The organism is Phytohabitans maris (genome assembly GCF_031085175.1).
GTDB lineage: Bacteria > Actinomycetota > Actinomycetes > Mycobacteriales > Micromonosporaceae > Phytohabitans > Phytohabitans maris.
The window spans coordinates 57,672-172,701 of the sequence record NZ_JAVHUY010000015.1 but is presented as its reverse complement, the minus strand read 5'-3'; the positions used below and the strand labels follow the sequence as shown (position 1 = coordinate 172,701).

Genomic DNA, 115,030 nt, shown 5'->3' with positions numbered 1-115,030 from the left:
TGGGACGAGATGGCCGAGCTGACCCGGGGCATCGAGGCGCTGATCGAGGAGCTGCCGCCCGGCGCCGACCAGGCCCGCGCGATGACCGCCGTGGCCCAGTCCTCGATGCTCCGCGACGACCTGCCGGCCACGCTGCGCTGGACCGAGCGGGCGATGGCCCTCGCCGACGAGTTCGACCTGCCGAGCGTGCGGCTCGCCGCGCTGGTGGAAAAGGGTTCCGCGCTTGTCGAGGTGCCGTCCCGGGCGGCCGAGGGGCGGGCGATCCTCTCCGGCCTGGTCGACGAGGCGGAGAAGGCCGGCGAGTGGGTGCTCGCCGCCCGGGCGCTGAGCAACCTCGTGCAGGGCGAGCCGCCCGAGTCGCCGGCCGAGTTCGCGGAGGTGCTGGAGCGGATGCGCACCGACGCCGAGCGGGCCGGCTTCGAGTCGGTCGCCGTCGCCGGGTACTTCCAGGGCCGGGCCCGCCTCGCCATGCGCGCCGGCGACCTCAAGGCCGGCATCGAGGCCCTGGAGGAGGGGCGCGAGCAGGACCGCGGTTTTCTGCGCCGGGGCCGGTGGGCCGACTACCACGGCGTCTTCCTCGCCGGGCTGCTCCTGGAGGCCGGCGAGCTGGACAGCGTCGAGCGGGTGGTCGCCGAGCTGGCCACCGTGCCGGGCCTGCCGCGGACCTCGATGCTCGGCCTCACGTTCCACCTGGCCTGCCGGCGCGGCGACCGGGCCACCGCCGAGTCCACTCTGGACGCGCTGCTGGCCGAGATGGCCACGCAGGGCTGGCGCAACGGCGCCCAGGCGCACGACCTGGTCTCCGCCGCGCTGGAGCTGGGGCTGCCCCTGGAGCGGCTGGACCAGATGGCCGCCGGGCTGACCGACCGCACGAGCTGGGAGGCCTACCGCACGCTGGTCGACGCGCAGGTCGCCGAGGCGCGGGGCCGGCACGCCGAGGCGCTCGCCTGGTATCTGTCCATCGTGGACGCGGACATCCTGCCGCCGCCGACCCGCGGCACGGTACGGCTCGGCGCGGCACGGTGCCTGCTCGCCACCGACCGCCGCGAGGAGGCCACCGCCCAGGTCGACGCAGCCGCGACCCTGCTCGCCGGGTGGGGCGGCTGGCGGGTCGCCCAGCTGGAGCAGGCGCGGGCGGTGCTCGGCCTCGCCCCGGCCGACGCGGCACCGGCGGTCACCGGGCCGGCCGCGCTGACCCCGCGCGAGCGGGAGGTGGCGCTGCTGATCAGCGACGGGCTGACCAACACCGAGCTGGCCCGCCGGCTGTACATCTCACCGAAGACCGCCGCCGTGCACGTCTCCAACATCCTCCGCAAGCTTGGCGTGTCGTCCCGGACGGAGGTCGCCGGCGCCGTCGGCCGGGGCTAGCCACTCGTCGCTGGTCACGTCCATGCCACGGCGGCGGCGCGGCGTGGGCGCGGTGGGCGGCGCCGGCTTGGGCCGGCGAGCCTGACGGGGGCGGCGGGTGGCGGCGAACGCGGCGAGCGCCGTCGTGATCGGCACCGCCGCGATCAGCCCCATCGTGCCGACGACGCTGCGGACGATCTCCTGGGCGAGCATCTGCGAGGTGAGCGCCTCGCCGAGCCGGGCGTTGCCGGCGGCGAGCAGGATCAGCAGCGGCAGCGAGGCGCCCGCGTACGCCAGCACGAGCGTGTTGATCACCGAGGTGATGTGCGCCCGGCCGACCCGGGCCGCCGACCGGTAGAGCCGGATCGCGGAGAGCGCCGGGTTGGCGTGGGCGAGCTCGCTGACCGTGGCCGCCTGGGTGACCGCCACGTCGTCGAGTACGCCCAGCGACCCGATCAGGATGCCGGCCAGCAGCAGGCCCTGCATGTTGACGTCGGAGTACGTGATGGTGAGGAAGTTGGTCTCCTCGGTGCCGACCCCGGTCAGGTGCAGCGCGGCGGTGGACGCGGCGGCGAGCAGGCCGGTCAGCGTGAGGCTGGTGAGCGTGCCGAGCACCGCCACGGTCGTCGGCACCGTGAAGCCGTGCGTCAGGTAGAGCACCGACAGCATGATCGCGGCGGAGCCGACGACCGCCACCAGCAGCGGGGAACGCCCGTCCAGGATCGCCGGCACGATGAAGAAGAGCAGCACCCCGAACGTGATCGCCAGACCGCCCAGCGCGGCCAGCCCGCGCAGCCGGCCGAACGCGACGACCGCGAGCGCGAACGCGACGCCGAGCACCCACAGCCCGGTGCCCCGCTGGTGGTCGAGGATCTGGTAGTCGACGCCGCTGGCCGTACCCTCGGTGTGGACCAGCGTGAGGCGGTCGCCCAGGCTGATCTGCGGCGCGCCGGGGCCGCGGGGCAGGTCGGTCTCGATCTGCTTCCCCTCGTCCGGGCCGGAGGTGATCTTGACAGTGACCGTGCCGCACTCCTGCGGGCCGCCGGAGGGCACGACCTGCGGGGTGTCCGGCGACTGCGGGCACGGCGCGGTCGTGACCGCCACCACGTCACCGGTGGCCTGCGCCTCGTCGCGGGGCTGGTCGCCGCCGACGTCGCCGCGCGGCCAGAGCAGCGCCATCGCCGCGATCGTCACCGCGGCCGCGCAGGCGAGCACGATCAGCGCGACGCGCCCGGCCCGCTGGTGGTGCGGCCGGTCGGGGCCGTGCGAGTGACCGTGGCCGCTGGGTGCGAGGTCAGCCATCGCGCCAAACTACCGTCTCGGCCTGGATGCGGTCCCGCTGGCGGGTGCACCGGCGGGTGACCCGGGGCTCACCGCCCGTACTCCATCGATCCGCATCGCCCCGTGCGGCCCGCGGGTCGCGTAGCATCTGCCGGCGTGACCCAGCCACCGAGCCAGTTCACCGACGAGGCGCAGACCGTCCAGTTCGCGCGGGTCGGCCGCCCGGCGGAGCCGGACGTTCCGGAGCCCGCGCCGCGGCACGGGCGAAAGCGGATCTTCCTCGCGGGCGGGATCACCGCGGCCGTCCTCGTCGCCGTCGGTGGTTCCGCCGCCTACGGGTACGCCGGTGAGGTGCCCCGCGGCACGACGGTCCTCGGGGTCGAGCTGGGCGCCAAGAGCGAGGCGGACGCCGCGACCGCGCTCCGCGCCGGCCTTTCGGGCCAGGCCGAGCGGCTCTCGGCGGCGCTGCCGGTGCGGCTCGGTGAGCGGGTGGTCGAGATCGACCCCGCCGACGTGGGGCTGGCGGTCGACGTCGACGCCACGGTGGCCGCCGCGGCGGCGAGCGGCGGTGGCCCGTTCAGCCGGATCTTCGGTTCGCGGCAGGTGGCGCCGGTGGTGACCGTCGACGCGGCCAAGGCCGAGGAGGTGCTGCGCGGCGCGCTCGGCAAGGACGCGCAGGCGATGAAGATGCCGGCCGTGACGTTCTCCGGCACGACGCCGAAGGCGGTCCATCCCAAGCCCGGCAAGGGCATCGACGCGGAAAAGTCGGCCCAGGCCCTGCGCGACGGCTGGCTCGGCATCCACCCGGTGCCGGTGCCGCTGGTGGAGGTGCACCCGGCGACCTCGGCGGAGCAGGTCGACAAGCTCGTCGCCGACCTGGCCCGGCCGGCCGTCGCCGCCCCGGTCACGGTGACCACCGAGCGGGGCACGGTCACCGTGCCGCCCGCCGCGATCGCGAAGAGCCTGGTGCTCACCGCCGACAAGACCGGCCGGATCAACCCCCGGGTGGACGAGAAGAAGCTGCGCGCCGCGCTCGCCGGCCCGCTCGGCACGGTCGAGGTCGCGGCCAAGGACGCGACGATGGCGCTCAAGGCCGGCAAGCCCACCGTCGTACCCGGCGTCGACGGTCACCGCCTCGACACCGGCAAGCTCAGCACCGACCTGCTCGCCGTGCTGCCGAAGGCGGACGGGCGTACCGTCGCCGGCACCATGACCACCGCGAAGCCGAAGGTGACCGCGGAGGCCGTCGCCAAGCTCGGGGTCAAGGAGAAGGTCTCGACCTTCACCACCCAGTTCTCCGGCGGCCTCTCCTCGGCCCGCAGCCAAAACATCGTGCTGGTGTCGAAGGAGGCCAAGGGGGCGTTCGTGATGCCGGGCGCGACCTTCTCGCTCAACACGCACACCGGCGAGCGCAGCTACCCGCAGGGGTACAAGGACGCGCCGACGATCGTGGGCGGCAAGCTGGTGCCGGGCGCGGGCGGCGGGGTGTCGCAGTTCGTGACGACGCTCTTCAACGCCACGTACTACGCCGGCCTGGAGGACGTCGAGCACAAGCCGCACTCGTACTACTTCAGCCGCTACCCGGCGGTCATCGAGTCCACGATCTACCCGCCGCACCTGGACTTCCGGTTCCGCAACAACACGCCGTACGGGGTGCTCATCGACACCTCGTACACGTCGAGCTCGATCACCGTGTCGATCTGGAGCACGAAGATCTACGACAGCGTGAAGACCGAGTGGGGGCCGCGGCGCAACGTCACCCAGCCGCAGACGAAGTACCTGGAGCCCGGCCCGGACTGCCTCGAGACCAGCGGCCTGCCCGGCTTCAGCCAGGACGCGTGGCGGATCTTCCGCAAGGACGGCAAGGAGACCAAGCGGGAGAAGTTCAGCTGGACGTACCAGGCGGAGCCGCGCTTCATCTGCGCCAAGCCGCCAGCCTGAAGCCGCGCGACGAAACGCTGGGCGGCAACAGCAATTCGGACATGTCGTGAAATAGGATCCCGCACCGTGACGGTCCACACCGTCCGGTACCCGAAGGGGGATCCATGGCCCGCAGCCGCGCCCTCGCAGCCGCCGCCACCGCGCTGCTCCTTTCGCTCGCCGTGCTCCCCGCGTCGGCGGCGCCGTCCGAACCCGGGCCGGCGCCCGGACCGGCGGACGACGTCCGGGAGCTGACCCGCGCGGACCTCACGCTCGACGGCCGGCCGCTCGACCGGCCCGAGCGGTACCGTCCCGGCGCCCGCGCCGGCGCCCGGGAGGCCGCCCAGACGCCGCCGGTCGGCACGCGGCGGCAGTGGCTCGGCCTCGACGACGTCGCGGGCGAGGTCTACCGCAAGGACTACACGCTGCGCGGCGTCGGCCGGCACGTCGAGGTGTGGGTCGCCGACGACCTCGCCTTCCCGGACGGCGACTGCCGGGCCCGAAACCCCGGCAGCACCGAGGTCACCGGCGCGCAGGTCGCCGACCTGATCGACGAGTTCGACACCACCATCTACCCGAAGGAGACCGCGGCCTTCAGCACCCCGCCGGAGCGGGACGGCACGAACGCGCGGCTCGGCCCGGACGCCGATGGCGCGGGCGGCGTCTACACCGGCGCCGGCGACCGCACCGTCACGCTGGTCGACAACGTGCGGGACGACAACTTCCACGACTTCCCGGCCCACCCCACGTACCTCGCCGGGTTCTTCTCGGCGCAGCTCAACGAGCTCTTCGACCGCAACGTGATGACGATCGACGCGTTCGACTGGGCGCACCGCACCGGCGCCAACCCGCCGGACGCCCCCACCGGCGACCTCTGCACCAGCCGGCCGGCCCGCCCCCACCTGTACGAGGGGACGTTCGCGCACGAGTGGCAGCACCTGCTCCAGTACTACGCCGACCCGGACGAGACGGTCTGGGTCAACGAGGGGCTCTCCGACTTCGCGCAGACGCTCACCGGGTACGTGGACGCGCGCGCCACCGTCCACGAGCGCGGCGCGGACAGCCACATCTTCTGCTTCCAGGGCTTCGGCACGGTACGCACGGACGTCAACCCGAACCCGCGCGAGTGCGGCGGCCCGGAGAACTCGCTCAACCTGTGGGAGGAGAGCCCGAACCCGAACGCGACGCTCGCCGACTACGGCAACGCGTACTCGTTCATGCTCTTCCTGCACGACCGGTACGGCACCGGCTTCATCGCCCGCCTGCACCGGGACGGCAAGCGCCAGGGGCTGGCGAGCGTGGCCGCGGCGCTGAAGGCCGAGGGCGTGCGCGACCTGTACCGGGTGATCCACGACTACCAGTCGGCGGTGCTGCTCGACCGGCTCGCCTCGTCCCGCGGCGCCCGCGTCTACGGCGTCCCGAAGGGCCGGGTCACCACCCGCGGCCTCGACTCGACCGTCAACCTGGCCAACCCGGCGGTCAACGCCACACCCGGCGCGGCCCCGAACGGCGCCGACTACGTGCCGCTCACGGTCGAGGGGCGGGACCTGCGCTCGATCCGCTTCGACGGCGCCCGTACGCTGCCGCCGCTCCCGCTCGCCTGGAGCACCGTCCGCGACGACCCGGACCGGCCGGGCGACCCGGTGCTCTGGTCCGGCGACGGCAACGGCCTCGACAGCACCGCGGTCACCCGGGTCACCGTCCCGGCCGGCGGGGCCACGCTGCGGCTGCTGGCCAAGTACGGCGCCGAGGAGGGCTACGACTACGGGTACGTGACGGTCTCCACCGACGGCGGGAAGACGTACACGCCGGTGGCCGGGGACCGGACCGTCGAGGGTCCGCTCGGGCCGGCGCTCAACGGCACGACCGACGGCTTCGAGCCGCATACCTTCGACCTGTCCCGGTACGCGGGCAGGAGCGTGCTGCTCGGCTTCCGGTACGTCAGCGACGCCGGCGTCGACGAGGGCGGCCTGCGCATCGACGACGTCCGGCTCGGCGGCGCGCTGGTCAGCGACGGCTCGAGCCTGGCCCGGTTCGACTCGCCGACGCGGATCCGGGCGACCGGGGTGCACAACTGGAACCTGCGCCTCGTCGGCCTGGACGGGAAGCGGAAGGTGGCACTCCAGCTGGAGTTCGACGGCCGCCGCACGGTGCGGCTCGACCCCGGGCGGCTGGCCGCGCTGCGCCCCTTCCCGACGGTGGTCGCGATCGTCGCGTACGACGAGCCGACCGAGCAGGTCAGCCAGTACGCCCCGTACACGCTGGCGGTGAACGGGAAGCGCCAGCCCGGCGGCGCCGCCCGGTCAGGGTAGGAGCAGCAGCTTGCCGGTGGTGCGCCGGGACTCCAGGTCGGCGTGGGCCTTTGCCGCGTCGGCGAGCGGGTAGCGGCCGCCGACGGTCACCTTGAGGGTGCCGTCGCCGACCCAGCGCAGCCGGTCAGCGTGAGCACCTCGGGCCCGCCGTGCGCGGAAACCTGAATCGCGTCCATGTTCAGGAGCCTAGCCAGCCCCCGACGCCACCGTTCGCGGCGAGCACCCCGACCGAGCTGACCGCCGGCTCGAACTGCGCTCAGCCCTCGGCGGGGCCGGGCGGGCGCATCCCCTCCCAGGGGTCGTAGTCGACCTCCAGCGGCTCCTGCTCGGGCCGCTCCCCCTCCGGTACGTGCTGGAGGTTGACCCGGATCCGGTACCAGATCGAGCTGCGCCCCCGCATCCCGTCGACGAGCACGTCGGCCGGCGCCAGCTTCTCCACTGTGGACGGATGGCGGGCCTTCCACCGGTCCAGCCCGGCCATGGCCTCGTCTCTGGTCTTGGCGCGGGCGATCTCGATCAGCGGCATCGTGGACTGGCGGCGGCCGGTCCCCTTGGGCGGCTTCTCCGCCGGGCCGAGCCGCTTGGCCAGCTCCAGCAGCCCGTCCAGCGGGCCGTACGCGGTGTCCATCCCCCGCCACGGGTCGCCGCCGGCCGCGAAGCGCTCGCGGACCACCGGCAGCGTGAACTCCTCCGGCCGGCAACCCGGCACCTCGTCCCAGGCCAGCGGCGTCGACACGCGGGCCTCCGGGTTGGGGCGCACCGAGTACGCGGAAGCGACGGTGCGGTCCTTCGCGTTCTGGTTGAAGTCGACGAACACGCCCTGCCGCTCCTCCTTCCACCACTTGCTGGTGGCGAGGTCGGGCGCCCGGTTTTCCACCTCGCGGGCGACGGTCTGCGCGGCGAGCCGCACGTCCCGGTACAGCCAGCGGGGCTCGATCCGCACGTAGATGTGGAAGCCGCGCGAGCCGGACGTCTTGGGCCACCCGGTCAGCCCGTGGTCGGCGAGGACCTGCCGGGCCACCATCGCCACGTCGACGATCTGCCCCCACTCCACGCCCGGCACGGGGTCGAGGTCGATCCGCAGCTCGTCGGGGCGGTCGAGGTCCTCGGCGAGTACCGGATGGGGGTTGAGGTCGACGCAGCCGAGGTTGACCACCCAGGCCAGGGCGGCGGCGTCGCGGACCACGACCTCCTCGGCGGAGCGGCCGGAGGCGTACTTGAGCTCGGCCACCTCGATCCAGTCGGGCCGCTTGGCCGGGGCCCGCTTCTGCCACACCGCCTCCTCGTCCAGGCCCTTGACGAAGCGCTTGAGCACCATCGGCCGCCCCCGCACGCCGCGCAGCGCGCCGTCGGCCACCGACAGGTAGTAGTTGACCAGGTCGAGCTTGGTGTGACCGCCGGCCGCGAACACCACCTTGTCGGGGTGGGTGATCGTCACCTCGCGGCCGGCGACCTCGAGGACCGCCGGCTTCGACATGCCCCTACTCTCTCAGAGCGGCTCGCCCGCCAGCGCCCGCTTCCCGCTCAGAGCGGGACCGACGACTTGGCCAGCTCCGTGGTCAGGGTCAGGCCGGAGATCGTCACCTCCTGCTTGACCAGGCCGAAGCCGGGCTTGAGCCAAAACCTCCCGCTCGCCTCGGTCACCCCGGCGAAGCCCTCGCCGAGGTCCAGGTCCAGGCTGATCGCGTACGCCTCGGCCGTGCCCGCCGGCACGGTCACCGTCTCGATCCCGGCGCCCGTCACCGTGTACGTGACCTTGTGCTCGCCCTCCAGCCCGGGGCCGGTGACCTCGACGGACGTGCTCCCGGTCCCCTTCTTGCCGGCGGCCAGGTCGGCGACCGGCGGCACCACCACGTCTTCGCCGGTGCCCCTGACGGTGAGGCCGGCCGCCGAGGCGCCGAACGCCCCGATGTCGACCGCCAGCCCACCGGCCGGCCCGGTCACGAACTCCCGCTCGGCGGCCGCCCCGCTCCCTTTCTCGGTCACGGTCACGACCCGCCCGTCGGCGCCGTCGGTGACCCGGTCGACGGTCACCGCGTTGGTGCCGCTGACCACGCCACCCAGCGCGTACTCCAGCGTGGCGCCCTCGACCGGCGGGTAGAAGTAGAGGCCGGTGTCGCCGGGCACGGCCACGCTCGGTGGCGCGCTGGTCGCGGCCGGCTGGTTGGCCGCCGGGGCCGGGTCGCCGGCCGAGTCACAGGCGGTCACCGGCAGGGCCAGGACCAGCGCGGCCGGCAGGGCCAGCCAGCGCCGTCGGGGCTTGATCACGCCGCATCCTCCGTACGTGAGGGGCTCCGGACCCCCGCCAGGCTACGGGAGGCCCTGCTCCTTCAGCCACGCCAGGACGTAGTCCGCCACTTCCCGCCAGTCACTGTTGATGGTCAGCGAGTGGTCGCGGTCCGGAAACGCCTTCACCGACGTGACCGCCGGCGACCTGCGGTGCAGCTTGGCCGTGTACCGGCTGATCGACTCCGCCACGGTGTGGTCCTGCCCACCGGCGGTGATCAGCAACGGCCCCCGGTCCGGCTTGAGCAGGTCTACCTTGGTCGCCGCGGCCGGGTTGACGTTGGCGAACGCGGCCTGGAAGAGCGGCCGCCCCGGCGACGGCATCGCGCACCGCTCGTACAGCTCGGTGGCCTCCGCCTCGGTACGCGTGTTGGTGAACCCGTACCGCCACTGCTCCGGCGTGAGCGCGACCGTGCCCTTGCGGTTGGCCGGGTTGCGCAGGGCGATCGAGGCGACCCGCAGGGAGGAGACCGGCAGCGGCAGCACACCCTTGATCGGCGCCGGGTCGATCGCCACACCCGCGGCGGCCAGCCCGCGCCCGAGCAGCACCTGCGCGATCAGCCCGCCGAACGAGTGCCCGACCACGACCGGCTTGCCGTCGAGCCCGCCGATCAGCGCGGCGTAGTGGTCGACGACCTCGCCCACGCCGAACCCACCCATCGGCGCCGGGTCGGCCCGCGCCTGCTCGACCGTGTCCGGCTCGCCCGGCCACGGCGGCGCGACCGGGTCGAAGCCGGACTCCCGGAACAGGTCCACCCACGGCTGCCAACTCGTGTGATGCAGCCACAGTCCGTGCACGAAGACGACCGGCGTCATGGTCTCCTCCTCCACTCACCGGTCATCATGCGGCCCGCACGTTGCCTTCGTGTATCGAACGCGCGGACAGAGCTCACCTAGAGCTGGTCGAGGTCGACGGCCTCGGCCAGCGCGCGCATGCCGGCGTCGTTGGGGTGCAGCGCGTCGCCCGCGTCGTACTCGGCGCGCATCCGGTCCGGGTCGGCCGGGTCGGCCAGCGCCCGGTCGAAGTCGAACACCGCGTCGTACTCGCCGCTGGTGCGGATCCAGTGGTTGACCGCGTCCCGCACCGCCTCGCCCCGCGCCGTGTCGTACCCGGGGTAGGGGCAGCCCTTCGACGGCGTGATCGTCGCCCCGATGATCCGGACGCCGCGCCAGTGTGCCGCCCGGATGAGCGCCTGGTGCCCGGCGATCAGCTGCTCAGCGGTGACCGGCGTGCCGACCGCCTCGCCGCCGCCGATGTCGTTGATGCCCTCCAGCACGATCACGGTGCGCACGCCGGGCTGGCCCAGCGCGTCCCGGCGGAAGCGCTCCACCGCGGCCACGCCGAAGCCCGGCCCGCCGCTGAGCACCTTGTTGCCGCCGATGCCCGCGTTGACGACGCCGGTCGGCCGGCCCGCCGCCACGAGCCGCTCGGCGAGCTCGTCCGGGTACCGGTTGTCGGCGTCCACAGTGGTGATCGCACCGTCCGTGATGGAGTCGCCGAACGCCACCACCGTGCCCTGGCCGCCCCGGGTGGTGCCGCTGACGTCCACACCGGACAGGTAGTACAGCGAGGTCGACGTCTCGCCGTAGGCGGCGGCGTCGGTGTCGAAGCGGTGGTCGCCGCTGGCCCGGTAGACGGTGGCGACGGCGAGCGGGTGGAACGTGACCGGCCCGGTCGGCCCGTCGAAGTAGAGCGTCACGGTCAGCCGCTCCAGGGGCGAGACCCGCAGCCGCACCGCGTCGGAGGCGGCCTCCTGGCCCGCCGGCACCACGGTGGAGCGCTGGCCCCGGAACGTCACCGGCCGCACCGTGCCGGCCCGGACGGCCGCGCCCTGCGCCGCACGGCCGATGGTGGCGGCGGTGAGCCGCAGCGGCCCGTCACCGTACACGTTGGACACCCGGATCCGCACGCTGGAGCCGCCGCGACTGACCCGCACGACCTGGCGCACCGAGTGGTTGTCGAAGCCCCCGGACCAGTTGGGCTCCCCGAAGAAGTCCGGGAAGGGCGCGATGAGCGCGCTCCCCCACCCGCCGGTCCAGCGCACCGGATCGCGTCGCTGGTGCGCGGTCACGGGCGACGCGGCCGCGGTCGTGGCCAGGAGGGTCGCGACCGCGGCGACGGGCAGCGCCCGACAGATACCCCGAAGCAGCATGCCGCCCAGATTAACCAACACCACTGTCACCAACCCGTCCTAGGAGGCTAGCCCATCGCCCGGCTACTGGCCCAGCAGGGCGCGGACCTCGGCGCGGCTGGAGATGCCGAGCTTCGCGTACGCCCGGGCCAGGTGGTTGTTGACGGTCTTGACCTCCAGCCCCAGCCGCTGCGCGATGTGCCGGCTGCTGTGGTGGGCGGCGAGCAGCACGACCTCCCGCTCCCGGGCGGTGAGCAGCTCGGCCACCTCGTCGTTCACCAGCATGGGGGTGCGGGCCGACGCGCAGCGCGAGCGCGGGCCGGCGGAGCGTTCGCGTACCAGATGGGCCTGGCCTCTGCGCCCCGCGCGCCGAAACAGGCGGGCGGCGGCCGCGCCCGCCTCGGCGGCCAGCAGGTCCTGGCCGAGGCGCTCGAACGCCTCGGCCGCGCGGGCCAGCGGGCCCCCGTCGGAGCGGTCGAGCCCCTGCCCGGCCAGGGCGAGCGCCTCCGCGAACGGCGTGCCGAGCCGGGCCGCGAGCGCGTCCAGGCGCTTGCGGTCGACGCGGCCGCCGAGCCGGCCGGCGTCGTAGAGGGCGGCGGCCTCCACAGTGGGCAGTCCGGCGGCGCGGGCCAGGTCGGCGGCGCGCCGCGCGGCCGCGACCGCGTCGGCCTGGGCGCCGCGGGACATGGCGACCCAGGCGCCGGCGAGCTCCCGCCACGGCCAGGACACCCGGTCGGGCCCGGTGCCGGCACCGTCCACCTCGGACAGCCAGCGCGCCGCCTCGTCCGGGTCGCCGCCGAGCGCGGTCACCGCGGCGAGGGCGGCGGCGCAGTGCCGGCGGAAGCGGAACGTGTCGTCCCGCTCGAAGCCGTCGACCGCCTCGCCCAGCAGCGCCCCGGCCGCCTCCAGGTGGCCGGCCGCGGCGGCGACCAGGCCGCCGAAGAAGGCCCAGCCGCTGACCGTGGCGGGTGCGCCGGCCGCGACCGCCTGCCGGTAGCCGCGTTCGGCGACCACACCGGCTCGCCGCAGGTCGCCGGCGGCCAGGTGGGCCAGGCAGTCGGCCTCCAGAATCTCGGCGTCCATCGCCGCTCCCTCCCCCAGTCAAGGCACCCATAGTTCGCTGCGAATCCCGGCGCGGATTGGTGCCCGCGCGGGTCGGGAACCGGACTTCACCCTGACTACACCCCGTCTATACATGCCGTGTATAGCTGTGGTGTACAGTGCTCGGCATGTCGATCGGACAGACCTTCCTGGGGCTGCTGGAGTCCAGCCCCCGCCACGGGTACGACCTGAAGCGGGCGTACGACGAGCGGTTCGGCCGCAGCCGCCCGCTGCACTTCGGGCAGGTGTACGCCACGCTCTCCCGCCTGCTCAAGAACGGCCTCGTGGAGGTCGACGGGGTGGAGCCGGGCGGCGGGCCGGAGCGCAAGCGGTACGCGATCACCGACGCCGGCGTGACCGACGTGTCGCGGTGGCTCGCCCAGCCGGAAAAGCCGGAGCCCTACCTGCAGAGCACCCTGTACGCCAAGGTGGTGCTCGCGCTGATGACCGGCCGGCCCGCCGCCGACCTGCTCGACTCCCAGCGGGCCGAGCACCTGCGGCTGATGCGCGAGCTGACCCGGCGCAAGGTCGACGGCGACCTCGCCGAGCAGCTGATCTGCGACCACGCCCTCTTCCACCTGGAGGCCGACCTGCGCTGGCTGGAGCTCACCGCCGCCCGCCTCGACGACCTGGCCAAGGAGGTCACCGCATGAGCGGGAGGGCAGAGCGCGCGCTGCTGGTGGCGGACGACCTGCGCAAGTCGTTCGGGGCGACGCCGGCGCTCGACGGCGCCTCGATGGAGGTCGACGCGGGCGAGGTGGTCGCGGTGATGGGCCCCTCCGGCTCGGGCAAGTCGACACTGCTGCACTGCCTCGCCGGCATCGTCCCACCCGACTCCGGCCGGGTCTGCTACGACGGCCGCGAGGTCTCCCGGATGGGCGACGCCGAGCGGAGCGCGCTGCGCCGTAGCCAGTTCGGGTTCGTGTTCCAGTTCGGGCAGCTCGTCCCGGAGCTGACCTGCCTGGAAAACGTGGCGCTGCCGCTGCGCCTGGAGCGCACCCGGCGCCGGGTCGCGGAGCGGCGGGCCGCCGAGTGGCTGGAGCGCCTGGAGGTCGGCGACGTCGCGGCCAAGCGGCCGGGCGAGGTCTCCGGCGGGCAGGGGCAGCGGGTCGCGGTGGCCCGCGCGCTGGTCACCGCACCCAAGGTGATCTTCGCGGACGAGCCGACGGGAGCGCTCGACTCCCGGGGCGGCGAGCGGGTCATGCGCCTGCTCACGGCGGCCGCCCGGGAGACGCGGGCGGCGGTGGTGCTGGTGACGCACGAGGCGCGGGTCGCCGCGTACTCGGATCGGGAGGTCGTGGTCCGCGACGGCCGCACCCGCGACCTGGCCCGGGCGGCGTCGTGAGGGGCCTGACCGACCTGCTGATGGGTGCCCGGCTGGCGTTCGCGGGCGGGCGCGACGGGTGGACGCGGACGGTGCTCACCGCGATCGGCGTCGGCATCGGGGTGGCCATGCTGCTGCTCGCCGCCGCGGTGCCGGCCGCGCTGGACGCGCGGACCGCGCGCGGCGACGCCCGCGACCCGCGGGGCGGGCAGGAGCTGGCCGCCGGCCCGGCGACGCTGCTGGTCGCCGGGGCCGACACCGAGTTCCGCGGGGTACCGGTGCGGGGCGTCGTCCTGCGCCCGGAGGGCCTGCGGGCGCCGGTGCCGCCGGGGCTGGCCGCGCTCCCCCGCGCCGGCGAGGTGGCCGTCTCCCCGGCCCTGCGCGACGTGCTGGAGTCCGGCGACGGCCCGCTCTTCGCGCCCCGGCTGGGCGGCGCCCGGGTGGTCGGCACGATCGCCGACGAAGGGCTGGCCGGCCCCCGGGAGCTCGCCTTCTACCTGGGCAGCGACACGCTGAGCGGGGAACGGGCGAAACGCGTCGACGGGTTCGGCACGAGCGTGCCGAGCGAGGGCTTCGGTCCGGTCCTCATGCTGCTCGTCGTGATCATCTTCGTAGTGCTCCTGCTGCCCATCGCGGTCTTCCTCGGCGCGGCCGTACGCTTCGGCGGCGAGCGCCGCGACCGGCGGATGGCCGCCTTCCGGCTGGTCGGCGCCGACCGGCGGACGACCCGGCGGATCGCGGCCGGCGAGGCGGCCGCGGCCGCGCTGCTCGGCGTCGCGGTCGGCGGGGTGCTCTTCGCGCTCGGCCGCCAGCTCGTGCCGCTCGTCACGCTCTGGGACCTCAGCGTCTTCGCCGCGGACGTCCGCCCCGGCCGCACCGCCGTGCTGGTCATCACGCTCGCCGTGCCGGCCCTCGCGGTGGTGGTGAGCATGGTCGCGCTGCGCGGCGTGGTGTTCGAGCCGCTCGGCGTGGTCCGCCGCGCGACCGGCGCCCGCCGCCGGCTCTGGTGGCGCCTGATCCTGCCGCTGCTCGGCCTCGCCCTGCTGTTCCCGCTCTTCGGCAACGTGCGCACCGCCACCGCCGACAGCCGCTACCAGGTCGCGGCTGGCGCGGTGCTGCTGCTGATCGGCGCGGTCACCCTCCTGCCGTGGCTGATCGACCTGGTGGTACGCCGCATGCGGGGCGGCGCCGTCCCCTGGCAGCTCGCCGTCCGCCGGCTCCAGGTCGACAGCGCCACCTCCGCCCGCCTGGTCAACGGCATCGCGGTCGCGGTCGCCGGCACGATCGGGCTGCAGATGCTCTTCGCCGGCGTGCAGAACGAGTACCGCCACGACACCGGCGCCGACCCGGGCCGCGCGCGGGCGTACGTGCACGTGCCGCCGGCCGGGGGGATCGACGCGGTGGCCCGCCTCGCCGCCACACCGGGCGTCACCCGCGCCAGCGGCACGCTCCAGGCGGACGCGACGCCGGCCGGCACGCCGGACCGGATCGTCGAGGTCTACATCGGAGACTGCGCCGCGCTCGCCGAGCTGGCCTATGTGGACGGCTGCGGCGACGGTGACGTCTTCGTGAGCAACGAGGAGGTGGCGGTGGGCGACCGGCTCTCGTTCGGCGCCCAGGGCCCACAGTGGACGGTGCCGGTGGCCGCCCGCCGGGTCCAGGTGCGCCTCGACCCGGTCGGCTGGACCCGCCGCGGCGTGCTCGCCACACCCGCCGCGCTCGACGCCGGCCGGCTCGGCCCGCTGACCGCCGGCGTGTACGTGCGGACCGACAGCACCGACCCCGACGCCATCGAACGCGTCCGCAACGCCGCCGCCGCGGTCACCCCGCTCGCGTACGTCAGCGAGGTGTCCGAGACCGAGGAGGCCCGCCGCTTCACCAACATCCGCCGCGGCCTCTACATCGGCGCGGTGGTCACCCTCCTGCTGGTCGGGGCCAGCCTGCTGGTCGGCGTCCTGGAACAGCTCCGGGAACGCCGCCGCCTGCTCGCCATGCTGGTCGCGGTGGGCACCCGCCGCGGCACGCTCGCCTGGTCGGTGGTCTGGCAGACGGTGGTACCGGTGCTGCTCGGCCTGGTCCTGGCGGTCGGGTTCGGGCTGGCGCTCGGCGCGGCGCTGCTGCGCATGGTCAGCGTGACGATCTCGGTCAGCTGGGACGTGGTCGGTCTCTCCGTGGCGCTCGCGGCGGCGGTGATGGCCGCGGTCACGCTGCTCAGCCTCCCCCCGCTGTGGCGCCTCATGCGCCCCGACGGCCTCCGCACCGAGTAGGGCCGGGACGGGTGCCGGATCAGGGTGGCTTCGACCGCTGGCGGTCTCGAGCGGATCCAACCCGTCCGTTCGCCCCGCGGCCCACGCGAACAATGACCAGATCCAGGCCGTCCGCCGAGATCGTGGTACTCCAGTGCCCCGCAGGGGGCACCGGAATACCACGATCACCGTACGCCGACCGGATTCGACGCAGGGCAAGCCGTACGAAACCCTGCCCTCCCACGCCGATCAGGAAAAGGCTTACGGCCCAACAGCCGTGGACAAACTCGGACGACGCGGCCCCTAGAGGATCTATTCCAAGGCATGAGCTACCGCGATGCCCGTCGTGGTCCAGACCGTTGCTCCCGCGGCCGCACCGTCCGCGTCCCGCGGTCTCACCCCGGCCCCCGCGGGGAGCCAGCGCGGCCGTCCAGGGTTCTGCGCGCCACGACACCTCACCCACCGCCGGACGGACGGATGCGTGCGTGCGGGAAGCTCTCGAGCTGCCCCGCCTGTGCGCCCACTTCAAAGATCCGGACAGAAACCAGGTTTCTGCGGTAACCCGCCCATCCCGCGAGCGGCGCGCAGTAGATCAGGCGGGCGGGCCCCCATCCGCTGGTAGCGGTGGAACGGGGTAGGAGGCGCGGAACTCGGAGGGCGAGGTGCCCCGTCTGCGCGGGCAGCTCCAGAGCTCCGCGCACGAACGCCTCGGGTCCGGCGGACAGCGCGCGCAAACCCCGTGCGGAGCCGGCAGCGGAGGCCGGGGATCCCGGCGAGCGCAAGCGAGCCGCCGGCCGCAGCGGTGCCCGCGGGAATGCACCCCAAGAAAACGCTCCGCCGCGCTCCACGTTTCCCCGGGGACCCCGCGCAAACGGTCCGCAGCTGGCGCGGACCGGGGCACATCTGGCTGAGGAAACGTTCGGGCCGTGACCCGCCCCGAAGCGATGTCTAGAGGGAGTGGGTCCAGACCAGCAGGGGTGGGTCGTCGACCGGCGCGGGGTCGTCGGCGGTGAGCTCCAGCTCCGGTGGGACGGCCGACTTCGGGTCGGCCAGGAGGTAGGCCGCGACGATCTGGGTGAGGTCGCCGGTCAGCCGGTAGTCCGCGCCGAACGGGAGGTCGGCCGGCGGGCGCGAGGTGACGCCGCAGCGGAGCTGGCCGGCACGGTCGTCGTGCCAGACGTAGAAGACGGCGGGGCCGTGGACCCGGGCGCGGAGGGCGGCCACCGTCGCGTCGAAGGCGGCGACCACCTCCCGCACCGTCAGGAGGGCGCGCTCGACCGACGGGGCGTCGAGCCAGTGGGTGTTGGCCGCCTCGGCGTGCGGGTCGCCGGGTGCCAGCGTCACCTCGTGGGTGGCGATGTCCGCGATGGCCTCCAGCAGCACGGCCGGCTACCTTACCGGCTCGGCCTGGACGTCGGGCTCGTGCCGCACCGGAAAGTTGACCGAGCTGGCGATGAAGCAGTCGCGGTGGGCGTCCGCGTGCAGGCGTACCGCGGCGTCGACCATGCCGGGCGACGCGACCGTGACCCGCGGGCGGAGGACGACCTCGGTGAAGTGGCCGCCGTTTCCCTCCTGCGCCATCGTGCCGAGCGCGCTGTCGGTGTAGCCGGTGACGACGACGCCGGCCACCGCGCAGTGGTGCAGGTACGCCAGCATGTGGCACTCGGCGAGGGCGGCGACGAGCAGCAGCTCGGGGTTCCAGCGGCTCTTGTCGCCGCGAAACGCGGGGTCGGAGCTGCCCGCGATGCCGGGCCGGCCCTCGGTCTCCACGTCGTGGTCGCGGCCGTAGTCCCGGTATCCGCTGGTGCCGGTGCCGCGGTCGCCGGTCCACCGCACGGCGACCGCGTAGGAGTGCGTCCGTCCCATGGCCAGATGGTAAGGGCGCGGGTCAGCACGACGGCGGCGAGCAGGGCTCCTCGTCCTGGCCGCCGAGGCTGGGGCGGCCGGCCGCCCGCAGGTTGGCCAGCACCGCCTCGGAGATCTCGGCGAGCGCGTCCTGCTGCTCCTTGGTGAGCTGCTGCAGCAGCCACCGGCGCACGTGCTCGGCCCGCTGCGGCGCGGCGCTCTCGATGGCGTCGCGGCCGGCCGCGGTGAGGGCGATCTCGGCGCCGCGCGGGGCGTCCAGGCACGGCTCGCGGGTGACCAGGCCGCGCTCGACCATCCGGGTCAGGTGGTGGTGCAGGCGGCTCTTTTCGAAGTCGGTGACGACGCTGATCTCGAACGGGCGCATCCGGCCGCCGGGTGCGGCGGCGAGCGCGGTGAGCACCGCGTAGTCGGGCTCGGAGAGGCCGGACTCCCGGGCCAGGTGGTGGCCGAGCCGACGCCAGAGCAGCACCTGCATGTCGTGGAACGCCTGCCAGGTGCGCTGCTCTCGGTCGTCGAGCCACTCGGCGGTGCCGGTCATGTGACCAATCCTACGGGGCGGTTGATGCATCAACCCCAGTGTGCGTAGAGTGCGGGTGACACGTCAACCTGACGACATCGAGGACAGGCACATGACCAAGATCGGCATCATCATCGGCAGCACCCGCCCCGGTCGCAAGGCGGAGAGCGTCGCCCGCTGGGTGCACGGGATCGCCAGCCAGCGCACCGACGCCGAGTTCGAGCTGGTCGACCTCAAGGACTTCAACCTCCCGCACCTGGACGAGGAGGTCCCCGCCTCGCGCGGCGTCTACGCGCACGCGCACACCCAGGAGTGGGCGCGCACCGTCGACAGCTTCGACGGGTACATCTTCGTCACGCCCGAGTACAACCACTCGACCTCCGGCGCGCTGAAGAACGCGATCGACTTCGTCTACAACGAGTGGACCAACAAGGCGGCCGGCTTCGTGTCGTACGGGGGCGGGGCCGGTGGCGCGCGGGCCGTCGAGCACCTGCGCCTGGTCGTGGGCGAGCTGCAGATCGCCGACGTACGGGCCCAGGTGTCGCTGAGCCTGTTCACCGACTTCGAGAACTTCACGGTGCTCACCCCGTCGCCGATGCAGGAGCAGCAGCTCGGCGTGATGCTCGACCAGGTCGTGGCCTGGAGCGCCGCCCTGCGGTCGGTACGCGAGGCCGCCGTCCCCGCCTAGCGGCCAGGTCCCGCCGGCACCCGCCACGACCAGGCCACGGTGCTCTCGGTAGCCGGCCTGACTGAGCCTCCCGGCGACGCGTGCGCCCGGCGTCCACAGAGGACGCCGGGCACCACCACGTGGGCCTCGGCTCAGCCGCCGGTCGGGCGGAGCGAGATGCCCTTGAGGAACGCGTCGCCGATCTGCGCCGGGTCCTTGGCGATCAGCACGCCGCCACCGGTCGTCTTGGTGATCTGGTCGAGGTCGCCCCGGCTCACCTTGTCGCCGAGGCCCAGGATGATCACCTGGATCGGCCGCTTCGGGTCCTTGAGCTCCTCCAGCCGGTTGAGCAGCGCCGGCAGCGAGAGGCCGCCGTCGGGGTCGTCGTTGCCGATGCCGTCGGTCAGCATGAGCACGGAGTTGACCCGGCCGGCCTGCCACCCGTCCTGCACCGTCTCGTATGCGGCGGCGAGCGTGTCGTACAGGCCGGTGTCGCCGTTCTGCTTCGGCTGGATCGCCGCGATCTTCTGCTGCAGCTCGGCGCGGGTGCTGGAGAGCGGCCCGATCGGCGCGATCTCGCGCCAGTCCCGCCCACCGCCGAGGTTGGTGGAGAAGACCCACACGCCGACCGCCCAGTCGTCGCCGAAGAGGGCCAGGCCCCGGCGGGCGGCCTCCTTGGTGACCTCCATGCGGGTGGCGCCGCCGGCGGTCGGTACCGGGCCGCGCATCGTGCCGGAGATGTCGAAGACGGCGAGCATCCGGGCCGGCGCGGTCACCGCCGTCCAGGTGGAGAGCGCGGTGTCGACGACCGCTGTGTCGGGCGCCCCGCCCTTGCCCGCCGCGGCCGGCGCCGCGGTCTTGGCGGGACCGCCGGAGGGCACCGAGAAGCCGCTGCCGCCGGCGCCGTCCGGGGAGCGCAGGCCCAGCGCGCCGAGCCGGTCCCGGAACGTGGCGGCGTTGAGGGCCTTGTGCAGCGAGTCGGCCGCCGCGGCCTTGTCCGGGTCGGTGCCGGGCATCACCGCGTACGGGTAGTCCAGCGGAAGCGGCGCCGGGTCGAGGTAGATGGCGGCCAGGGGTACCGGCGGCTTCTTCGCGTTGTAGCGGATCACGTCCTCTTCGGACAGTGCCGCGACGCTCAGCCCGGAGGTGAGCGAGGCCTGGTCGGTGGCTTGCGGGAACTTCGCGGTCAGGTCCTCGCTCACCGCGGAGCGGCCGGCGGCGAGCAGCCGGAGCGCCGCGGTCTGGGTCTGCTGGGCGTCGCCGCCGCTCTGGCGCGCGGCCGCGGCGAGCGCGAGCAGGCCGGCCATCCCGGCCGCGTCGCGGGTCGGCTCGACGATGCCGGCACGCAGCCCGCTGCCGCCGAGGATCTGCTGGAGCAGGGCGGAGAGGCCGGGCTTCTTCTCCGGCCAGCCGAGGCCCTTCGCGATCGGCTCGGGGATCGCCAGCACCACCGGGCTGAGCGCGACCGACGCGCCGTCGGTGGGCGTGAACCCGGGGGCCGCCGCCCGGAGCCGGTGCAGCCAGATCGAGGAGTCGGAGATCCAGACGTCCGGGATCGTGGTGCTGCCGCTCGCCCCGCCCACGCCGGTCAGTGCGACGCCGTGCTTGGCGGCGAGCGCGGCGGCCAGGTCGACCGGGTTGGTGTCGCTCACCTCCACGCCCACGCACACGCCGTTGGCGGAGGCGCCCTCGGCGACCCAGGCATCGGCGGCGGTGCGGACGTCGTCCGCGAGCTCCGGTGGCGCGGCGACGGTCAGCTTCACCTGCCCGCTGCATTTGTCGCCGGAAAGCTCCCGGTATCCGAAGTAGGACCCACCCACGACGACAATGAGCGCCACCGCCGCCGCGATGGCGCCCGCCGCGGGGATACGTTCTCGCATGCGATGACGGCCAGGCACGCGCTCCATCCTGCTGAGCCGAACGGCCCATTGCCACGTCCGTTCGGTGGAACGTTACCGAGAGGAAAGTTTTAACTAAGAATCGGTGACCGTGAGTGGCGAGCGCGCTCCGGCCCGTGTACCAAGATTTGGAGACCGCACGCCCCGGTCGATGTCTGGCCATGTCCCGTTACCCCCTCGCGGTCCGCACCCGGGCCGGCTCCTCGGGTACGGCACCGGAGGTGTCGGTGGTCCGTTCTAGGGTCGCGGCATGAGCCCACCGATGGAGATCTCCGGGGTCGTGCTCGGCGCCCCGGACGCGCGGAGCCTCGCCGCCTTCTACGAGCGGCTGCTGGGCTGGCGCCGCGAGCAGGACGAGCCGGACTGGGTCCGGCTGGTCCCGCCGGGCGGCGGGACCGGGCTGTCGTTTCAGACCGAGGCCGGCTACGAGCCGCCGGTGTGGCCGCACGGCCCCGGCGACCAGCAGATGATGCTCCACCTCGACATCCACGTCGACGACCTGGCGGCCGGCTGCGCGCACGCGGCGGCCTGCGGCGCGACGCTGGCCGGCTTCCAGCCGCAGGCGGACGTCCGGGTCCACCTCGACCCGGCCGGCCACCCCTTCTGCCTCTGGACCGAGCCCGCGTGATCGAAGCTCCCCGCACGTCGGTGGAACGGCGTGCGAGGAGCTTCGATTCACCCCCCGGGCCTCAGAGGTCCAGCCGCACGAACGTCTTGCCGGCGGTGTTCTGGACCTCGATCGCGGCCACGTCGTCGACCGGGACCGCGGCGCTGCCGTCCAGGTTGGTGCCGTTCTGCTCGCCCTGCTCGGAGACGATCCAGCCGCCCGCGATCTCCCGCTCGCCGCCCCTGCCGACCACGATCAGGCGGCAGTTTTCGCCGGCGGGGATGCCGGTGACCGCGGCGTTGAGCCGGACCCAGCCGGCCGCCGGTGCCACGCGGGCGGTCATCCGGACGCCGGTCGACGCATCCACCGTGCTGCCCACGCGGGTGCCGGGCGGCAGGGGCGAGGCGGTCGGCGCCGCGGTCGGCGGCACCTGCGCCACCTGCTCCGGCGCGGTGCCGCGGCCCAGCGCGACGCCGGCGCCCAGCACGCCGGCCAGCAGCACGGCGGCGGCGGCCACGGCCGGCACCCAGCGGCGGCGGGTGGCGCCGGCGACCTCCTCGCGGACCTGGCGCAGCGCGCGCTGCAGCACCAGGTCGGCGTCGGGCGGGCCGTGCAGCAGAGCCTCCGGCGGGATGTCCTCGAGCACGTCCTTCACCGCCTCAAGCTCCACCACTTCGGCCCGGCAGATCTCGCACTCGGCCAGGTGGGCATCGACACCACGCCGCTCGTCGGGGTCCAGCGTCTCCAGGACGTAGGCGCCGAGCATCTGCGCGTCATGCGCCTCGGCACTCATCATGCCGCCCCTTTCAGGGCGGCGGAGCGCCCGACCAGCAGCTGTCGCAGGTTCTTCAACGCGTTGTGGGAACGGGACTTAACCGTTCCGGCCGGGATGCCGAGGTGCTCGGCGGTCTCGGCGACGCTACGTCCCTGGAAGTAGATCTCCACGAGGACGCGGCGGTGCTCTTCGGAGAGATGCTCCAGCGCCTCCAGGGCCACCATCGAGTCGACCACGCGGTCCGCGTGGTCCCGCTCCACCGGGCCGGTGGAGGCGGTCTCGGCGACCTCGATGGGCCGGATCGCCCGGGCGCGGGCCCGGTCGGTCATGACGTTGCGGGCGACGGTGAACATCCAGCCCCGGATCGAGCCGGTCTGCTCGGACAGGGTCTCGGCGTGCCGCCATGCCCGGATGAGGGTCTCCTGGAGCACGTCCTCCGCCAGCGCGCGGTCACCGGTGATGCGGGTGACGTACGCGAGGATAGCCGCACCGTGTTGCTCGTAGAGCGACCGGACCAGCGCCTCGTCGCTGGAAGTCGGTGGCCGTCGCCTCGCCATCCGCCGTCCCGCCCTTCAGTCGGAGAGTCATCACCACTACGGATCCCGCGGCACTCCGGTTCACGCGCATTCCGCGCCGGTGTTGAGGCAGCCCACCACCCGGGCCATGAGCTGCTCGGGCATGAGGTTGACGAAGAACGCGTGGTCGGTCTGCGGGGCGTTGCGCTGCGGCGGGAACGCGTCGATCGCGAACCGGTCACCGTCCGGCCGCGGGTACTCCACGGTGAGCCGCAGCCGGGGTACGGCGAACGTGGCGGCCGGGCACGACCCGTTCGCCGCCGGGAACGTCAGGTGGGCGCGGTGGTTGAGGCTGTCGGCCCGGCGCCCGTCCCAGCAGCTCGGGAAGTCGAAGACCCGCACCACCCGGTCGCCGGGCGGGCAGAGCGGGTAGCGGTCGGTGCGCCGCTCCGGCGTACCCGAGCAGGTCCAGGAGCGGGTGGCCTGCCCGATCGGCGTGGTGGCGGTGTTGGCGTCGCCGACCGTGCCGCGCAGCAGCGGCGGCATCGCGACGACCGGGGAGACCGGGTTGCCGTACGCGGTGAGCGTCACCGCCACCGGCCCCACGATCTCGCCGTGCCGGCTCTCCCCCGCCCGCGCCCCGGTGCGCAGCACCGGCCAGTAGTACGTGGACAGGTCGCCGTTGGGGCAGCTCGTGGTCGCCGCGGCGAGGCTGGCGTCGGTGGAGTCCACATCGGTCGAAAGGTTGCCCACGTACTCGTGGACGTGGTGCGGCGGGCCGGGCACGCCCGGCACGACCACGAGGTTGGCCGTATTGCGGTGGCCCTCCTCGTTGCGCCCGCAGGACCACGTGTACGCCCGGGTCGCCGGGTCCGCCGGCGCGGGCGGCACCGCCGAGATCTCCACGTACCCGGCGCGCGGCGGCGCGGAAGTCCACAGTGGAACGGAGATGGCCGCCGCCGCGAGCGCCAGCTCCACACCGACGATCAGCAAGAAGAAACGGCCGGAGGAAAAGCGGGTGAACCACGTGGCTCCACCGGTCGTATTGGAGCCGACCAACTGAATCACCGCCCCGGCGACAGCCTCACCGAAATGAGCTGTGCCCGGGAAATGCCGCTGCGCTCCTGCCATCTCACAACGCCGCAGCACACAATCCCAGTCGCTCCTGCTGACTATGCCAGGCGCGGCGATCGACCGCAATGCCGTCGTATCTCGCTGAGGAGACAGTCCAATGAGAACCCACCGCTTCCTCGCCGCGCTCGGCGGTGCGCTCGCCGCCGCCAGCCTCTCCGCCTGCGCCCTGTCCGCGCCGAAGGCCGAGCCGGTCTTCCAGGCCCCCGCCGAGCCCACGCCGGCCGCCTCGCCCGAGTCGGGTGCCGCCGCGGGGGCCGAGGCGCCGCCGGCCACGGGTACGCCGCAGGTGCTGAAGATCGCCCAGCTCGACGGCTTCGACCCGCTGCTGGTCAACGGCAAGGGCCGCACGATCTACCGCTTCGACCGCGACTCGAACGACCCGCCGACCACCACGTGCGTGGAGGAGTGCCTGAAGACCTGGCAGCCGGTGCTCGCCCCGAACGGCGTCGAGGTGGACGCGGGCATCGAGGAGGACCTGGTCGGCAGCGTCGAGCGCCCGGACGGCAACCTGCAGCTCACGCTCAACGGCTGGCCGATGTACTACTTCCACAAGGACCTCAGCCTCGGCCAGACGGCGGGGCACGGCACCGGCGGCGCGTGGTTCGCGATCTCACCGTCGGGCGGCCGCGCGGAGAAGATCTCCGACGAGCCGGCGCCGGCCAAGAAGCCGCAGGTGCTGCGGGTCGCCGAGGTCGACGGCCTCGCCCCTGCCATCGTGGTGAACGCGAAGGGGCGCACGATCTACCGGTTCGAGAAGGACGACAACAACCCGCCGCGTACCGCGTGCGTCGGCGACTGCCTCAAGACCTGGCAGCCCGTGCTCGCCCCGAACGGCGTGCAGGTCGGCGACGGGATCGACGAGGACCTGGTCGGCGTCGTCACCCGGCCGGACGGCAGCAAGCAGCTCACGCTCAAGGGCTGGCCGCTGTACTACTTCCACAAGGACCTGAGCCTCGGCCAGATCGCCGGGCACGGGGTGAAGGACCAGTGGTTCGCGATCACCGCCGGGGGCGGCAAGGCGAAGAAGGAGTCGACCTCCTCCGGCGGATCCAACTCCTCGTACTGACCATCGGGGGTGCGCACCGGCCGGCGGCCGTACCCGCCGGCCGGGGCGCGTCGGCGTCTACGGGAGCTCGGACTCCACGACCTTGACCAGCTCCGGGTCGTCGGGCGTGGTGCCCGGGCGGAAGCGGCGCACGACCTCGCCGCCGGGCGAGACGAGAAACTTCTCGAAGTTCCACTGGATGTCGCCGGCCTCGCCCTCGGCGTCCGGCACGGCGGTCAGCAGGCCGTAGAGCGGGTGCCGGCCGGGGCCGTTCACCTCGGTCTTCTCCAGCAGCGGGAAGGTCACCCCGTACGTGGTGGAGCAGAACTCCGCGATCTCCTCGGCGGTGCCCGGCTCCTGGCCGCCGAACTGGTTGCAGGGCACGCCGAGCACGCTGAACCCGCGCCCGGCGTAGGTCTCGTGCAGCCGTTCCAGGGCGGCGTACTGCGGGGTGAGGCCGCACTTGGAGGCGACGTTCACGATGAGCAGCGCGCGGCCCCGGTAGTCGGCGAGCGAGGCCGGCTCCCCGGCCAGGGAGCGGACCGGGATCTCGTAGATCGTCATCTGCCCATCATCACCCCGCCCGCGCCGGCCCGACCGGCCGCCGGGTGTGGCCCCGGTCACTACCGGTGGCGGCCGGCCCGGCGGTCCACGGCGGAGTCCGCGCGGTCACGGGTGAGAGGCACGCGGCCTCCCGGTCGCGCCGCGCGTCGCGCCGGCGCCCGCCAGGGAGCTGGGGGCGTCCGGGTTGGCGCCCTCGTGCACGCCGATGCCGAGCCGGTCGACGAGCTCGCCGCCGAGCCAGGCCGCGCCGCCGCCGACCGCGACCGCGATCACCTCGAGCGTGAACGCGCCGGCGCTGGCCGCGTGGTTCGTGTTGTCCACCCGGACCAGCCAGGAGATGGCGAAGAGCACGAGCATGACCGAGTTGAGCGCGGCGTGGACGCGCCCCACGCGCTTGGCGCGGGTACCGGACGGGATCTTGGTCCAGTCGGCGAACCCGGTGAGCGCGGCGAGCACCGCGCCGATGATGCCGGCCGAGATCATCCAGAAGCCGACCTCGGCGAACGTGCCGTTGTCGCTGGCCAGGTGGATCAGGTCGAAGATGGTGCCGGTGACGAAGAGCGCGAGCGGAAACACCACCAGCATGGGGTGTACCGCGTGTCCGAGGACTCGTATGCGTGCCTGCACTGGTTCCCCCTAGAAGTCGGGTACGGCGATGTGCCGACGACGACCACTGCCATGGGAATTGCTTGCCCGGTACGCCCGGACTTATGCGCCGGCGTCCATCCGGGTGCGGATCCGGACCACGGTGCCGGAGGGACCGCTGTCGATCTCCATGCCGTCGCTCATCTGCCGGGCGATCCACAGCCCCATGCCGCCGTCGCCGGAGGGGGCGGGGCGGTCGCTGCGGTCGACGTACGGCTCGGCGATGAAGCCGGGACCGTGGTCCCGGATCTCGCAGAACAGGTCGCCTTCCAGCCAGATGCGCAGGTCACCGGTGCCGCCGCCGTGCCGGACGACGTTCGCCATCAGCTCGTTGACCGCGGTGACCCAGTCGCTGGCCCGGTCCGGGGACATGCCGCGGTCGCGCGCGATCGCCTCCACCTGCAGGCGCAGGGCCGGCAGCCGCCCGGGGACGACCGCGACGTGGAGCAGTGGCCGCACGTCGGGGGCGAGACGGCGGTCTGCCGAGCGCCCGACCACAGCGTCCACTCCCTTCCCGCCGTCCGTTCACCACGACCCCGCGGTCCGTTCACCACGACGCGGATCACTGCACGCTGGAATGTACCCAGCCCCACGAAACCAAACCCGCCCTTTTGTGACCGGTGGTGTGCACACCCGGCCCCGGTACTACGCTTCTGCCGTGATCGACGGGTCGGGTGCGGGGAGCGACGAGCGGCTGCGCCGCATCGAGGCGCTCACCGACACCTCCCTGTCCCAGCTCGACCCGGACGAGATGCTGGACGAGCTGCTCGACCGGGTGCGCGACGTGCTGCGTGCCGACACCGCCGCGCTCCTGCTGCTCGACCCGCACGCCCAGCAGCTGGTGGCGACCGCGGCGAAAGGGCTGGGGCAGGAGGTCCGGGACGGCTTCCGGCTGTCCGTGGGGCACGGGTTCGCCGGCCGGGTCGCCGCCGAGAAGCAGCCGGTACGGCTCGCCGACGTCCGCCCCGACGACGTGGCCAACCCGCTGCTGCCGGCGGCCGGCATCCGGTCGCTGCTGGGCGTGCCGGTGTTCGCGGCCGGCGAGGTGATCGGCGTACTGCACGTCGGCTCCCTCGAGCCCAGCCGGTTCACCGCGGACGACGTACGGCTGCTCCAGGTCGCCGCCGACCGGGCCAGCGCCGCCTCCCAGGCGCGGGCCAGCAGCATCGACCGCACCGCCGCGCTCGCGCTGCAGCGCAGCCTGCTGCCGACCCGCCTGCCCGAGACGGCCGGCGTGGAGATCGCCGCCCGCTACATACCCGGCCACGACGCCGGCGTCGGCGGCGACTGGTACGACGTCTTCACCCTGCCCAGCGGCTGGCTCGGCGTCGTGATCGGCGACGTCTCCGGGCACGGGCTGCGCTCGGCGGTCGTGATGGGGCGGCTGCGCAGCGCGCTCCGGGCGTACAGCCTGGTCTGCGACGACCCGGCCGAGGCGCTCAGCCTGCTCGACCGCAAGGTGCACCACTTCGAGACCGGCCACCTGGCCACCGTGCTGTACGCGATGATCTCCCCGGACCGGGAGACGGTCCGGATGTCGCTCGCCGGCCACCTCCGCCCGGTCCTCGCGGCCCCCGGCCGGCCGGCGGTGCTGGCCGAGGCGCGGGTCGACCTCCCGCTCGGGCTCGGCGGGCGGCTGGCCAGGCGCCGCAGCACCGACCTGGCGCTTCCGGCCGGTTCGGTGCTGGTCTGCTACACCGACGGCCTGATCGAGCGCCGCGACGAGGTGATCGACGCCGGCCTGGAGCGCCTCCGCACGGCGGTCACGCCCGGCCCCGCCGAGGTCGTCTGCGACACGGTGATGGCCGCCCTCGCCGAGGAACGCCCCGGCGACGACATCGCCCTGCTGGCGATCCGGCGGACCGCCGCGGCCGCCTGAAAGGTCCCGCGCGTCCCGGCCGGTCGGGACCTCTGGCCCTGCACGGCCGGCGCCGCGATGCCGCAGATTTGTCGGATGACCACCCCGGGCTATACCCCCGAGCTCCTGGCGGCGGCCCTCCCGGCCGCCATCCGCGCTCCGTCGATGCACAACAGCCAGCCGTGGCGGTTCCGGCTGCGCGACGGCGGTATCGAGGTCCGGGTGGAACGCGGCCGGCCGCTCCCGGTCGCCGGCCTGGGCGACCTCGGCGACTGGGCCGCGCACCTCGCCTGCGGCGCCGCCGTGTTCAACCTGCGGCTCGCGCTCGTCGCCGAGGGCGCGCCGGCCCGGGTACGGATCCGTCCGTACACGGACGAACCAGACGTCGTCGCCCGCCTGGAGCCGGACGAGCCGGCGCTGGCCACCCCCGCCGAGCGGGCCCTGCTCGCCGCCGTGCCGCGCCGGCACAGCAGCCGGATGCCGTTCTCGCACGAGCCGGTGCCCGGTGCGGTCCGCTGGCGGCTCGTGGAGGCGGCCCGCGCCGAGGGCGGCTGGCTCGACCTGGTGGTCGGCACCGCGGCCGTGGCCGCCTTCGGTGAGCTGGCCCGCGGCGCCAACCGCGTCCTGGAACGCGACCCCGGCTACCGCGCGGAGATCGCCGCCTGGACCCGCCACGGCCCGGCCCCGGACGGCGTGCCCGTACGCGCCGGCGGCCCGGTCGCCGAGCCGTGGGACCTGCTGCCGCAGCGGCCGTTCGGCGACCAGGTCCGGGCGCCCGGACGGGACTTCGAGCCGGAGCCGCTGGTGGCCGTGCTCGGCGCCGCCGGCGACACTCCCGTGGACCGGATCACCGCCGGGCAGGCGCTGCAGCGGGTGCTGCTCACCGCGACCGACGCCGGGCTGGCCGCGTCGATGCTGTCCCAGCCGATCGAGGTCGCCGCCGCCCGGGAGCGCCTGCGCACCGCCCTGAGCCGCTTCGGCAGCCCGCAGATGGTCCTGCGCCTCGGGTACGGGCAGCCCGGCTGGCCGACCCCGCGCCGGCCGGCGGCGGACGTGGTCGACACGCCCATTCACAGCGGGTGACGGCGGCACGCCGATACTCTCAGCGATCCTTCAGGGAGCGGACGTAGCTTCGCTGACGTCGTACGCCGTCCCTGAACGGAGCCCGCCCATGTCGCACGCCGCGCGAACGCGACGAAAACCCCCGCTCTGGGCAAGGCTGGCGGTCGTGGTCGGCGCGGTGCTGATGGTCACGAGCGGCACGGTGATCGTCGGATCGCGGGTGCTGATCTCCCACGTCACCTCCGACATCACCCAGACGACGCTGATCGACGGCGCGGCCGGGGCGGCGGCCCGGGCCAAGGGTAACGACATCGACGGGCCGGTCAACCTGCTGCTGGTCGGCCTCGACGAGCGGGAGGGGAGCGACGAGGAGGGCGCCCGCTCCGACACGATCATCATCCTGCACATCCCGGCCAGCCACGACCAGGCCTACCTGGTCTCCATCCCCCGGGACACCCGGGTGCGGATCCCGGCGTACGCGAAGAACGGCTACGCCGGCGGCACCGCGAAGGTCAACGCGGCCTTCGCCGCCGGGTACGAGGGGCCCGGCACCGAGCTGGAAAAGCGGGCCCGCGGCTTCGACCTGCTGGCCAAGACGATCAACGAGCTCACCGGCATCACGTTCAACGGCGCGGCGATCATCGACTTCGCCGGCTTCGAGTCGGTGGTGGAGGAGCTCGGCGGCGTCGACATGTGCGTCGACACCCGCGCCGAGTCCATCCACATCGGAGTGACGCCGGACGGCAAGCTCGTCCGCGGCTGGTACAAGGAAGGCGTCGGCATCCAGGGGCTGCCGCCGGGCGCCAAGCCGCTCGTGCACGAGAAGGGCTGCCGGCGGATGTCGGCGATCGAGGCGCTGGACTACGCCCGCATCCGCAAGAGCCTGCCGGACGGCGACTACGGCCGCCAGCGCCACCAGCAGCAATTGCTCAAGGCGATCGGCAAGGAGGCGACGAGCACCGGCGTGCTGACCGACCCGGGCAAGCTCAACCGCGTGATCGAGGCGGCGGGCAAGGCGTTCGTGCTGGACACCCAGGGCGTGCCGATCGAAGACTTCCTCTTCACGTTCCGCGGTCTCGCCGCCAACGACCTCATCCTGGTCAAGACCAACGCCGGCGAGTTCGCCTCGGAGACGATCGGCGGGCAGGCGTACGAGGAGCTGACCCCGGACACGATGCGCATGCTCACCTCGGTCCGCGACGGCACGCTGCCCGAGTTCCTGATGAGCAATCCGGCCTTCGTCGCCACCGGCTGAGCCCGGCCGGTCTCAGCCGCGCGCTTTCGCGCTCCCCTCCAGCGTGGCGCCGACGGCCTCGCACGGGTCGGTCGCCGGCTCGATGTCGCGCACGTCGCAGGCGACCCGGCGGAGCAGGTGCCGCAGCGCCCGCCGCTCGGCCGGCTCCAGCGCGCCGAGCAGCGTGTCCTCGGCCTCCCGGACGCGCCGCTCCAGGTCCCGGTACGTCCCCAGACCCCGCGCGGTGGCGACGATCTTGCGCTGGCGGCGGTCGGCCGGGTTGAGCTGGCGCTCGACCAGGCCGGCCTCGACCAGGTCGTCGATCAGGTAGGTCATCACGGTGCGGTCGATGCCCAGGTGGGTGGCGAGCGCGAGCTGGCTCGGCTGGTCGCCGTGGACCACGGCGGCGAGCGTCTGGTAGCCCCGCGGGCCGTGCGGAAAGTCGCCGAGAACCGTGACGACCAGGCTCTGGTAGCCGCTGAGCAGCACCCCCAGGTGCCAGCCGAAGTCGCCGTCGTAGGCGGGGCGCGGGGTCGTCATGACGGGAATCATACCGACCGACGCGCGGTTGCGACTATCATCTGTGATGAATACGATCTGTGCCACCACCTAATTGACCGGCCGGGAGCCCACTGATGAACTACGGTCATCCGCTCGAGTTCGGGACCTTCATCACCCCCACCGGGGAGGACGCCGTCACGCTCGCCCGGCGCAGCGAGGAGCTCGGCTACGACCTGGTGACGTTCCAGGATCGCCCCTTCCAGCCCGACCTCCACGACACCTGGACGCTGATGTCCTGGGTCGCCGGCAGGACCGAGCGGATCCACATCGCGGCAAACGTGCTCAGCGTGCCGCTGCGCCAGCCGGCCGTGCTGGCCCGCGCGGCCGCCAGCCTCGACCTGCTCTCCGGCGGCCGGCTCGACCTGGCGCTGGGCGCGGGCGCCGAGCCGGACGGGACCGCGCCCGACGGGTCCTGGGACGCGATCGAGGCGATGGGCGGCCCGCGGCTGGACCCGGACGGCGCGGTCGACGCCCTCGCCGAGGCCGTCGACGTCGTCCGCGGCATGCTCGACGCCGGCGAGCCCACGCCGCTGTGCTTCGCCGGCGAGCACTACCGGATCGACGCGGTCGGGCGCGGCCCGCTCCCCCGCCACCAGGTCCCGATCTGGCTGGGCGGCCGTGAGCGCCGCGTGCTGCGCCTGATCGGGCGCAAGGCGGACGGCTGGGTGGTCACGCTCGGCCACCTGGGGCCCGGCGACCTCCGCGCCGGTAACAAGATCATCGACGAGGCGGCCGCCGCCGCGGGCCGCGACCCGGCTGAGATCCGCCGCCTGGTCAACATCGCCGGCACCTTCGGCGACGAGCGGCGTGGCTTCCTGCAGGGGCCGCCCCGGGCCTGGGTCGACGACCTGCTCCCGCTCGCCGTCGAGGACGGCGCCGGCACGTTCGTCCTCATCTGCGACGACCCGGAGGCGCTGGAGCGCTTCGCCCGCGAGGTGGTCCCGGCGCTGCGCGCGGCGGTCGACGCCGCGCTGCCGGCGCCGCTGCCCACCGGTCCGGTCCGCGGCGCCGCGGCGCGTGCCAAGCGGCGCACCGGCATCGACTACGACGGCCTGCCGCGCTCGCTCGCGCGGACCGCCGTCGAGCCGGGCGACATCGACTATCCCCGGGTCCGGGCGAACTACATGCGCGGCGGCTCCCCCGGCGTCGTACTGCGCCCCGGCAGCACCGCCGAGGTCGCCGAGGCGCTCGCGTTCGCCCGCCGCCACCCCGACCTGCCGATGGGCGTGCGCAGCGGCGGCCACGGCATCAGCGGCCGCTCCACCAACGACGGCGGGATCGTCATCGACCTCGGCGCGCTCGACGCGGTCGAGGTGCTCGACGAGGCCACCCGGCGGGTCCGGATCGGGCCGGGCGCCCGGTGGAAGCGGGTCGCCGCGGCCCTCTCGCCGTACGGGTGGGCGCTCACCTCCGGCGACTACGGCGGGGTGGGCGTGGGCGGCCTGGCCACCGCCGGCGGCATCGGCTTCCTCGGCCGCAAGCACGGGCTGACCATCGACCACCTGCGCGCGGTCGAGATGGTGCTCGCCGACGGCTCGGTCGTGCGGGCCAGCGACACGGAAAACCCCGACCTCTTCTGGGCCGTACGCGGCGCCGGTGCCAACTTCGGCATCGTCACCTCGTTCGAGTTCGAGGTCGACGAGGTCGGCGCGGTCGGCTGGGCCCAGCTCGGCTTCGTGGCCAGCGACATGGCGGGCTTCCTGCGCCGGTTCGGCGAGGTCGCCTCCACGGCGCCGCGCGACACGACCGCGTTCCTGGTCATGGGGCCGCCCCGGCGCGGCCAGCCGGCGGTCGCCCAGCTGTACGGGATGGTCGACTCCGCCGACCCCGACACGGTGATCGCCCAGCTCCAGCCGTTCGCCCAGATCGCGCCGATGTTTCAGCAGGAGGTGGTGATCGCGCCGTACGCGGAGGTGATGGGCATGGCCCCGGACGCCGAGCACCAGGGGCGCGGTGAGCCGGTCTCCCGTTCGGCGTTCGTCCGCGAGGTGACGCCGGCGTTCGCGCAGGCGGCCGAGCGGCTGCTGACGAGCGGCGTCGTCTACTTCTTCCAGCTGCGTACGGTCGGCGGCGCCGTCGCCGACGTCGACCCGGACGCCACGGCGTACGCGCACCGCGACGCCGGCTTCTCGGTCATCGCGATGGGCGTCGACCGGGAGCGGCTGGACCGGCTCTGGGACGGGCTGAGCGAGCACTTCGACGGCCTGTACCTGAGCTTCGAGACCGACCAGCGGCCGGAGCGGCTCGCCGACGCGTTCCCGCCCGCGACGCTGCGCCGGCTGCGCGAGCTGAAGGGGCGCTACGACCCCGACAACGTCTTCCGCGACAACTTCAACATCCGCCCGATCCCGGGTACGGAGGAAAAACCATGAGAGAGCGAAGCGAACGAATCATTGGGCACAGCGCGCTTGGAGCCTCGTGCCCGCCCGCAGCGAAGCGAGGACGGGCATGAGCGACTACGGCCACGACCTGCTGTTCGGCACGTTCGTCACGCCGACCAACCAGCCCGCCGCGCACGCCGTCGACCTGGCGGTGGCCAGTGACCGGGCCGGGCTCGACCTGGTGACGTTCCAGGACCACCCGTACCAGCCGCGGTTTCACGACACGTGGACCCTGCTGTCGTACGCGGCCTCGCGCACCAGCCGGATCCACCTCAGCGCGAACGTGCTCAACCTGCCGCTGCGCCAGCCGGCCGTGCTCGCCCGCAGCGCCGCCAGCCTCGACCTGCTCAGCGGCGGGCGGCTGGAGCTCGGCCTCGGCGCGGGCGGGTTCTGGGACGCCATCGAGGCGATGGGCGGCCGGCGGCTCTCGGCCGGCCAGGCGGTGGAGGCCCTGGAGGAGGGGATCACCGTGATCCGCGAGATCTGGGCCGCCGACAAGCCCGGTCCGGTACGGGTGGCCGGGAAGTACTACCGCGTGCACGGCGCCAAGCGCGGGCCCAAGCCGGCGCACGACGTCGGCATCTGGGTCGGCGCGTACAAGCCGCGGATGCTGCGCCTGATCGGGCGCGCGGCGGACGGCTGGCTCCCCTCGCTCGGCTACCTGCCCGGCGGGGTCGAGGACCTCGCCGAGCTCAACGCGCACATCGACGGTGCCGCGGTCGCCGCGGGCCGCGAGCCGGGCGCGGTACGGCGGCTGCTCAACGTCTCCGGCCGGTTCGCCCCGACCGGCCGCGCGTTCCTGGACGGCCCCGCCGAGCAGTGGGCCGAGGACCTGGCCGGGCTGACCCTGGAGTACGGGATCACCGGCTTCATCCTCGGCACCGACGACGAGTACACGATCGAGGCTTTCGCCGCGGAGGTCGCGCCCGCCACGCGGGAGCTGGTCGCCGCCGAGCGCGGTGCGGTCGCCGCCGGTCCGGCCTGACCGCCCGCTCGTCGAGGCAACGTTGACAGGCACTCCGCGGGTACATATGTTGACCTAAATATTTACGCAAACTTTCCGATAGCCGCTCCGGAACCTGGCACTCGTGCGGCGCGACCGCCGCGTGTTCGTCGCGGCGGCCGCCCGCACACCTCATGAGGTATCGATCTCCTGCGGGCACCCGCGGGACGACCACGGAGGTAAGCGTGGCAAACAGTTCGATGTCCGGGCTTTCGATGTCCCGGCGGGGCTTCCTCAACCTGGCGGCGGGTGCTGGCGCGGGGATGGCGCTCGCCGCGTGCGGCAGTTCGGGCCCGGGTCAGGGCAGCGGTGGCGGCGGCGAGGCCAGCTACTGGTTCCTGACCGCCCCACCCGCCGAGCAGATCCGGACCAACACCGTCAACCGGTTCAACAAGGCCAACCCCGACACCCAGATCAAGCACACCGCGTTCGAAAACGACGCGTACAAGACGAAGATCCGGACCGCGCTCGGCGCGGGCCAGGCGCCGACGATCATCTGGGGCTGGGGCGGCGGCGGCCTCAAGAGCTGGGTCGAGGCCGGCCAGGTCGACGACCTCACCGACTGGTTCGCGCAGAACGCCGCGGTCAAGGACCGGCTCTTCCCCGCGTCGTTCGGGGCCGCGACGGTGAACGGCAAGATCTACGCGATGCCGTGCGAGACGGTCGAGCCGATCGTGCTCTTCTACGACAAGCGGGCCTTCGACAAGATCGGTGCCCAGCCGCCCCAGTCGTGGGGCGACATCATGGACCTCGTGCCGAAGTTCAACGCCAAGAACATCGCGCCGTTCTCGCTGGCCGGCCAGTCCCGCTGGACCAACATGATGTGGCTGGAGTTCCTCTTCGACCGCATCGGCGGCCCCGAGGTGTTCCAGGCCGTCTTCGACGGCCAGAAGGACGCCTGGTCGCACCCGGCCGCGCTGGACGCGCTCACCAAGATGCAGGAGCTGGTCCGGGCGAACGGCTTCGTCAAGGGCTTCTCCTCGGTCGTGGCCGACGCCAACGCCGACCAGGCGCTGCTCACCACCGGCCGGGCCGCGATGATGCTGCACGGCACCTGGACGTACGGGTCGATGGCCGAGGAGGGTGGCGACTTCGTCTCCGGCGGCCACATCGGCTACATGAACTTCCCGCCCGTCGACGGCGGCAAGGGCGACCCGAGCAACACGGTCGGCAACCCCGCGCAGTACCTGTCGATCTCCGCCAAGGCCACCGCCGAGCAGAAGGAGACCGCGAAGAAGTTCTTCTCCACCGCCGTACTCGACGACACCGAGGTCGGCGAGTGGCTCGACACCGGCGGCGTACCGATCGTCAAGGGCAGCGAAAGCAAGATCGCCAGCTCGAAGGAGCCCGAGTTCCTCGAGTTCGTCTACCAGACGGCGAGCAACGCCAAGGTCTTCGCGCAGTCCTGGGACCAGGCGCTGAGCCCGACGGCCGCGGAGAAGCTCCTCGACAACATCAGCAAGCTCTTCCAGCTCTCGATCACCCCGCAGCAGTACGTGGACAACATGAACCAGGTCATCGGTCAGTGAGCGGGAGTCGGGAGGCAACGGACCTTGACCACAACGGCGGCGAAGCGCCGAGCGACGGAGCGGGGTAGGCAATGACCGGGCTCGCTCCGCCCGCCGTCCGGGTCCGGCCGCCGACCACCCCGGCCGGCGGGCGTGGCGGCTCACTGGCGTGGATGGCGCTGCCGGCGCTCGCCGTCTTCGTCGCGTTCGGCCTGATCCCGCTCTTCGGCGTACTGGCGCTCAGCTTCACCGAGTGGGACGGCATCGGCGACATCCACCCCGCCGGCCTGGACAGCTGGCGGGCGGTGCTGACCGACCCCGGGCTGCCGCACGCGCTGTGGGTGACGTTCCTGGTGATGGCCCTCTCCTGGGCCTTCCAGACGCCGGCGAGCCTGCTCATCGGCGTGTTCCTCGCCGGCCGCCAGCGCTACCGCGAGATCCTGGCCGTGCTGTACTTCATCCCGCTGCTGCTGAGCTCGGCGGCGCTCGCCATCACGTACAAGGCGCTGCTGGACCCCAACTTCGGTATCGGCCCTGGGCTCGGCATCCCGCTGCTGGCGCAGGACTGGCTGGGCAGCGCCAACCTCGCGCTCGGCGTGGTGGTGTTCGTGGTCTCCTGGCAGTTCATCCCGTTCCACGCGCTGATCTACCAGGGTGGCGTCCGGCAGATCCCGGTGGCGCTCTACGAGGCGGCGCAGATCGACGGGGCGGGGCGGCTGCGCCAGTTCTTCAGCATCACGCTCCCCCAGCTCAAGTACACGGTCATCACGTCCTCGACGCTGATGGTGGTCGGCTCGCTGACGTTCTTCGACCTGATCTTCGTGCTCACCGAGGGCGGCCCCGGCGACGCCACCCGGGTGCTCGCCCTCGACATGTACAAGCGCGGCTTCCAGGCCAACCTGATGGGCCCGGCGAGCGCGATCGCGGTCATCCTCGTCCTGGTCGGGCTCGCGCTCGCGCTGCTGCTGCGCCGGCTCGGCGGCCGCGACGCGAGTGCCAGCCAGATGGAAGGTATGTGAGATGTCGACGACGCTGTCGCCGGAGCGCGGCGTGGACCTCGACGCGCCGCCCGAGCAGGGGCCGGGCCGGGGCCGCGGCTCCTGGCGCCACAACTGGCTGGGCGGGCTCGCCGGCTGGCTGTGGCTCGTGGTCGTGGTGGTGCCGATCTACTGGATCGTCGTCACCAGCCTCAAGTCGCGCACCATCTACTACCAGGAAAACCCGTTCGCGCCGCCGACCGAGCCCACGCTGGAGAACTACCAGTCGGTGATCGAGTCGGACTTCGCCCGCTACTTCCTCAACAGCGTGGTGGTCACGCTCGGCGCGGTGCTCCCCGCGGTGCTGGTCTCGTTCATGGCCGCGTACGCCATCGTGCGTGGCGGCGCGGCCAGCCGGTTTCTGCGCGGGGTCAACGTGCTCTTCCTGATGGGGCTGGCGATCCCGCTGCAGGCCGTCATCATCCCGGTGTACCTCATCATCATCCGCCTGCACATGTACGACAGCCTGCTCGCCATCATCCTGCCGTCGATCGCGTTCGCGGTGCCGCTGTCGGTGCTGGTGCTGGCCAACTTCATCCGCGACGTGCCGAAGGAGCTCTTCGAGTCGATGCGGATGGACGGCGCCACCGAGTGGCGCACGCTCTGGTCGCTCGCCTTCCCCCTGACCCGGCCCGCGCTGGTCACCGTATCCATCTACAATGGACTGACCATCTGGAACGGCTTCCTGCTGCCGCTCATCCTCACCCAGAGCCCCGAGCAGCGCACGCTGCCGCTGGCGCTCTGGACCTTCCAGGGCGAGTACGGCGTCAACGTGCCCGCCGTCCTCGCCTCCGTCGTGCTCGCCACCCTCCCGATCGTCGTGCTCTACGCCCTGGGCCGCCGCCAGCTCCTCAGTGGACTGACCGTCGGCTTCGGCCGCTAGCCGCCCCAGCCCCAAACAGAGAAACAAATAGATTCGAGCTACCGCGACGTCCGCGGTGGTCCGGACCGTCGCGCGGGGTCCCCGGGGAAACGTGGAGCGCAGCGGAGCGTTTTCTTGGGGTGCTTTCCCGCGGCCTCACCCTCCGCCGCTGGTCACCCTCCCCCGGCGAGCACCGGGCGCTGAGATCGTGGTATCCAGGTGCCCTCGGAGGGGCACTGAAATACCACGATCGCCGCCGTGGGCTTGCGTCGCGGAGCCGGCAGCGGCCCGAAAGGTCTCCAGATCGCGACGGCCCGGCGCGACGCGGCGGGCAGGGCCCGTCGCCGCTGCCGTCGCGGCCGGCTCGCGGCGGGCCGGCTACGGTTGCGGGCGTGACTGGCGCGGGAAAGGCGTGGGGCGGCCTGCCCACCCGGGGGCTGGCCGGGCTGGTGGCCGCCGTGGCCGCAGCCGGTGCGCTGCTCGCCCAGGCGCCGGTCGGCGCCCGCGTGCCCGAGCCACCGCCGCCGGCCGCCGAGGTGGCGTGGCCGCAGGCCCGGCGCGCGACCGTGCCCGGGGCGCTGCCGGACGGCACCGCCTACAGCCCCGCCTTCTTCCTCGACGAACGCGCCTCGGTCGGCCCCGCCCTCGACCCGCGCGGCGGCGGCGTGCGCCTGGTGCTCCGCTCGGCCGGCGGGGCGGTGCGGGTGCTGCGCCGGCCACCGGACGGGGCCGGCCGGTCGTACGCCGGCTTCGCCCGCGCCGGCACCCAGCTGGTCTGGGCGGAGTCGGTGACCGCTCGGGACGGTTCGCCGCGGACCGAGCTGTGGCGGGCCGGCGTCGCCGGCGGGGCGGCGCGCCGGGTCACCGCGGACACCGGCTGGGCCACCTTCGCCAACTCGGAGCACGACATCGTCTTCGCCGCCGGCCGGCTGTACTGGACCGCCTCCGCTCCCGGCCCCGAGCCGGTCACCGAGGTACGGTCGGTGCCGCTGGAGGGCGGTCCGGTGCGGGTGACCCGGCAGCCCGGCACCTGGGCGCTGGCCGGCTGGCCCTGGCTGGTCAGCAGCGGCGGCGGCCAGCGCGGCCCGGCCCGGATCCGCGACCTGGAGACCGGGCGCACCACCACCGTCGACGGCGAGGACGGCACGCTGGACCGGTGCGGGCCCGCGTGGTGCCGGCTGTTCGTCCTCTCCGGCGACGCCCCGGTGCGCAGCGTCCTGATGCGCCCGGACGGCAGTGACCGCCGGACCGCGTCCGACAGCGGCGCGACCGCCGCGATCGCGGACGTGGCGGTGCTGGACCGGTTCGAGGTGCTCTCCGGCGACTCCGGCACCCTCGCCACCGCGGTCGGCGGCCAGCGGCTGCTGGTCTACGACCTGAAGACCCGCGGGCTGGTCCGGGTCGCCGAGGCGGCGAGCCGCGTGTCGTACCGGGACGGCGTGCTGTGGTGGTCGACCAGCGCCGGCACCAACGTCACCTGGCACACCCTCGACCTGCGCAGCGTGTGAGGGTCAGGCGCGGGCGGAGATCTGTTGCACGCCCCAGGAGTTGCCGTCCGGGTCGCTGAAGAAGACGAAGCCCACGTTGTCCAGCGGGTTGTCGGTCGGGGTCGGGTTCTCCCCCAGTACCTGGATCTCGCTCACCTCGACCCCCCGCTCGACGAGCTGGGCGCGGGCCTTGGGCAGGTCGGCGACGACCAGTTGCAGCCCTTTGAGCGAGCCGGGTGGCATGTCCGGCACCGCGCCCCGGCCGATGACGACCGAGCAGCCGGAGCCGGGCGGGGTCAGCTGCACGATCCGCACGCCGTCGCCGATCGCCGTGTCGTGGTCGACGTGGAAGCCGAGCTGGTCGGCGTAGAACGCCTTCGACCGGTCCACATCGGACACCGGTACGACGACGACCTCAAGAGTCCAGTTCATCGCGGTCCAATCCCTTCGAGTAGTTGGTCGAGGCGGGCGAAGCTCTCGCCCACGCCGCGGGCCATCGGGTAGCGCAGCGCGCGGTCACGCCCCTGCGGGGTCGCGTAGCGCACGGTGGTGGTCAGGTCGGTGCGGCCGGCCCGCTCGGCGAACTCGTGGGTGATCACGGTCTCGCCGGGGTACGACTGGTCGTCGAAGAGCTCGGTGAGCACCAGCCGGGTGGGCGGCTCGACCGCGCGGTAGACGCCGCTCTGCGCCATCCGCTCGCCGCCCGGCCCCTCGGACACGAACCGGTAGGCGCCGCCCACCCGGAGGTCGAGGTCGCAGGAGACCAGGTGCCAGCCGCGCGCGCCGTACCACCTCGTGAGCAGGTCGGGGCGGGTGAAGGCGGCGAAGACCAGCGGCGGCGGCGCCTCGAACGAGCGGGCCAGCACGATCTCCCGGTCGGACGGCGTGCTGACCACGACGCTCATGCCTCACCCTCCCGGGGCGCGGCCTCGCGCAGCGTCGTGAGCAGCGCGTCGAGCCGCTGGTAGCTCTCCTCCCAGTAGTCGCGGTAGCCCTCCAGCCAGTCGACCGCCGCCTTGAGCGGGCGGGCCTCCAGCCGGCACGGCCGCCGCTGGGCGTCCCGGCCGCGGGAGACGAGCCCGGCGCGCTCCAGCACCTTGAGGTGCTTGGAGATCGCCGGCTGGCTCATCCGGAACGGCGCGGCCAGCTCGGTGACCGTCGCCTCCCCGGCGGCCAGGCGGGTCAGGATCGCCCGCCGGGTCGGGTCGGCGAGCGCCGCGAACGTGGTGTCGAGCAGATCGGTACCCATTGATAACCTCTTGGTTTCATAACCTTCTGGTTTTCTACCCGCTGAAAGTGCGCGCGTCAAGTGATCCGGGGCCCACCGGGGCGCGTACTGATCGCGTGAACGGCTCAGCCGTGTACGTCTTCGGGGTGGTGGCGGACGACCACCCCGCCCAGCCGGCCGAGCTGGTCGGGCTCGGCGGGCCGGACGCCGCGGTGTGGCGGGTGCCGGCCGGTTCGACCGCCGGCGTGGTCGCCGCCGCGCCCGGCTGGCTCCGGGCCCGCCCCCGCGACCTGCTCGCGCACCAGCTCGTCCTGGACTGCCTGTGGCAGGGCGGACCGGTGCTGCCGGCGCGGTACGGGACCGTCGCGCCGGACGAGCAGACCCTCCGCGCCGCGCTGCGCGGGTGCGCATCACGCCACCTGGACGCTCTCGCCCAGGTGGCCGGCCGGGTGGAGGTGGATGTGGGGGTCCACCCGGCAACGGGGACCGGTGACGTGTACGAGGCGCTGCGCCCGCTCGCCGTGCGCGCGTCGGACGGGCGGTTCCTGGTCGAAGAGGACACAGTGGACACGTTCCTCTCCCGGGTGGCGGCGCTCGACCACGCGCTGGCGGGCCGCGGCCGCGTACGCGCCACCGGTCCCCTTCCGCCGTACTCCTTCACGGCGCGGATCGACCCGCTCGCCGACAAAGCCAGCGGGAGCGATCCACTGCTCGACCGGTCCGGCTGACGAGCGGTACCGTCGAAGGCGGTGACCGCTATGGATGTACATGACGAGGTGCTCGACCTGATCGGTGCGTGGGCTCTGGACGCCTGTGACCCGGATGAGGCGGCGACGGTGGACGCGCATCTGATCGGCTGCGCCACCTGCGCCGCGGAGGCTCGCCGCCTGCGTTCGGCCGCGAGCTGGCTGGCCGCCGACCGGGTGGTCCCGGCGCCGCCGGCCCTGCGCCACCGCGTGCTCGCGACCGCCCACGCGGCCCGCCCGGCGGCGCTGATGCGCACGCTCGTCGGGGCGTACGCGGGGCAGGCCGCCATGCTCGACCGGCTGCTCGGCGCGGTGCGGGCCGACGACTGGGCCCGCCCCGACCCGCGCCACGAGACGGTCAGCGGCGTGGTCGCCCACCTCGCCGGCAACGACGCGATGCTCGCCGCCGACCTCGGCCTCCCCGTGGTGCCGCTGCCCGCCGGGCCGGCCCGCGAGGTGCACGCCGCCTGGCGGGCGCAGAGCCGGGTGCTCGTCGACGCGCTCACCGGCCGCGACGGCGGCCTCGACCAGCGGGTCCGGCTCGCCCACACCGGCCCGCCCCCGCTGCGGCCGCTGCGCGACGCGCTGGTGCAGCGGGCGTTCGAGACCTGGACCCACCTCGACGACATCGGCGCCGCGGTCGGCCGCGGCACCACCACGCCCCCGCCCGAGCAGGTGCGCCGGATCGTCGACCTCGCCGCCGCCCTCCTGCCCGGCGTGCTGGCCGACGGCTCGACCGGCACCGTCCGCCTCGTGCTGGAGGGCACCGGCGGTGGGGAGTGGACACTCCCCTGTGGACCGGGCGACGACACGACGATCTACGCGGACGCGGTCGAGTTCACCCGCCTGGTGGCCAACCGGCGCGGTGCCGACTCACTCCCCCACACCACCACCGGCAGCCCGGCCGTGTCGACGCGGGTCCTCCACGTCGCCGCGACGCTGGGATGTGACTGAGCGTGCCGCCGGACGAGAGCGACGCGCGGCTGCGGGAGCGGCTCGTCGGCGGCGACGGAGACGCGCTCGCCGAGGCGTACGACCGGTGGTCCGGTCTGATCCACACGCTCGCGTTGCGGATCACCGACGACGCGGCCGCCGCGGAAGACATCACGCAGGACGTCTTCGTGGGGCTGTGGCAGCGGCCGGAGGTGTACGACCCGGAGCGGGGCGCCCTGCGCACCTGGCTCTGCATGCTGGCCCGCAGCCGGGCGCTCGACTGGACCCGGCGGCGGGAGGCGCGGGCCCGCTACCACGCGGTGGCCGGCGCGTCGGAGGCGGCCGCCCCGGCGTTCGCCGACATCGACGAGGCGGTCATCTGGCACACCGAGACCAAGGTCGTACGCGAGGCCGTGCAGGCCCTGCCCGACCTGCAACGGCAGGCGGTGCAGCTGGCGTACTACCGGGGGCACACCTACCGGCAGGTGGCGCTGGAGCTCAACATCCCGGAGGGTACGGCCAAGTCGCGGCTGCGGCTCGCGCTCGCCAACATCGCCGACCGCCTGGCCGCCGAGGGCATCCTCGAGCGCTAGGCGTCCGTGATCAAAGCAATCACGGGTAGCATCGGCACGCGTGTCGATCGTCGAGCGGCTGCGGGCCGCGGGCTGCGTCTTCGCCGAAGACGAGGCGCGGCTGCTCACCGCCGCCGCGGCCGGCCCCGGCGACCTCGCCGCGCTGGTCGCCCGGCGGGTGGCCGGCGAGCCGCTGGAGCACCTGCTGGGCTGGGTGGAGTTCTGCGGGCTGCGGATCGCGCTCGACCCCGGCGTCTTCGTACCGCGCCGGCGCACCGCGCTGCTGGTCCGCGAGGCGGTGGCCCGGCTGGCCGGCCGCCCGGCCCCGCCCACCGTCGTCGACATGTGCTGTGGCTCGGGGGCCGTCGGCGCCGCGGTGGCCAGGGCCGCCGGGCCGGTCACCCTGCACGCCACCGATGTGGACCCCGCCGCGGTACGCTGCGCGCGCCGCAACCTCGCCCCGGCCGGCGGCACGGTGTACCAGGGCGACCTGGACGCCCCGCTCCCCGCGGCCCTGCGCGGCCGGGTCGACGTCCTGGTGGCGAACGTGCCCTACGTCCCGACCGCCGAGCTCGCCCGCATGCCGCCCGAGGCCCGCGACCACGAGCCGCGGATCGCGCTGGACGGCGGCGCGGACGGGCTGGACGTGCTGCGCCGCGTGGCGTCCGCCGCCCCGGTCTGGCTGGCGCCCGGCGGCCACCTGCTGATCGAGACCAGCGACCGCCAGGCCGCCGCGGCGGTGGCCGCCTTCGCCGCCGCCGGGCTCACCGCTCGGGTGGTCACCGACGACGACCTGGCCGCCACCGCCGTGGTCGGCACGCGCGAGCCAGTGATCGAAGCTCCCTTCAAGTCGTTAGAACGACTTGACGGGAGCTTCGATCACCATGACTTCGGAAGCGCCTAGCGCCGGCGAGGCAGCGGCACCTTCGCCCAGTCGGTGTCCGAGGCCAGGTAGAAGCCGGGGTACGAGGGCTGGTTGTAGGTGGTCTGCTGGCGGGCCACCTCCGCGCGGTACTGCGGGTCGTGCATCAGCGTGTAGAGCTTGTGGCTCGTCACCTCGGTGCTCAGGTAGACCCGGATCGCGGTGCTGTCGAGCGTGCGCACCAGCAGCTCCTCGCGCCAGTCGCCGAAGACGTCGGCGACCAGGCCGGGGTTGCCCTTGGTGCCGTTGTTGGAGGTCGTGCCGGTGGCGGTCAGCAGCCGCCCGCGCCGCCAGTCGTCGACGGTGACGTCCGCCGGCGCCTGGCCGTTCACGATCTGGGTAGTCAGGTCGGCCGCCCAGCGGATGCTCATGTTCGTGCCCGGGGTGGTGGGCGCGAGCAGCGTGCCGCCGGCGGAGAAGAGGCCGATGCCGAGGTCCTCCGCGTTCGGCGGCATGGCCGGCCAGGCCTCGATCCCGGGTACGGCCGGGTCGACGTCGCCGATCATCGCCCGCCCGGTGTCCCGGCCGGTGTAGTCGCCGAAGAGCACCTCGCCGGTGGCCGCGTCGCGCATCGCGTGGCCGTACGGGGCGAAGGTGGCGCCCTCGTGCGCGGTGTAGATCTCCAGCCCGGGGCGGGCCGGGTCGATGTCGGTGACGTGCATGGCGTCGCCGTGGCCGAGGCGCACGTTCTGCCCGGCGACCGCGCTCTCCGGCGGCCCCACCGCGAACGAGCTGTACAGCAGCGTGCCGTCGTGGTCGATGGTGGCCGACCCGTACACGATCTCCTGCTTGCCGTCACCGTCCACATCGGACGCGCTCAGCGAGTGGTCGCCTTGCGTGGTGAGCGTCTTGAACTCCGGGTCGGTGCCGTCCCGCCCGTGCGGGCTGTCGTTGAACGGGTTGGTCATCGGCACCCAGCCGCTGTCCACGTACCAGTGCTCGCGCAGGCGCCGCCCGTCCCAGTCGTACGCGACCAGGGTGGAGCGGGTGTAGTAGCCGCGGGCGAAGACCGCCGACGGGTGCCGGCCGTCCAGGTACGCTACGGCGGCGAGGAAGCGGTCGACCCGGTTGCCCGGCTCGATGCGGGACATCGCGTAGTCGCCCCACATGAGACCGTCGTCGTGCCGGCCCGGCTTGTAGTCGACCGTCTGCAGCTCGCGGCCGGTCGCGCCCTCGAAGACGGTCAGGTACTCCGGACCGTCCACGATGAACCCTTCGAAGCTGCGCAGCACGTTGCGGGCGCTGCGGGCCGGGGCGTACACGTCGATGAAGTAGTCGACGAGCGCCGTGGCGTCCACACGGGACAGCGGGTACGGGTACGCGGGCGGGATGCCGAAAGCGGCCTCCAGTGTGGACGGCCACCGCCCGGCGACCACCTCGGGGTGCTTGTCCCAGCCTTGGAAGACGCCGATCAGCCGCTCGCGGTAGTCGGCCGCGCTGAGCCGGTAGTCGTCGGCGTGCGAGTACCCGGCCCGCACGTCCCGCTTCGGCATCGTGACGTACCGGGTGGAGGCGACGGTGCCGTCGCGGTGGTAGCGGGTCACGCGGGTGCCGGGCGCGGTCTTGAACATCATCTCCGCGCGGCCGTCGCCGTCGAAGTCGTACACGAGGAACTGGGTGTAGTGCGCGCCGGCGCGGATGTTGACGCCGAGGTCGATGCGGTGCAGGAGGGTGCCGTCCGCCTCGTACGTGTCGATGTAGACCGGTCCGGTGTAGCCGACCTGGGAGACGTCCTTGGAGTTGGAGGGGTCCCACTTGACCACGTACTCGTACTGGCCGTCGCCGTCCACGTCGCCGACGCTGAGGTCGTTCGCCGAGTAGGTGTACGCCTCGCCGGCCGGGGTCACGCCGTCGGCGGGCTTGCGCAGCGGGATGTCGCGGGAGGCGCCGGCCCACGGCGTGACGGCGGCGCTGACCGCCACCTGCCGGCCGTGCGCGAGCGTGCCGACCCGGTACCGCGAGGTGGCGGTGCCGGCCGGGTCGAGGTAGTTGGTGCTGTCGGTGACGGTGGCGACCGGCACGCCGTCGCGGTACACGCGGAAGTCGGCGCCGGTCAGGCCGGTCGCGGAGTGGCCGGTGGCCTCCTGGGCGAGCAGCCGCCAGCTGAGGAAGACCCCGTCCGGCGTGGTGGCGGCGACCAGGCCGCGGTCGAGGCGTTCGAGCTGGATCGGGCCGCCGGGGCGGCCGTGGCCGGCGCCGGCGGTCGCCGGCGCCGCGCCGAGGGTCAGGAGAGCGATCGTGCAGGCGGACGCGAGAAGCGCGCGGGTACGGGTATTCATCAGCGCCTCCGTGGGTGGGCGGCTGAGCATCGATGGGGAACGGCGATGAAACGTTAAAAGCAGGTAGAAGGCTATGGATTCAGGAAAGCGCTTGTCAAGCCTCTGGCCTGCGTGGTGACATGCCGTTCCGGCGAGCCCGCCGGGCCACGTCAGCGCTGGTACGAACCGGGCGTCCAGCAGCGCGCGGCCACGCCGATCCGGTTCCACGCGTTGATCGTGACGATCGTGGCCAGCAACTGGGCCAGCTCGGCCTCGTCGAACGCCCTGGCCGCGTCCGCCCACACCCCGTCCGGTACGCCGGCGCGGGTGGGCACGGTGACCGCCTCGGTGAGGGCGAGGGCGGCCCGCTCCCGCTCGGTAAAGTACGGCACCTCGCGCCACGCCGGCAGGGCGTACAGCCGCTGCTCGGTCTCGCCCAGCGCGCGGGCGTCCTTGGTGTGCATGTCCACGCAGTACGCACAGCCGTTGATCTGGGAGGCGTGGGTGCGTACCAGCTCGCGCAGCGGCCGGTCGAGCGGGCCGTCGCCGGATGCGGTGTCGAGGCGCCCCATCGCCTTGGCGAACTCGGGGGCGAGCGTGTCGAAGTCCAGTCTCATGGCCCGAACACTATGGCGGTAAGCGCCCCGACCGCTGGGCCAATCGGCGGCCAACCGCGCTGGGCCAATGCCTCATCCGGCGGCGACCGCCCGTCGGCTCTCCCGGAGCTCAGCGAGCGCTGCCCGGAGGTGGTCGGGGGCGGGCGGCGTACCGCCGGCAAGTGCCGCCAACAGCGTCGCGCGCCGGGCCAGCTCGGTGAAGAACGACGCGGTCATGCCGGCCGTGGCGGCGACAACCTCCGCGACCAGCGGCTCGGTCAGGGGCAGCCCGCGCGCGTACAGGCGCAGCAGGGCGGCGCGGCCGGCCTCGTCGGGCAGCGGCAGCTCCACCGCCAGGTCGACCCGGCCGGGGCGCTGGGCGAGGGCGGCCTCCAGCAGGTCGGCGCGGTTGGTGGTGAGCAGGAACGCCACGTCCGCGTCGCCGGCCAGGCCGTCCATCTCGTTGAGCACCTGGAACAGCAGCGGGTTGTCCATACCGGGCCGGGTGTCGCGCGACTCGGCGACCAGGTCGACGTCCTCCAGCACGACCAGGGCGGGCTGCAGCAGCCGGGCCAGTCCGCAGGCGTGCTGGACGAACCGCTGCGCCATCCCGGGCAGCAGCACCACGGTGAACTCGGGCAGCCGCGCCATCAGGTATCGCACGGTGTGGGTCTTGCCGGTACCCGGCGGGCCGAACAGCAGCACGCCCCGCTTGAGCGCGTGGCCGGCGGCACGCAACCGGTCGCGGTGCCGGGCCATGCCGACGATCTGGCGGTCGACGGCGTCGAGCGCGCCCGGCGGCAGGACCACGTCGCCGGCGTCGAGGGCGGGCCGGGCGTGGAAGCGCAGCGGCCCCACTCCACCGTGGACCATGCCGAAGTCGTGGGGCTCGAACGAGACGACCTGGCCGCGGAAGACGTTGTGGATCACCATCAGCTGGCGCAGCTCGGCCAGCATGCCCTGGGCGCCCGCCGGATCGGCGCAGAGCACCTCCAGCTGCACGATCGGCCGGCCGTGCCGCGCGGAGCTGCCGCGCAGCAGGGCGGCGAGCCGCACCGGCCCGTCGCAGATCAGAAAGATGCCGAAGTTGACCACCCGCCGCTCGACCCCGACGCCGGCTGGCGCGGTGGCGTAGTCGACGCCGCCGGGCGCGAACGCGCCGTGCCGCGCGGCCAGCTCCACCATCTCGGCGAGGCTGTGCACGTCGCGCATCCCCTGCCCAGCGATGCCGACAACCTCGGCGGAACGCCCGTCACCGGCCAGGTACGCCTCGATCGCCACCTGTACGTTGGCGTGGTCGAAGGTCTGGTACGACTCGGCGACCACCGGCAGCCCCATCGGCTCCACGCCGAGGTGGTCGGTGAGCCGGGCGATCAGCTCGGACGGCCGGGCGGTGGCCCGATCCAGCGACAGCTGGAGGAACTCCTGGAACAGCCGGCCGAACTCGGCGATCTCGGCACCGTCCGGCATGGACCCACCTCCCTCGTCGGCCGCCGGTTTTTCGGGCGGTTATCCGTACCTTAAGTTTGTTTCTGGTTCCTGGAGGACCGCCGAGCCTGGTGAGCGGGCGCGAACGCGGACAGAACCGCCGAATCCATCCCCGACACCGGCCGCGCATCCTCAAAACCGGCTTAAACACGGGCTTTCGTGCGTTTGACAGGCGCCGGCGCGCCGGCAGTACGCTCCGCGCGCTCCCTGCTCTCCGTACCCTGGAGTCCCGCTCATGGCACCTGAGTCTTCCCCCCGGCGTGTGCGCGTGGCGCTGGCCGCGCTGACCGTCCTCGTCACCGCGCTCGCCGGCTGCGCGGGCCAACCCGGCGAACAGGTCGTCAACGAGCCGCAGGCCGCTGGCGACCCGGCGGTGGCCGCCACGGACGAGCGGTACAGCGAGTCGACTCCCGGCGCGGACCCGACCACGCCGGCCGCGGCCGCGAAGACCGGGAAGACCGGCGAGCCCGGAAGCAAGCCCAACAAGCCGGCCGAGACGGCCGAGCCCGACCCCGGCGGGGCGGACGAGCCCAACCAGCCGGCGACGACGAACCCGGCGCCCCGGCAGGAGCCGCCGCCGGCCGTGAAGCGCGGCACCACCCGGCCGCCGATCACCACCGGCCCGCCGCAGCCCGGCCGCGAAAACAGCGCGACCACCCGGCCACCGGTGACGACCGGACCGCCGCAGCCGCCGGCCACCACCGCGCCCCCGCCGGTGACGACCGGGCCGCCGCAACCCCCCGCGACCACCGCGCCGCCGCCGGCGACGACCGCGCCGCCCGGGTTGGACTTCGGTCCGGACGAGTGCTCCGAGGGGAACGGCCTGCCGCTGCACGACGGCTTCCAGAACGGCGGCCGCTGCGTCGACACGGAGATGGGCGAGGTCGCCGGCGCGGCCGACAACCCGTCGCTGCTGATCACCGAGGCGCCGGAGCGGGTCGGCGTCAACCAGCCCTTCACGATCCGGGTCAGCACCCGCAACCTGGTCCGCGACCGGTTCCTGCCGGCCGGGCAGGGCGGGTACTACGTGGACATGTCGATCCTGACCGCCCAGGGGCTGGTGCGCGGCCACTTCCACACCGCCTGCCGGGTGCTCACCAGCACCGAGGTGGCCCCGGAGCCCGCGCCCGCGCCGGCGTTCTTCGTGGCGACCGAGGACCGGCAGGGCGGCAGCGAGCCGGACGTCATCGAGATCCGGGTGCCGGGCCTGCCGCAGGCCGGTACGTTCCAGTGCTCCGCCTGGGCCGGCGACGCCTCGCACCGGATACCGATGATGCAGCGCGCCAACCAGATCCCGGCCCTGGACTCGGTGCGGGTCGAGGTCGGCTGAGCGGTCAGCCGGCTCCCGCCGCGACGGCCGCCTCCTCCATCGCGCGGGCGCAGGCGACCAGATCCTCACGGGACAGGTACCGGGTGTCCGCCTCGATGGTCAGCTGAAACGTGCCGGGCGCCTCCTCGACCGCGGCGAGCAGCCGCTCGCTCCCCCGCCGGGTCAGCGGCTGGCAGCTCAGCGCGGTCGCCGGCAGCGCGGCGCGCACCTCGGCGGCCCCGGGCGGGTCGGCGACCGGCCCGCCGTCCGGGTCGAGCCGGCGGTCGTTGAAGTAGCAGTGGACGTCGAGTTCCTCGCCCCGTTCGCGGCCGATCCGGTCGACCAGCTCGGCGAGCTGGACCGGGTCGTAGTAGGCGTTCTTGAAGGTGGCGACGACCCGCTGGCCGAGCCGGGCGAGGGCCTCGTCGAAGCTGACGCCGGCGACGTCCACCACGCAGAGGCCGTACTGGGTGACGACCGCGACCGAGTCGGCCAGCCCGCGCCGGAACCGGTTGTTGACGGCCACCCGGGCGACCGCCGGGTTGACGCCGGTGACCCGGGCCAGGGCCACGAGGAAGAGCGTGAGGATCACCTGGGCGCTGCCCGCCCGGGTCCGGCTCCGGATGGCCTGGATCGCCAGGTGGGTGGCGGGTGAGGCGAACTCGATCTTCCAGTGCCGCGGCCCGCCCCGGTCGGCGGGTGCGGGAAACCGCCGGGCCGGCATCTGCCGCAACGCGTGCGCCCAGTGCCGCAGCACTGCCTCGTTGTGCCGCTGGCCGGCCGGCGAGCGCTGCCAGCGGGCCTGTTCGAGGGGCTGCGCCGCGGTGACCGGCCTGGGCAGGACGCCGCCCGAGGCGGCCCGCTCGCGCAGGTCGGCGAGGACGGTGAGGGCGCCGAACGCGTCCCAGACGACGTGGCACACGGTCAGCACCCGGTAGGCGGGCACCCCGTCCCGCACGATCGCGGCCACGAAGATCGGCCACTCCCGGGCGAGGTCGAGGTCGTGCTCGGCGTACTCGACGACGACCCGCTCGGCGACCTCCGCCGGGTCCTCCTCCCCCGCCTCCACCACGTCGAGGGCGACCTCGCCGGCGGCGTACACCTCCTGCTGCGCCGCACCGTCCGCGGGAAACCGGATGCGGGTGCGCAGGACCTGGTACCGGCTCATCAGGAACCGCAGCCAGTCGGCGACGTCGTCCACGGCGGTGCCGGCCGGCAGCGGCGCCACATTGGACAGTGCCAGCCAGCACCCCTGGCGTCGCATGGCGCCGAGGATCTCCAGCTGGCCCCAGCTCAGCTCGGCGACGCCGGAACCCTCGCCCGCGAACCGCACCACCATCCGCCCCATGGCACCCAGACTCGACCCGGCCGGTCGAAGCCTGGCGGAGAACCGATCGACCACGGGCTCGGGGCGCGGCCGGCGTCCGCGCCCCGAGCGGGTCGGTGGCTACCGGGTGAAGGCCTGGAACTCCGACACCCGTACCTGGGCCGCGAACGGGCTGGCCGCCGCGCAGTCGGTCGCTGCCGCCGGGTCGGCGTCCTGCTCGCCGGCGTAGAGCGGGTTGCCGGTGCACTGGCTCGCCACCACCTCCAGGCGCAGGTGGGTGGCGGGCGTCGGGGTGAAGCGGAACTGCCGCAGGTTGAGCGAGGGCGCGGTCGGCCGGAAGGCACCGGACGGGAACGCGTCGCTCGGGCTGCGGTAGACCCGCCGCCAGCCGGCGTCCGTCGCGCAGTCGGCCTTCGTGGCGTCGCAGGCCCACACGGCGAACGAGCGGAGCGCGGAGAACCGGTTCTGGGTGTTGGGGTCGGCGTCGCCGGTGACCGGCGGGCGCAGCAGCGCGCTCACGTTCACCACGCTGACCTTCTGCGGCAGGTCACCGGCGAGGTCGACGGTGAGCGTACGGCCGGCCACGCCGTCCAGCGAGGCCCAGTTCGTACCCTCGGTGTCGTCGACCAGCCGGTCCACGTTGACGCCCGGGCCGCTGACCGTGGCGCCGCCGGCCGCCGAGGCCAGGTTGCGCGGCAGGTTGACCTTCAGCTCCTGGGCGCGGCCGGGCAGGAAGAGCGTGGTGAACTTGCGGTGCCCGTAACCGGGGCCGGCCGCCACCAGGTTGAACTGCTTGCCGCCGACGATCTCGAAGGTGTCCGGCAGGTCGGTCTCCGGGTCGGTGTCGGCGACCGGCGTGGCCCGCGCCTCGTAGTCGCCCACGTACAGCCGGATCGGCGCGCCCTCGGAGTCGCCGAGCGGCCGGAGCGTGACGGTGGCGTTCCGCGCGTACGGCGAGGCGAAGCTCGGCACCGGGTCGGCGTCGCTCGGGCCGCTGGTGGCGTCCCGACCCATGCCGGACGTGGCGAACGCGTCCCACATCAGCTCCTGGTTGGCGCCGCCGAAGCGGACCAGGTCGGCGGCGAGCATGTTGTCGCGCATGTCCAGCATGCTGAACTGGCTGCCCGCCTGGAGCAGGAACGAGTCGAACAGCAGCTGCGCCCATCGCCGGTTGCCCGGGCAGGAGGTGACCTCGACGAGCCCGTCGGCGCAGCGGGCCTGCAGCGACGGGGTGCCGTTGCCGTACCGGGCGAGGAGCGCGGCGCGCACCCGCACCTGGGTGGCGCTCCAGATCTCGCCGTCCGCGTGCACCTGCTGGCCGACCATGTCGTACGCCACGTCGGAGTAGTTGAGCGGGCTGCGGGTGGAGTCGTAGTTGCGGATGCCGTTGGCGGTGTTGCCGGTGACGTACGCGCCGGTGACGAACGGGCTGTCGCCCGGCGCCCGCAGGCCGTACTCGTACAGGTACTCGGCGGCGATCAGGTCGCTCCACGACTCGCCCATCGCGCCGCCCTGCGCCGAGCCGATGCCGGTGTCCGGGCCGGCGATCATGCGGTTGGTGATCGCGTGCGTGTACTCGTGGCCGATCACCGTCATGTCGTAGTCGCCGTCGACGCAGGGCGGGTACGCCCCGCCGGCCTGCGGCTGCCACAGGAACATGTTGGTCACCGGCGGGACGCCGTCGCGGCCGGTGCTCTGGTTGGCGTTGTTGCGGCTGCCGCCGAGCGCGTTCGACTGGGCCCGGCCGAGCTCCGGGTCGGCGCCGAGCCCCTCACCGGAGACGTTGACCACCTGCATGTTCCAGGCCGACTCGGTGAAGCCGAGGTTGAACGCGAAGTCGTGCATGCGGTTGTGCATCGCGAAGAGGTTGGCGATGGCCGCGTCCGCGTCGTTGCGCTGGGCCGAGGTGAACGACGCCGGGTTGCACCGGGACTGCCGCCACTGGTCGGTGAACGGGTAGACGTACTCGCGGTTTGGGCTCGCCGTCGCCGGTACGGCCGGGTTGCCGGCGCCGAGGCTGAGCGTGTTGTCGGCGGAGTTGCCGCGCGAGGTGAACGTGGGCAGGCCGGTGGCGACGTCGACGTCCCAGGCCTGGCCGGTGTTCGGGTCGCGGACCGCGCGCACGCACCGGCCGGACTGCTCCAGGCACCACAGCACCCGCGGGTCGCGGCCGGCGACGACGCCGCTTGGCGGCGTGGCCTGGAAGACCGCCCAGCGCGGGTTGTCGCTGTCGAAGTCGACGAGGTCCTCGCGGACCAGCACCTCGCCGCTGCGACCGTCCACATAGGTCGTGACCGCGACCGGGTCGGCGGCGCCGGACGCGGCGGTGAGCGTCACCGCGTACGCCGCGCGCGGCCCGCCGGCGGGGGTCGGCACCGCGACCCGCTTGACCGTGCTGGAGCCCTGCGCGGCGCCGAGCCCGGCGTCCGCGCGGGCGACCGCCACCGCCTCCGCCTCGCTCAGCGTGGCCGGCTCCGGCGCGCTCGTGTCGCGGGACAGCGAGGAGGTGACCCGCACGACCTTCCCGCCGGTGACCAGCACCGTGACCAGGCCGTCGTGGCCGGCGGGCAGGTCGCCGAAGCGCTGCCGGAGGGTCACCACCGTGCCGCTGCCCATCGGGCGGACCAGCAACGGCTCCAGCGCGGCGACGGCCGCCCCGTCCAGCCCGAACAGGTCGCGGTTGCCGGCCAGGTAGGCCCGGGCGGCCGCCTCGGCGCCGGCGGGCAGGCCGGTCGCCAACGGCTTCGCGCCGGTGCCGAGCGCGCTCGGGGTACCCAGGGCGTTGAACCGGACGTCGCCCAGCGCGCCGGCGCGGGCGCGCTGCGCGGCGGTCGGGGCGACGGCGCCGCCGCGGTTGTCGAGGTCCCGGGAAAGGTGCTTCTCTCCGGCCAGGCTCAGGTCGGGAGGCGCCGCGGGGGCCGCGGTCGCCGATCTGGAAAGGGCTGGCGGTCCGGCCAGGAACACGACGGCGGCGATCCATGCCGCGGCCACTTTGCGCACGACGGTCCCCCTTGTCGATGCAGGTGTTTGCATGTGTGGATACTCGTCCGCACCGGGCCTAGCAAGGGCATCTGCCCGCGCGCACCACCAGCGATGACCGTTGATCCAGGTCAGCGCGACGGCGTCCGCGGTGATATGGATCAAGAGGTATGGAACCGGCGAACCCTTTTCCCACGGTTCGTCCGCGCGCGACCACAACGTCCCACAGCATGATCAGGTCCCGGCCTTCGGACGATGTGTGGGAAAGGTCCCGATCCGCGCTCAGGCCTGTCGTTACGAGGTCACATGCGGTTAGGTGGGCAGGCAGAGGGGTATGAACCGGTCCTGGCCTACGGCGACCGGTATCGACGGCGATCGAGCCTCAGTGTGGAGGTGGCGGCCATGGCGAGCACGGATGCGCCCGTTGCGGTTGGAGTCAAGGACCTGATGACGGACATGGCCGCCGTGAGCGTGGCCGCGGCCGAGGCGGCGGCCACCGGACGGCCGTTACACGTCGTGCACGCGTTCATGTGGCCGCTGGAGCTGCCCCCGGGCGACGACGGCACCGAGCGCGAGCAGGCCGAGCGGATCGTCGCGGACGCCGCCGAGCGGGCCCGCGAGCGGCACCGCGGACTGGACGTGGCGCCCGAGGTCGTCGACGGCGACGTGATCGAGGTGCTGCTGCGCACCGCCGCCCACGCCTCGATGCTGGTCATCGGCAGCGACGACCCGGGCGGCCCGGCCGACCCGTCGGCTTCGGTCTCGTTCCAGGTGGCGGCGCGGGCGGCCGGACCGGTGCTCTGCGTCCGCGGCTCGGGCTCGGACGGCGGCCCGGTGGTGGTCGGCGTCGACGGCTCGCCGGACGCGGCGGTGGGGCTGGCGATCGCGGTCGAGGAGGCCCGGCGCCGGCAGGCCCCGCTGGTGGTGCTGCACGCCGAGGGCGCGGCCTGCGCGGAGACCCACGAGGCCGGCGACCTGAAGGTCGAGCACCGGCGCGCCGAGGGCCCGGCCGGCCAGGTGCTGGTCGCCGCCTCCCAGGACGCCCAGCTCGTGGTCGTCGGCGCGCAGGGCGACCGCCCGACGCCGCTCGGCCCGGTCACCCAGACGGTGCTGCGGCACGCCGACTGCCCGGTGCTGGTGGCCCGCAAGCGGCACGTGCCCGCCCAGGCCCGCATCGCCTCGTCGCTGCGCCGGCCCGCCTCCCGGCTCGGCCCGGCCCGCGCCTAGCCCTCGTCCATCGAGCTGTGATCGAAGCTCCCCTCGCGTCGTTCCAGCGACGTGGCGGGAGCTTCGATCACGGACCGTCACGCCGTGCGGCCGGCGTTCAGGACGTCGTCGAGGTCGAAGTTGACCGGCTCTTCGAGCTGCTCGTACGTGCACGAGCGCGGCTCGCGGTCGGGGCGCCAGCGGACGAACTGGGCGGTGTGCCGGAAGCGGACGCCCTCCATGTGGTCGTACCGCACCTCGACCACCCGCTCCGGCCGCAGCGGCGTGAACGACAGGTCCTTGCCCGCCGCCCACCGGCTCCCCTCCGAGTTGCGCGGCGTGCGGTGCCCTTCCATCTGCCGGGCCCAGTCCCACGGGTGGTCGTCGAACGTGGTGACCAGCGGCTGCATCTCCTCGAACAGCTCGGCGCGCCGGGCCATCGGGAACGCGCCGATCACCCCGACGCTGGCCAGCACGCCGTCCGCGTTGTACAGGCCGAGCAGCAGCGAGCCGATGCGGTCCGGCCCGCTCTTGTGCAACCGGTACCCGGCCACGACGCAGTCCGCGGTGCGCTCGTGCTTGACCTTGAACATGACCCGCTTGTCCGGCTCGTACAGCCCGTCGAGCGGCTTGGCGACCACCCCGTCGAGCCCGGCCCCCTCGAACTGGTGGAACCACCGCTCGGCCACCGCGCGGTCGGTGGTCACCGGCGTGATGTGCACGGGCGCCTTGGCCGGGGCGAGCGCCTCCTCCAGCGCGGCCCGCCGCTGCGCGAACGGGCGCTGGGTCCAGTCGGTGTCGCCGAGCGCCAGCAGGTCGAACGCGACGAAGCGGGCCGGCACCGTCTCGGACAGCAGCTTGACCCGGCTGGCCGCGGGGTGGATGCGCTGCTGGAGCAGCTCGAAGTCGAGGCGGTCGCCGGACTCGCCGATCAGGATGATCTCGCCGTCGACGACCGCCCGCTCCGGGAAGTTGGCCAGGACGGCCTCGACCACCTCCGGGAAGTACCGGGTCATCGGCTTCTCGTTGCGGCTGCCGACCTCCACCTCGGCCCCGTCCCGGAAGATGATCGAGCGGAAGCCGTCCCACTTCGGCTCGAAGCCCATCGCACCCTCGGGCAGGCCCTTCACGGCCTTGGCCAGCATCGGCGGGACCGGCGGCATGATCGGAAGTCGCATGCCCCCATTCTGGCTCGCCAGCGGCCTGATGGGGGCCCCGGCCCGTACCCTTGTTGCTGGTGGACCGACCGGGCACCCGGCACGTCGGGGCGCTGCTGGCGGCCGTCCTGACCTCGGGGGATCGGGCCGGTCCTACGGCCCGGCCGGCGCGGCGGGCGGCATGATGGGCGCATGCCCATCCGGATCCTGGTCGTGGACGACGAGCCGCAGATCCTCCGCGCGCTCCGCATCAACCTGCGCGCCCGGGAGTACGAGGTGGACACCGCCGCCGACGGGGCCGGCGCGCTGCACGCCGCCGCGAGCCGCCACCCCGACCTGGTCGTGCTCGACCTGGGCCTGCCCGACATGGAGGGGGTCGAGGTGATCCGCGGCCTGCGCGGCTGGAGCGAGGCGCCGATCATCGTGCTCTCCGGCCGGACCGGCAGCACCGACAAGGTGGCCGCGCTGGACGCCGGCGCCGACGACTACGTCACCAAGCCCTTCGGGGTGGACGAGCTGCTGGCCCGGATCCGGGCCGTGACCCGCCGGGCCACCGCGGGCGGCGGGCGGCAGCCGACCGTCCAGATCGGACAGTACACGGTGGACATCGCCGGCCGGGCGGTGACGGCCGCCGACGGCGGCACGGTCCGGCTCACCCCGACCGAGTGGCACCTGGTCGAGATCCTGGCCGCCAACCCGGGCAAGCTGGTCAGCCAGCGGCTGCTGCTGGAACGCGTCTGGGGGCCGACCTACACCCGCGAGACCAACTACCTGCGCCAGTACATGGCCCAGCTGCGCCGCAAGCTCGAGCCCGACCCGGCGCACCCCCGGCACCTGCTCACCGAACCCGGCATGGGCTATCGCCTCCTCCCCGGCCCCACATCCACCTGACCCCGCGGGCCGGCATTGCTAGCGGGGGCGCGGGCTGGGGCGGCGGGAGCGGAGCGACTCGCCGATCGTCGGCAGGCTGATCATCTGGGTGGGCGCGGAGAGCGCGGCCCGCAGCCGTTCCTCCCCGGTCGACGGGACCACCCCGGGCGGCGGCTCCTCGGCGTGCGGCTGCGCCTCCCGGACCAGCAGCTCCCGCCAGTGCGCGGAGGCCTCCTGCCCGGCGACCAGCTCCTCACCGCGCCGCTGCAGCTCCCGGTCGTCGGCCGCCCGCCGGCGCCGCCGGTTGCGCTCCGCCGCGTCGCGGGCCACCTGCCGCGCCATCGCCGCGCCCCGGGACAGCGCCGGCGGCACCGCGACCCGGCTGCGGCGCAGCCACTCCTCGCGCGCCGCCTCCTGCGCCGCGACCACCTTGCGCCGCTTGTCGGCGATCTGCCGGTTGACCGGGGGCAGCGGCCCGTCGTCGCCGTCGAGCCAGCCGCGCAGCCGCCGCTTCACGTACGCCTCGGTGGTCCTGGGGTCGGCCGCCGCGGTGGGTATCTCGCCCGGCTGGGTCTCGCCGGTCGGCAGGTGGTCCAGCGCGTACAGCACGTCGCGCGGCGTCCACCCCGCGTCGAACCAGAGCTGCAACAGCACCCGCAGCCGGTCACTGCCGGTGCGGCGCAGCGTCGGCGAGACGTAGCAGAGCCACTCGCAGGCCATCAGCTGCTCGGTGTACCCGTCCGGGACGTCGTGCATCGGCCACTGGGCCGGCGGGCGGCCGAGCGGGTGGCAGGCCCGGCACTTGTGGACCCCGCCGGCGTCGCGGACCATCCGGTCCCGCTTGTCGCACCGCCCGCACCAGGCGCGCCGCCGGTAGGGGTCGTCGTCGCGCCCGGCGAGCGGGTTGCACCGCTGGCAGCGCCGGCCGTCGGCGGTGAGCCGCGTGCGCCGGTGACACTGGCCGCACCACCGCCGGGCGTCCGCCACGGGCGCGGCGGCCGGGTGGCAGGCGGCGCAGGGCTGCCCCTCCGCGTCCGCACGCGAGTGTGGATCACACCCGCCGCACCACGGAGTAGTCACCCTAAGGTTCTACACCGCCCCACCCGCCGGACCCGGGCAGTGTCCGGTATCTACCCCTTCACCCGTGTCGCTCCGCGCTGACCTACGCCAGGGACGCGGGACCGGCGCGTACCTGACATACTCCTGCGGTGCTGTTGCGGACCGAACACCTCCACCTCGCCGCCGGCAACCTCGACGACGCGGTGCGGCGGCTGCACCCGTACGGGTCGGCGGGCGTCAACTACGAGGTCGGCTTCCTCGACGCCCACCTGCCCGAGATCCGGGACTGGCTGTCCGGCCTGGCCGAGGACGACGGCTGGGCGGACGGCTTCTACAACTCCTATGTGGAGTTCGCCCTCGCGCTCGCCCTCGCCCTGCCGGCGCCGTCCCCCGCCGACAACGCCGGTGTCGACCGGACCGCCGAGGGCTGGGAGGTGGCGCAGGGGCGGCCGGCGGTCTGGTTCGGCGACGCCCACTTCGACGACGACCTCACGCTCGACGGCCCGCTGGTCGTGCTCGGCGACCTCACCGTCGACGGGCTGCTGAGCGACGGCGACGTGGACCGCAGCTTCCTCGCGGTCACCGGCGACCTGCGCGCCCGGGCGATCCACAGTGGAGCGTTCAACCTGGTGCTCGGCCGGGTCGAGTCCGACGTGGTGGTCTGCTTCAACAGCGACGGCGGCCTCGGCGCGGGCGGCGACATCGTCGCGGACCTGTTCGTGCAGGGCCAGCACTCGTACGACCTCGGCGGCGACCTGCGCGCCCGGGTGGCGGTGCTGGACTGGCTGCCGGACGGCACCATCCTGGAGCACGGCCGCACGACGGACGAGCGGGTCGCGCCGTGGCTGCCCGCCGACTACGCCACCCTCGACGAGGGGGAGGTCGAGGTGGACACCTGGCGCCTGCTCACCGAGGCCGGCGCGGGCCGCTCCCCGGTGCTCACCAACCCGCGCCGCGCCGCTCGCTGAGCCGGCGTCGCTCACGCACGCCGCACAGGACAAAGATCCAGAACAGCGGCTACGCGCGGCGCAGGGCCCGGGTCAGGCCGGCCGCGATCGTCGTGGCCAGCAGCCAGCCGGCGGCGATCAGCGGGTACGCGAGCCACTGCTGGGCGCCGGCGGGCTGGTAGGCCCGCTCCTGGCCCAGGTCGACGATGGGCAGCAGCAGGTCGAGCGTGTAGATCACCGGCTGGAAGCTGGGCGCCCCGTCGGCGGCGGCCGCGGGCTGGAACTGGGTGTGCAGCACCGCGCCGGCGACCAGGAGTGCGAGCAGCCAGGACGCCGCGCGCAGCGGGCGGTAGCCGTAGCCGACCGTGACGTCCTGGAGCAGGCCCCAGGCCCGGGCGTACCAGGCGCCGACCGCGCTCTGCCGCCGCTGCTTGGCCAGCAGCACGGTACGGGACTGGGCGCCGTCGCCGAGCGCCTGGAAGACGGTGGCCAGCTGCTCGTACGGCTGGGGGCGGAAGCCGTCCGGCCCCCGGGCCAGCCAGGGCAGCCGGGCACCGGCCTCGCCGGGTGGCTCGAGCACGTCGTACCGGAGCCCGTCGAGGTCCAGTGTGGACGGCCAGGTGCGCGGGTCGTCGCGGAGGATGCCGACCGTCGCGTACCGCAGGTCGACCCCGCCCTCCGGCGCCACCGCCCAGCGCAGCGCCAGCTCGGGCGTCTCGACCCGCCAGCAGGAGACGGCCTTCCCGCCCGGCGCGCGTACGGTGGCGCCGTCGAAGCAGATCCGGCTGCCCACCTTGGCTCCGGCGAGGCGGATCCGCCCCTCGGCGGTGAAGCCGTCGCAGAGCTGGAGCAGCGCGCCGACGGTCAGGCCGTGCGCGGTGAGCGCGGCGCCGCCCGGGTTGCGCAGGTGGGCGCCTTCGAGGTGGAGGGGGCCGGTGACGGTGGCGTCGAGCAGCGTGGTCTCGCCGTCGACGGTGAGGCCGCGGCGGCCGTCGAGCATCCCCTCGACCGTGGCGAAGTCGGCGCAGAACGCGACCTGCCCGGGATGGCGCAGGGACGCCCCGTCGAGCCGCAGCGTGCGGACGATCCGGGCGCTGACCACCCGCACCTGCCCCTCGGCCACGAACCCGTCGTGCAGGTAGAGGCCGCCTTCGAGGGTGGCCCGGCTGGCCCGGACCGCGACGCCGCCCGGGTTGCGCAGGGCCGAGCGGCTGAACGACAGCGCGGCCGCGATCCGGGCGTGGCGGAGCGTCACCTCGCCGCGGATCTCGGCCCAGCGGCAGTAGAAGGCGGCCTCGACGGCGAGGTTGTCGGCGTCGACCGCGCACTCGCCCGGGGCGGCGGTGATCCGTACCCGGTCGAGGTCGGCGGTGCCGCCCAGCCGGGCGTTGGTGAGGGCGAGGCCGCCGGTCAGCTCCGCGCCGGTCAGCACCAGGTCGCCGCCGATGGTGGCGCGGCGGGCGTACAGGGCCCACGCCTCCCCGCCGCCGCCGAGCACCGCGCCGGCCAGGAGCAGGCCGCCGGAGATCTGCGCGCCGGGCAGCCGTACGCCGTCGCCGACCGCGCAGCGGCTCAGCTGCAGGTGGCCGTCGACCCGCAGGTTGGAGCCGCGGAAGCCGGGCATGCGGGAGCCGGCGAAGCTGGTGTGCGACATCCGCGCCCAGTACAGGTCGGGCACCTCGTCGAAGTCGCACTCTTCGAGCAGTAGCGGGTGCCCCACCTCGGCGAACGCCAGCCGCAGCGGCCCGGTGACCCGACCGCCGCGCAGGTGGACGGCGGCCGCTCCGGGCGCCTCCTCGCGGAGCAGGGCGGCGATGACCTCGGCCCGCACCGGGGCACCGCCGGCATCGACCGCGGTGCCCGTGGCGAAGCCGTCCCAGAGGGCCTTTTCGACGTCGGTGAGATCCGGGGGTGGCGGCACGCCCTACATTCTGCGGCCTGCCGCCCGCCGCGTCCGCATAGAGTGCGGGGGTGGCGGTGCTCCTCTCGGTCAACCTCGGCGTTCCCCGTTCCAGCCCGGCGACCCGGATCGGGGTCACCGGCATCGACAAGCGCCCGGCCGGCGGTCCGGTCGAGGTGCGCGCCCCCGGTCCCAAGGGTTCCGGGCTGGGCAGCGGGCTCGTCGGCGACCGCATCCTCGACGGCGGCCACCACGGCGGCGACCTCCAGGCGGTGTACGCGTACGCCCGGGAGGACCTCGACGCCTGGGGCGTCGAGCTGGGCCGGGAGCTGCCCGGCGGGGTCTTCGGGGAAAACCTCACCACGAGCGGCCTCGACGTCACCGGTGCCCGGATCGGCGAGCGCTGGCGGGTGGGCGCCGACGTGGTGCTGGAGGTGACGGTGCCGCGGACGCCGTGCAAGACGTTCGCCCACTGGATGGCGGAGCGGGGCTGGATCGGGCGGTTCACCGAGCGGGCCGCGCCCGGGGCCTATCTGCGGGTCGTCGCGCCGGGCCGGATCCGGGCCGGCGATCCGATCGAGGTGGTCGAGCGGCCGGACCACGACGTGACGATCGGGTTGACGTTTCGGGCGCTGGGCCGGGAGCCGGAGCTGCTGCCCCGGCTGCTCGCCGCCGGGACGCTGCCGGAGGAGATCCGGGCCAAGGTGCGGCGCCGGCTGGCCGGGGCGGGCTGAGGCCCCGGGTCAGGCGGCCAGCGCGTGCGTCCCATTGCCGGCCGAGGCGAGCGTGAGCGCCCACCGCATCCGCAGCGCGGCGGCCTCGGGGTGCTCGCCGTACTCGGCGGCCATGACGGCGGCGCAGCCGGCCGTGCCGCCCCGCGCGACGAGGCTCGTGTGGATGGCCCGGGCCACCTGCGCGGCGGTGGGCCGGTCGGAGGGCTGGAGGTCACTGGCGAACAGGGCCTCGGCCCGCATGTGCTCGGTCATCGCGCTCACCACCCGTTGACGTTTTCCGTGATACGCGATCCAGGGTCCCCCGGTTCACCGCCGGCGCGCATCCGGAGCTTCCCCAGAACGGCACCCTGGCTCACCCCCGGGGTTCCCCCTGACCCCCGGTCCGGCGCGGGTCGATGACACGACCGTCACGAGCCGGAAACACGCTCTGTGACGGTCAACACCTTTGGCGCTCGACGGCAATGATTCTGTCGGACGCGATCTTTACGTTCTCGGAGGTTCACACGCTTTCGCAGTAGACACCGCTGCCTCGACCTTTCGAAAGGTATCGACATGTCTCAGCAGACCGCCACGGGGGCGGACACCACGGCCGGCGGGCCAGCGGTCGATCCGAGGCGCTGGCTGGCGCTCGTGGTCATCGCCATCGCGCAGCTGATGGTGGTGCTCGACGGCACCATCGTCAACATCGCGATGCCATCGGCACAGGCGGACCTCGGCATCTCCGACGCCAACCGGCAGTGGATCGTCACGGCGTACACGCTGGCGTTCGGCGGCCTCCTGCTGCTCGGCGGCCGGATCGCCGACTACGTGGGACGGCGCCGGATCTTCCTGATCGGCCTGATCGGCTTCGCCGTCGCCTCCGGGCTCGGCGGCATCGCCAACAACGCGGGCACCCTCTTCGCCGCCCGCGCCCTGCAGGGCGTCTTCGGCGCGCTGCTCGCACCGGCCGCGCTCTCCCTGATCACGGTCACCTTCACCGACGTGCGGGACCGCGCGAAGGCGTTCGGCGTCTTCGGCGCGATCTCCGGCGTGGGCGCCACGATCGGCCTGATCCTCGGCGGTGTGCTCACCGAGTACACCACCTGGCGGTGGTGCCTGCTGGTGAACATCCCGATCGCGCTCGCCGCGTTCGCCCTGGCGGTGCCGATCGTGCGGGAGAGCAAGGCGCACGGCAACACCCGGTACGACATCCCCGGCACCATCATGGCCACCGGCGGGCTCGTCGCGCTCGTGTACGCGTTCACCAAGGCGGCCGAGGACAGCTGGACCTCCCCGGTCACGCTGGCGTTCTTCGCGGTCGCGGCGGTACTGCTGGTGGGCTTCGTGCTGTTCGAGTCGCGGACCACCCACCCGCTGCTCCCGCTCCGCGTGGTGCTGCACCGCAACCGCGGCGGCTCATTCGCGGTCTCGGTGCTCCTGGGTGCCGGCATGATGGGCATGTTCCTGTTCATGACGTACTACTTCCAGGGCACGCTGGAGTACTCCCCGCTGCGCAGCGGCATCGCCTACCTACCGTTCTCGCTGGCCCTGATCGTCACCGCGATGGTGGCGAGCTCGGTCCTGCCGAGGGTCGGCCCGCGGGCGATGATGACGACCGGCGGCGTGCTCGCCACGGCCGGCATGGTCTGGCTGACCCAGCTGCGGATCGACTCGTCGTACCTGACGCTGATGCTCCCCGCCCTGGTCATCATGGCGATCGGCATGGCGCTGGTCTTCGTGCCGCTGGGCAACACCTCGCTGACCGGCGTGGACAACCACGACGCCGGCGTGGCCAGCGCGATGGTCAACACCACCCAGCAGATCGGCGGTTCGCTCGGCGTGGCGCTGCTCAACACGGTCTTCACGACCGCGGTGACCGGCTACGTCACCGACCACGGCCCGGCCTCCGCGCCGCTCGGGGCGGTGCACGGGTACAACGTGGCGTTCACGGTGAGCGCGGTGCTGCTGGCGGCGTCGACACTGCTGACGTTCCTGCTGATCCGCAACACCCGGCAGACCACCACGGCCGACGGCGAGAGCGCCGACGCGCCGACGCTGGCCCCGGTGCACGTGGGCTGACGCACCATGGAAGCGGGTGGGCGGGTCCGGGCGGCCCGCCCACTCCCCTATCCGGAGGCGGCGTGCGCGCGCAGTTCGGGGTTGGGCTCGGGCTCCGGGCGGCCCCGGTCGGCGCGCCACTCGGCGCCCGCGATGAACAGGGCCACCGCCACGGCGGCCGCCGCCGCGCAGACGGCGACCATCACCGCGACGGAGTTGCGGTGGGTGGCGGCCAGCACCACGTAGTACAGGCCGGGCAGCAGCGCCGTGCCGACGGCGGCACCCACCCGCTGTCCGGTCTGGAGCGCACCACCGGCCACGCCGGCCATCCGCACCGGTACGTTGCGCAGGGTCAGCGTGATGTTCGGCGAGATCACCAGGCCGCTGCCCACACCGCCGATGAGCAGCGCCGGAGCCACCGCCCAGGCGGGCGCGTAGCGGAGGATGGCCGCGGTCGCCACCAGCCCCACGACGACCGTGAGCAGCCCGAGGACGGTCAGCCGGCGGCCGAGCCGGTCCACCAGCCGCCCGGCCACCACGGCGGCCACCGCGGAGCCCACCGAGAACGGCGTCACCGCCAGCCCCGAACGCAACGGTGACCAGCCCAGCCCCTGCTGGAAGTAGAGGGCCAGCACCAGCCAGATGCCGCTGAAGCCGACGAAGTACACGGTGCCGAGCGCGATGCCGCCGGCGTACCCGGGGGTCTCGGTGAGCAGGCGGGGGTCGAGCAGGGGCTGCCGACCGCGGCGTACCGCCCGGGCCTCCCACCACGCGAAGGCGCCGAGCAGTGCCGCGCCGCCCGGAAAGAGCCACCAGAGCGTGCGCAGGCCACCGTCCTCGGCCTGTACCAGCGGGAGCATCGCGGCGAGCACCCCGCCGCCGAGCAGCAGTACGCCGAGCGGGTCGAGCTGGCCGCGCGCCTCCCGCGGCGAGCGCGGCGAACGGGGCAGCAGGCGGGCGGCGAGGACCAGCGCGGCCACGCCGATCGGTACGTTGACGTAGAAGATCCAGCGCCAGCTCGCGAACGCCAGGATCAGGCCGCCGACCACCGGTCCGACCGCCGTCGAGATGCCGATCGTGGCGCCGAAGAAGCCGAACGCCCGGCCCCGCTCCGCGCCGCGAAACAGCTGCTGGATCAGCGCGGAGTTCTGCGGGGCGAGGCTGCCCGAGGCGATGCCCTGGGCCAGCCGCGCGATCACCAGCGCCTGGATCGACGGCGCGGCGCCGGCGGCGGCGCTGAACAGGACGAACGCGGCGAGCGCGAACAGGAACATCCGCCGCCGCCCCACCGCGTCCCCCAACCGCCCCGCGGCGACGAGGGTGAGGCCGAAGGTGAGGGCGTACCCGGAGACGACCCACTGCACCGACGCGGGTGCGGCGCCCAGCTCGCGCTGCATCGACGGGAGCGCCACCGCCACGATGCTGACGTCGAGCAGGGTCATGAACCCGGCGACCAGCGTCACCCAGAGGGCCCGCCAGCGGTGCGGCAGCGGCTGGGTCAAGCGGCCCTCCCTCGCGACGGCGCCACCCCGGCCGCGGGCGGCCCGGGGCGAAAGGCGGCGATCATCCCATGGCTACCACAGATCGGCCCGGCCATGCCGGCGCGGCCGCGTGGTTGTGCACCGCGGAGGGTGACGTGGCGGGAACGCACCCCAAGAAAACGCTCCGCTGCGCTCCACGTTTCCCCGGGGGCCCCGCGCAACGGTCCGGACCACCGCGGACGCCGCGGTAGCTCGAATTTTTCTCGTAGGCTTGGCCGATCTCTTTAGTAGGCTTCGCCGACCGCTTCCTCGGGGGTGCGCTGGGCCTGCTGGGCGCGGCGGTTCCAGCGGTGCCAGACCACGCGCTCGCCGTGGCCGGCGGCCATGACGTGCCCGAACGCCAGGAAGACCAGCGCGCCGGCGCCGAGGACGGCGGTGGCCACCCAGTAGGGCAGGGCGAGCGAGTGCTCGGCCAGCTTGCCGGCGATGATCGGCGCCGGCGCGGCCGCACCCCAGCGGACCAGGTTGAACGCGCCGGTCGCCACCCGCCGGTCGCCGCCGCCTAGGGCGAGCGCGAGGTCGGTGAGGTTGGCGTTGGCCAAGCCCATGAAGAGGCCGGACGCCACCAGCACCACGATCGACTCGGCCAGCCCGGCGGAGGTGGCCAGCAGCACCAGGCACAGCAGCAGCCCGGCGACCGCCACGCCGACCGTCTGCACCGCGCCGATCCGCTGCGCCAGCCGGTGGCCGACGACCAGGATGCCGGCGGCCAGCCCCAGACCCCACCCGGTGAACGCCAGCCCGAGCGGGATCACGTCGATGCCGAGGAACAGCGGCGTGTAGCCGAGGATGACGAAGAAGACGAAGTTGTACGCGGCGGTGACCGCGCAGAGCGCCACGAACGCGGGACGGCGGTAGGCGCGGCCGATCTCGGCGACCCGCACCGGTGGCTGCCGGGTCGCGGGCTCGCGCAGGGCGCCGGCGGCGACGGCGAGCGCCACCAGCATGAACATCCCGCAGACGAAGAACGGCAGCCGCCAGCTCACCTCGCCCAGCAGCCCGCCGAGCAGCGGCCCGACGGCGAACCCGAGGCCGAGCGCGGTCTCGAAGAGGCCGACGACCCACTCCCGGTCGTTGGCGAGGGCGACCAGCACGACCATCGCGGTGGCGAAGAAGAGCGCGTTGCCCAGGCCCCAGACGCCGCGCAGGACGGAGAGCTGCGTGATGTTTTGGCTGAAGGAGGCGAGGATCGCCGCCACACCCACCACGCCGACGCCGGCGACGAGCACCCGCTTGTACCCGAACCGCCCGGTCGCCAGGACCGCCGGGATCATGCCGATGGCCATGACCGCGATGTAGGCCGTGAAGAGCAGCTCCACCTGCCACGCGGTGACGCCGATCGCCTCGCCGATCGCCGGCAGGATCGGGTCGACCACGGCGATGCCCGCGATCGCGAGGAACGCCACCAGCGTGGTGGCGTAGATGGCCCTGCGGTTGGGTTCGTCGCGCCGCGCCACGCGCGCCTCCTCCGAACTGGCTGTACTACAGACAACTAGCTGTATATTACAGGTATCTCCAGGTATCCTACCGCCATGGCCGCAGCCGAGTCCCCGCTGGAACGGATCGAGACGCAGATCGCACTCCTGATGCGCCTCGGCGAGACCACCCGCCGGGCCACCCCGGTGGCGGCGCACCGGGCGCTGGACCGCGCGGCGTACGTGATCCTGCGCCACCTGGCGGGCGCCGGCCCGCAGAACGTCTCGGCCCTCGCCGACCGGCTCGGCCTGGACGGTTCGACGGTCACCCGGCAGGTGTCGGCCATGCAGCGCGACGGGCTCGTCGTGCGCGAGGCCGACCCCCGCGACGGCCGCGGCACGGTGATCACCCCGACCGGGTCCGGGCTGCGGCGGATGGCCGCGGTGCGGGCGGCCCGCAAGGACCTGTACGGCCGGATCCTGGCCGACTGGTCCGAGGCCGACCGCGAGCAGCTCGCCGACCTGATGGACCGCCTCATCGACGCGCTGGAAGCCCACCGCCGCACCGGCTAGCCCCTGTCTTCCGGCCCTCGCCGGTCCCCGCAGGCCTCGGGCCTCGCCCGGTCCCGCGTCCGTCGGGCCTCGCCCACGCCGCGCGCCGCGCCCACGCGGCACGCCTCGGGCCTTGCCCGTGCTGCGTGCCTCGGGCCTTGCCCGTGCTGGAGGATGGGTGCGTGGCCGTCATCGACAAGATCGCGTGGATCCACCTCGTGGGCGGGGCGATCCTCAGCACCCGTTCCCGGGGCAAGGACGTGTACTACCTCCCCGGCGGAAAGCGCGAGCCGGGCGAGAGCGACGTCGACACGCTGGTCCGCGAGGTCGGGGAGGAGCTGAGCGTCGCCATCGCCCCGGAGAGCGCCGCGCACCTCGGCACCTTCGAGGCCCAGGCACACGGGCACGCGGCCGGCACCCTCGTGCGGATGACCTGCTACACGGCCGGCTACGCCGGCGACCTCCGGGCCAGCAGCGAGATCGCCGAGGTCCTCTGGCTCACGTACCGGGACCGCGACCGGGTCTCCCCCGTCGACCAGGTCATCTTCGACCACCTCCGGGGCGCCGGCCGCCTGCGCTGACCGCCGCACCTCCTGACCGCGGCGGGAGCCCTTGATCGGCGTCGACGCTGGCAGATCGTGGTACTCAACTGCCCCTGGAGGGGCACCCAGGTACCACGATCTCCGCCCCGGGCCGATCTCCGAGCGTCGATCAAGGACCAGAGCCAATCTTGGGCTACCGCGACGTCCGTCGTGGTCCAGGCCGTTGCTCCCGCCACGTCACCCTCCGCGTCTGGCCGCGCTCACGCCCCAACCGCCCGAGCCCGGGACGGGAGGTGCCCCGTTCGCGCGTGCAGCTCGAGAGCTCCGCGCACGCACGTCCCGACCCGCGGCCGCGGGTCGGGGGTGGCGGGACCCCGTCGGGGCCCGCCCGGCGGGTGTCGCTAGAGGTCGATGTCGGCGTAGATGCAGGCGTGGTCGGAGCCGGCGTGGACGGCCGCGGTCATCGTGTCGTAGATGGGCCAGAGCACGCCGCGCTTGCCGCCCCAGACGCCCTTGCGGAAGATGCCGCCGCCGGTGACGCGGGCGAAGAGCGACGGCGACAGCAGCACGTAGTCGATTTTGTTGCGGGCGGTGCAGTAGCCGTACGTGCCGGGGCGCCCACCGTCCTCGAAGGACGGATGGGTGGAGATGTCGCGCAGGTCGGTGCCGAGCAGCAGCGGGGCGAGCGGCTCGCTCTCCGGGGTGTCGTTGAGGTCGCCGACCACCGCCACGTCCGTGATGCCGCCGGCCACCAGGTCGCGGTAGATCTCGGCGATCCTGCCGGCCTGGCGGCGGCGGGTGGCGTCGGAGGCGAGCTTGCCGCCGTAGCCCTTGCTCTTCAGGTGGTTGACCAGCACGACGAGGCGGCCGCCGCCGGGGGTGGCGAAGTGGTACTCCGGGCAGTCGCGGCTGAACACCCGCCCGACCTCGTCGGTGTCGTCGACGTGGCTGCGCTGGCCGACCAGCGGGTAGGCGCCGGTCGCGAGCACACCCACGTCGATGCCGCGCTCGTCGTTGCCGTCGACGACCATGACCTGCGGGTACCTCGGCACGCCCTCGACCAGGAGGCCGGCGTCGGTGAAGCGCTTGAGCGCGATGCGGTTTTCCGCCTCGATGACGCCGAGGATGTCGGCGCCGACGTCGTGGATGACCCGTGCGGTGTTCAGCATGCCCTGCTCGTCCACACGGTCTGTGGTCAGCTCGACCCAGCCGATCCAGTCGCCGCGCCCCTTCGCCACCACGTACACGCCGTCCTTGCGGGAGCGGCGCAGCAGGCGTCCCCGGTTTTGGCGCAGCCGGGCGAACTTGGCGGTGTCGCCGTGCAGCAGGTCCAGCTTGCGCAGCAGGCGCAGGATGCCGGCCTGGATGTCCGGTGTGTACAGCGGCTCCTCGAGCAGCTCGCAGATCTGCTCGTACGCCTCGAGCGCGGGGCGCCCGGCCGACCAGGTGCGCTGGTCGAGGGCGCGGGCGCGGTTGAAGAGGTTTTCCACGTTGTAGGTGCCGATCCGCACGATGCAGAGCGTAGACGGCGGGAGGGCCGGATCCGATGGTCCGGCCCTCCACAAGGGATCAGCGGGTCGGTTTGAAGTAGCGCGGGATCATGTACGACAGCGTCCTGGCGCCGATGAGCGCGCCCTGCACGTCGGCGGAGCGGGTGTGGATGCCGCCCCAGATCCGGGCCTCGATGACCTCCGCGACCGCCTCGGAGAAGCGGTCGAAGTGCCGCGTGGTGCCGGTGTCGGCGCTGGTCGCGCTGAAGGACATCCGGTCGGTGCCGTAGAAGTACGCCAGGGCGCCCATCGACGCGGCCGTGAAGCAGGCGTGGCCGGAGGTGTAGTCCGGGTGCGGCGGCGTGACGAGCAGCGGCGTCCAGTTGGGGTCGGGCGCCGTGTTCGGGTTGCCGTCGGCGCCGGCTTCCGGGATGAACGTGACCGGCCGCCAGAAGCTCCACCGGTACTTCTCGTAGTAGCAGGCGATCAGCGCGTCCATCTCGGTCATGTCCACCATCGCGAACATCCGCGCCGCCTGCAGGTTGCTCAGGTTGTTCTTGACCGCGAGCTGGCGCTTGATCTCCCACTCGGTCAGCCGGCGGTCGTGCCACCACCGCGCGGAGTCGGTCTGGTCGGCGGTACGGACGGTGCTGTTCGCCGCGCCGATCGCCTTGACCTCGTTGAAGTCCCGGGCGTACTGGGAGCTGGTCAGCGCCGGTGGGCCGGACGTGGTGAACATCGTCGCGTCCGGGATGAGGAACGGCTTGAGGTCCATCACCCACCCGCCGTCCGAGCCGAACCCGGGCGGGGTACGCCGCCACTGGCCGGGCGCGGTCCCCTCCCGCCACATCCGCGAGCCGAACGCGCCGTCGTTCGTGCGGAACGCGATCATGGCGTTCGCCGTCTTCTGGCCGACCGCCGTGCCGGCCGTCTTCGCCGTGCCGTTGGGGACGCGCGCCATGAAGGTGTCGTACTTCGCCTGGAGCGCCGCCTGCTGGCCGGGGAAGAGCCACTCCAGCGTGCGGAACGCCGCGGTCGCCACGGCGGCGTCGACCGACTCGGAGCCGGTCGCCGGCGGGGCGCCGAGGTACGGCTGGTACGGCTTGCGCGCGATCGCGTTGACCGCGTCGTAGATCGCGCCGTGGACGATCGAGAAGGAGCGGGCCTGCACGTGCGGCCCTTGCTGCGCGACGTCCCAGATCGACTCCTGGGCGAGGGCGTCCCAGGTAACGACGGCGTTGGGTGTGGGCGCGGCCGCCGCCGGCGTACCCGGTGAGCTGAGAACGAGTGGCGACCCGAGCGCGACGGCCGCGGCGAGAGCCACTCGCAGCGCGGAACGGCGCGTCCGACCTCGACGTGTCATGGGTTCTCCTTGCTGTGTGCCCGCATGGTCATTTCCACCTGCGAGGGTCAGCGGGGAGCCACGGCCGGAACCGCACTCTGTGTCCGCCAAACGCCACCGCCCGTGAGGCATGGCCGTTCGGGCCGGCGACCCACCGGTTCGGTCAGGGCCGCGGGCCGTACGGACGTTGCCCGGCGCCGCTACCCCGTGCCGCAGGCGGTGCCGTTGAGGGTGGCGGCGGTCGGGGGTGAGTTCGTGCCGCTGTACGTGGCCTGGAAGCCGAACGTGATGCTGCCGCCGGCCGGGACGCTCGCGTTCCAGTCGAGGTTGGCCGCGGAGACCTGGGTGCCGCTCTGGGTGACCGTCGCGTTCCAGGCGTTGCTGATGGCCTGGTCGCCCGGGAACCCGAACCGCAGCGTCCACCCGCTCACCGGCGCCGACCCCGCGGTGACCCGCACCTCGGCGACGAAGCCGTTCGCCCACTGGTTGCTCACCGTGTACCGGAAGGTGCACGAGGCCACGCCCGCCGTCGGTGTCGTGGGTGGGGTCGTGGTCGGCGCGGGCGGGCGGGTGGTGGGCGCGGGCGGGGTGGTCTGTGCCGGCGGTGTCGTCTGCGCGGGCGTCGTCGGCGGCGGGGGCGTGGTGGCCGGCGGTGTGGGCGACGGCGTGGTGGGTCCGCCGGGGTAGCTGAGCCCGAAGCCGTACGGGAAGAGCGCCGGCTTGCCGTCGCCGGTGTTGATCGGCTGCTGGGAGACGCCGCTCATCCAGGTCACCGGCAGCTTGCCGCTCGGGTTGTAGTCGCCGAACAGCACGTCCGCCACGCCCCGCCCCTCGGTGCCGGGCAGCCAGGCGGCGACCAGCGCCGCCCACCCGTCGACCTGCGCGGCGATGTCCAGCGGGCGGCCGGAGACCAGGACCACGATCACGGGTACGCCGGAGGCGCGCAGCCGCGACAGCACCGCGAGGTCGGCGGTGTCGAGCCCCATCGCGCCGGTGCGGTCGCCCTGCCCCTCGGCGTACGGGGTCTCCCCGACGACCGCGATCGCGGCCCGGTACGAGGAGTCGATGCCGGTGCCGTCCCGGTTGTACGTGACGGTGGTGCCGGAGCCGACCGCGTCGCGGATGCCGCGCAGGATCGTGGTGCCCGGGGTGATGTTGCCGGCCGAGCCCTGCCACGAGATCGTCCAGCCGCCGGACTGGAGGCCGATGTCGTCCGCGCTCTTGCCGGCCACGAAGATCTTGCCGCCGCTCTTGGCCAGCGGGAGGACGCCGCCCGCGTTCTTGAGCAGCACCTGCGAGCGGCGTACGGCGTCGCGGGCCAGGTCGCGGTGCGCCTGGTTGCCCACAGTGGACGTCAGCGCCCGGTCGGTGAAGCGCCGCTCGAAGAGCCCCAGCTCGAACTTCTTGGTGAGGATGCGCCGGTTGGCGTCGTCGATCCGCGGCATCGGGATGCGGCCGGCGTCCACCTCGGCGCGGAGCAGCTGGAGGAACTGCCGGTAGTCGGTCGGCACCATCACCATGTCGATGCCCGCGTTGACCGCGGTGGCGATCTCCGCGCCGGTGAAGCCGCGCTGCCCGTCGATCTGGTCGATGCCGGCCCAGTCGGAGACCACGAACCCGGTGAACCCGAGCTCGCCCTTGAGCACGTCGGTGAGCAGCCGCTCGTGGCCGTGCAGCTTCTGCCCGTTCCAGCTGCTGAAGGAGACCATGATCGAGCCGACGCCCTGCGCGACGGCCGCCTGGAACGGAGGCAGGTGTACGGCCCGCAGCTCGGCCTCGGAGATCTCGGTGTTGCCCTGGTCGCGGCCGCCGGTGGTGCCGCCGTCGCCGACGTAGTGCTTGGCCGTGGCGAGGATCGACGTGGGTTCGCCGAGGTTGCCGCCCTGGAAGCCGCCGATGATCGAGGTCATCGCGGTGGGGATCTCGGCCTGCTCGCCGAACGACTCGTAGGTGCGCCCCCACCGGTCGTTGCGCGCCACGCAGAGGCAGGGCGCGAAGGTCCAGTCGATGCCGGTGCCGGCGACCTCCTCGGCGGTGGCCCGGCCGACCGCCTGTACCAGCCCGGCGTCGCGGGTGGCGCCGAGGCCGATGTTGTGCGGGAAGATCGTCGCGCCGCGCACGTTGTTGTGCCCGTGCACCGCGTCGACGCCGTAGATGATCGGGATGCCCAGCGGGGTGGCCTGCGCCGCGCTCTGGTAGCCGTCGTACATGTCGGCCCAGCCGTTCGGGGTGTTGTCGGCCGGGGCCGAGCCGCCGCCGGAGAGGATCGACCCGATCCGGTACGCGGCAATGTCCTGCGGGCTGGTCAGCGCGGCCCGGTCGACCTGGGCGAGCTGGCCGAGCTTGTCTTCCAGCGTCATCCGCCCGAGCAGGTCTTCGACCCGCGCCGGCACCGGCTGGGCCGGGTCCTGGTAGGCCGGCGCGGCCCGGTTGGCCGTCGCCCCCGCGTCGTGGGCCGGCCCGACGAGGTCGAGCGCGGACGCGACCAGCGTGGCCGCGGCCAGGCACGCGCAGGCGGCCGTGACCGCGATCATCGTGCGGCCGTGGCGGTCCAGGCGCAGGACCTTGCGGTGCTGCGCCGGAGCGTTGGGCTCCTCGTCTTCGGTGGGGGGTGTGGCGGACATGCGGGCACTCCTACAAACCTGGGGCAACGACGTGAGCTCGCCGGCCACCCGTGGCCGGCGAGAATGCCCGGAAATCCCGCAGTGACCTGAATCTATGCGTACCCGCCCGGACCGGTCAAGCCCGTCCCACCCCCGGGGCCCCCCGGGGGGGGGGGGGGGGGGGGGGCGCGCCCGCCCCCCCCCCCCCGCCCCGCCCCCCCCGCGAGGGGGGCCGGGCGGGCGTAGCGTGAGCTGGGTGGAGGCGTCGGGGTGGGCGGTGCTGGGCGCGCCGTGGGACTGTTCGGGCACCGGGCGTGGGGAGGCCGACGCGCCGGCCGCGCTGCGCAGGGCCGGGCTCGGCGACCTGGCCGGCCTGGACGCGGGCGACGCACCCATCGCGATCACCACGACGGCACGCGACCCGGCCACCGGCGTCCGCGCGCTGGCCGAGACCCGCCGCGCCGCCGACGCGCTCACCGCCGCCCTGACCAGCCTGCTCGCCCGGGCGCCCGACCGCCGTCCGCTGGTGGTCGGCGGCGACTGCAGCCTGCTGCTCGGCGTCGTCCCGGCCGTGCGCGCGCTGGGCCCGGTCGGGCTCTGGTTCGTCGACGGCCACCCCGACTACCAGGCGCCCGCCGACTCCGCGACCGGCGAGACCGCCGACCTCGAGCTCGGCCTGGTCACCGGCGACGGCCCCGACGCGCTGACCGGCCTCGCCGGCCCGCCGCCGATGGTCCCGCCGGCCGCCGCGGTGCTGATCGGCCACCGTGCCGCCGGCCTCGACGCGGCGGCCGCCGCCGAGGTGGCCCGGGTGCCCGAGGCGGTACGCCGGATCGACGCCGCCACGCTGGTCGCCGACCCGGCCGCCGCCGGCGAACGGGCCCGCGGCTGGCTCGACGGCTCCGGCCGCAGCGTCTGGCTCCACCTCGACCTCGACGTGCTCGACCCGAGCGCGCTGCCCGCGGTCACGTACCCGCAGCCCGGCGGGCCGGACTGGGACGCGCTCGCCGCCGCGCTGCGCCCGCTCGCCACCTCGCCTCACCTGAGCGGGGTGAGCGTGGCCGACTTCCGCCCCGACCTCGACCCCGGCGGCGGGTACGCGGCCCGGGTCGTCGCCCTGCTCGACGCCGTCCTGCCGTAGGGCCGGTATCGAAGCGCCCGGCGGGCCCCGGCGCGACTCAGCGCAGCCGCAGCGAGCCGATGAACCCGTCGGTCGCCGCCATCTTCAGCAGGCGGCTCTGCGCGCCGGCGACGTCGGCCGGGCGCACCTGGCGCAGCAGCGCGTTCGGCCCCGGCTCGATGGCGCGGGTGACGAGGACCGCGGGGGAGATCTCCCGGACCACGTCGAGCGCGGCCGGGTTGGCCACCGGGCGCAGGCGCAGGCCGGCGAGCTCGGGCGGGATGACGGTGGGCATCGAGTGCCAGACGGCGGCGTCGACCTCGCCGGCGAGGACCGCGGCGGGCGCGACCACGAACGGGCACTCGACGTACTCGACCGGGGTGCCGGCGAACTCCGCCTCGCTGAGCTTCTGGTGGTCGTACGAGGAGTGGTCGATGCCGACCCGCGGCGGGTCCTTCGGCGGCCGGGTGGCGTGCTCGACGACCACGAGCGAGCCGCTGGAGTAGAAAGTGGACGGTCCAAGGTGGACGCCGGCGAGCCCGGGGAAGCTGTCCCGGTGCTGGGCCAGCGCCCCGGCCGAGGTCACCGTCGCGTGCGCCCGCTCGTGGTAGACCTCCTCCAGCCGCAGGTGCGCGCCAGGGCGGTAGTCGACCACGACGGAGACGCCGACGTCGCGGAGCGCGCCCTGGATCACGTCGAGGATCGCCTGCTGCTCCAGCGGCCCGGAGGCCGGCATGACCAGGCGAAAGTTGCCCAGCTCCGCCGCGTTCCAGAGCTTGCCGACGTCCCGGTCGGCGACGACCGTGCCCTGGTGGCCGCGGGCGGTGAGGGTGACCGCTCCCCCGGTCTCCAGGCTGCGCAGCGCCTTGACCACCGTGCCGGTGCCGGCGCCACTGGTGGTCTGCAGCTCCTGCACCGTGGGGATGCGCTGCCCGACCTCCCGGGTGAGCAGCACGCGGGCCACGTGCGCGAGCACGTCCGGCTTGGTGAACCCCCCACTCACGCGGGACCGCGCCGGGGGTCGGGGCCGAAGCCGAGCTTGCCGGGGTTGAGCAGGTGGGCCGGGTCGAGGCCGCGCTTGAGGCGCTCCAGCACCGGGTACCCGCTGCCCAGTGACTGCCGCACCCACGGCTGGCGGGCCAGGCCGCCGCCGTGGTGGTGGGAGACCTCGCCGTCGTGAGCGACCACGACCTTCATCGCCCGATCCCAGATCTCCTCCAGCCGGGCGAGCGCGGCGCGGTCGTCGGGGGCGCGGCCGAGCAGGATCACGTACAGCGAGGTGCCCTGCTCGTACACGTGCGAGAAGTGGCCGAGCACCTCGTCGGCGAGCGGGGCGAGCTGCTCTTTCAGCTCGCGGTACATCGGGCCGATCCGGCTCCAGAGGTGGGCGACCTCGATGGTCTCCGCGTAGCCGCCGGGCTCGGCGAGGCGGCGCTCGATGGTGGAGAAGTCGTAGCGGCGGTCGAGCCAGGCGGTCACCGGTGGCGCCCCCATGCTCGTCCCTCCCAGCGCCTCGACTATGCCGGTCGCGGCGGCGTGCTCGGCGGTCGCGACGCCGGCCAGGCCCTCGTGCCCCAGGAATAGTACCGGCGTGCCGACCGGCCGGTCGGGGACCGCGTGCGCGGCCTCCTCGCGGTCGTAGAAGCGGACCAGGAACGGCCGCAGGCCGGCCTGGGCGATCTGGCGCATCGCGGCGAGCCCCGCCTCGACCTCGGGCAGCGCGAACGCCTCGACGATCCGGTGCGGCGCGATCGCGAACACCTTGAGGGTCACCGCGGTGACGATGCCGAGCGTCCCCTCGGAGCCGATGAAGACCTCCCGGAGGTCGGGGCCCATCGCGGCGCGCGGCCGCTGGCCGAGCTCGGCGACCGTGCCGTCGGCGAGCACCACCTGGTACCCGACGACGAGGTCCTCGATCCCCCCGTACCGCGAGGAGAACTGGCCGGTGGCGCGGGTGGCGACCCAGCCGCCGACGGTGGAGCGGCCGAGCGACTGGGGGGTGTGGTTGAGCGTGCGGCCGCGCCGCGCCAGCCAGGCCTCCAGGTCGCTCCCGCGTACGCCGGCGGCGACCCGCACGGTGCGGTCGGTCTCGTCCAGCTCGGGTGTGGAGACGTGGCCGGACATGTCGAGCACGATGCCGCCGGCGACCGGCAGCGGCTGGCCGGTCACCGAGGAGCCCAGCCCCCAGGCGGTCACCGGTACGCCGGCGTCGGCCGCGATCCGCAGCGTGGTGACCACGTCGTCGACGCCGCGTGCCGTGACCACGACCTCCGGCCGGTACGGGTGGCGGCCCAGCCGCGCCCAGACGGTCGCGACCGGCCACGTGTCGTGGCTGCGCGCGTCCAGGTCGGCCTCGGACGTGGAAACGGCGGCATCGCCGAGCGCGGTGCGCAGGCGGTCGGCCACAGCAGGCATGACATGCTCCCCTCACCCTGTCACCACCACTCAATCCTCAAAAAACTGAGTTGTCAAGCGGAGCTCATTCGCAGGAAGCATGCTCTTGACATGATTGAAACACGGATCCTAGTCTCGACTCAGTACGCAGATTTCTGAATTCTCAGGCCGGCGACGCGAGATCCTCAGGTTGGCGGCGCGGACCGGCTCCGGGACGAGAAGGTGGAAGCGGTGACAGCACTGCTCGAGGCACGCGGGGTGACGAAGCGGTTCGGCGCGGTCGAAGCGCTCCGCGGGGCGAGCTTCGCCGTCGGCGAGGGCGAGGTCGTCGCCCTGATGGGCGACAACGGCGCCGGCAAGAGCACCTTGATCAAGACCATCTGCGGGGTGTACGCCCCGGACGCGGGCGAGATCCGCTTCGCCGGCAGCTCCATCGCCGGCCTGTCGCCGAGCGCCGTCCACGGCCTCGGCATCGAGACCGTGTACCAGGACCTGGCCCTCGCCCCCGACCTCGACACGGCGGCCAACCTCTTCCTCGGCCGCGAGCTGCTCGCCGCCGGCCTGCTCGGGCGGTTCGGCGTGCTGGCCAAGAAGCGGATGGCCGCCCGGGCGGTCCAGGTGCTCACCGACCTGAAGGTCGCCATCAAGGACCCCACCGCCCCGGTGGCCACGCTCTCCGGCGGTCAGCAGCAGAGCGTCGCGGTCGCGCGGGCGGTGACCTGGGCGGACCGTCTCGTGATCATGGACGAGCCGACCGCCGCGCTCGGCGTGCCGCAGACCCGGGCGGTGCTCGACCTGATCCGGCGGGTGCGCGACTCGGGCCGCTCGGTCGTGCTGATCAGCCACAGCTTGCCGGACGTGATGGCGGTCTCCGACCGGATCGAGGTGCTCCGCCTCGGCCGCCGGGTGGCCCGGCTGGTCACCCGGGAGACCGACGAGGCGCAGATCGTCGGCGCGATGACGGGCGCGTGGACCCAGGAGGACGCGGAATGAGCGGGAGCCGTGAGGCTACGGGCCTCAACCACGACGGCGGACAAGCGCCGAACGGCGGAGCGAGGAAGGCGGAGGGCGGGAGCCGTGAGGCCACGGGCCTCAACCACGACGGCGGACAAGCGCCGAACGGCGGAGCGCGGAAGGCACCGGGCGGTTTGCTCGCCAAGGCCGGTCCGGCGGCGGGCGCCGAGGAGGCACCCAAGGTGCGCCGCCGCCGGGCCCTGCTCGGCTCCGCCACCGACATCACCGCGATCCTCCTGGTGATCGTGGCGCTGTTCGCGATCCTCGACTTCGACGCGTTCTTCACCACCGCCAACTTCACGAACGTCCTGATCAGCGCCTCCCTGCTGATCGTGATGGGGGTCGGCGCGACGTTCGTGCTGATCACCGGTGGCGTCGACCTCTCCGTCGGCTCGGTGCTGGTCTTCTCCGGCGTAGCGGCCGGCGAGGTGATGAAGGCGATGGGCGGGCAGGGCTGGGGCGCCGCCCTCGTGGGCATCGCGGTCAGCATGGCCGCCGGCGCCGCGTGGGGCGTCGTCAACGGCCTGGTCGTCACCAAGCTGCGGGTGCCGCCGCTGATCGCCACGCTGGGCTCGTTCGGGGCGGCGCAGGGCCTGGCCCAGGTCATCACGAACGGCAACGACCTCAAGGACATCCCGTACGAGCTGGTCGACAACCTCGGCGTGGGCCGGGTGGCCGGCGTGCCGTGGCTGGTCGTGGTCGCCCTCGCGGTCGCGCTGGTCGGCGGGCTGGTCCTCGGCGTGACCCGGTACGGGCGGCGCACGTACGCGATCGGCTCCAACGCCGAGGCGGCCCGCCGCGCCGGCATCAGCGTGGACCGGCACCTGATCAGCGTGTACACGATGGCCGGGCTGCTGGCCGGGCTCGCCGGCATCATGAGCTACGCCCAGTTCGGCTCGACCACGCTCAGCGGCCACGCGACCGACAACCTCGCCGTGATCGCGGCCGTCGTGATCGGCGGTACCAGCCTCTTCGGCGGCGTCGGCACGATGTTCGGCACGCTCGTCGGCACCATGATCCCCGCCGTCCTCGCCAACGGCCTGGTGATCGTCGGCCTCAACTCGTTCTGGCGCGACTTCGCGGTCGGCGTCGTGCTCGTCGCCGCCGTCTACCTGGACCAGCTGCGAAGGCGGGCGAGAACCGCCCGCTGACGCGGCAACCCCCACACAGCACGACCGGAAGGAACCGACCATGCGTCACATACGTTTCGGCGCGGCCGCCACGGCCGCCTTACTGGCCCTGTCGCTGGCCGCCTGCGGCGACGACAACGACGGCGGCAGCGGCAGCGGCGGCTCCGCCGAGGACAGCTTCGACATCGCGTTCATCCCCGGCGTCGCCAACGACGCCTACTACGGCTCCGTCGCCTGCGGCATCCAGGCGGTCGCCGCCAAGTCTGGCTCCACAGTGGACGTACAGGCGCCGAAGTCGTTCAGCCCCACCGACCAGATCCCGATCCTGCAGGCGGTCATCGCCAAGAAGCCGGACGTCATCATCATCGCGCCGACCGACAGCAAGGCGCTCTACGCCCCGCTGCGCCAGGCGACCAGCCAGGGCATCAAGGTCGTGCTCGTGGACACCACGCTGGAGGACCCGTCGCTGGCCGAGGCGCAGGTCAGCTCCGACAACATCGAGGCCGGCAAGGTCGCCGCGGCCAAGCTCGTCGAGCTGCTCGGCGGCAAGTCCGGCTCGGTGCTCACGGTCAACCTCTCCGCCGGCGTCACCACCACCGACGACCGGGAGAAGGGCTTCGCCGAGGGCATCAAGGCGGCGTCCGGGCTGAAGTACCTGGGCCAGCAGTTCTCCAACAACAGCGTGCAGACCGCCGCGTCGATCGTCTCCGCCACCCTCGCCGCGAACGCGGACCTGACCGGCATCTTCTCCACCGCCGCGTTCAACACCGAGGGCGCGGTCGCCGCGCTCAAGTCGGCCAACGCGGCCAGCAAGGTGACGATCGTCGGGTTCAACGCCAACCCGCCCGGCGTCCAGCAGATCGAGGACGGAACGGTCGCCGCGCAGGTGGTGCTCAAGCCGTACGACGAGGGCATCGCCGCGGCCGAGCAGGCGGTCAACGCGCTGACCGGCAAGCCGGTGACCAAGGAGATCTCCACCGGCGCGGTCGTCGCCACGAAGGACAACCTCCAGAGCCCGGAGGTGCGCAAGTACCTGTACAGCTTCGACTGCCCGAAGGCGTGAGGCATGGACTCCCGTACCGGTAAGAAGATCAGGCTCGGCCGGGTGCTCGACCCGCGTACCGGCCGAGCCGTCGTGGTCGCGGCCTCGCACGGCGTGATGAGCGGGCCGCCCGCGGGCCTGGCCACCCGCGCGGAGATCGACGCGGTGTTCGGCCAGCTCGACGCCGCGGACGGGGTCATGGTGACGCCCGGGATGCTGCCGCTGGTCGAAGACTTCTTCGTCGGCCGCGGCCGCCCGGCGCTGGTCCTGCACCTGGACTGGAAGAACCACGGCCGCAAGATCTACACGCCGGGCGCCGACGGGCGGGGCGAGGGGGTGCTGGCCCAGCTCGCCTCGCTGGAGGAGGTCGCCGCGGCCGGCGTCGACGCCGTCATGACGTACCTCTACATCGGACAGCGGGACACCGCCCTGGAGCGCGCCGAGATCGAGCGCAACGCGCGTATCGTCCGCGACGCGGCCCGGGTCGGCGTGGCGGTCATCATCGAGCCGCGCTCCGCCCTCGAACCGGAGGGGGGCGCGGCGCTGAGCACCGATGTGCTCAGCCTGTACTGCCGGATCTCCGCCGACATCGGCGCCGACCTGGTTAAGGTCGTCTGGAACGGCTCGGTCGAGGCGTTCAGCCCGGTCGCGCAGACCTGCTTCGCGCCGATCCTGGTGGCTGGCGGCCCGGGCGGCGAGGACCCGGCCAGCACGCTGCGGCTGGCGGCCGACTCGGTCGCCGCCGGTGCCGCGGGCGTCATGTTCGGGCGGCGGGTCTTCCGCGCCGAGCACCCGGCCGAGGTGCTCGCCGGCCTGCGCGCCGTCACCCACGACGGCGTACCGCCCGAGCGGGCCCTCGCCCGACACTGAGAGGGCGGCCGCCATGTTGTTGATCGTGGGCGAGGCGATCGTCGTGTACCAGCGCGACGTCGGTCCCGCCGGCGCGGACACGCCGTACGCGGGGCCGTGGCCGAGCGGGGCACCGGCGATCGCCGCGTACGTGGCCGCCCGGCTCGGCGTACCCACGGCGTTCGTCGGCGGGGTGGGCCGGGACGCGCACGGCCAGGTGATGCGGGACGGGCTCGGCGCGGCCGGCGTCGACCTCGGGCACCTCGTCGAGGTGGCGGACGCGCCGACCGCCACCGCCCGCATCACGTACCGGGGTGAGGGCCACCGCGAGTTCGACTTCGCGGTGGCCGGCACCGCCGCGACCCGGGTCACCGAGGCCGACCTCGGCGACCTGCCCGAGCGGGCCGCCTGGCTGCACATGTCCGGCTCGGCGCTCATCTTCGGCGAACCGCTCGCGGCGACCGCCCTCGCCGCGCTGCGCCGGGCCCACCGCGCCGGCGCCCGCGTCTCCGTCGACCCGAACGTACGCCCCGAGTCGACCAACGCGCGGGCGCTGCTCGACGTGCTGCCCCTGGCCCACGTGCTGCTCCCCACCGAGGGCGAGCTCGAGGCGCTCGGCGCGGACGTCGACGCGCTCGTCGCGGGCGGCGCCACCGTCTGCACCACGCGCGGGCCGGCCGGCGCGCTGGTCCGCGACGGCACCGGCACCACGGCGGTACCGGCGGTCCCGGTGGAGCCGGTCGACACCGACGGCGCCGGCGACTCGTTCGCCGCCGGGTTCATCGCCGCCTCCCTGGCCGGCGCCGACCCCCGCACGGCGGCCCGGGCCGGGGTCGCGGTCGCCGCCCAGGCGATCCGGGTGACCGGGCCGATGACCGTCGTACCGAGCCTGCCCGCGCTCCGATGACGCTGCTCTGCGTGAGCCTGGCGCCGTCGCTGGACCGGTACGCCTGGCTCCCCGCCCTGCGCCTCGGCGGCATCAACCGGCCGCGCGACGTGCTGGTCCGGGCCGGTGGCAAGGGCCTCAACGCCGCCCGCGCCGCCACCAGCCTCGGGGTACCCACCCGGGCGGTCGCGCTCGTCGGCGGCGCGACCGGCGAGGTCATGCGGGCGCACACGGACGGGCTCGACGTGTCCTGGGTGGACAGTGGCGTCGAGACCCGCGAGTGCCAGTGCCTGCTCGACGAGGGCACCGGCACGCTGACCCAGGTCTACGAGCCGGTACGCGCGGTGCCGGCGGCGCTCTGGCCGGGCGTCCGGGCGGCCGTCGTGGAGCACGTCGAGCGGCTGGGGCCCGGCGACGCCGTCGCGCTCTCCGGACGGGTACCGCCCGGATTGCCGGTCACCGCGCTCGCCGAGATCGTCGACGTCGCCGCCGCCCGGGGCGTACCGGTGCTGGTGGACTCGGACGGGCCGGCCCTGGCCGCCGCGCTCGCCCGCCGCCCCGACCTGGTCAAGGTCAACGAGCACGAGGCGGCCGCGGTGACCGGCGCCCCGGCGCAGGGCTGGGCCAGCGCCGAGGCGCTCCGCGCGCTGGGCGCCCGCGCCGCCGTCGTCACCGCCGGCCCGGGTGGCGCCCGCTACCTCGGCCCGGACGGCCGGCGCGCGGTCACCCATCCCCCGCTCGACGGCGCGCTGCCGGTCGGCAGCGGCGACGCGTTCCTCGCCGGCCTGGCCGCGGCCCACCTCGCGGATGGCGGCGCAGACGTGCTCGCCGGGCTCCGCCTGGCCGCCGCGGCCGCCCGCGCCAACGCCCGCCACCTGCCGGCCGGCGACTTCACCCGGGCCGAGGTGGAGGCGGAGCTACCGGCGCTGAGCGACGGCTCCGGCCCGTAGGACCGGCCGCCGCCGGAGGGTGAGGCCGCGGGAAACGCACCCCAAGAAACGCTCCGCTCAGCCGGCGGTGGGCAGCCAGCGGAGGGTGAGGTCGAGCGCCTCGCCCAGGCTGGCCGGGCGGGCCGCCGACGGGGGCAGGCCGTCGCGGGGCCAGCCGGGGCCGGCGGCGACGACCAGCGGGGTGCCCCGTAGGCCGTTCAGCTGGCCGGCCGCCGCGGTGGCCGGCGCCTGCGACCAGAGCACCACGACGGTGGGGCCGACGCGGCCGACCACCGCGGCGAGCGCGCCGGGCGGGACGCGGGCGCCGAGCATCAGCGAACGGTGGCCGCGCTCGGCGAGCGCCGCGGCGAGGGCCTCGACGGGGAGCGTGTGCTGCTCCTCGTCGGCGCTGGCGAGCAGCGTCCGCGGGGTGGGGGCGCCGGCCGGGCGGGGCACGGCGGCGAACGTCTCGGAGATGGTGCGGGAGAGCAGGTGCTCGACCTCGACCAGCCCGCCGCCGGCCGCGTGCCGTTCGCCGACGCCGGCGAGCACCGGGCGCAGCAGGTGGTCCCAGGTGTGGACCACCCCTCGCGCGCCGATCATGCGGGTGATCACACTGGACATCGTGGCGACGTCCAGGCGCATGGCGGCCCGGGCCAACCCGCGGGCCTCCGGGCCGGCGCCGCCGACCGGGATCGTGTTGCCGCCGCCGGCGCGGGCGCTGAGGGCGGAACCGGTCCGCGGCCGCTCGACGCTCTCCAGCGGGTGCACGGTGAGCGCGGCCCGTGCGGCATCGGCGGCCGGCATGCCCTCCCCGGTCAGGCGGCACATCACCTCGAGGCGGGAGAGGTCCTGCCGGGTGTACCGCCGGTGGTGGTGGGCCTCGTGCTGGTCCGGGCCGAGCCCGTACCGCCGGTGCCAGCTGCGCAACGTGGTGACCGCGACCCCGAGCCGGCGGGCGACCTCACCCGCGCTCAGCCCGTCTCCGGGCGCCCTGTTCACTGGATCAGGGTAACGTAGGCGCGACTTGCGTCGTTTACTGCGTCGTTAAGAAACGGCACCGATATCGAGGGGAGCGGGATTGGACCCGGCACTCGCCGCCGCGTACGCGCGCTGCCGTGCGCTGCACCGCCGGCACGGCCGCAGTTACTACCTGGCCACCCGCCTGCTCCCCGCCGGAAAGCGCCGCCACGTCCACGCGCTGTACGGCTTCACCCGCTACGCCGACGAGATCGTGGACCGCGCCGACGGGCTCGCCACGGCCGAGCGGGCGCGGCGGCTGCGCGACTGGTCCGACCGCTTCCTGGCCGGGCTGGCCGGCGAGCGGGTCGACGACCCCCTCCTCCCCGCGGTGCTGCACACCATCGAGGTCTTCGCGATGGACCCGGCCGACTTCGCCACGTTCCTGCAAAGCATGGCGATGGACCTGGAGGTCCGCGACTACGCCGGCTACGACGACCTGCTGTCCTACATGGAGGGTTCGGCGGCGGCGATCGGCGCGATGATGCTGCCGATCCTGGAGCCCGCCGACCGCGCGCTGGCCCGCGAGCCGGCCCGCCAGCTCGGCCTCGCCTTCCAGCTCACCAACTTCATCCGCGACGTCGGCGAAGACCTCGACCGCGGCCGGGTCTACCTGCCCCGCGCCGACCTGGAGAAATTCGGCGTCACCCGGGCCGACCTCCGCGCGGCCGCGGACCGCCGCGCCGCCTCACCCTCCATAAAGGACCTCATCGGGTACGAGGTGACGCGTGCCCGGGCACACTACGCCGCCGCCGCGCCCGGGGTGCCGATGCTGGCACCCGCGTCGCAGGCGTGCATCCGGGCGGCCTTCCACCTCTACGGCGGGATCCTCGACGAGGTCGAGCGGGCCGGCCACGACGTCTTCGCCCGGCGGGCGGTCGTGCCGCACCGGCGGCGCCTGGCGACGGTGGCCCGCTGCCTGCTCACCCCGCCCGGCACACCGGTCGGACTGCCCACGGCGAGGGCTCCCCGGGTGTAGCTTGATCATGTGCCGACGCCGCACGCCGCGAGCGGGAGCGCGCCCGCCGCCCCGCGGCCCGGGCGGCGCCCGTGAACGAGCGCGAGGTCGAGGTCCGGGCGATCGCGGCCGAGCGGCTGACGTTCTTCGCCGACGCGGTGATCGCGATCGCCATCACTCTCCTCGCGCTCGACCTCCCGCTGCCGGCCGGCGACTCCAACGCCGAGGTGCTCCGCTCCGCGGGCGACGACTGGCCGGCGTACCTGGCGTTCCTGCTCAGCTTCACCGTGATCGGCCGGCACTGGTCGGCGCACCACCGGGTGTTCCGGTACGTCACCTCGCTCGGCGGCCGCCTCGGCGCGCTGACCATGGTGTGGCTGCTGCTGCAGGTGGTCACGCCGTTCGCCACCCGCGTGATCACCGGTGACGGGGCGTACCAGGCGCGGTTCGGCTTCTACTCGCTCGTGCAGGGCGCGGCGGGCATCACGTTCGTACTGATGATCCGCGAGGTCCGCGGTCACACGCTGCACCGCTCCGACATGCCGCCCGAGGTGCTCGCCGGGGCGGCGGCCGCGATGGCGACGCTCGCGGCCGCGTTCCTGGTGTCGATCCCGGTCTCCTTCCTGACCGAGCAGTCGTGGCTCTGCTGGATCCTCGTCCCGGTGGCCGTCGGCGCCGTGCGGCGGCGCCGGGGCCGGCCGTGACGGGCGGGGGTCAGGGCGTCCCGAGGCGGTCCAGCACCACCGTCGCGTAACCGACCAGGTCGCCGTCGAGGAACGGCACGCGCTCGTCCCGCCCCACCCCGCCGGACCAGCGGCGCAGCTCGTCGACCGCCTCCTGGCCCGCACGGTCGCCGAAGACCCGCAGCCGCGCGATCGCGGTCGCCCACCGCACCACCGGGCGCGGGTCGTCGAACTCGGCCGCCACGCCCAGCAGCCCCATCGAGACGCGCGCGGTCGCCGCCAGCGCTTCGTCCACTTCGGACGAGGCGAGCGCGGCGAGGGGCGGCAGGCTCCCCTCCGCGTCCTCCGGAAACCACCCCAGCGTGTACGCCGCGAGGGCCCGCACGTCCGGGTCGCCGTGCCCGAGCAGCGCGCGGAAGAGGGGCACCCCCTGCCGTACCGCCTCGTGCGCGGCGACGGCCACGTGCGCGAGCATCGCCTCCTGCTCCCGCGCGGTGAGCGCCTCGATGTACTCGGCGTCGCCCTCCTCCTCGTCCCACCCCGGGTCGCCGGGATGCGGCGCGGCGGCGAGCACCGCGGCCCCGCCCTCGGCCGTACGGCGGTGCTCGGCGATCGGCAGCCCGTCGGGCAACCAGAACTCGTCGTACCCCACCGCGATCGCGGCGAGGAGCCGCACCAGCTCCCCCTTGTCGGCGCCGTCCGGGTCGGCGAGGATCTCGAGCAGGAACGGCACCGCGTAGGCCGTGGCCTCGTAGCGGGTGCCCTGATGGAAGATGTTGCCGTAGAGCTGCCAGCGCGCTTTCTCCCGCCGGTCGGGGTCGGCGGAGCGCAGGTCCGTTATCTGATCGGGTACGTCGGTGGCCGGGCCGTAGGCGTGCGTGATCCGGGCCCAGTCGACGTCGTCGAGTCGTTCCAGCACGGGCAGCATCCTGCCACCCCGCAAAGTGGCACAAGTACCCCAACACGGCGCGCCGCTGGTTCGCCGGATCCGGGCCGGACCAGCCACAATATCCCGCGTACACGGGAGTAAGGAGCGGGGAGCATGCGGGAGCTGGTGGATCCGGTCGATCCGGTCGTCGACGCGGGGCGGGCGGCACCGTTTCCGGACGCCGGCGAGTACCGTGCCGCGGTCGAGCGGGTCCGGGCCGCCGCCGAGGCGTACTACAGCGGTCCCGACCTGGCCATGGACGACGCCACGTACGACGGCCTGATGGCCCGCGTCGCCGCCACCGAGGCCGCCCGCCCGGCGTGGAAGGAGGCCGACTCCCCCACCGAGGCGGTCGGCGCGGGCGGCGGGGTGGTCGGCGACGTCGTGCACAGCGAGCCGATGCTCAGCCTCGACAACGTCTTCGGCGAGGACGAGCTGCGCCGGTGGGCGGAGCGCCTGGAAAAGCTCCTCGGCCGCCCGGTCGCCGGCTACACGGTGGAGCCGAAGATCGACGGGCTGGCCATCGCCGCGCGGTACACGGACGGGGTCCTGACCCTGGTGGCGACGCGGGGTGACGGGTTCGCGGGCGAGGACGTGACCGCCCAGGCCCGCCGGGCCGCGGGCCTGCCGGCGCGGCTGCGCGAGCCGCTGACCGTGGAGGTGCGCGGCGAGGTCTTCATGACCGACGACGACTTCACCGCCGCGCAGGCGATGCGGACCGGAAACGGCGAGCCGCCCTTCGCCCACCCGCGCAGCGCCGCGGCGGGCACCCTCCGCGCGCCGAAGCGGCCGTACGACGCGCCGCTCTCCTTCCTCGCGTACTCGGTGCACGGCGTCACCGAGCCGATGGCCGGCTCGGCCGCGCTGGCCCGGCTGGCGGAGCTCGGGTTCGCCACCACCGCGACCTCGGCGGCCGGGATGCCGGTCTGCGCGACGGTCGAGGAGGTGTACGCGGCGGTGCAGGCGCTCACCGCCGCCCGCGGCACCCTCGGCTTCGGCGTGGACGGCGCGGTGGTCAAGGCCGACCTGCCCGCCGACCGGGCCGGGGCCGGCTCGTCCAGCCGGGCGCCGCGCTGGGGTGTCGCGTACAAGTTCCCGGCCGACACCCGCACCACCAAGCTGCTCCGGATCGAGGTGCAGGTCGGCCGCACCGGTGTGATCACGCCGGTGGCGGTGCTGGAGCCGGTCCAGGTGGGCGGCGTGATCGTCACCTCGGCCACGCTGCACAACTTCGACGACCTGGTCCGCCGCAACGTCCGCGCCGGCGACACCGTCTTCGTCCGCCGGGCCGGCGACGTGATCCCCGAGGTGACCGGCGCCCAGCTCGACCTGCGCCCGGCCGGCTCGGTGCCGTTCGAGCCTCCCGCCGACTGCCCGCGCTGCGGCGGGGAGATCGACCGTTCGCAGAAGCGGTGGCGCTGCGTCCAGGGCCGGGCCTGCGGCACCGACGTCGCGCTGGAGTACTACGTCGCCCGCACGTCGATGGACATCGAGGGGCTCGGCGACCGGATCCTGCGGGCGGTGGTCGCCGCCGGCCTGGTCACCGACCCCGCCGACCTGTACGACCTGGACGTGCCCACCCTCGCCGCCCTGGAACGGCTCGGCGAGGTCTCCGCCACCAAGCTGGTCACCAACATCCAGGGCTCCAAGGCGCGCCCGCTGTCCCGGGTGCTGACCGCGCTCGGCGTACGGATGACGGGCCGCTCGATGTCGCGCCGGCTGGCCGCCCACTTCGGCACGATGGAGGCGCTGCTCGCCGCCTCGGTCGACGAGCTGCAGCGGGTCGACGGGGTGGGTCCCGAGCGGGCGGTGACGATCGCCGCCGAGCTGGTCGAGCTGACCCCGCTGATCGCCCGCCTCGCCGAGCGCGGCGTCAACATGACCGAGCCGGTGGCGGTCGTGACCTCGACGGCGTCGCTGCCGCTGCAGCGGCCGGACGGTACCCCGATGACGGTGGTGGTGACCGGCTCGGTGCCCGGCCTGACCCGCGACGAGGGCAACGCGGCGGTCGAGCGGCTCGGCGGCAGGTCCGCCGGCTCGGTGTCGAAGAAGACCGACCTGGTCGTGGTCGGCGACGGCGCCGGTTCCAAGGCCGCGAAGGCCGAGCAGCTGGGCATCCGGATCCTGCCCGCCGAGGCGTTCGCCGCGCTGTTGACGGCGCACGAGGACGGCGACCCGGACGCGGTGGCGGAGATCCTGGCCGTACCCCAGCCGTGAGCCTCAGGCGCCGTGAAACAGCGGCCGGATCCGGCCGTCGGCGAAGCGGAAGCCGAGCGCCCAGGTGCTCAGCTGGGCGGTCCGGCTGTCCGGGTGGTGGCTGAGGTCGGTGAGGAGCTCCTCGGAGAGGTCGGGCGTCGCGCCGGCGCGCGGCTGCGCGGTCACGGTGAGCAGGTAGCCGGCGGCGCGGGCGATGAGGGCGTGCTCCTCGTTGTGCGCCTCCTCCTTGACCAGCTCGCGCAGGAGCGGTTCGAGCAGGCCGCGCACCTCCCCGGCGACGTCGGGCGAGGTGCCGAAGCAGTCGCCGACGGCGAAGAGGGCGGTGTGCAGCTCGTTCATCGTCGAGGGGTTGGGGTTGGCGACGAGCCGCTCGTGCGCGGCGACGCAGGCGTCGACGAGGGTCTGCTGGACCAGCAGGCTCGGGTGTTTGAGGAAGCCCAGGCTGAACAGGGCCCGGATCCGCAGCCAGGTCTCGTCGGAGTCCTGGACGATCGAGGCGAGCACCCGGGTGACCGGATCGACGTAGCCGCCGGTCTGGAGGGTGTCGACGGCCCGGCGGCGCTCGGCGCCGGCGTTCTGCAGGAGGGCGTGCTCGACCAGCTTGGTGGTGCCCGCCTTGAGGTGGTCGGGTATCGAGGAGCGCTCCACGCCCTTGAGCGCCTTGTGCACCGCGCGGTGCCAGTCCTCGTCGATGGTGGGGAGGTCGTCGCAGCCCGGCGAGTCGGAGTCGATGGCGTGCCGCAGGGTGGTGGCGACCCACCGCTCGCCGGCGGCGACCTCGGGCGGCGGGTCGGCTCCCCGCTCCGCGATGATCCTGCGCAGCAGGTCCTTGACCCGCCGCTGCTTGTCCGCGGAGCCGTGCTGGGCGCGCTGCCAGATGGCGTGCATCGCGGTCCCCCGCTCGCGCAGCGACGCGTCGGGGTTCTGGGTGCGCTTGTACAGCACGTCCTCGACCCAGTCCTCGTCTTCCGGGGACCAGTCCGGCGGGATGTTGACGGCGACCTCGAGGTCGAGCGACCGGGCCGGGTAGAGGCTGGTGCCGCGGAGCGGCTCGGCGCGGGTGAGCAGCTCGAAGACCCAGGCCTTGAGGGCCCGCGTGGTCTCGTCGCGCTCCGGCCGCTTGGTCCGGACCAGCTTCGACACCGCCCGCCACGCGCGGAAGCCGAGCGGGGTGGTCCGGATCGCGTACTCCAGGATCTCGGTGATCAGCGGGAACGCGTAGTTGGCCAGCCCGCCGAGCAGGATGAGCGCGTCGATGTTGCGCGAGGTCGGCGGGGAACCGCCGAGCACGATCAGCCGGCGGGCGATGTCGCGGGTCGGCCGGTTGTACCGCAGCAGCGTGTCGCGCGAGGCACGGCTCGGCGTCCGGAACGCGGCCAGCAGCGCCGAGGCCTGCCCGAGCAGCTCGAACTCGGTGCGCGGCGGGGTGTCGTCGGTCAGCCAGTCCGGTGTCCACTCCGCCGGTGAGTCGGCCAGCGTGGTGTTCACGTCGAGGGGCCGGACCCGCGCGGCCAGCGAACGGGTGCCGCCGACGTGCATCAGCGCCGAGGGTGGCCGGTTGCCGGCGGCCGCCACGAAGATCTGGTCGAGCCGGCGCAGCTCGTCGTCGGTGAAGGCGCGGTCGCTGTTGGGGCTCAGCTTGCGGCTGAACTCCTGCGACGAGATCTTGAGCGCCTTGGCCACCCACGCGTCGGTCGTGCCCTCCGGAAGCTGGCTGACCTGCGCCGACACCGCGAAGCGGATGACGTCGTCGGGTCCGCTGATGCTGCGGATCAGTTGCTCGACCGGCTTGGGCATGTCGCGACAGTAGCGAGGCGTGTTGAGCCGGACAGTCCACTTGTTGACCGACCGGTGCTCGGACGTGCGGCCGGCGCACGTACCGCTCCGGGCCGCGCATGACCACGGTCGACTGTCGCAACAAGACGGTCGTCCAGGCGCACGGATACCGGGGAACGAGCGGCGATCGGCGCGGGATGTTGCGCTTGTGGACGGTCCTGGGCGGCGCCGGCGCAAGGTGGGCCGCCGGGCGCGCAAGGTCGAGTTTGATCCGCCGGTCGCGGATCTTCCGCTGGCCAGAGCGGGTGCGGCATCGTGAAAACGTAAGCAGCCCCCCACGTCACCGTAGGGGGCTGGCAACGCACCCGGGACGCCGAGCCAGATTTCCAGGTCCGCTCGGCGGCCCATCCCATCAGAGAGGATCTGACGTGGGCGCCGCGACTGATAAGACTACCCGCCCCAAGGGGCCCGTGGGGACCCCACGTGACGCCGCCGATACCGGGAAGCGCTGGCTCCTGGAGTTCGGCGGCATCCGGTTCGGCGGCAACGCGCTGCGGGTGACCGGAAAGGCCCCGGACTGGGCGTTCCTCGGGCTGCTCGTGCCGTTCATCGTGGCGGGCAACCTGCTGCTGCACGGCCTCGGCGCGAGCACCGTGCCGCAGAGCCTCGCGGTCAGCGCCGCCAGCGCGCTCCTGGCCAAGCTCGTCGCCTTCCGCACCCGCCGGCGGGCGCCGCAGATCAGGGCGATGATCAGCGCGCTCACCGCGTCCGGCGGCGGCGTCGTCAAGATGGCCGCCGGGCCGCTGCTGATCCCGGCCGTCCCCGGGCCCGGCGCGACGACCCTCGACAGCGTCGCGGCCGGCACGCTGCTCTTCTTCATCCTGCTCCACCTGGTCCGGGAGCTCCTCGTCCGGACCAGGCCGGCGAAGGACTGAGGCCGGTCAGGCGACGTCCATCGTGTACTCGGCGGTGTGCACCTCGCCCGCCACCTGAAAGTCGAGGAAGGCCCGGTAGCGGCCGGTGCTCGGGGCGGTCAGCCAGAACTTGACCGCCCCGTCCACCATTTCCGGCTCCGGGTGGACGTGCACGTACCCGAGGTCGCCCTCGCGGACCACGACCAGGTGGCCGTAGGCGCCGAGGTAGCGCTCCAGCTGGGTGGGGCCGGGCGCGCCGGTGCGGCTCACCCGGAAGAACATCGGCGCGGTCACCCCGATGGTCGGCGTGCCCTCCATCGACACCGCGAACGGCCCGGCGACCGCCCGCGGCGCCGCCGGCGGCAGCGCGGCCGGGGTGTGCGCGCCGGGCACGTGGTGGTCGACCCCCAGGACCAGCGGGAGCTGGGTACCGTCGGTGGCGGTCACCGTGAAGTCGGCGTAGACCCGGTAGCCGCCGGCCCGCGCCAGCGTGAGGGGGACGCTCCAGGTGCCGTCGGGGGCCATCGTGGGGTGCAGATGCTGGTACCCGGAGAGGTCGCGCCCGACCACGATCAGATGCAACGTCTTGTCGTGTACGACGGTGAAGCGCGTCGCCGCCCGCCGGTCCGCGCCGACGACCTGAAACCGGTAGTCCACAGTGGCCCCGGCCGGCTGGGCGCGCCGGTCCGGCCGCAGCGTGTACCCGCCGGCGCTGACCGTGGTGCCGGTCGCCTGCGCCGTGTTCGCGTCGCCCGGGTGGCTGTGCGGGCCGGTACCGGCCGGGTGCTGGTGGCCGTCGCCCGCGGTGACCGCGCCGCCGCCGGTGCTCGTGGGCGCGGCCGGCGCGCCGGCGGTCCCGGCCTCGCCGCCCGTGCCCAGCCGTCCCAGCCCGAACCCGCCGAGCAGGGCCACGACGAGCCCACCGGCCAGCAACGCCAGCCGCGTGTTGGTGAGCCCGCCGGCCGGTGCCCCACCGTCCACAGCGGACCCCGCGGCGGCACCATCGACAGCCGGGACGCTGGAGCCACCGCTCCGCGCGGACGCGCCGCTGGAGCCGGCACTTCGGGCGGACGCGCCGGCGGTCTTGCCGGCCGGGCGCTTCCCGCCGCGCTGCCCGGACCTCGGGCCGGAGGGGCGGGCCCGGCCCGGCGGCCCGCTCGCCACCGCGGGACGGCGGCGCCAGCCGAGGAAGCCGGCGACGGCGGCCGCGATCGCCACCGCCCAGCCGGACCAGGTGACCCAGGCCGGGCTGCCGCCGCCGTCGTCCACGGTCCCGGCCGGCGCCGCCGCGGGCGGGACGGGCGAGACCGGCGGGGCGGCCGGGGCCGAGGGCGAGCCGGTCGAGCCCTGGCCGGCGGAGGTGCCGTGCCGCTCGACCGCCGCGACCAGCGCAGGGTCCGGCTGGTTGGTCGGCGCCGTCCAGCCCCGCGGCACCGCGGTGGCTTTCCCTGCGTAGCGGAACGTCATCGTGCCCCGTACCGCCTCGCCGTCGGAGGCCACCGACAGGTAGCTCACCGAGTACTGGCCGGCGGCGGGGAGGTGGGCCACGGTCACCACCGCGGGGAAGCCGGTCGTGTACTCGCGCGGCTCGAACTTCCCGTCCACCATGAAGTACTCGCGCACCGGCTTGTCCAGGGGCTTCGGCGAGCCGTACGTCCAGCCGCCGTCGACCCGGCCGCCGCCCGGGGCGGTGATCGTGAAGTACGCGTTCGCGGCGACCTTCTCCGTGAAGTAGAGCTCCACCGAGGTCACGGGCGCGGTCACCGTGGCACCCTCGGCCGGGGTGGACATGGCGAGGGTGCCGTGGGCCGCGGCGGGCGGGGCGGCGGCGAGGACGGCGGCCGCGGTCGCGAGCAGGAGCGCGAACGAGGCGGAGAGCGCGCGGCCGGGCGAGGGGAGGGGGCGCATCGCCACATCATCACACCGCGCCGGGCACCAGGTCCTGCTCGGCTTGGCCGGCGATGCGCAGCGCCTCGACCAGGCGGCGGTACAGGTCGTCGGTGGCCAGCAGCTCGGCGTGGGTCCCCTTGGCGCGCACCCGGCCCTCCTCCAGCACCACGATGGTGTCCGCGTCGAGCACTGTGGAGAGCCGGTGGGCGATCGTCACGACCGCACCGGCCGCCGCGCGCTCGCGGACGCACTCCTGCAGCGCCGCCTCGGTCAGCCCGTCGACCTGCGCGGTGGCCTCGTCGAGGAGGAGCACGTCCGGCGTACGCAGGATGGCCCGGGCGAGGGCGATGCGCTGGCGTTCCCCGCCGGAGACCGCGCTCGACGTGAGCGGGGTGTCCAGCCCCTGGTCGAGGGCGTCGACCTTGCCGTCGAGCCGGACCGCCGCGAGCACCGCGCGCAGCTCCTCCTCGGTCGCGTCGGGGTGGGTGAAGAGGAGGTTGTCCCGGATGGTGCCGGGGACGATGGGCGTCTCCTGCTCCACGTACGCCAAGCGGGCGCGCACCTCGCCGTGCCCGTAGGTCCGGTAGGGGCGCCCGTCCAGGAACAGCTCGCCGCTCTCCGGTTCCAGAAACCGCAGCATCAGCGAGAAGAGCGTGGTCTTGCCCGCGCCGGAGGGTCCCACGAGCGCGGTGTGGCCGCGGCGCGGGATGTCGAGGTCGACGTCGCGTACCGCCGGTGGGGTGTCCGGGGTGTAGCGGGCGGTGACGCCGCGGATGGCGAGGATCGGCGCGGCCGGGTCCGGCTGCGCCGCCGCAGGCGCGGGCGCCGCGGCTGGCGGCGCCGGCTCGACCTCGATGGCCTCGATCTGGCGGATGCGGGCCGCGGCCGCGACGCCGGCCTGGAGGGCAGTGACGTTCTGGGTCAGCTCGGTGATGGGGCCCATCAGCTGGAACGCGTACAGCAGGAAGGCGATCAGGCTGGAGATCTCCAGCAGCCCGCGCTCGGCCCGCCACGCGCCGATGCCGAGGATCGCGATGACCGAGAGCTGGATGCCGCTCCACGCGATGGTCCAGACGACGGCGGTACGGCGGGCGGCGCGGATGCTGTACTCGGCGGACTCCCGCGCGTCGGCGACGATCCGCTCGCTCTGCCGGGCCTCGGCGCGGCTGGCCTTGACCGTGCGGATGGCGCGCAGCGCGCCGTCGAGCGTGCCGCCGAGCCGCCCCACCGACTCCTGTGCGGCCTCCTGCGCCTTGGCGATCGTGGGCATGAGCGCGGCCATGATGGCGCCCACGATCACCACGGCGGCGAGCGTGCAGCCGAGCAGCACCAGATCGAGCACGCCCATCAGCACGAGCGTGGCGAGCATGGCGAGGGAGCTGTTGACGATGCCGACGATGCTGCTGGACGCCTCGCGCAGCAGCCCGGTGTCGGAGGTGGCCCGGGTGACGAGCTCGCCGCTGGGACGGCGGGTGAGGTCGCCGACGGTGGCCGCGAAGTACCGCCGGATGATCGACACCCGCGCGTCCAGGATCACCCGCTCGGCGAGCGTGCCCATCAGGATCCATTGACGCAGCGAGATGCCGGCGCCGACCACCACGAGCGCGACCAGCGCGGTGAGCGGCCAGGCCATCGAGCCGCCGAGCGAATCGAGCACCCACTTGGTGACCATCGGGGTGGCGAGGCCGGCGGCGTTGGCCAGCAGGCCGAGCAGGAGGCCGACGACGAGCGTCGGGGTGTGCGGGGTGAGGAAGGAGACGAGGGTACGGATGCGTGGCCCCATGCCCCGAGTGGAACATGATTGTTCCAATACGGTCAAGTGGAATGCCAGATAGGCACACTGCTAGCCTCTTTACGTGGTGGACACGCAGGACACGGCCAGCCGGGCCCGCACCCGGCAGGCGATCATCGACGCCGCCATCGCCGTGCTCGGGAAAAACCTGTCCGCCCCTCTCAGCGAGGTCGCCACCGCCGCCGACGTCGGTCGCACGACCCTGCACCGGTACTACCCGGAGCGCTCCGACCTGCTCAGCGCGGTGCGGGCGGAGAGCGTCCTCCGCCTCGAGCGGGCCACCGAGCACGCCCGCCTCGACGAGGGCACCGGCGCCGAGGCGCTGCACCGGCTCTGCGAGGAGTACTTCGAGCTCGGCGACGTGCTCTCCCTGGTCTTCGGTGACCCGCACTGCCTCGAGGAGGTCGACCGGGGCCAGTCCGGCGCCGAGGACCGCTTCAAGGCCGTGGTCGAGCGCGGCCACCGGGACGGCTCGATCGACCCGGAGCTGCCGGCGACCTGGCTGGAGAGCGTGCTCTGGTCCCAGCTCTACGCCGCGTGGAGCTACGTGACTGACAGTGGCGAGTCCCGTCACCACGTGCTCCGCCTGATGCTCCGCACGCTCGCCGGCGCGGTCAGCCCGCCGCCGTGAGCCAGGACACCTATCCCGACCCGGGAGCGGCTAAACCGGTGGATCGTGTGATCCTGTACACGGAAACATGACGGGGGACGACGGCCGCCGCCACCCACGGCCGCCGGGGATCTGGAGGGTTACGTGAAGAGCCAAGCCGAGGTCGCGCCCGACAAGTTGGACGCGACCGTCCTCAAGATCGCCGGCGTCGTCGTGCTCGGCGCGATCATGTCGATCCTCGACATCACGGTCGTCAGCGTCGCGCTGCCGACCTTCCAGACCGAGTTCGACGCGACGTACGCCGAGGTCGCGTGGACGATGACCGGCTACACCCTGGCCCTGGCCACGGTGATCCCGCTCAGCGGGTGGGCGGCCGACCGGTTCGGCACCAAGCGGCTGTACATGCTGGCGGTGCTGCTCTTCACGCTCGGCTCCGCGCTCTGCGCCACCGCCGACTCGATCGGCCAGCTGATCGCCTTCCGGGTCCTGCAGGGCCTCGGCGGCGGCATGCTCATGCCACTCGGCATGACGATCATGACGCGGGCGGCCGGCCCGGCGCGGATCGGCCGGCTGATGGCCGTCCTGGGCATCCCGATGCTGCTCGGCCCGATCGGCGGCCCGATCCTCGGCGGCTGGCTGATCGACGCGGCGAGCTGGCACTGGATCTTCCTGATCAACCTGCCGATCGGCGCGATCGCGCTGGTGTACGCGTTCTTCGCCCTGCCCAAGGACTCCGCCGAGCCGTCCGAGTCGTTCGACTTCATCGGCATGCTGATGCTCTCGCCGGGCCTGGCCCTCTTCCTGTTCGGCGTCTCGTCGCTGCCGGAGACCGGCACGATCACCGCCACGAAGGTCTGGGCCACGATGCTGGCCGGCGGGCTCCTGGTGATCCTCTTCGTGCTGTACTCGTTCCGCCCCCGGCACCCGCTGCTCGACCTGCGCCTCTTCCGCAACCGCAACCTGACCATCGCGTCCGTGTCGCTGTTCGTGTTCATCATCGCGTTCATGGGCGCCGGCCTGCTCTTCCCGAGCTACTTCCTGCAGGTGCGGGGCGAGTCGACGCTCCACGCCGGCCTGCTGATGGCCCCGCAGGGCATCGGCGCGATGCTCACCATGCCGATCGCCGGCACGCTCGCCGACAAGATCCCGGTCGGGCGCACCGTGCCGTTCGCGATGGCGCTCATCGCCGCCGGCTTCTTCACGTTCACCCAGGTCGGCACCGACACCTCGTACCTGCTGCTGTGCGGCTCGCTGTTCGTCATGGGGCTCGGCATGGGCGGCACGATGATGCCGATCATGACCTCCGCGCTGCGGACGCTGAGCAGCCACGACACCGCCCGCGGGTCGACGCTGGTCAACATCCTCCAGCAGATCGGCAGCTCCGCCGGCGCCGCGACAATGTCGGTCATCCTCACCAGCCAGCTGAACGGGTCGACGCCGATCCCGGGCCTGAACGACCCGGGCACCGGCGAGCCGATCACCGAGGCCAGCGCCGCGATCGCGGTACAGCACGGCGCCCAGATCCCGCTGCCGCCGGACGTGCTCTCCCGGGGCCTGGCGTTCGTGGCCGACTCGTTCGCCACGACGTTCTGGGTCGGCTTCGTACTGGTGCTGCTGACGTTCATCCCGATCGCGTTCCTGCCGCGCAAGCGGGCGGCCTCGCCGCTCGTGGTGAGCGACGACGTCCGCGACCTCGGCGGCGACAAGCCGGCACCGGCCACGATGATCCACTAGGGCTGTTTCAAATTCCGGGCCGGACGAGTCCGGTTTCGTAGGCGAGGACGGCGACGCGAAACCCGCCGGCGGGCAGCGGGCCGGCCTCCAGCGTGCCGCCGACCAGGCGGGCCCGCTCACGCATCCCGATCAGCCCGGCTCCCCCACCGGCGGGCGCCGGTGCCGCGGTGCCGTCGTCGGTGACCGGCCCGGTTGACCGCGACCGCGAGCCCGGCCGCGCCGAGCGAGGCGGCGAGCGCGTCCACCTGGTCGAGGCCGGGGCGGGGGCCGCTCGGGTCGGGGTCGCCGGTACGCATGGTCTCCAGCATCGCGCGCAGCTCGGCGAGGGCGGCGCGGCCGTGCTCCTGGATGGTGTCGAGCGCGGCGCGGGCCCGTTCCGGGCGGGCGTCGAAGACGTCGGCGGCGGCGCCGGCCTGCACGACCATCAGCGACACGGTGTGCGCCACCACGTCGTGCAGCTCGCGGGCGAGGCGGGCGCGCTCGTCGGCGACGATCCGGCGGCGCTCCTCGGCCCGGCGCACCGCCCGGCCCCGGGCCAGCTCGCCCCAGCTCCAGCCCAGGAGGGTGGCGAAGAGGGCGATGACGAAGCTCTGCCCGCCGCCGGTCACCAGCTCGACCGGGGTCAGCGCCACCACCACGCCGAGCAGCCACAGCGACTGGCGGGGCGGGCGGAGCCGGGACACGTACGTGAGCGGCGCGGCGATCAGCCCCAGCCAGCCCGCGTCCGGGGCGACTGCCTCGAAGCCGGCGCCGGCGACCAGCGCCACGGCGATCGCCCAGCCGAGGTGGCGGCGCATCAGCGACAGCGACGCGCCCTGCGCCAGGGCACAGACGACGGCCACGGCGATACCGGCCGGGCCGGGCCGCCCGTCCGGGACGGCCAGCACGAGGGTGACGAGCCCGATGGCGACGACGGCGCCGATGATCCCGTCGAGGACGGCGGGCCGGCAACGGATGGCGTTCATGGACATCACGGTATGCGGCGGCGGGCGCGCGGCCATCGGGCCCGGGACCGACCGGGCGGCTCCGGCACATCCGTCCCGGGACGGAGGCGAGGTCCGGTCCCGCGGGCGATCCGGGACGAGGCCCGCACGGCGGATCGCGGTGTGCGTCGATCCACTCCAGGAGGTGCCCCGAAATGACGACGACTCTGAAACCGAAGGCAAGGCCGGTCGCGCGTACCCGTGCGGTCTGGATCGTGGGAGCGGCGGCCGCGACCGGCGTGGTCTGGGCGGCCGCCCGCGGGCTCGGCGCCGATCTGACCGCCGACGGGCGGGCGGTGACGCTGCCCGCGGTGCTGGTGACGACGGTCCTGGTCGGGCTGGCGGCGTGGGCGCTGCTCGCGCTGCTGGAACGCCTCACCCGGCACGCCGCGACCGCCTGGACGTGCGTGGCGGTGGCGGTGCTGCTGCTCTCGCTGGCCGGGCCGGTCGGCGCGGCGCGGACCGGGGGCGGGACGGCCGCGCTCCTCGCGATGCACCTGGCGGCCGCCGCGGTGCTGGTCCCCGGCCTGCGCCGGACGGCCGCCCGCTAGGGGGTGAGCGTCACGGTGGTCGTACGGGTGTAGAAGTCGCGCGCGGCCGGGCCCTGCTCGCGCGGCCCGTAGCTGGACTGCTTCGCCCCGCCGAAGGGCGCGTGGAAGTCGACGCCGGCGGTCGGCGCGTTCACCTTGGCCATGCCGACGTCGAGGCGGGGCGCGAGGGTCAGTGCGTGCCCCAGGTCGCGGGTGAAGAGGGCGGCGACCAGGCCGTACCGCACGGAGTTGGCGGCCTCGACCGCGGCCTCCGGCGAGGCGGCCGGCACCACCGCGCAGATCGGCCCGAAGACCTCCTCGGTGAGCAGCTCGTCCCCCTCGGGTACGCCGCTGACGACGGTCGGCCCCACGAACCAGCCGGCGCGGTCGAGCGGCCGGCCGCCGGTGAGCACCTTCGCACCCCGGCTGGCCGCCCGGTCGGCGGCGTTGACGACCGCGTCGCGGGCCCCCGCCTCGATGACCGGTCCGACGGCGGTGCCCGGCTCGGTGGGGTCGCCGACGCCGAGCGCCTCGACGGCCGCGACCAGCCGCTCGGCGAAGCCGTCCGCGTCGCCGACCACGATGACGCGGCTGGTGGCGGTGCACTTCTGGCCGGCGTACCCCATCGCGGCGGCGGCGATGGCCTGGGCGGCGGCGGCGAGGTCGGCGTCGGGGAGGACGATCGAGGCGTTCTGCCCGCCCATCTCGCACTGCACCGGGACGCCCCGCTCGGCGGCCGCCCGCCGTACCCGCGCCCCGGCCGCCACCGACCCGGTGAACGAGACCGCGTCGGCCCGTTCCACCAGCGCCGCGCCGGCCGCACCGCCGCCGGTGACCACGGTCAGCACCCCGTCCGGCAGCGCGCCGGCGAAGAGCTCGGCCAGCCGCAGCGCGACCGCCGGGGACTGCTCGGCCGGCTTGAGCACCACGCCGTTGCCGAACGCGAGCGCCGGAGCCGCCTTCCAGAGCGGGATGGCGACCGGAAAGTTCCACGGCGTGATCAGCCCGGCGACCCCGTGCGGGCGGCGGCGGGTGTGCAGCAGCGAGGCGCCGTCGGCGGGCGGGTAGACGTCGCCCTCGGGCAGCAGGGCGGCCTGCGCGAAGTACCGCAGGATCGCCACGCCCCGGGCCACCTCGCCGGCCGCCTCGCCGACCGGCTTGCCCACCTCGCGTACGACCAGCGCGGCGACCTCCCCGGCGGCGGCCGCGAGGGCGTCGGCGCAGGCGCCGAGCGCGGCCGCCCGCTCGGTGGCCGGCCGGCGGGCCCAGCCGGCGCCGGCCGCGCGGGTGCGCTCCACGGCCGCCGACACCTCGGCGGCCGGGCTGTCCGGCACCTGGACGACCAGGTCGTCCGGCGACTGCGGCGAGCGGCTCTCGATGTGGTCCACGTTCATCCCCCTGTACCGACGACCATGACCGGGTTGCGCAGAGTTCCTACCCCGGCGACGTCGATCGTCACCACGTCGCCGGCCTGGAGCGTGAAGTCGCGGTCCGGGACCGCGCCGGTGCCGGTGAGCAGCACGACGCCCGCGGGAAAGTCCAGCGCCCGGGTCAACCAGGAAACCAGATCCGCCGGGGTACGGGCCAGCCGGGCGGTCGACGTCTCGGCGCTCCACGCCACCGCGCCCTCCCGCTCCACCCGCACCGCCACCGGGAACGGCCCGGGCCCCGCCTCCCACACCGGCACGATCGCCGGGCCGAGCGCGCAGGAGCGCGTGTACACCTTGGCCTGCGGCAGGTAGAGCGGGTTCTCCCCCTCGATCGAGCGGCTGCTCACGTCGTTGCCGACCGTGTACCCGAAGACCTCGCCGGCCGCGTTGACCACCAGGCCCAGCTCGGCCTCCGGCACGTCCCAGCCGGAGTCGGCGCGGATCCCGACCGGCTCGCCGTCGCCGACGACCCGCCCGGCGGTCGCCTTGAAGAAGATCTCCGGACGGGGCGCGGTGTACACGTGGTCGTAGAGCCCGGCGTGCCCGGCCTGCTCCGACTCCTCCCGGCGCCCTTCGCGGCTGCGCTGGTAGGTGACGCCGGCGGCCCACACCTCCTGCGCGTCGACGGGCGCCCGGACCGGAGCCGCCTGGGCCGCCTCGGCCGCGGCGTCGTAGCGTTCGCGCGCCTCGGCCAGGGGTACCGCCAGGAGGTCGGCCAGGGTGGCACCGAGCCCGAAGCGGTGCCCGTCCGCCGCTTCCACGGCCCAGCCGGCGTCGGTGCGGACCAGTCGCGTCACAGCGCGATGGTATCCGTGATCATGTCCGCGGCCGTTGCCGGTCCGGCTGGACCGTGGCTTCGGCGCGCGTCCCCCAGGCCGCGCGGCCGCCCCTCGGACCGCACCCGCCCCCTCGGGCAGGGCCTCCGTCCCCGGACCGGGCCGCCGGGCCGTCCGCGGACCGGGGCCGCTCGGGGTCAGGCGGGGAGTTCGCTGGTCTCCTGGCGGGGAACCAGTACTGCAACGCCACCTTCCCCGGGTAGCCGGGGTCGGTCGCCACGTGCGCGTACACGGCCGGCGGCGTCGTGCCGTCGATCCGCTCCGCCCACCGCTGGTAGCCGCAGCCCGGGTGCAGCGGGTTGCCGGGGAAGTCCAGGTGGTACTCGTACCGCCCGGCCGACAGGTCCGCCGCGCTCGGCCCGATCTCCACCAGGTCGGTGGAGGTCCACGGCCCGCGCAGCGCCACCGTGGACTGTCCGAAGAGCACGTCGACGTCCAGCGGCCGGTAGGGCTCGCCGTAGCCGCACTCCTCGTCCTGCCGGACCAGCAGCACCACCGGCGCGTACCGCTGGGCCAGCGCCGTCTCGTCGCCGATGTCCGCGCGGGCGGGAGCGCCGCCGGCGGCGAGCGGCCCACCGGCGGCGAGAGCCGACGCGACCACCCACCGCGTCACCCGCCACCAGCGCATAACGCTCATTCTGGCCGTGCCAGCACCATCGGGTACGCGATTGCTAGGATCGCCGGTCGATGACCGTGACGGACCGCTCCGCCCTCGAACGTTTCCGCTCCCGCGTCCGCGGCTGCCTGATCGGCGGCGCGGTCGGTGACGCGCTGGGCGCGCCCGTGGAGTTCATGTCGCTGGAGCGCATCCGCGCCGAGCACGGCCCGGACGGCCTCAGCGACATCGTCACCGACTCCGCCGGCGTCGCCCCGGTCACCGACGACACCCAGATGACCCTCTTCACCGTGGAGGGCCTGATCCGCGCCGCGGTACGCGCTGACCGCGGAGTCAGCCACCCGCCGTCGCTGGTGCACCGCGCCTACCTGCGCTGGCTCGACACCCAGCGCCTCCCCGGGCCGCCGCCGGAGCCGAGCGGGTGGCTGGCCGCCCAGCCCTGGCTGTACGCTCGCCGCGCCCCCGGCAACGCCTGCCTCTCCGGCCTCGAGTCGCCCGGCATGGGCACCCCGGAGCGGCCCAAGAACCCGGGCTCCAAGGGCTGCGGCACGGTCATGCGCTCCGCGCCGTTCGGCCTGTACCCGCAGGCGTGGGCGACGCCGGAGGCGGTCTTCGACCTCTCCGCCGAGTGCGCCACGCAGACCCACGGCCACCCGACCGGCTACCTGGCCGCCGGGGCGTTCGCCGCGATCGTCCGCGCCCTGGTCGACGGCGCGGACCTGCGCGCGGCGGCCGCGGTCGCGCTCGACCTGCTCGCCACCCGCACCGGCCACGAGGAGACCACGGCGGCGCTGCGGGCCGCGCTGGCCGCGGCGGACGCCGATCCGCGCTCCCCCGACCGGATCGAACGCCTGGGCGGCGCCTGGGTCGCCGAGGAGGCGCTCGCCATCGGCGTCTACTGTGCACTGTCCTATCCAGACCCGGACGAGGTGCGCCGGGCCCTCCTGCTCTCCGTCAACCACTCGGGCGACAGCGACTCGACCGGCTCCATCTGCGGCAACCTCCTCGGCACCTGGCACGGCGAGACCGCCCTGCCCCCGGACTGGGTCGCCGCGGTCGAGGGGCGCGGCACGATCCTGGAACTCGCCGACGACTGGGCCATGGAGCAGACCCAGCCCACCCACCTCCACGGCGACCACGGCCCGCCCCTGCGGTGGCTCCGCCGCTACCCCGCCTGACCCCGGGTGGGCGGTCGTATGCTGGCCGGGTGCGGATCGCGTTCGGGGCCGACGACGACAACGAGACCACCCGGGCGGTGGTCGACTACCTGTCCGGGCTCGGCGAGGTGGTCCGCGTCGACACCTCCCAGCCGTGGCCGCGGATCGGCGCCGCCGTGGGTCGCGCCGTGACCGGCGGCGAGGCCGACCTGGGCGTGGTGATGTGCTGGACCGGCACCGGCACGGCCATCGCCGCCAACAAGGTGCCCGGCGTCCGCGCCGCGCTGGCCTGGGACCCCTGGATCGCCAAGGGCGCCCGCCTCTGGAACGACGCGAACGTCCTCGCCATGAGCCTCAAGCGCCTGGCCCCGGACGTCGCGGTCGAGGTGGCGCGCGCGTTCTTCGAGACCGCCGAGCCCGACCCCGACGAGGCGGGCAACATCGCGCTCCTGTCCGACCTCGACCAGACCCCGTGACCCGCGCGCCGCGCCGCCGCCGGTCCCCGCGCGCCACCACCGCGCGGTGTGGCAGGCCGCCGCCTGCGAAGCCCTGCCCATTCGGTCACGGCCATAGGGACTCCGGAAGGTGGATGCCCTAACGTTCACGGCATGCGGGGTACCGGTGTGCGGGTGCTCGTGGTGGGGGCGGGGATCGCCGGGTTGGCGGCCGCCCGCACGCTGCGGGCCTGGGGCGCGGATGTCGAGATCGTGGAGCGGTCGGCGGCCGCGCGGGCGGACGGGGCCGGCATCTACCTGCCGGGAAACGCGGTCCGGGCGCTCGACGACCTCGGGCTCGCGGGGGAGGTGGCGGCGCGGGCGGTGGAGATCCAGCGCCAGCGGGTCAGCGACCACAGGGGACGGTCCCTGATGGACCTGGCGATGGCGGAGGTCTGGCACGGGGTGGGGCCGTGCCTGGCGCTGCGCCACGCGGAGCTGCACCAGGTGCTCCTGGCCGGCGCCACCGACGTGCCGATCCGCTGGGGTGGCACGGTCGAGTCCATCGTGGACTCCGGCGGCGGGGTGCGGGTGGCGTTCGGCGACGGCACGCGGGAGGGGTACGACCTCGTGCTGGGCGCCGACGGGGTGCACTCGGCGGTGCGACGGCTGCTCTTCGGCCCGTCCGCCGCCGCCCGGCCGGCCGGGCAGTACGCGTGGCGTTTCCTCGCCCGCTGGCCCGACTCCCGTCCAGTGTGGTCGGTGCTGGTAGGGCGCGGCAGCGCGTTCCTGACGATCCCGATCGGGGGCGGCCTCGTCTACGTCTACTGCGACGGGCCGCTCGACGCGCCCCGGGTGCCGCCGCGGGAGCTGCTCGCCGGATTCGCCGAGCCGGCGCCGACGGTGCTCGACGCCGCCCTGGACGGGATGCGCAGTGGCCCGATCGAGGAGGTCGCGCTCCCCCGCTGGTCGCGCGGGTCGGTGCTGCTGATCGGCGACGCCGCGCACGCCACCTCGCCCAACATGGCCGAGGGCGCGGCGATGGCGGTCGAGGACGCGCTGGTACTGGCGGACTGCCTGGCGGCGGCCGGGTCGATCGGCGGCGCGCTGCGGGCGTTCGAGGAGCGCCGCCGGCCGCGCACCGAGTGGGTACGGGCCCAGACCCACCGCCGGGATCGCAGCCGCGCGCTCCCCACCCCGCTGCGCAACCTGGTGCTCGGCCGGCTGGGCGTGCGGCTCTTCCAGGCGAGCTACCGGCCGCTGCGGGACCGTCCCTGAGGCGGCCCGTGGGTCGACTGTCCGAACTGGAGGTATACGCTCAGTAGCGGTCGGTGCCGGGCCGTCGTGGGGGCGGCCCGGCGCTCACCTCCACGACCAGCGGCCGGTGGTCGGAGAAGGGCACCCGCGGGGTCTCCGCGGTCCCCTCGGCCGGCCACCGCGCTCCCCCGCGCCGGTCCAGCAGTACATGGTCGAGCTGCACCCGCGGCTGCCAGGCCGGGTAGGTCGCCCGGCGGGCCAGCGGCCGCCATCCGGAAACGAGTGCCGCCGCGCGGGCCGGCATGTTGAGGTCGCCGAGCAGCAGCCGCGGCGACGGGAGCCGGCGCAGTGCCCGTACCACCAGGCGCAGCTGGCCGGCGTTCCAGGCGGGCACGAACGACAGGTGGGTGGTCGCGACGGTGAACGGCCCGTCCGGCCCCTCGATCACGGCGGCGAGCACGACCCGCGGCTCGTCGCGCAGCCACATGAACCCGCCGGGCGCGAAGATCGGCGACCGCACCGGCGCGCCGGTCAGCCGGGTGACGTGCCAGGACCGTACCGGCCAGCGGCTGACCAGGCTCACCCCGAAGCTCGGCTCGTCGACGCCGTCCTCGTCGTGGACCAGCCGCCGGTACGCCTCCCCGGGCGTCCCGATCAGCGCCGGCGCGAACCGGTGCGCGGTCGCGCCGCTCGCCTCGGCGGCCAGCGCGGTGAGGTCGAGGTGGCCGCTGCGGGCCTGCCCCCGGTCGACCTCCTGCAGCCCGAGCACGTCGGCCTTGAGCTCGGCGACCGCCAGCCGGAAGCGCTCCCGCTCCACCGCCCCGTCGTCGAGCGACCTTCCATGCAGGACGTTGAAGGTGGCCAGGCGCACGGGTTCCAGCCTACGGGCGGCACGATCCGCCTGCCGCCGTCTCTTACTATGAACAAAGTTAACTGATAAGCTTCCTGCCCAATCGACGATGATTGGGGTTCTCGTGGGCGCTCGGCGTGTCTTGTTGGCCCTGGTGACAGGGGTGGCGGCGGCGGTTGTCGCCGGGATCGGCCTCGCGCCGAACGTCGGGGCGGCGCCCCAACTGCTCGTGGTCTGCACCGCGCCGGCGTGGGCCGAAGGCAACACCTACACGGCCGGCGCCCAGGTCACCTACGCCGGCCGCCTCTACCAGGCCCTGGTCACGCACACCGCGTACCCGGGCACGGGTTGGAACCCGGCGGCCACCCCCTCGCTCTGGCGCGACCTCGGCGCCTGCGACGGCGGGGTCTCGCCCACCCCGACGCGGACGCCCTCCGCGTCACCCACGCCGACCCCGACGCGGACCGCGTCGCCCACCCCGACCCCGACGCCCACGGGCGGCACGACCTGCGCGGTCAAGTCGCGGCCCGGGGGCAAGGTCCTGCAGGGGTACTGGGAGAACTGGGACGGCGCGGCGAACGGCGTGCACCCGCCGCTCGGCTGGATCCCGATCACCGACGCCCGGATCCGCCAGCACGGCTACAACGTGATCAACGCGGCGTTCCCGGTGATCCTCTCCGACGGCACGGTGCTGTGGCAGGACGGCATGGACGCGGGCGTGAGGGTGGCCACGCCGGCGGAGATGTGCGCGGCCAAGGCGGCCGGCGCCACGATCCTCATGTCGATCGGCGGCGCCACGGCCGGCATCGACCTGTCGTCGTCCACTGTGGCCGACCGGTTCGTCGCCACGATCGTGCCGATCCTCAAGCGGTACAACTTCGACGGCATCGACATCGACATCGAGACCGGCCTCACCGGCAGCGGCAACATCAACCAGCTCTCCGCCTCGCAGGCCAACCTGATCCGCATCATCGACGGGGTGCTCGCCCAGATGCCGTCCAACTTCGGGCTCACGATGGCGCCGGAGACCGCGTACGTGACCGGCGGCAGCGTCACCTACGGCTCGATCTGGGGCGCGTACCTGCCGATCGTCAAGAAGTACGCGGACAACGGCCGGCTCTGGTGGCTCAACATGCAGTACTACAACGGCAGCATGTACGGCTGCTCCGGCGACTCGTACGCGGCCGGCACCGTGCAGGGCTTCACGGTGCAGACCAACTGCCTCAACAGCGGGCTGGTCATCCAGGGCACGACGATCCGCGTCCCGTACGACAAGCAGGTCCCCGGCCTGCCGGCCCAGCAGGGCGCCGGCGGCGGCTACATGTCCACGGGCCTGGTGAGCCAGGCGTGGGGCTCGATCAACGGGCAGCTCAAGGGGCTGATGACCTGGTCGATCAACTGGGACGGCTCGCGCAACTGGACCTTCGGCGACAACGTCCGCGCCCTGCAAGGCAGGTAAGGCGGAGAGGGGCGTCCGCACCGGACGCCCCTCTCCTGTCGTGCCCTACAGCGGCGGGTACGCGTTCGCGATCAGCTCCTCGAACTGGGCCTGGAACCAGTGCCCGGAGAGCGGGGCGTCCGCCAGCGCGCCGGACATGTTGTTCTGGTTGCGCGGGTTCCCCTCGTACGTGGGGTCGCACATCCGGTCGAAGCCCTTGCCCTCGTCATTCGGGATCTCGCGGCTCGCGCCGTCGGACTCACCCGGCGGCTTGATCCACACGTACGCGTCGATGCCCGACTCGGGCGACGCCGTCGGCCGCTCGCCGATGCCCGCCCCGGACTGGTTGCACCAGTTGCCGAGGTGGATCCGGCGGTCCAGCCGGGACTCGTTCACGAACGTCTCGGGGTCCGTCGACGTGCTCGCCGAGGTGGGCCGGTCGGGGCCGCCCCAGCCGTTGCGGGAGGTGTCGATCAGCATGCCGATGTTGTCGTCGAACGCCATGTTGGCGAGCAGGTTGCGGTACGCCTGGGCGTAGGAGAGCTCGTCCACGTACCGGTTCCAGTCCACCCAGGACGAGTTGCCCTCGCGGACGACCTTGCCACCCACGACGGTGTTCGCGTCGAAGAACGGCTCGTCCAGGATCCCGTAGTTCGCCGTGTTGGTGATGAAGCCGTGCACGTCCGCGGGCGTGGCGCCGCCCGAGTTCGCGGCCTGCAGGAACACGTCGGCCGAGGCCTGGAAGTTGTCGTCCCAGCCCAGCCAGCCGTGGTGCCCGGCGTCGATGTAGTTGTAGACGTTCTCGATCGCGCCGAGCTGCGCCAGGGCGTACCCGACGCCCTGGATGTAGTTGCCGTTCGCCTTCATCGCGTCGCACTCGGGCGTGAAGGTCTCCCGCGGGCTGACGTTCGTCACCAGGTTGGGCAGCGAGTCGATCTCGATGATCGTGACGATCCGCAGGCTGGCGTAGGCCGGGTCGCCCAGGATGCCGGCGATCACGTCGATGTACTCGGACTCGTACCGGTCCAGCTCGTCCGGGCCGAGTTCGCCGTTGGAGGCGAGCGCGGCGCAGTCCCGGCCGGGCAGGTTGTAGATGACCACCTGGATCAGGTCGGCGCCCTGGGACAGGGCCTCGTCGAGGTGGTCCCGCAGGCCCATGGTGTTGGACCCGGCGGAACCGGACTCGATCGCGGCGATCCGGTCCAGCCAGATCGCGGTGGGCTGGTCGGCGATCGCCGCGCCACCGTTCGCCGAGGCCTGCGCCGACCACTCCGGGTTGACGTAGACCTGGGCGCCCTCGTACGGGTTGTCGACCCGCGCCAGCGCGCTGGCGGAGCCGGTGCCGATGGCGACGGCCCCGGCCATCAGCGTGAACGCGGCGGCCACGGCGAGGCCGCGGCGCAACCGACGGTTGACGTGCATGCGATTTACTCCTTGTGGGGTCGCGTGCGGAATCCCCGGCAAGTCCCACGACCGCATGGCGCGCCCTGCGCGCGGCGGCCCTCCCGGGGGCGGTGACCCGCGGAGACGCGCGCGACGACCATCGCCGCGGGACACCACCGGAACGTCAGCCAACCCTGCCCGGACCTCGGGCGGCTGTGCGTCAGGTCAGCGGCGGGGGGCCGTCGCGGGGCGTACACCAATGCCCCCGTGCCCTGTGGTAGCCCCAGCGAACGGTCAAACGACCCGGATCGCCCTCAACCGGCTGCCTGGCGCGGCTCTACCCGTACCATATTGCACCCGATTGGATCCTTCAATAGCACTTCATCGATTTCTTTCGCGATCAAGCCGATTGAAGCGATTGAACGGATGTGCGCTCATCGTCCTATTTGGACACCGTCCGCCTGGAGTACCCCTACCCCACTCCCCCGATCCGAAACCTTGTGGCGGGCGACCAGGTACAACGGGGCGGCGGCCGCGAGCACGGCGGCGCCCACGAGCATCGCGGCGCTGACCGAGGTGGCATCGGCGAGCGCGGTCAGGGTCAGCAGGCCGAGGGCACCCGCCGGCTGGGCCATCATCGAGTTCAACGACAGCACCGTCGTGCGGTACGGGCCGTCGACCTGGCGGTGCAGCAGTCCCATGTGGACCGGGTTGGCGGCGCCGTGCACGACGTAGCAGAGCAGGTACGCGGCGAGAACGCCGACCGGGCCGGCCAGCAGCGCCATGCCGACCACCGTCGCGCCCTGCAGCACCCGCAGCACGGCGCCGGTCCACGGCGCGCCGATCCGGCCGGCGGCCAGCGGCACCAGCGCGGCCCCGGCGGCCGACGCGACCCAGGCGGCCGAGCCGGCCGGGCCGAGCAGCGCGGCGGCGGTGTCGGCGTCGCCGACCACCTCGGTCAGCCGCACCGGCAGCAGCATCTCGAACGTCACCATGCCGAAGCCCCAGAACAGCTCGACGGCGACCACGGCGAGCAGCACCCGGGAGCGGCGCAGCAGCCCGAACGCGGCGCGGACGGTCCCGGGCACCTGCCGCACAGAGGCGACGAGCGGGGCCGCTCCCCCGGCGGGCCGCACCTCGGCCAGCAGCAGCGCGACCGCGACCAGCGACAGCGCCTGGACCGCGATCGCGGCCAGCACCGGGACGGCGAGCGGGTTCACGCCGGGCAGCGGGTCGAGGGCGACGAGCCCACCGGCGGCCAGCGCGCCGCCGGCGATGGACAGGCCGGTGACGACCCCACCGCGGCTGAGACCGCCCTCGATGTCGGCCTCGGGGTCGGCGGCGAGAGCGGCGTCCACGTACCACGCGTCGAGCGGACCGCTGTCGAGGGCGCGGTAGACGCCCTGCAAGGCGAAGACCGCGACGAACAGCGGCAGCGAACCGGCGACCGCGAGCAGCCCGAACGACGCCAGGTTGACGAATCCGGCCAGGAGCAGCACCGGCCGCCGGCCGAGCGCGTCGGCGAGGCCGCCGGTGGGCAGCTCCAGAGCGAGCACCAGCAGCCCTTGCGCGACGCCGGCGGCGCCGACCTGGCTGAGCGTGAGGCCACGGTCAAGCGGCAGGAGCACGAGAATCGGGATGATCAGCCCGCTGGCGAGCCAGCGCAGCCCGAGCAGCAGCAGGTAGCGCCGGCGGGCCCGCACGGCGCCGAGCGCGCTCATCACCCCGGCCCGTCCGGTGCCAGCCGGGGGAAGCCGGCGAAGAACACCAGCACCTGATCGCCATCGCCGGTGGCCTCGCGCTGGTAGCGGTCGACCACGGCGTGCAGCTCATCGTTGAGCGCGCGCAGCCGGTCGGGCGGCAGCCGGAGCCCGAAGTCGCTGACCTCGGCCGCGTCCCGCCAGTCCGGAGGGTGCGAGTAGTGGTCGCGCACCCAGCTGGCCAGCAGCTCCGCGAACAGCCGCACCTGGTGCTCCGAGAGCCACATGGCGGCCGCCCGGTCGTCAGGGTCGTCGACGACGTCCCTGCTCCGCCAGCCGTGCTCGTGGTGCGCCGCCCGCCACCACCGCTCCCGGCCATGCCCCTGCCCGGCCTCCTCGACCACCAGGCCGACGGCGGCGAGCTGGCGCAGGTGATAGCTGGTCGCGCCGGTGTTGGTGCCCATCGCCGCGGCCAGCCGGGTGGCGGTGGCCGGGCCGTCCAGCCGCAGCGCGGTGAGCAGCCGCGACCGCAGCGGATGCGCCAGCACTCGCAGCTGACGGCTGTCCAGCCGGATCGCGGATCGCCGCTCCTGAGACGTCACGGGGTCACGGTAGCGTGCACAAGAAGTGTGCACAATATCTTTGCATGGAACTTGTGCATCGCTGCGTGCCTTACCGAAAGCCGTCTCTTGACGAGTTGGCGTGCGTCGATGACGCTGGTTGCCAGAAACCGCCTCTTCGGCGCTGTGGCGGCCCTCTCCCGGGCCCGCCTCGGGCGGTGCGTCCACCGTCGCCCGACGCCTGGAGGTGTCATGTCGCCGTACTCCCTTGTCCGCGCGCGACCACGTCGCGCCCTCGCCGCCGCCCTGGCCGTGCTGCTCGCCGGCCTGCTCGGCGCGATCGCGATCGCCCAGGGGCGGGCCGGCGCGGCCGGTCCGCTGATCTCCCAGGGCAGGCCCGCGACCGCCTCGTCCGTCGAAGCCGACGCGGACGGGCTCGCCGCCCGCTTCGCCGTCGACGGCAACCCGGGTACCCGCTGGTCCAGCGCGTTCAGCGATCCACAGTGGATCCAGGTGGACCTCGGCCAGAGCGCCGCGATCGACCAGGTGACCCTGGTCTGGGAGGCGGCGTACGCGACCGGGTTCCGGATCGAGACCTCGACCGACGGCGGCGCCTGGACCCAGGTCTACGCCACCACCACCGGCACCGGCGGCACGCAGACCCTCGCGGTGAGCGGCTCCGGGCGCTACGTCCGCCTCACCGGTACGGCGCGGGCGACCGGCTACGGGTACTCGCTCTGGGAGTTCCAGGTCTTCGGCACGGTCGGCGGCGCCCCCACGACGCCACCGACCAGCCAGCCGCCGCCGGGTGGGACGCCCATCTCGGAGTACCGGAACGTGACCGCCTCCTCGTACGAGGGTGGCAACGCCCCGGCTGCCGCGCTGGACGGGCGGGCGACCACGCGGTGGTCCAGCGAGTTCAGCGATCCACAGTGGATCCAGGTGGACCTGGGCGGGGTGGCCACGATCACCGGGGTGACGCTGATGTGGGAGGCCGCCTACGCGACCGCGTACCGGATAGAGACCTCGACCAACGGCACCGCCTGGACCCAGGTCTACGCCACGACCGCCGGGCGGGGCGGCACCGAGCGGCCGGCGGTCACCGGCAGCGGGCGCTACGTCCGGCTGACCGGCACCGCGCGGGCGACCGGCTACGGGTACTCGCTCTGGGAGTTCCAGGTCTTCGGGTCGGTGGACACCCAGGCGACCACGCCGCCGATGCTCTCCGGCCCGACCCGGCCGCCGGGCACGACCGGGCAGTTCCAGCTCAGCGCGCCGGCCAACGGCGCGATGATCACCAACACCCGCCGGCCGCCGCTGTCCTGGGCCGCCGTCGGCGGCGCGGCCCGCTACCAGGTCTGGCTCAACGTCAGCCGTACCGACTACGACTTCGCGGCCGCCGGCAACCTCGTCGACCTGTACACGAAGGTCGCCGAGCCGACCGGCACCGGCTACACGCCGACCTGGGACATCGCCGACCGGTGGACCTACAAGTGGTACGTGGTCGCGGTCAACGGGTCGGGCGGCACCGTCGCCACCTCGAACATCCGGCAGTTCAGCCTCTACCTGCCGGCGCTGGAGACGGTCGCCGACGGCGTCGGGATCGTGAACGGCGCCCGCGACCTCAACCGCGACGGCGCCATCGCGCCGTACGAGGACTGGCGGCTGCCGGTCGAGTCGCGGGTCAGCGACCTGCTCGGGCGGATGACGCTCGAGGAGAAGGCGTACCAGATGTTCTACAACGCGCAGCAGTTCGCCCAGTCGGGGTGGCACTTCGGGCCGGCCGGCGCGGCCGACCTGCACGCCAACCTGATCCGGGCGAGCGGCACCCGGCTGGGCATCCCGTTCGTCTCGGCGGGCGACACCATCCACGGGTACCAGACGACCTACCCGACGCAGAGCGCGCTCGCCGCCGGGCGCAACTACCCGCTGGACTACAAGCTCGGCGACATGCAGCGCCGCGAGCAGCTGGAGGTGGGGACCCGCGGCGTGCTCGGGCCGCTCGCCGAGGTGGGCACCAAGGTGCTGTACCCGCGCATCCAGGAAGGCAACGGAGAGAGCGCCGAGGTCGCGGCCGCACAGGTGCGGGCGCTGGTCGCCGGCCTGCAGGGCGGTCCGGAGCTCAACCCGGCGTCGGTGCTCGCCACGGTCAAGCACTGGCCCGGCGAGGGCGCCGGCGGCGAGGCGCTGATCGTGTACGACGCGGTGACCATCAAGTACCACATGATCCCGTTCCGGGCCGCGATGGAGGCCGGCGCGGTCAACATCATGCCCGGGTACGCCGGCAGCTCCTACCTCGACCCGGGCGGGCCGGGGGCCGGCGACAGCGCGCCGATCCTCGCCTACCTGCGGCAGAACCTCGGCTACACCGGCCTCATCACCACCGACTGGCTTCCCTCCGGCTCGTGGGTCGGCGCGGCGCGGGCCGGCTCGGACGTGATGGGCGGCGCCGACCCGGGCGCGCCGGGGTACAGCATCGGCACGTTCACCGCGGGTGTGCCGGCGGCCCGGATCGACGACGCGGTACGGCGGGTGCTGCGGCTGAAGTTCCAGCTCGGCATCTTCGAAAACCCGTACGGCGACCCGGTCAACGGCCCGTACCGCTTCCACATGCCGCAGTACACGGCGCTCGCCGACCAGGCCGCGCGGGAGTCGACGACGTTGCTGCGCAACAACGGCGTGCTCCCGGTACGCCTGGGCGCCGGCGACAACATCGTGGTGGCCGGGCCGCGCGCCACCGACTCCGGCGCCTGCTGCATCTGGACCAGCTACTTCCACCAGGAGTACGGCTCGCAGAACCTCCTCGAGGCGATCCGGGCGCGGGCGGCGCGGGCCGGCGTCAACGTGTACCAGGACTCCGGCCCGTCGCCGAAGCTCGCGGTGGTGGCGGTCGGCGAGGGCTCGTACACCCACGCCACCAGCTGGGTGAAGGAGCAGCCGTACCTCCCCGCCGACCAGCTGGCCGTCATCCAGAACTTCCAGCGGCAGGGCATCCCGGTCGTCGTCCTGCTGGTCATGCCCCGCCCGTACGTGATCAGCGAGTGGCACGAGCTGGCCAGCGCGCTCGTCGTCACGTACCGCGGCGGCGAGGAGATGGGACCGGCCGTGGCCGGCCTGCTCTTCGGCGACTACCAGCCGCGGGGCAAGCTCCCGTGGCAGCTGCCGCGCACGCTCGACCAGGTGCTCCGGCCGGGCGGTAGTGACGTCCTCGCGGACGCCAACGAGCAGTGGGACCTGCCGTACGACCTCGGCGCCACCGCCGCCCAGCGCACCGAGATCCGGGCCCGGATCGACGCCGGGCAGCCGGTGCCGACGAACTACGGCAACCCGCTGTACCCGTTCGGCGCCGGCCTGACCGGGTTCTAGGTGGAGGCGGGCGCTCCCCTGGGAGCGCCCGCCATCTACGCTCGCATCGTGAGCGAGCCAGTTGTAAGCGAGCTTCGGGAGTCGCCAGCGGCCCGGCTCGCGTTGCGGGTCGGGACACCGGAGTTCGACGCCGCGCGGGAGGCGTTGGCCGAGCACGTCGCGGCGAAACGGATCGACTCGGCCGAGGCCGAGCTGCGGCTGGAGGCGTGCAAGGAGACCAGGACGCAGGGCGAACTGCTGCGCCTCTTCGCCGACCTGCCGGAGCCCCACCCCGACCTGCCCGGCCTCCCCCCGCCGCTACCGCTGCGGAAGACCGGCGACGACCCCGACGACATCCCCCTCTACGCGGCCGCCAACATCCTCGCGATCCTGCTCGGCGAGCCGGTCGCGATCGTGCTCGCCATCGTCTACGACAAGTGGTGGCTGATCGCGGTCCCGGTGGCGTTCTGCGTGTTGCTGGTCGCCGCCGTCGCTCTGGTGGACCGCGCCCGTCGCGGACGCTGACGGAACGGCTGGAGCCGGATCAGCGTCGGGGCCGGCGTCCCCGTCACCGGCGCCGCCCGCCCTGTCGCCTACGCCGTCCCGACCGGTTCCAGGGCGAGCTGGCGTCCCGGCCAGCGGGCGCGCAGCCAGCGGTCGTGGCTCGCGACGACCACCGCTCCCGGGCTGGTGCCCAGCGCCTCCTCCAGCTCGTCGCTCAGCCGCGGCGACAGGTGGTTGGTGGGCTCGTCGAGCAGCAGCAGCTCGGGCGGGTCGGCCACCAGCAGCGCCAGGGCCAGCCGCCGGCGCTGGCCGACGGAGAGCTCGCCGACCGGGCGGGCGGCGTCGCGGGGGGCGAGCAGGCCCAGCGACCGCAGGGGTACCGCCTCCGCGCGCTCCGCCCCCAACGCCAGCTCGTACGTCTGCGCCGCGGTCCGGTCCGGCCGGTCGAAGAGGGTGTCCTGGGTCAGCAGTCCCACCCGCAGGCCGCGCCGCCGCCGCACCTCGCCGGTACCCCGCAGCCCGCCGGCGAGCACGGTGAGCAATGTGGACTTTCCGGCGCCGTTGGGGCCGGTGACCAGCAGCCGGTCGCCGGCGGTGACGTCGAGGCGGTCGAGGCTGAGCCGGCCCGGTACGCACAGGTCGCGCACCGACACCAGCAGCCCCTCACCACCGTGACTGGCCAGCGTGGACACCCGGAAGCGCAGCGGCTCCGGCGGCTTGCGGACCTGGTCGCGTTCGAGCTCGTGGAGGCGGCGGGTGGCGTTGCGCACGCGCCGGGAGACCTGCTGCTCGACCCGGTTGCCGATCATGCCGTACGACATCTTGTTCTTGTCTTTGGGCGGCCGCCCGTAGCCGACCTGGTGCGCGGTGACCGCGACCGCGTGCCGCAGCTCGCTCAGCTCCTCCTGCTCCTCGGCGAAGCGGGCCTGCCACCGTTCCCGCTCGGCGTGCTTCTGCGCCTGGTAGCCGGTGTAGTTGCCGCCGTACCGGGTCGGGCCGTCGACCGCCGGGTCGAGGTCGAGGAGGTCGGTGCAGACCGCGTCGAGCAGCGTACGGTCGTGGCTGGCGAGCACGACCGCGCCGGGCAGGCCGCGCAGCTGCTCCTCCAGGAAGGCGGCCGCCGCGTCGTCGAGGTGGTTGGTCGGCTCGTCCAGCAGCAGCGCCGACGGGCGGCGGATCAGCAGAGCGGCGAG

At 73.9% G+C, this 115,030-nt stretch carries 99 protein-coding genes and 2 pseudogenes (2 of these 101 only partly in view); 50 read left to right on the top strand and 51 right to left on the bottom strand.

Annotated elements, in window-relative coordinates; translation table 11 throughout:
* Positions 1-1,368, top strand: the end of a protein-coding gene (locus RB614_RS17980; protein WP_308713677.1) for a helix-turn-helix transcriptional regulator. Its footprint begins 1,371 nt before the window's first position; 1,368 of the gene's 2,739 nt are visible here — the last part of the coding sequence; the start codon falls outside the window, past its left edge; the stop codon is at positions 1,366-1,368.
* Here RB614_RS17980 and RB614_RS17975 read toward each other — a convergent pair.
* Positions 1,273-2,611: pseudogene (locus tag RB614_RS17975) on the bottom strand (YibE/F family protein); the annotation flags it as partial. The gene RB614_RS17980 and the pseudogene RB614_RS17975 sit on opposite strands and share 96 nt — an antisense overlap.
* 173 nt (positions 2,612-2,784) lie before the next feature.
* Between RB614_RS17975 and RB614_RS17970 the strand changes: the two are divergent.
* Both RB614_RS17970 and RB614_RS17965 read left to right on the top strand, forming a co-directional pair.
* Positions 2,785-4,569, top strand: a complete 1,785-nt coding sequence (locus tag RB614_RS17970) for a VanW family protein (protein ID WP_308713675.1) — start codon at positions 2,785-2,787, stop codon at positions 4,567-4,569.
* A gap of 104 nt (positions 4,570-4,673) precedes the next feature.
* Positions 4,674-6,860, top strand: coding sequence for an immune inhibitor A domain-containing protein (locus RB614_RS17965; RefSeq protein ID WP_308713674.1), 2,187 nt, complete (start codon positions 4,674-4,676; stop codon positions 6,858-6,860).
* Here the strand turns inward: RB614_RS17965 and RB614_RS17960 are convergent.
* The 6 genes from RB614_RS17960 to RB614_RS17935 form a co-directional block, all read right to left on the bottom strand.
* Positions 6,852-6,980, bottom strand: a complete 129-nt coding sequence (locus tag RB614_RS17960; protein ID WP_308713712.1) for a zinc-binding dehydrogenase — start codon at positions 6,978-6,980, stop codon at positions 6,852-6,854. The genes RB614_RS17965 and RB614_RS17960 overlap by 9 nt on opposite strands.
* A gap of 136 nt (positions 6,981-7,116) precedes the next feature.
* On the bottom strand, positions 7,117-8,337 hold the full coding sequence (locus tag RB614_RS17955; protein ID WP_308713673.1) for a DNA polymerase domain-containing protein: 1,221 nt from the start codon (positions 8,335-8,337) through the stop codon (positions 7,117-7,119).
* 47 nt (positions 8,338-8,384) lie between these two features.
* Complete coding sequence (locus tag RB614_RS17950) at positions 8,385-9,128, bottom strand: hypothetical protein (protein WP_308713672.1); 744 nt, start codon at positions 9,126-9,128, stop codon at positions 8,385-8,387.
* A gap of 42 nt (positions 9,129-9,170) precedes the next feature.
* A complete protein-coding gene (locus tag RB614_RS17945) occupies positions 9,171-9,962 on the bottom strand; it encodes an alpha/beta hydrolase (protein ID WP_308713671.1) in 792 nt (263 codons plus the stop codon).
* Between the two features lie 77 nt (positions 9,963-10,039).
* Complete coding sequence (locus tag RB614_RS17940; protein ID WP_308713670.1) at positions 10,040-11,299, bottom strand: SGNH/GDSL hydrolase family protein; 1,260 nt, start codon at positions 11,297-11,299, stop codon at positions 10,040-10,042.
* Between the two features lie 63 nt (positions 11,300-11,362).
* Entirely contained in the window at positions 11,363-12,361 is a 999-nt protein-coding gene (locus RB614_RS17935) for a helix-turn-helix transcriptional regulator (protein ID WP_308713669.1), read from the bottom strand.
* Positions 12,362-12,507: 146 nt separating this feature from the next.
* Between RB614_RS17935 and RB614_RS17930 the strand changes: the two genes are divergently transcribed.
* The 3 genes from RB614_RS17930 to RB614_RS17920 are packed head-to-tail and all read left to right on the top strand — an operon-like array spanning position 12,508 to position 15,970.
* A complete protein-coding gene (locus tag RB614_RS17930; protein ID WP_308713668.1) occupies positions 12,508-13,032 on the top strand; it encodes a PadR family transcriptional regulator in 525 nt (174 codons plus the stop codon).
* Positions 13,029-13,724 (top strand): ABC transporter ATP-binding protein, encoded by a 696-nt coding sequence (locus RB614_RS17925; protein ID WP_308713667.1) that lies wholly within the window; start codon positions 13,029-13,031, stop codon positions 13,722-13,724. Before RB614_RS17930 ends, RB614_RS17925 begins: the two co-directional genes overlap by 4 nt.
* Positions 13,721-15,970: an FtsX-like permease family protein gene (locus RB614_RS17920; protein ID WP_308713666.1), complete on the top strand. Its 2,250-nt coding sequence runs from the start codon at positions 13,721-13,723 to the stop codon at positions 15,968-15,970. Before RB614_RS17925 ends, RB614_RS17920 begins: the two co-directional genes overlap by 4 nt.
* A 927-nt stretch (positions 15,971-16,897) precedes the next feature.
* Here the strand turns inward: RB614_RS17920 and RB614_RS17915 are convergent.
* From RB614_RS17915 to RB614_RS17905, 3 genes are read right to left on the bottom strand one after another with little or no spacing between them, the layout of a single operon-like run.
* On the bottom strand, positions 16,898-17,332 hold the full coding sequence (locus RB614_RS17915) for a hypothetical protein (RefSeq protein ID WP_308713665.1): 435 nt from the start codon (positions 17,330-17,332) through the stop codon (positions 16,898-16,900).
* A gap of 6 nt (positions 17,333-17,338) precedes the next feature.
* Positions 17,339-17,815, bottom strand: coding sequence for an OsmC family protein (locus tag RB614_RS17910; protein ID WP_308713664.1), 477 nt, complete (start codon positions 17,813-17,815; stop codon positions 17,339-17,341).
* 22 nt (positions 17,816-17,837) lie between these two features.
* Entirely contained in the window at positions 17,838-18,353 is a 516-nt protein-coding gene (locus RB614_RS17905; protein WP_308713663.1) for a MarR family winged helix-turn-helix transcriptional regulator, read from the bottom strand.
* A gap of 91 nt (positions 18,354-18,444) precedes the next feature.
* Between RB614_RS17905 and RB614_RS17900 the strand changes: the two genes are divergently transcribed.
* Positions 18,445-19,020 (top strand): NADPH-dependent FMN reductase, encoded by a 576-nt coding sequence (locus tag RB614_RS17900; RefSeq protein ID WP_308713662.1) that lies wholly within the window; start codon positions 18,445-18,447, stop codon positions 19,018-19,020.
* Positions 19,021-19,151: 131 nt separating this feature from the next.
* Here the strand turns inward: RB614_RS17900 and RB614_RS17895 are convergent, their stop codons facing one another.
* Positions 19,152-20,879 (bottom strand): substrate-binding domain-containing protein, encoded by a 1,728-nt coding sequence (locus tag RB614_RS17895; protein ID WP_308713661.1) that lies wholly within the window; start codon positions 20,877-20,879, stop codon positions 19,152-19,154.
* A 268-nt stretch (positions 20,880-21,147) separates the two neighbouring features.
* On the opposite strand from RB614_RS17895, the gene RB614_RS17890 reads away from it, so the two are divergent.
* Positions 21,148-21,525, top strand: coding sequence for a VOC family protein (locus RB614_RS17890; protein WP_308713660.1), 378 nt, complete (start codon positions 21,148-21,150; stop codon positions 21,523-21,525).
* Between the two features lie 61 nt (positions 21,526-21,586).
* Here the strand turns inward: RB614_RS17890 and RB614_RS17885 are convergent, their stop codons facing one another.
* The 3 genes from RB614_RS17885 to RB614_RS17875 form a co-directional block, all read right to left on the bottom strand.
* Positions 21,587-22,297 (bottom strand): anti-sigma factor family protein, encoded by a 711-nt coding sequence (locus RB614_RS17885; RefSeq protein ID WP_308713659.1) that lies wholly within the window; start codon positions 22,295-22,297, stop codon positions 21,587-21,589.
* Positions 22,297-22,797, bottom strand: coding sequence for a sigma-70 family RNA polymerase sigma factor (locus RB614_RS17880; RefSeq protein WP_428983037.1), 501 nt, complete (start codon positions 22,795-22,797; stop codon positions 22,297-22,299). The genes RB614_RS17885 and RB614_RS17880 overlap by 1 nt, the downstream gene beginning before the upstream one ends.
* Positions 22,798-22,896: 99 nt before the next feature.
* Positions 22,897-23,787 carry a DUF1996 domain-containing protein gene (locus RB614_RS17875; RefSeq protein WP_308713657.1) on the bottom strand — a complete coding sequence of 297 codons (891 nt, stop codon included), beginning with the start codon at positions 23,785-23,787 and terminating at the stop codon, positions 22,897-22,899.
* 238 nt (positions 23,788-24,025) lie between these two features.
* On the opposite strand from RB614_RS17875, the gene RB614_RS17870 reads away from it, so the two are divergent.
* Positions 24,026-24,994 (top strand): hypothetical protein, encoded by a 969-nt coding sequence (locus tag RB614_RS17870; protein ID WP_308713656.1) that lies wholly within the window; start codon positions 24,026-24,028, stop codon positions 24,992-24,994.
* Positions 24,995-25,051: 57 nt separating this feature from the next.
* On the opposite strand, the gene RB614_RS17865 is transcribed toward RB614_RS17870, so the two are convergent.
* The 3 genes from RB614_RS17865 to RB614_RS17855 form a co-directional block, all read right to left on the bottom strand.
* A complete protein-coding gene (locus RB614_RS17865; RefSeq protein WP_308713655.1) occupies positions 25,052-25,537 on the bottom strand; it encodes a glutathione peroxidase in 486 nt (161 codons plus the stop codon).
* 105 nt (positions 25,538-25,642) lie between these two features.
* A complete protein-coding gene (locus tag RB614_RS17860; protein WP_308713654.1) occupies positions 25,643-26,164 on the bottom strand; it encodes a DUF2231 domain-containing protein in 522 nt (173 codons plus the stop codon).
* A gap of 81 nt (positions 26,165-26,245) precedes the next feature.
* Entirely contained in the window at positions 26,246-26,680 is a 435-nt protein-coding gene (locus RB614_RS17855; RefSeq protein WP_308713653.1) for an ATP-binding protein, read from the bottom strand.
* Between the two features lie 160 nt (positions 26,681-26,840).
* Here RB614_RS17855 and RB614_RS17850 point away from each other — a divergent pair, with 160 nt between their 5' ends.
* The 3 genes from RB614_RS17850 (at position 26,841) to RB614_RS17840 (ending at position 30,357) form a co-directional block, all read left to right on the top strand.
* On the top strand, positions 26,841-28,061 hold the full coding sequence (locus RB614_RS17850) for a PP2C family protein-serine/threonine phosphatase (RefSeq protein ID WP_308713652.1): 1,221 nt from the start codon (positions 26,841-26,843) through the stop codon (positions 28,059-28,061).
* Positions 28,062-28,136: 75 nt separating this feature from the next.
* Positions 28,137-29,123 (top strand): Acg family FMN-binding oxidoreductase, encoded by a 987-nt coding sequence (locus tag RB614_RS17845; protein ID WP_308713651.1) that lies wholly within the window; start codon positions 28,137-28,139, stop codon positions 29,121-29,123.
* Positions 29,124-29,211: 88 nt separating this feature from the next.
* The gene (locus RB614_RS17840; RefSeq protein ID WP_308713650.1) at positions 29,212-30,357 is read left to right on the top strand and encodes an LCP family protein; all 1,146 of its coding nucleotides are present in this window, start codon (positions 29,212-29,214) and stop codon (positions 30,355-30,357) included.
* Between the two features lie 12 nt (positions 30,358-30,369).
* Here RB614_RS17840 and RB614_RS17835 read toward each other — a convergent pair whose 3' ends face one another.
* On the bottom strand, positions 30,370-30,876 hold the full coding sequence (locus RB614_RS17835; protein WP_308713649.1) for a MarR family winged helix-turn-helix transcriptional regulator: 507 nt from the start codon (positions 30,874-30,876) through the stop codon (positions 30,370-30,372).
* A gap of 95 nt (positions 30,877-30,971) precedes the next feature.
* Between RB614_RS17835 and RB614_RS17830 the strand changes: the two genes are divergently transcribed.
* The 6 genes from RB614_RS17830 (at position 30,972) to RB614_RS17805 (ending at position 39,196) form a co-directional block, all read left to right on the top strand.
* Positions 30,972-33,269 carry an LLM class flavin-dependent oxidoreductase gene (locus RB614_RS17830; protein ID WP_308713648.1) on the top strand — a complete coding sequence of 766 codons (2,298 nt, stop codon included), beginning with the start codon at positions 30,972-30,974 and terminating at the stop codon, positions 33,267-33,269.
* Between the two features lie 76 nt (positions 33,270-33,345).
* Positions 33,346-34,263 carry an LLM class flavin-dependent oxidoreductase gene (locus tag RB614_RS17825; RefSeq protein WP_308713647.1) on the top strand — a complete coding sequence of 306 codons (918 nt, stop codon included), beginning with the start codon at positions 33,346-33,348 and terminating at the stop codon, positions 34,261-34,263.
* Between the two features lie 203 nt (positions 34,264-34,466).
* Positions 34,467-35,810 (top strand): extracellular solute-binding protein, encoded by a 1,344-nt coding sequence (locus tag RB614_RS17820; RefSeq protein ID WP_308713646.1) that lies wholly within the window; start codon positions 34,467-34,469, stop codon positions 35,808-35,810.
* A 71-nt stretch (positions 35,811-35,881) separates the two neighbouring features.
* On the top strand, positions 35,882-36,808 hold the full coding sequence (locus tag RB614_RS17815) for a carbohydrate ABC transporter permease (RefSeq protein ID WP_308713645.1): 927 nt from the start codon (positions 35,882-35,884) through the stop codon (positions 36,806-36,808).
* A 1-nt stretch (position 36,809) separates the two neighbouring features.
* Complete coding sequence (locus tag RB614_RS17810; protein ID WP_308713644.1) at positions 36,810-37,709, top strand: carbohydrate ABC transporter permease; 900 nt, start codon at positions 36,810-36,812, stop codon at positions 37,707-37,709.
* 371 nt (positions 37,710-38,080) lie between these two features.
* Complete coding sequence (locus RB614_RS17805; RefSeq protein ID WP_308713643.1) at positions 38,081-39,196, top strand: hypothetical protein; 1,116 nt, start codon at positions 38,081-38,083, stop codon at positions 39,194-39,196.
* 3 nt (positions 39,197-39,199) lie between these two features.
* Here the strand turns inward: RB614_RS17805 and RB614_RS17800 are convergent, their stop codons facing one another.
* The 3 genes from RB614_RS17800 to RB614_RS17790 are packed head-to-tail and all read right to left on the bottom strand — an operon-like array spanning position 39,200 to position 40,424.
* Positions 39,200-39,607, bottom strand: a complete 408-nt coding sequence (locus tag RB614_RS17800) for a VOC family protein (protein WP_308713642.1) — start codon at positions 39,605-39,607, stop codon at positions 39,200-39,202.
* Complete coding sequence (locus tag RB614_RS17795; protein ID WP_308713641.1) at positions 39,604-40,080, bottom strand: SRPBCC family protein; 477 nt, start codon at positions 40,078-40,080, stop codon at positions 39,604-39,606. Before RB614_RS17795 ends, RB614_RS17800 begins: the two co-directional genes overlap by 4 nt.
* Complete coding sequence (locus RB614_RS17790) at positions 40,077-40,424, bottom strand: ArsR/SmtB family transcription factor (protein WP_308713640.1); 348 nt, start codon at positions 40,422-40,424, stop codon at positions 40,077-40,079. Before RB614_RS17790 ends, RB614_RS17795 begins: the two co-directional genes overlap by 4 nt.
* Positions 40,425-40,519: 95 nt before the next feature.
* Here RB614_RS17790 and RB614_RS17785 point away from each other — a divergent pair, with 95 nt between their 5' ends.
* Genes RB614_RS17785 through RB614_RS17770 form a run of 4 tightly spaced genes read left to right on the top strand, consistent with a single transcriptional unit; the run spans position 40,520 to position 43,558 of the window.
* On the top strand, positions 40,520-41,131 hold the full coding sequence (locus tag RB614_RS17785; protein WP_308713639.1) for a GvpL/GvpF family gas vesicle protein: 612 nt from the start codon (positions 40,520-40,522) through the stop codon (positions 41,129-41,131).
* Between the two features lie 30 nt (positions 41,132-41,161).
* The gene (locus tag RB614_RS17780; RefSeq protein WP_308713638.1) at positions 41,162-42,103 is read left to right on the top strand and encodes a maleylpyruvate isomerase family mycothiol-dependent enzyme; all 942 of its coding nucleotides are present in this window, start codon (positions 41,162-41,164) and stop codon (positions 42,101-42,103) included.
* A gap of 2 nt (positions 42,104-42,105) precedes the next feature.
* A complete protein-coding gene (locus RB614_RS17775; protein WP_308713637.1) occupies positions 42,106-42,675 on the top strand; it encodes a sigma-70 family RNA polymerase sigma factor in 570 nt (189 codons plus the stop codon).
* Positions 42,676-42,715: 40 nt separating this feature from the next.
* On the top strand, positions 42,716-43,558 hold the full coding sequence (locus RB614_RS17770; RefSeq protein WP_308713636.1) for a putative protein N(5)-glutamine methyltransferase: 843 nt from the start codon (positions 42,716-42,718) through the stop codon (positions 43,556-43,558).
* On the opposite strand, the gene RB614_RS17765 is transcribed toward RB614_RS17770, so the two are convergent.
* The 3 genes from RB614_RS17765 to RB614_RS17755 form a co-directional block, all read right to left on the bottom strand.
* The gene (locus tag RB614_RS17765; RefSeq protein ID WP_308713635.1) at positions 43,555-45,855 is read right to left on the bottom strand and encodes a rhamnogalacturonan lyase; all 2,301 of its coding nucleotides are present in this window, start codon (positions 45,853-45,855) and stop codon (positions 43,555-43,557) included. The two genes, RB614_RS17770 and RB614_RS17765, sit on opposite strands and share 4 nt — an antisense overlap.
* A gap of 149 nt (positions 45,856-46,004) precedes the next feature.
* Positions 46,005-46,451: a carboxymuconolactone decarboxylase family protein gene (locus tag RB614_RS17760; protein WP_308713634.1), complete on the bottom strand. Its 447-nt coding sequence runs from the start codon at positions 46,449-46,451 to the stop codon at positions 46,005-46,007.
* 72 nt (positions 46,452-46,523) lie between these two features.
* On the bottom strand, positions 46,524-47,900 hold the full coding sequence (locus RB614_RS17755; protein WP_308713633.1) for an ATP-binding protein: 1,377 nt from the start codon (positions 47,898-47,900) through the stop codon (positions 46,524-46,526).
* Positions 47,901-48,153: 253 nt separating this feature from the next.
* Between RB614_RS17755 and RB614_RS17750 the strand changes: the two genes are divergently transcribed.
* A complete protein-coding gene (locus RB614_RS17750) occupies positions 48,154-49,248 on the top strand; it encodes a Pecanex-like protein 1 (protein ID WP_308713632.1) in 1,095 nt (364 codons plus the stop codon).
* A gap of 4 nt (positions 49,249-49,252) precedes the next feature.
* On the opposite strand, the gene RB614_RS17745 is transcribed toward RB614_RS17750, so the two are convergent.
* The gene (locus RB614_RS17745) at positions 49,253-50,566 is read right to left on the bottom strand and encodes a condensation domain-containing protein (protein WP_308713631.1); all 1,314 of its coding nucleotides are present in this window, start codon (positions 50,564-50,566) and stop codon (positions 49,253-49,255) included.
* Between the two features lie 108 nt (positions 50,567-50,674).
* Positions 50,675-53,554, bottom strand: coding sequence for a M36 family metallopeptidase (locus tag RB614_RS17740; RefSeq protein ID WP_308713630.1), 2,880 nt, complete (start codon positions 53,552-53,554; stop codon positions 50,675-50,677).
* A gap of 381 nt (positions 53,555-53,935) precedes the next feature.
* Here RB614_RS17740 and RB614_RS17735 point away from each other — a divergent pair, with 381 nt between their 5' ends.
* Positions 53,936-54,760, top strand: coding sequence for a universal stress protein (locus RB614_RS17735; protein ID WP_308713629.1), 825 nt, complete (start codon positions 53,936-53,938; stop codon positions 54,758-54,760).
* Between the two features lie 77 nt (positions 54,761-54,837).
* Here the strand turns inward: RB614_RS17735 and RB614_RS17730 are convergent, their stop codons facing one another.
* A complete protein-coding gene (locus RB614_RS17730) occupies positions 54,838-55,917 on the bottom strand; it encodes an ATP-dependent DNA ligase (protein ID WP_308713628.1) in 1,080 nt (359 codons plus the stop codon).
* A 171-nt stretch (positions 55,918-56,088) separates the two neighbouring features.
* On the opposite strand from RB614_RS17730, the gene RB614_RS17725 reads away from it, so the two are divergent.
* A complete protein-coding gene (locus tag RB614_RS17725) occupies positions 56,089-56,787 on the top strand; it encodes a response regulator (RefSeq protein WP_308713627.1) in 699 nt (232 codons plus the stop codon).
* An 18-nt stretch (positions 56,788-56,805) separates the two neighbouring features.
* On the opposite strand, the gene RB614_RS17720 is transcribed toward RB614_RS17725, so the two are convergent.
* The gene (locus RB614_RS17720) at positions 56,806-57,846 is read right to left on the bottom strand and encodes a hypothetical protein (RefSeq protein ID WP_308713626.1); all 1,041 of its coding nucleotides are present in this window, start codon (positions 57,844-57,846) and stop codon (positions 56,806-56,808) included.
* 128 nt (positions 57,847-57,974) lie between these two features.
* Here RB614_RS17720 and RB614_RS17715 point away from each other — a divergent pair, with 128 nt between their 5' ends.
* Positions 57,975-58,793, top strand: a complete 819-nt coding sequence (locus tag RB614_RS17715; RefSeq protein ID WP_308713625.1) for a hypothetical protein — start codon at positions 57,975-57,977, stop codon at positions 58,791-58,793.
* A gap of 49 nt (positions 58,794-58,842) precedes the next feature.
* Here RB614_RS17715 and RB614_RS17710 read toward each other — a convergent pair whose 3' ends face one another.
* Entirely contained in the window at positions 58,843-60,693 is a 1,851-nt protein-coding gene (locus tag RB614_RS17710; RefSeq protein WP_308713624.1) for a hypothetical protein, read from the bottom strand.
* 50 nt (positions 60,694-60,743) lie between these two features.
* Here RB614_RS17710 and RB614_RS17705 point away from each other — a divergent pair, with 50 nt between their 5' ends.
* Positions 60,744-61,406 (top strand): MOSC domain-containing protein, encoded by a 663-nt coding sequence (locus RB614_RS17705; protein ID WP_308713623.1) that lies wholly within the window; start codon positions 60,744-60,746, stop codon positions 61,404-61,406.
* A 9-nt stretch (positions 61,407-61,415) separates the two neighbouring features.
* Here RB614_RS17705 and RB614_RS17700 read toward each other — a convergent pair whose 3' ends face one another.
* Positions 61,416-61,658, bottom strand: coding sequence for a hypothetical protein (locus RB614_RS17700; protein ID WP_308713622.1), 243 nt, complete (start codon positions 61,656-61,658; stop codon positions 61,416-61,418).
* Positions 61,659-61,958: 300 nt separating this feature from the next.
* Here RB614_RS17700 and RB614_RS17695 point away from each other — a divergent pair, with 300 nt between their 5' ends.
* Positions 61,959-63,464 (top strand): MFS transporter, encoded by a 1,506-nt coding sequence (locus RB614_RS17695; RefSeq protein WP_308713621.1) that lies wholly within the window; start codon positions 61,959-61,961, stop codon positions 63,462-63,464.
* 47 nt (positions 63,465-63,511) lie between these two features.
* Here RB614_RS17695 and RB614_RS17690 read toward each other — a convergent pair whose 3' ends face one another.
* Both RB614_RS17690 and RB614_RS17685 read right to left on the bottom strand, forming a co-directional pair.
* Positions 63,512-64,945 (bottom strand): MFS transporter, encoded by a 1,434-nt coding sequence (locus RB614_RS17690; RefSeq protein ID WP_308713620.1) that lies wholly within the window; start codon positions 64,943-64,945, stop codon positions 63,512-63,514.
* Between the two features lie 263 nt (positions 64,946-65,208).
* Positions 65,209-66,441, bottom strand: a complete 1,233-nt coding sequence (locus RB614_RS17685) for an MFS transporter (RefSeq protein ID WP_308713619.1) — start codon at positions 66,439-66,441, stop codon at positions 65,209-65,211.
* 75 nt (positions 66,442-66,516) lie between these two features.
* On the opposite strand from RB614_RS17685, the gene RB614_RS17680 reads away from it, so the two are divergent.
* Positions 66,517-66,972: a MarR family winged helix-turn-helix transcriptional regulator gene (locus tag RB614_RS17680; RefSeq protein WP_308713618.1), complete on the top strand. Its 456-nt coding sequence runs from the start codon at positions 66,517-66,519 to the stop codon at positions 66,970-66,972.
* A gap of 161 nt (positions 66,973-67,133) precedes the next feature.
* Entirely contained in the window at positions 67,134-67,532 is a 399-nt protein-coding gene (locus RB614_RS17675; RefSeq protein ID WP_308713617.1) for an NUDIX hydrolase, read from the top strand.
* 362 nt (positions 67,533-67,894) lie between these two features.
* Here the strand turns inward: RB614_RS17675 and RB614_RS17670 are convergent, their stop codons facing one another.
* From RB614_RS17670 to RB614_RS17660, 3 genes are all read right to left on the bottom strand, one after another.
* A complete protein-coding gene (locus RB614_RS17670) occupies positions 67,895-69,004 on the bottom strand; it encodes an endonuclease/exonuclease/phosphatase family protein (protein ID WP_308713616.1) in 1,110 nt (369 codons plus the stop codon).
* A 58-nt stretch (positions 69,005-69,062) separates the two neighbouring features.
* Positions 69,063-70,346 carry a vanadium-dependent haloperoxidase gene (locus RB614_RS17665; RefSeq protein ID WP_308713615.1) on the bottom strand — a complete coding sequence of 428 codons (1,284 nt, stop codon included), beginning with the start codon at positions 70,344-70,346 and terminating at the stop codon, positions 69,063-69,065.
* Between the two features lie 179 nt (positions 70,347-70,525).
* Positions 70,526-72,949 (bottom strand): glycoside hydrolase family 3 N-terminal domain-containing protein, encoded by a 2,424-nt coding sequence (locus tag RB614_RS17660; protein WP_308713614.1) that lies wholly within the window; start codon positions 72,947-72,949, stop codon positions 70,526-70,528.
* Positions 72,950-73,184: 235 nt separating this feature from the next.
* On the opposite strand from RB614_RS17660, the gene RB614_RS17655 reads away from it, so the two are divergent.
* On the top strand, positions 73,185-74,069 hold the full coding sequence (locus tag RB614_RS17655; RefSeq protein WP_308713613.1) for an arginase family protein: 885 nt from the start codon (positions 73,185-73,187) through the stop codon (positions 74,067-74,069).
* Positions 74,070-74,106: 37 nt separating this feature from the next.
* Here the strand turns inward: RB614_RS17655 and RB614_RS17650 are convergent, their stop codons facing one another.
* Positions 74,107-75,051, bottom strand: coding sequence for a YhfZ family protein (locus RB614_RS17650; RefSeq protein ID WP_308713612.1), 945 nt, complete (start codon positions 75,049-75,051; stop codon positions 74,107-74,109).
* Positions 75,048-76,463: an FAD-binding oxidoreductase gene (locus tag RB614_RS17645; protein ID WP_308713611.1), complete on the bottom strand. Its 1,416-nt coding sequence runs from the start codon at positions 76,461-76,463 to the stop codon at positions 75,048-75,050. Before RB614_RS17645 ends, RB614_RS17650 begins: the two co-directional genes overlap by 4 nt.
* Positions 76,464-76,673: 210 nt before the next feature.
* On the opposite strand from RB614_RS17645, the gene RB614_RS17640 reads away from it, so the two are divergent.
* The 6 genes from RB614_RS17640 (at position 76,674) to RB614_RS17615 (ending at position 82,313) form a co-directional block, all read left to right on the top strand.
* Positions 76,674-77,435, top strand: a complete 762-nt coding sequence (locus RB614_RS17640) for an ATP-binding cassette domain-containing protein (protein WP_308713610.1) — start codon at positions 76,674-76,676, stop codon at positions 77,433-77,435.
* A 155-nt stretch (positions 77,436-77,590) separates the two neighbouring features.
* Positions 77,591-78,607: an ABC transporter permease gene (locus RB614_RS17635; RefSeq protein WP_308713609.1), complete on the top strand. Its 1,017-nt coding sequence runs from the start codon at positions 77,591-77,593 to the stop codon at positions 78,605-78,607.
* A gap of 40 nt (positions 78,608-78,647) precedes the next feature.
* Positions 78,648-79,649: an ABC transporter substrate-binding protein gene (locus RB614_RS17630; protein WP_308713608.1), complete on the top strand. Its 1,002-nt coding sequence runs from the start codon at positions 78,648-78,650 to the stop codon at positions 79,647-79,649.
* Positions 79,650-79,652: 3 nt separating this feature from the next.
* Positions 79,653-80,498, top strand: a complete 846-nt coding sequence (locus RB614_RS17625) for a class I fructose-bisphosphate aldolase (RefSeq protein ID WP_308713607.1) — start codon at positions 79,653-79,655, stop codon at positions 80,496-80,498.
* 13 nt (positions 80,499-80,511) lie between these two features.
* The gene (locus RB614_RS17620) at positions 80,512-81,384 is read left to right on the top strand and encodes a carbohydrate kinase family protein (protein WP_308713606.1); all 873 of its coding nucleotides are present in this window, start codon (positions 80,512-80,514) and stop codon (positions 81,382-81,384) included.
* 11 nt (positions 81,385-81,395) lie between these two features.
* Positions 81,396-82,313, top strand: coding sequence for a PfkB family carbohydrate kinase (locus RB614_RS17615; protein ID WP_308713605.1), 918 nt, complete (start codon positions 81,396-81,398; stop codon positions 82,311-82,313).
* A gap of 57 nt (positions 82,314-82,370) precedes the next feature.
* Here RB614_RS17615 and RB614_RS17610 read toward each other — a convergent pair whose 3' ends face one another.
* Positions 82,371-83,294 carry a MerR family transcriptional regulator gene (locus RB614_RS17610; protein ID WP_308713604.1) on the bottom strand — a complete coding sequence of 308 codons (924 nt, stop codon included), beginning with the start codon at positions 83,292-83,294 and terminating at the stop codon, positions 82,371-82,373.
* Between the two features lie 79 nt (positions 83,295-83,373).
* Between RB614_RS17610 and RB614_RS17605 the strand changes: the two genes are divergently transcribed.
* Positions 83,374-84,291, top strand: a complete 918-nt coding sequence (locus RB614_RS17605) for a phytoene/squalene synthase family protein (RefSeq protein WP_308713603.1) — start codon at positions 83,374-83,376, stop codon at positions 84,289-84,291.
* A gap of 71 nt (positions 84,292-84,362) precedes the next feature.
* On the top strand, positions 84,363-84,974 hold the full coding sequence (locus tag RB614_RS17600; protein ID WP_308713602.1) for a TMEM175 family protein: 612 nt from the start codon (positions 84,363-84,365) through the stop codon (positions 84,972-84,974).
* Positions 84,975-84,984: 10 nt separating this feature from the next.
* Here RB614_RS17600 and RB614_RS17595 read toward each other — a convergent pair whose 3' ends face one another.
* Entirely contained in the window at positions 84,985-85,872 is an 888-nt protein-coding gene (locus tag RB614_RS17595) for a HEAT repeat domain-containing protein (protein WP_308713601.1), read from the bottom strand.
* A 123-nt stretch (positions 85,873-85,995) separates the two neighbouring features.
* Here RB614_RS17595 and ligA point away from each other — a divergent pair, with 123 nt between their 5' ends.
* Complete coding sequence (gene ligA, locus RB614_RS17590) at positions 85,996-88,098, top strand: NAD-dependent DNA ligase LigA (protein ID WP_308713600.1); 2,103 nt, start codon at positions 85,996-85,998, stop codon at positions 88,096-88,098.
* Between the two features lie 3 nt (positions 88,099-88,101).
* On the opposite strand, the gene RB614_RS17585 is transcribed toward ligA, so the two are convergent.
* Positions 88,102-89,895 (bottom strand): hypothetical protein, encoded by a 1,794-nt coding sequence (locus tag RB614_RS17585; protein WP_308713599.1) that lies wholly within the window; start codon positions 89,893-89,895, stop codon positions 88,102-88,104.
* 449 nt (positions 89,896-90,344) lie between these two features.
* Between RB614_RS17585 and RB614_RS17580 the strand changes: the two genes are divergently transcribed.
* Positions 90,345-90,809 (top strand): hypothetical protein, encoded by a 465-nt coding sequence (locus RB614_RS17580; protein ID WP_308713598.1) that lies wholly within the window; start codon positions 90,345-90,347, stop codon positions 90,807-90,809.
* 6 nt (positions 90,810-90,815) lie between these two features.
* On the opposite strand, the gene RB614_RS17575 is transcribed toward RB614_RS17580, so the two are convergent.
* Positions 90,816-92,696, bottom strand: a complete 1,881-nt coding sequence (locus RB614_RS17575; RefSeq protein ID WP_308713597.1) for a copper resistance CopC family protein — start codon at positions 92,694-92,696, stop codon at positions 90,816-90,818.
* Positions 92,697-92,706: 10 nt separating this feature from the next.
* A complete protein-coding gene (locus tag RB614_RS17570) occupies positions 92,707-94,461 on the bottom strand; it encodes an ABC transporter ATP-binding protein (protein WP_308713596.1) in 1,755 nt (584 codons plus the stop codon).
* 73 nt (positions 94,462-94,534) lie between these two features.
* Here RB614_RS17570 and RB614_RS17565 point away from each other — a divergent pair, with 73 nt between their 5' ends.
* Both RB614_RS17565 and RB614_RS17560 read left to right on the top strand, forming a co-directional pair.
* Positions 94,535-95,101, top strand: coding sequence for a TetR/AcrR family transcriptional regulator (locus RB614_RS17565; RefSeq protein WP_308713595.1), 567 nt, complete (start codon positions 94,535-94,537; stop codon positions 95,099-95,101).
* 123 nt (positions 95,102-95,224) lie between these two features.
* A complete protein-coding gene (locus RB614_RS17560; RefSeq protein ID WP_308713594.1) occupies positions 95,225-96,814 on the top strand; it encodes a DHA2 family efflux MFS transporter permease subunit in 1,590 nt (529 codons plus the stop codon).
* A 116-nt stretch (positions 96,815-96,930) separates the two neighbouring features.
* Here RB614_RS17560 and RB614_RS17555 read toward each other — a convergent pair whose 3' ends face one another.
* Positions 96,931-97,779, bottom strand: coding sequence for a histidine kinase dimerization/phosphoacceptor domain-containing protein (locus RB614_RS17555; protein ID WP_308713593.1), 849 nt, complete (start codon positions 97,777-97,779; stop codon positions 96,931-96,933).
* A 173-nt stretch (positions 97,780-97,952) separates the two neighbouring features.
* Between RB614_RS17555 and RB614_RS17550 the strand changes: the two genes are divergently transcribed.
* Positions 97,953-98,348: a DUF6069 family protein gene (locus RB614_RS17550; protein WP_308713592.1), complete on the top strand. Its 396-nt coding sequence runs from the start codon at positions 97,953-97,955 to the stop codon at positions 98,346-98,348.
* Here the strand turns inward: RB614_RS17550 and RB614_RS17545 are convergent.
* From RB614_RS17545 to RB614_RS17535, 3 genes are read right to left on the bottom strand one after another with little or no spacing between them, the layout of a single operon-like run.
* The gene (locus tag RB614_RS17545; protein WP_308713591.1) at positions 98,345-99,715 is read right to left on the bottom strand and encodes an aldehyde dehydrogenase family protein; all 1,371 of its coding nucleotides are present in this window, start codon (positions 99,713-99,715) and stop codon (positions 98,345-98,347) included. The genes RB614_RS17550 and RB614_RS17545 overlap by 4 nt on opposite strands.
* A 2-nt stretch (positions 99,716-99,717) precedes the next feature.
* Positions 99,718-100,554 carry a fumarylacetoacetate hydrolase family protein gene (locus RB614_RS17540; RefSeq protein ID WP_308713590.1) on the bottom strand — a complete coding sequence of 279 codons (837 nt, stop codon included), beginning with the start codon at positions 100,552-100,554 and terminating at the stop codon, positions 99,718-99,720.
* 19 nt (positions 100,555-100,573) lie between these two features.
* Positions 100,574-101,221 carry a hypothetical protein gene (locus tag RB614_RS17535; RefSeq protein ID WP_308713589.1) on the bottom strand — a complete coding sequence of 216 codons (648 nt, stop codon included), beginning with the start codon at positions 101,219-101,221 and terminating at the stop codon, positions 100,574-100,576.
* A gap of 59 nt (positions 101,222-101,280) precedes the next feature.
* On the opposite strand from RB614_RS17535, the gene RB614_RS17530 reads away from it, so the two are divergent.
* From RB614_RS17530 to RB614_RS17520, 3 genes are all read left to right on the top strand, one after another.
* On the top strand, positions 101,281-102,387 hold the full coding sequence (locus RB614_RS17530) for an ADP-ribosylglycohydrolase family protein (protein ID WP_308713588.1): 1,107 nt from the start codon (positions 101,281-101,283) through the stop codon (positions 102,385-102,387).
* A gap of 29 nt (positions 102,388-102,416) precedes the next feature.
* Positions 102,417-102,842, top strand: coding sequence for an RpiB/LacA/LacB family sugar-phosphate isomerase (locus tag RB614_RS17525; RefSeq protein ID WP_308713587.1), 426 nt, complete (start codon positions 102,417-102,419; stop codon positions 102,840-102,842).
* Between the two features lie 132 nt (positions 102,843-102,974).
* Entirely contained in the window at positions 102,975-104,078 is a 1,104-nt protein-coding gene (locus RB614_RS17520) for an FAD-dependent monooxygenase (protein WP_308713585.1), read from the top strand.
* A gap of 40 nt (positions 104,079-104,118) precedes the next feature.
* Here RB614_RS17520 and RB614_RS17515 read toward each other — a convergent pair whose 3' ends face one another.
* Positions 104,119-104,928, bottom strand: a complete 810-nt coding sequence (locus RB614_RS17515; protein ID WP_308713584.1) for an endonuclease/exonuclease/phosphatase family protein — start codon at positions 104,926-104,928, stop codon at positions 104,119-104,121.
* Between the two features lie 88 nt (positions 104,929-105,016).
* Here RB614_RS17515 and RB614_RS17510 point away from each other — a divergent pair, with 88 nt between their 5' ends.
* Positions 105,017-106,366: a carbohydrate-binding protein gene (locus RB614_RS17510; RefSeq protein ID WP_428983031.1), complete on the top strand. Its 1,350-nt coding sequence runs from the start codon at positions 105,017-105,019 to the stop codon at positions 106,364-106,366.
* A gap of 45 nt (positions 106,367-106,411) precedes the next feature.
* Here RB614_RS17510 and RB614_RS17505 read toward each other — a convergent pair.
* The 3 genes and pseudogenes from RB614_RS17505 to RB614_RS17495 all read right to left on the bottom strand — a co-directional run.
* Positions 106,412-107,665 (bottom strand): annotated as a pseudogene (locus tag RB614_RS17505) (glycoside hydrolase family 6 protein); the annotation flags it as partial.
* A gap of 497 nt (positions 107,666-108,162) precedes the next feature.
* Positions 108,163-109,449, bottom strand: a complete 1,287-nt coding sequence (locus RB614_RS17500; protein WP_308713582.1) for an MFS transporter — start codon at positions 109,447-109,449, stop codon at positions 108,163-108,165.
* Positions 109,449-110,030, bottom strand: a complete 582-nt coding sequence (locus RB614_RS17495) for a helix-turn-helix domain-containing protein (RefSeq protein WP_308713581.1) — start codon at positions 110,028-110,030, stop codon at positions 109,449-109,451. Before RB614_RS17495 ends, RB614_RS17500 begins: the two co-directional genes overlap by 1 nt.
* 210 nt (positions 110,031-110,240) lie before the next feature.
* Here RB614_RS17495 and RB614_RS17490 point away from each other — a divergent pair, with 210 nt between their 5' ends.
* Together RB614_RS17490 and RB614_RS17485 are read left to right on the top strand one after the other, a co-directional pair.
* On the top strand, positions 110,241-113,354 hold the full coding sequence (locus RB614_RS17490) for a discoidin domain-containing protein (RefSeq protein ID WP_308713580.1): 3,114 nt from the start codon (positions 110,241-110,243) through the stop codon (positions 113,352-113,354).
* A 48-nt stretch (positions 113,355-113,402) separates the two neighbouring features.
* The gene (locus RB614_RS17485; protein ID WP_308713579.1) at positions 113,403-113,858 is read left to right on the top strand and encodes a DUF1707 SHOCT-like domain-containing protein; all 456 of its coding nucleotides are present in this window, start codon (positions 113,403-113,405) and stop codon (positions 113,856-113,858) included.
* A 68-nt stretch (positions 113,859-113,926) separates the two neighbouring features.
* On the opposite strand, the gene RB614_RS17480 is transcribed toward RB614_RS17485, so the two are convergent.
* On the bottom strand, positions 113,927-115,030 hold the 3' portion of the coding sequence (locus tag RB614_RS17480; protein ID WP_308713578.1) for an ABC-F family ATP-binding cassette domain-containing protein. The gene runs 510 nt beyond the window's last position; only the last 1,104 of its 1,614 coding nucleotides appear in the window; the start codon falls outside the window, past its right edge; the stop codon is at positions 113,927-113,929.

Bases quoted from the DNA above. Each gene is read 5' to 3' on its own strand.
- RB614_RS17645 (WP_308713611.1), bottom strand. From the start codon at position 76,463: ATGCCTGCTGTGGCCGACCGCCTGCGCACCGCGCTCGGCGATGCCGCC.
- RB614_RS17680 (WP_308713618.1), top strand. From the start codon at position 66,517: ATGGCCGCAGCCGAGTCCCCGCTGGAACGGATCGAGACGCAGATCGCA.
- RB614_RS17730 (WP_308713628.1), bottom strand. From the start codon at position 55,917: ATGCGACTTCCGATCATGCCGCCGGTCCCGCCGATGCTGGCCAAGGCC.
- RB614_RS17890 (WP_308713660.1), top strand. From the start codon at position 21,148: ATGAGCCCACCGATGGAGATCTCCGGGGTCGTGCTCGGCGCCCCGGAC.
- RB614_RS17490 (WP_308713580.1), top strand. From the start codon at position 110,241: ATGTCGCCGTACTCCCTTGTCCGCGCGCGACCACGTCGCGCCCTCGCC.
- RB614_RS17865 (WP_308713655.1), bottom strand. From the start codon at position 25,537: ATGACGATCTACGAGATCCCGGTCCGCTCCCTGGCCGGGGAGCCGGCC.
- RB614_RS17760 (WP_308713634.1), bottom strand. From the start codon at position 46,451: ATGAGACTGGACTTCGACACGCTCGCCCCCGAGTTCGCCAAGGCGATG.
- RB614_RS17695 (WP_308713621.1), top strand. From the start codon at position 61,959: ATGTCTCAGCAGACCGCCACGGGGGCGGACACCACGGCCGGCGGGCCA.
- RB614_RS17755 (WP_308713633.1), bottom strand. From the start codon at position 47,900: ATGCCGGACGGTGCCGAGATCGCCGAGTTCGGCCGGCTGTTCCAGGAG.
- RB614_RS17575 (WP_308713597.1), bottom strand. From the start codon at position 92,696: ATGCGCCCCCTCCCCTCGCCCGGCCGCGCGCTCTCCGCCTCGTTCGCG.
- RB614_RS17835 (WP_308713649.1), bottom strand. From the start codon at position 30,876: ATGACGACCCCGCGCCCCGCCTACGACGGCGACTTCGGCTGGCACCTG.
- RB614_RS17925 (WP_308713667.1), top strand. From the start codon at position 13,029: ATGAGCGGGAGGGCAGAGCGCGCGCTGCTGGTGGCGGACGACCTGCGC.
- RB614_RS17620 (WP_308713606.1), top strand. From the start codon at position 80,512: ATGTTGTTGATCGTGGGCGAGGCGATCGTCGTGTACCAGCGCGACGTC.
- RB614_RS17800 (WP_308713642.1), bottom strand. From the start codon at position 39,607: ATGAACTGGACTCTTGAGGTCGTCGTCGTACCGGTGTCCGATGTGGAC.
- RB614_RS17500 (WP_308713582.1), bottom strand. From the start codon at position 109,449: ATGAGCGCGCTCGGCGCCGTGCGGGCCCGCCGGCGCTACCTGCTGCTG.
- RB614_RS17585 (WP_308713599.1), bottom strand. From the start codon at position 89,895: ATGCCCAAGCCGGTCGAGCAACTGATCCGCAGCATCAGCGGACCCGAC.
- RB614_RS17870 (WP_308713656.1), top strand. From the start codon at position 24,026: ATGAGAACCCACCGCTTCCTCGCCGCGCTCGGCGGTGCGCTCGCCGCC.
- RB614_RS17940 (WP_308713670.1), bottom strand. From the start codon at position 11,299: ATGCTGCTTCGGGGTATCTGTCGGGCGCTGCCCGTCGCCGCGGTCGCG.
- RB614_RS17885 (WP_308713659.1), bottom strand. From the start codon at position 22,297: ATGAGTGCCGAGGCGCATGACGCGCAGATGCTCGGCGCCTACGTCCTG.
- RB614_RS17840 (WP_308713650.1), top strand. From the start codon at position 29,212: ATGTCGCACGCCGCGCGAACGCGACGAAAACCCCCGCTCTGGGCAAGG.
- RB614_RS17965 (WP_308713674.1), top strand. From the start codon at position 4,674: ATGGCCCGCAGCCGCGCCCTCGCAGCCGCCGCCACCGCGCTGCTCCTT.
- RB614_RS17910 (WP_308713664.1), bottom strand. From the start codon at position 17,815: ATGGGACGGACGCACTCCTACGCGGTCGCCGTGCGGTGGACCGGCGAC.
- RB614_RS17745 (WP_308713631.1), bottom strand. From the start codon at position 50,566: ATGGTGGTGCGGTTCGCGGGCGAGGGTTCCGGCGTCGCCGAGCTGAGC.
- RB614_RS17535 (WP_308713589.1), bottom strand. From the start codon at position 101,221: ATGCGCTGGTGGCGGGTGACGCGGTGGGTGGTCGCGTCGGCTCTCGCC.
- ligA (WP_308713600.1), top strand. From the start codon at position 85,996: ATGCGGGAGCTGGTGGATCCGGTCGATCCGGTCGTCGACGCGGGGCGG.
- RB614_RS17790 (WP_308713640.1), bottom strand. From the start codon at position 40,424: ATGGGTACCGATCTGCTCGACACCACGTTCGCGGCGCTCGCCGACCCG.
- RB614_RS17510 (WP_428983031.1), top strand. From the start codon at position 105,017: ATGATTGGGGTTCTCGTGGGCGCTCGGCGTGTCTTGTTGGCCCTGGTG.
- RB614_RS17905 (WP_308713663.1), bottom strand. From the start codon at position 18,353: ATGACCGGCACCGCCGAGTGGCTCGACGACCGAGAGCAGCGCACCTGG.
- RB614_RS17570 (WP_308713596.1), bottom strand. From the start codon at position 94,461: ATGGGGCCACGCATCCGTACCCTCGTCTCCTTCCTCACCCCGCACACC.
- RB614_RS17660 (WP_308713614.1), bottom strand. From the start codon at position 72,949: ATGTCCGCCACACCCCCCACCGAAGACGAGGAGCCCAACGCTCCGGCG.
- RB614_RS17830 (WP_308713648.1), top strand. From the start codon at position 30,972: ATGAACTACGGTCATCCGCTCGAGTTCGGGACCTTCATCACCCCCACC.
- RB614_RS17735 (WP_308713629.1), top strand. From the start codon at position 53,936: ATGGCGAGCACGGATGCGCCCGTTGCGGTTGGAGTCAAGGACCTGATG.
- RB614_RS17530 (WP_308713588.1), top strand. From the start codon at position 101,281: ATGACCGTGACGGACCGCTCCGCCCTCGAACGTTTCCGCTCCCGCGTC.
- RB614_RS17795 (WP_308713641.1), bottom strand. From the start codon at position 40,080: ATGAGCGTCGTGGTCAGCACGCCGTCCGACCGGGAGATCGTGCTGGCC.
- RB614_RS17810 (WP_308713644.1), top strand. From the start codon at position 36,810: ATGTCGACGACGCTGTCGCCGGAGCGCGGCGTGGACCTCGACGCGCCG.
- RB614_RS17945 (WP_308713671.1), bottom strand. From the start codon at position 9,962: ATGACGCCGGTCGTCTTCGTGCACGGACTGTGGCTGCATCACACGAGT.
- RB614_RS17900 (WP_308713662.1), top strand. From the start codon at position 18,445: ATGACCAAGATCGGCATCATCATCGGCAGCACCCGCCCCGGTCGCAAG.
- RB614_RS17625 (WP_308713607.1), top strand. From the start codon at position 79,653: ATGGACTCCCGTACCGGTAAGAAGATCAGGCTCGGCCGGGTGCTCGAC.
- RB614_RS17845 (WP_308713651.1), top strand. From the start codon at position 28,137: ATGACCACCCCGGGCTATACCCCCGAGCTCCTGGCGGCGGCCCTCCCG.
- RB614_RS17700 (WP_308713622.1), bottom strand. From the start codon at position 61,658: ATGACCGAGCACATGCGGGCCGAGGCCCTGTTCGCCAGTGACCTCCAG.
- RB614_RS17765 (WP_308713635.1), bottom strand. From the start codon at position 45,855: ATGAATACCCGTACCCGCGCGCTTCTCGCGTCCGCCTGCACGATCGCT.
- RB614_RS17815 (WP_308713645.1), top strand. From the start codon at position 35,882: ATGACCGGGCTCGCTCCGCCCGCCGTCCGGGTCCGGCCGCCGACCACC.
- RB614_RS17630 (WP_308713608.1), top strand. From the start codon at position 78,648: ATGCGTCACATACGTTTCGGCGCGGCCGCCACGGCCGCCTTACTGGCC.
- RB614_RS17780 (WP_308713638.1), top strand. From the start codon at position 41,162: ATGGATGTACATGACGAGGTGCTCGACCTGATCGGTGCGTGGGCTCTG.
- RB614_RS17955 (WP_308713673.1), bottom strand. From the start codon at position 8,337: ATGTCGAAGCCGGCGGTCCTCGAGGTCGCCGGCCGCGAGGTGACGATC.
- RB614_RS17665 (WP_308713615.1), bottom strand. From the start codon at position 70,346: ATGACACGTCGAGGTCGGACGCGCCGTTCCGCGCTGCGAGTGGCTCTC.
- RB614_RS17750 (WP_308713632.1), top strand. From the start codon at position 48,154: ATGGCACCTGAGTCTTCCCCCCGGCGTGTGCGCGTGGCGCTGGCCGCG.
- RB614_RS17520 (WP_308713585.1), top strand. From the start codon at position 102,975: ATGCGGGGTACCGGTGTGCGGGTGCTCGTGGTGGGGGCGGGGATCGCC.
- RB614_RS17825 (WP_308713647.1), top strand. From the start codon at position 33,346: ATGAGCGACTACGGCCACGACCTGCTGTTCGGCACGTTCGTCACGCCG.
- RB614_RS17725 (WP_308713627.1), top strand. From the start codon at position 56,089: ATGCCCATCCGGATCCTGGTCGTGGACGACGAGCCGCAGATCCTCCGC.
- RB614_RS17930 (WP_308713668.1), top strand. From the start codon at position 12,508: ATGTCGATCGGACAGACCTTCCTGGGGCTGCTGGAGTCCAGCCCCCGC.
- RB614_RS17550 (WP_308713592.1), top strand. From the start codon at position 97,953: ATGACGACGACTCTGAAACCGAAGGCAAGGCCGGTCGCGCGTACCCGT.
- RB614_RS17895 (WP_308713661.1), bottom strand. From the start codon at position 20,879: ATGCGAGAACGTATCCCCGCGGCGGGCGCCATCGCGGCGGCGGTGGCG.
- RB614_RS17935 (WP_308713669.1), bottom strand. From the start codon at position 12,361: ATGGACGCCGAGATTCTGGAGGCCGACTGCCTGGCCCACCTGGCCGCC.
- RB614_RS17555 (WP_308713593.1), bottom strand. From the start codon at position 97,779: ATGAACGCCATCCGTTGCCGGCCCGCCGTCCTCGACGGGATCATCGGC.